The organism is Cupriavidus sp. LA-1 (assembly GCF_055385985.1).
Genome location: NZ_AP031387.1, coordinates 3,431,985 through 3,542,559, shown reverse-complemented (window position 1 = coordinate 3,542,559; position 110,575 = coordinate 3,431,985). Strand labels below are relative to the sequence as shown.

The window sequence follows — 110,575 nt, the reverse complement described above, 5'->3', positions numbered from 1 at the left end:
GTGACGCTGACCGTGACCGTGCCCAGCCGCGGCGCCAGCAGCGCCAGCACATGGTCGACCGCCGCGCGCAGCGCCACCGGCCGGCGCAGCGGGCGCGCCTTGCCGGCAAACAGCTTGAGCTGGCCGGTGATCTTGCCCATGCGCTCGGTCAGGTCGGCGATGGCCGTCAGGTTGCCTTCGGCCGCGGCCAGCTGGCCGCGCTCCAGCAGCACGCGGGTGTTGTCCGAGAACGTGCGCAGCGCCGCCAGCGGCTGGTTCAGCTCATGGGTGATGCCGGCCGCCATCTGCCCCAGCGCGGCCAGCTTGCTGGCCTGCACCAGTTCGTCCTGGGCCGCGCGCAGCTCGCTTTCGGCGCGGGTGCGCTCGGCCACTTCATCTTCCAGCTTTTCGTTGATCGCCATCAGGTCGGCGGTGCGGGCCTCGACGCGCCGCTCCAGTTCGTCGTAGGCGGCTTCCAGCAGGCGGCGGCTGTACTGCATGTCGCGCGCGCGCTGGCGGCGCTGGCGCCAGTTGACCAGCAGCAGGCAGATGCAGGCGTAGGCCAGCGCCGCCGCCACGGTGGCATTGCGCGCGTTGGCCAGCACGGGGTCGAGCGGTGCCATCACCTGCATGGTCCAGCCGGCCGGGCCGACCTTGCGGCCGAGTTCCAGATAGCGGTCGGCGCGCTCGCTGCCATCCGGCGCGGGCTCGTTGCTGCGCACGCGCACCAGCCGTGCGCCTTCATCGAGCGTGGTGGAGGCCAGCCAGCGCGTGACGGGCGAGGTCAGCGGCTCCAGCGGCAGCGGCGAGACGTCGCGGTCATGGTACTGCCGGGTCTCGCCGAGCTGGGTGTGCAGCTGCGGCGGCAGCGGACGCAGCGTGCGGTACTGCCATTCCGGCACGGAAGACAGGAAGATCACGCCGTGGTCGTCGCTGACCATCAGCGGTTCGGCGCTGCCGCCGCCGGCGCGCTGGAACCACTCCAGGTTGAGCTTCACCACCGTCACGCCGATTACCTTGCCGCCCGCCTCCACCGGCTGCGCGATGTAGTAGCCGGGCTCGTCGCTGGTGATGCCGATGGCGTAGAAGCGGCCCAGCTCGCCACGCGCGGCAATCTGGAAATAAGGGCGGAAGCGGTAGTCGGTGCCGACGAAGCTGCCGGGCTGCCCGTGATTGCTGGCGGCCAGGGCGATGCCGTTGGCGCCGATCACATAGGTGGCCGAGGCATGGGCCCGGCGGTTGACTTCGGCCAGGTAGTGGTTGGCGGCGGCCACGCGCGCCGGATCGGCGGGGGATTCGAGCAGCCCGCGCACGAAGGGGTGCAGCGACACCAGCGCGGGCAGGAATTCGTAGCGGTCGAGGGTGCTTTCGAGCGTGGCGGCGTAGCGGTCGGCACGCGTTGCGGTGGTTTGCTGCAGCGTGGAAATGCCGCGCTGGACCGAGACCAGCCAGGTCAGCGCGCACAGCACCAGCAGCCCCGCCGCCAGCACCACGGCAAAGCCCAGCCACCGGCCGTTCTCGGTGCCCGGCTCGTGGATCTCCGCCCGGGCTGCGGCGGGGTCATGTACGGCGAGAAAATCGTCGGAGTGGGGCATCGGCGCGCGCGAGGGATGTCGCGCCGATGATACCCCCTGGCGGGCGCCGGGGACGGCCGCCCGCGTGGCGTCAGACGTTCTGGCCGGCGTCGGCAAGGACTTCCGCATTTTCGCCACCGTGCAGCAGCACACTGTTGAGCTTCTTGCGGTCAAGCTCGCGCTCCCAGGCCGACACCACCACCGTGGCCACGCCGTTGCCGATGATGTTGGTCAGCGCGCGGCACTCGCTCATGAAGCGGTCGATGCCCAGGATCAGCACCATGCCCGCCACCGGGATGGTCGGTACCACCGCCAGCGTGGCGGCCAGCGTGATGAAGCCGGATCCGGTCACGCCGCTGGCGCCCTTGGACGTGAGCATGGCCACGGCCAGGATGGTCAGCTGCTGCATCAGCGTCAGCTCGATGCCGGTCGCCTGGGCGATAAAGATCACCGCCATCGTCATGTAGATGTTGGTGCCGTCCAGGTTGAACGAGTAGCCGGTGGGCACCACCAGGCCCACCACCGAGTTGGAGCAGCCGAGCTTTTCCAGCTTTTCCATCAGCTGCGGCAGTGCCGCTTCCGACGAGCTGGTGCCCAGCACGATCAGCAGCTCTTCCTTGATGTACGCCACGAAGCGCAGGATGTTGAAGCCGGTCAGGCGCGCCACCGTGCCCAGCACGAACACCACGAAGATGATGGCCGTGAAGTAGAAGGTGCCGATCAGCTTGAGCAGCGGCACCAGCGAGCCCAGGCCGTACTTGCCGATGGTGAACGCCATGGCGCCGAAGGCGCCGATCGGGGCGACCCTGGTGATGACGTGGACGATATGGAAGAAGACCTTGGAGACCTGTTCCACCAGCTGGAAGACGATGCGCGCACGCTCGCCTATTATCGACAGCGCTGCGCCGAAGAACAGCGACACCAGCAGGATCTGCAGGATGTCACCGTTGGCGAAGGCGCTGAAGATCGTGTCCGGGATGATATGCATCAGGAACTCGACCGTGCTCTGGCCGTGCGCCTTGGACACGTACTGGGCGATGGCCTTGGTATCCAGCGTGGCCGGGTCGATATTGAAGCCCACGCCAGGCTTGAGCAGGTGCGCGGCGCCCAGGCCGATCAGCAAGGCAAAGGTGGAGACCACCTCGAAGTACAGCAGCGCCTTGCCGCCGACACGGCCGACCTTCTTCATGTCGCTCATGCCGGCAATGCCGGTCACCACGGTACAGAAGATGATGGGGCCGATGATCATCTTGATCAGCTTGATGAAGCCATCGCCCAGCGGCTTCATGGCGATGGCCGTATCCGGCCAGAAATGGCCCAGCACGATGCCGACGAAGATGGCGAACAGGACCTGCACGTACAGGATCTTGTAGAAGGGTTTTCTCATGATGTCGTCCTCGGTATTGACCGTACCCGGCAAGGTGTCGCGCGGGCGCGCGCCGTCACGGTTGCGGCGCGTTCAGGAGGGGTATTCGCAACCTGCGTGCCAGTCAAACGCGCATCGATAACTGGTTGATTCCAAAGGAAAGGCTGGCATTGCGCCGGCACCGGGGCTCCGGGATTCCGGAATCCCGGACGGCACGCCTCCGGGGAATCGGAATGCCGGATCCGGCGCAGGTGCGCAAGGCGCCACCCCGGTGGCGGCTGTAGCGAACAGTTACTGGCGCAAACGTGGGCGTTATCACGGCCAGGCCGCCGCGACGCCGTATAATTCCGAGCTTCCGTTCAATGCCGTCCGGGCCGCGCCGCCGTCCGGGGCCGCCATCACACCGTACGCATGAGCAGCTACTACCAGCACCACGTCTTCTTCTGCCTGAACCAGCGCGAGGCCGGCGAGAACTGCTGCGCCGACCACAACGCCCGCGCAATGCAGGAATACGCCAAGAAGCGTTGCAAGGAACTGGGCATCGCCGGCGGCGAAGGCCGGGTGCGCATCAACAAGGCGGGCTGCCTGAACCGTTGTGAACTCGGCCCGGTGCTGGTGGTCTACCCCGAGGCCGTCTGGTACACCTTTGTCGATGAGCACGATATCGACGAGATCATCGACAGCCACCTGATGAAGGGCAAGCCGGTCGAGCGGCTGATGGTGGACCGCTGAACGAACGGAAGCCGGCGCATGCCGGCTTGTTGCTTTACCTGTTTCAACGTTTTGTCTGTCATGCCCGCCGCCCGCCAGCCGGACGGTTTTTTCATTTTTGCCCGGGCATTGCGCCGGGCGCCCGCTTCACTGCCATCCTGACCGCCATCATGAACGCGCATACCCAGGTACTTTCCATCACCGGTCCCGCCGGTGCGATCGATCTCTCGGTAGACCTGCCGCAAGGCGAGCCGCGCGGCCTGGCGCTGGTGGCGCATCCGCATCCGCTGTTCGGCGGCACCAAGGACAACAAGGTCGCGCAGACCCTGGCGCGCAGCTTCGTGCAGCTGGGCTATGCCACGGTGCGCCCGAACTTCCGCGGCGTGGGCGGCAGCGCCGGCGAGCATGACAACGGCATCGCCGAGCAGGACGACCTGCTGGCCGTGGTGGCCTGGATGCGCCAGCAGACCGCGTGGTCGGCACAGGCCGCGACGCTGCCGCTGGCCATGGGCGGGTTCTCGTTCGGCAGCTTCGTCACCACCCACGTGGCGCGCCGCCTGGCCGAGGCCGGCACGCCCGCGCAGCGCCTGGTGCTGGTGGGCACCGCCGCCAGCCGCTGGCAGGTGGCCGAGGTGCCGGCCGACACCATCGTGATCCATGGCGAGCAGGACGACACCGTGCCGCTGGCCAGCGTGTTCGACTGGGCCCGCCCGCAGGAGCTGCCGGTGATCGTGATCCCCGGCGCCGATCATTTCTTTCACCGCAAGCTGCACCTGATCAAGCAGCTCGTCGTCAATGCGTGGGACCGGTAAGGCCGGCACGCCGCCACGCCGGAACACCCCCGCGCCACCTTCTTACTGTCGGAACACAGAAACATGCTGAATAGAGCCACGACACGCCTTTCGTCCGCTTTTGCTCCCGCTGCCATCGCCGCCGCCGTCGTGCTGGCCGCCGCGCCCGCCGCCGTCGTGGCGCAGGGCGTGCCGGTGCCGCAGGTCGCGGCCAAGTCGTGGATGCTGTATGACGTGACCAGCGGCCAGGCCCTGGCGTCGCAGAACGCAGACCTGCGCATCGAGCCGGCTTCGCTGACCAAGCTGATGACGGCCTACCTGGCGTTCGAGGCACTCAAGGAAAAGCGGCTGACGCTGGACCAGGCCGTGGTGCCGACCAACCTGGTGCTCAAGGTCAAAAGCGACGAGTCGCGCATGTTCATCGAGCCCAACAAGCCGGTCACCGTGCGTGACCTGCTGCTGGGCCTGATCGTGCAGTCGGGCAACGACGCCGCGCTGGCGCTGGCCGAGGCCGTGGGCGGCTCGGAAGAGGGCTTTGTCGCGATGATGAACCGCGAGGCCCAGCGCATGGGCATGAAGAACACGCACTTCACCAACACCGACGGCATCCCCGACCCGAACCATTACACCACCGCGGTGGACCTGGCGACGCTGACCACGCGCCTGATCAAGGACTTCCCCGAGTACTACAGCATGTACTCGCAGAAGGAGTTCACCTATAACAAGATCAGGCAGCCCAACCGCAACCGCCTGCTGTACATCGACCCGACCGTGGACGGCGTCAAGACCGGCCACACCAAGTCCGCCGGCTACTGCCTGATCTCGTCGGCCAAGCGGCCGCTGGCCAACGTGCCGGACGGCTCGCGCCGCCTGATCTCGGTCGTGATCGGCACCACCACCGAACAGGTGCGCACCCAGGAAAGCCTGAAGATCCTCAACTACGGCTTCCAGTTCTTCGACACGCTGCGCCTGTACGACAAGGGCCAGGTGCTGGCCACGCCGGACATCTACAAGGGCAAGAGCGGCACGGTCAAGATCGGCGTGCAGAACGAGACCTTCGTCACCGTGCCCAAGGGCACCGGCGGGCGCCTGAAGCCGGTGCTGGAGCGCCAGGAACTGCTGATCGCGCCGATCTCGGCGGGCCAGCAGGTGGGCATGGTCAAGCTGATGGACGGCGCCAACAAGGTGGCGGAGTTCCCGGTGGTGGCGCTGGAGGAAGTGCCCGAGGCCGGCTTCTTCGGCCGCCTGTGGGACACCATCCGCCTGTGGTTCAAGCGCAAGTGACCTGAATGCGCGCAAGCCGGTGCGCCCCGCGGCGCGCCGGTTTCGTGCCGGAGCATCCGACATGACAACCGATAACCAAGGCAGTGGCGGCAAGCCGGGCGATATCCCGCCGGAACAGTCGCTGATCGAATACCCGTGCCACTTCCCCATCAAGGTGATGGGCACGATGCAGGACGGCTTTGCCGAAGCCATCGTCACGCTGGTGCAGGAATTCGACCCGGACTTCCATGCCGGCAAGATGGAGATGCGCCCGTCGAGCGGCGGCAAATACCTGGGGCTGACCGTGACGGCCTGGATCACCAGCCGCGAGCAGCTCGACGATTTGTACCGGGCGCTGACTTCGCATCCGATGGTGAAGGTCGTCCTCTAACACGACATTCCCGCATTGTTTTCTCCCCTCTCCCGCGCGCGGGAGAGGGGCCGGGGGAGAGGGCAGGCCTGTGCATGCCGACACGCGCCACTTCGTCGACGCTCCCGCCCTCTCCCCCAACCCCTCTTCCGCCATGCGGGAGAGGGGCGCCCGACCGCTGCGCGAGAAGCGTTTCCGCAGCGGCATGCCTCCTCCCTGATCGACATGAACACCATCACCCTGAAACCCGGCAAGGAAAAATCCCTGCTGCGCCGCCACCCGTGGATCTACGCCACCGGCATTGCCACGACCGAGGGGCGCTGCGAGCCGGGCGCGACCGTGATCGTGCGCGCCGCCGACGGCCGCTTCCTGGCCAAGGCCGCCTACAGCCCCGAGTCGCAGATCCGCGCGCGCGCGTGGACCTTCGACGAGAACGAGCCGGTCGACCACGCCCTGTTCAAGCGCCGCGTGGCCGCGGCCATTGCCTACCGGCGCCAATGGGTGAAGGACAGCAACGCGGTGCGGCTGATCTTTGGCGAATCCGACCGGCTGCCCGGCCTGATTGTCGACTACTACGGCAATGGTGAAACGGGCCAGCTGGTGTGCCAGTTCAATTCCGCCGGCGTAGAGCACTGGAAGACCGCGATCGTGCAGGCGCTGGTCAAGGAGACCGGCTGCCCCAACGTCTACGAGCGTTCCGACGCGGCCGTGCGCCAGCGCGAGGGCCTGGAGCTGGTGACCGGCGTGCTGGCCGGCGCCGAGCCGGACCCGGCACTGTCGGTCACCGAGCACGGCGTGCGCTATTACGTCGACGTGCGCAACGGCCACAAGACCGGCTTCTATGTCGACCAGCGCGACAACCGCAAGCTGGTGGGCGACCTCGCCGCGGGCCGCGAGGTGCTGAACTGCTTCTGCTATACCGGCGGCTTCTCGCTGGCGGCGCTGCGCGGCGGCGCCACCTCGGTGACCTCGATCGATTCGTCGGGCGAGGCGCTGAAGATCGCCGCGGGCAATGTCACGCTCAATGGCTTCGAGCCGGAACGCGCCACCTGGCTCGATGCCGACGTGTTCAAGACCCTGCGTGAATTCCGTGCCGAGGGCCGCCAGTTCGACCTGATCGTGCTGGACCCGCCCAAGTTCGCCCCGTCGGCGCAGCATATCGACCGCGCCGCGCGCGCCTACAAGGAAATCAACCTGGTCGGCACGCAGCTGCTGCGCCCGGGCGGGCTGCTGTTCACCTATTCGTGCTCGGGCGCGATCAGCATGGAGCTGTTCCAGAAGATCGTGGCGGGCGCGGTCACCGACGCGCGCGCCGATGCGCGCATCCTGCGGCGCTTGTCCGCCGGCACGGATCACCCGATGCTGGCGGCGTTCCCGGAAGGCGAATACCTGAAGGGCTTGCTGCTGGAGAAGGTGGCGTAAGACGGATGGGTGGCGCTGGTCAGCGCCACATATTCCGCATCCGGCTGGCCAGGTCCACCGGCGCCAGCGCGGGCCTGGCCGGCCCCTCGCCCGGCATCGGCGGGGGCGGCCAGGAGCGGCTGTAGAAGTTGGGCATCACGCGGTTGGGCAAAAAGCGCGTGCGCGACGCATACACATGGCGGTCGCCGAAGCCCACCTGCTGGTGCACGTAGAAGCGCTGCGGCACCACGATGTCCAGGTGGTCTTTCGCCCGCGTCATGGCCACGTAGAGCAGGCGCCGTTCTTCCTCGATCTCTTCGGTGGTGCCGGTTGCCAGGTCGCTCGGCATGCAACCGTCGACGGCATTGAGCACGTACACCGCCTTCCACTCCTGGCCCTTGGCCGAGTGGATGGTCGACAGGATCAGGTAGTCCTCGTCGCGCGAGGGCACGCCGGATTCGTCGCTGGAGGCGCTGGGCGGGTCCAGCGTCAGCTCGGTCAGAAAGCGCTCGCGCGCGCCGTAGGTGGCGGCGATGCGCTCCAGCTGCTGCAGGTCGGCCTGGCGCGCGGCGGCATCGTCGTGCAGGCGTTCCAGATGCGGCGCGTACCAGGCCAGCACCTGCTCGAACTCCGACGGCCACGGCGAGGTCGGCGCCATCAGCGCGCGAGCCAGTCCTAGCAGGTCGGCCCAGGCGGGCACGGCGGCCGGTGGCGGCTCAAATTCCTCCAAAGAGAACTGCGGCTCCGTGGCCAGCGCCAGCGCATCCAGCACGCGCGCCGCGGTCTTGGGGCCGATGCCGGGCAGCAGTTGCAGCGTGCGGAAGCCAGCCATGCGGTCGCGCGGGTTTTCCAGCCAGCGCACCACCGCCAGCACGTCCTTGACGTGGGTCGATTCCAGGAATTTCAGCCCGCCGAACTTCACGAACGGGATATTGCGCCGGGCCAGCTCGATCTCGACCTGCGCGCTGTGGTCGGCGGCGCGGAACAGCACCGCCTGCGCCATCAGCGTCAGGCCCGCCTCGCGCCGCGCCAGCACCTGCTCGACCACGTAGCGGGCCTGGTCGGCCTCATCGTTGACCACGATCACGCCGGGCTTCTCGGCCGACGCGCGCTCGGACCACAGGTCCTTGGTATAGCGTTCGGCGGCCAGCCCGATCACCGCGTTGGCGGCCTGCAGGATCGGCTGCGTCGAGCGATAGTTCTGCGACAGCGTGACCTGTTGCGCGGTGGGCGTGAACTGCGCCGGGAAGTCCAGGATATTGCGCACGGTGGCGCCGCGGAAGGCGTAGATCGACTGCGCGTCGTCGCCCACCACGGTCAGGCCGCGCCCATCCGGCCGCATGGCCAGCAGGATCGACGCCTGCAGCGCATTGGTGTCCTGGTATTCGTCGACCAGGATATGGTCGAAGCGCGCGCCCATGTCCTGCGCGATGGCGGGTTCGGCCATGGCCTGCGCCCAGTACAGCAGCAGGTCGTCATAGTCCAGCACATGCTGCTTCTGCTTGGCCTCGACATAGCCGGCGAACAGCGTGCGCAGCGCATCGGCCCACATCGCGTAGCGCGGGAACTGCTGCCTGAGCACGTCTTCCAGCGGCGCCTGGGTGTTGACCACGCGCGAGTAGATCGCCAGGCAGGTTTCCTTCTTGGGGAAGCGGCTGGCGGTCTCGGACAGCCCCAGGTCGTGGCGCACCACGTGCATCAGGTCGGCGGCATCGCCGCGGTCGCTGATGGTGAAGGCGGGCGACAGGCCCAGGGTCTCGGCGTATTCGCGCAGCAGGCGCGCGCCGATGGCGTGGAAGGTGCCGGACCACTGCAGCGCCGCGCGCCCCGCGCCGGTCTGGGCGCCCAGCGCCTGGTCGACGATGCGCTCGACGCGGCGCCCCATCTCTGCCGCGGCGCGGCGCGAGAACGTCAGCAGCAGGATGCGGCGCGGGTCGGCCCCGCCCAGCACCAGGTGCGCGACGCGGTGCGCCAGCGTATTGGTCTTGCCCGAGCCGGCGCCGGCGATGATCAGCAGCGGCGCGTCGCTCACATGCTCGACCGCGGCGCGCTGCTCCGGGTTGAGCCGCGACAGGTAGGCGGGGACCGCGTCGGCGTCTGGGGCCGCAAGGTCGGCAGCGGGGGCAAGGTCCAGGGTCACAGGGAAAACGCTCGGAAAAAGGCTGGCGCCAACTGTATATCCATACAGGGTTGGCGCGCAACCTGCCGCGCTGACGATCGGACGTAAAAACAAAAAAAGGTGCTCGATGAGCACCTTTTCGCTGCACTTGCTGTCAGGACCGTTACGCCGACTTTGCCAGTGCGCCGTCCAGCAGCTTGTGCAGGGCATCCCACTCGGGCTCGCCCACATAGCGCTTCAGGATGCGGCCGTCCTTGTCGACCACGAAGGTGGTCGGCGTCAGCTGCACATTGCCGAAGGCCTTGGCCGCGGCGCCGTCGGAATCCATGGCCACCTTGAACGGCAGCCCGCGCGTCTTGGCATAGTTCATCACATACATGGGCGGGTCGTAGTTCATCGCCACGGCGACGAACTCCAGGCCCTTGCCCTTGAACTGCTCGTAGGTGCGGACCATGTCCGGCATCTCCTTGACGCAGGTGGCGCAGCTGGTGGCCCAGAAGTTGATCAGGTAGACCTTGCCCTTGAGGTCGGCGGTGCTGACCTTCTCGCCCGACAGCAGCGTGAACGTGGCGGGGGGCACGGCGTTGGCCGGCGACAGCGCGCGGTAGCCGAACCAGCCCAGCAGTGCGAGCACGACCACGGCCGCGACGATGGGCCAGGGCTTGCGGGAGGTTTTGGTGGCGGGGGCAGCAGTGGTCATGGGATCCGGGTCGGGCAGGTTCGGTCAGCAATGGGACATTCTAATGCCGCGGGCGTTCGCGCGCTGCGCGAGGCCGGGCTGCGGCAATCCGTCGCAAGCGCTTCAGTCACTTCCGTCACTTCAGCGCCGGGAGGCGACAGCGGCGCGTGCCTGGTGCAGCGCCTGTTCCAGGTAGGCGCCGTAAAAATCCGGCTGCATGCCGCGCAGCGGGCTGGCGGCGGCGCGGCCCTGGCGGTCCAGGAACAGTACCGTCGGCGCCACCTGCACCTGGTGCGCCCGGGCCCAGGCGCGCGCCGTGGTCAGGCTGCCGTCGGCATCGCGCAGCGGGGTGTCGGCGGTCATGTCGAGCTCGCGCACGGCAATCTCGCCGGCGGCGGCCTGCGGGCCCAGGTAGTTGCGGCGCACCGCGTCGCAATAGCTGCAGCCCGGCATCGACACCAGCACCACCAGCGGCTCGCCGCGGCGCGCGGCCTCGGTGCCGTGGGCGGCGAGGTCGGTGGCCGGCGGCAGGTGGGCCGGGCTGGCCGGGGCGGGCATGGCAGTCGCCGCCAGCAGCACGCCCGCGGCCAGCCAGCGCAGGCTGGTCAAGGCGGCAACGGCGGGAATGGCGAGGCGGGCTGCAGGCATGGCAGGGACGGTGGGGCAGTGGGGCAGTGGGGGCGGCGCGGCAAGCACTGGCGCGCCGCTTCCGGGATAATACCGGTTTCCGCCCGCAGGCGATGGCGCCCGCCCGCGCCGTTCCCCACATCGCCTTCCGCCCGATTTCCCGATGCGTCCCGTGCTGCCCCCGCTGAGCTGTCCCGCCGCTGTCCGCCGTCCGCTGCTGTGCTGCGCCGCCGTGCTGGCACTTGCCCTGTGCGCCTGCTCGCCGCGCTATGACTGGCGCACCATCCAGTCGGGCGAGGGCGGTTACGCCGCGCTCTATCCCGGCAAGCCCACCAGCGCCGCGCGCGACGTGGCCATTGCCGGGCGCAGGCTGCCGATGACGATGGAGGCCGCGCGCGTCGACGACACGCTGTTCGCCGTGGGCGTGGTGACGCTGCCCGCCGACGATGAAGCCCTGCGGCGCGAGGCCCTGGCGGCGATGCAGGCCGGCCTGCTGGCCAACCTTGGCAAGCTGTCGGGCGAGCCGCGCACGCGGCCCGTCACCGTCATGACCTCGGACCGGCCGGGCCGTCCGCTTGCCGGGGTGGAAGTGCAGGCCAGCGGCGTGTCGCCGCAGGACCAGTCGCCGCGCCGGCTGAGCGCGCGGCTGGTGGCCGTGGGCGTGCATGCCTACCAGGCCGTGGTGCTGGAATCCGGCGATGCGGCGCGCGATGCGCGCCAGGCCGAGCAGGTGGAGCAGTTCCTGGGCGGCTTCCACCCGCTCTGACGCGCGGTGCCGCGCGACTGGAAAGATTCACAGGTGCCGGGGCGGCGATCGCGAGCCCCGGCATGGTTGTCGTCAAAGGAGAGTTGGAATGCGTTGGGAAGTCTGGTTGGCCTATTTCGCCGCGTGCTGGGTGATCGCGGTATCGCCGGGGTCGGGCGCGGTGCTGTCGATGAGCCACGGGCTCTCGTACGGGCTGCGCAGGACCACCACCACCATCTTCGGCCTGCAGGCCGGGCTGGTGATTGTGCTGGTGGTGGCCGGCGGCGGGCTGGGCGCGCTGCTGCTGGCCTCGGAGCAGGCCTTCATGGTGGTCAAGACGGTTGGCGCGCTGTACCTGATCTATCTGGGTATCCAGCAATGGCGCGCGAAGGTGGAAAGCGGCGCGGACCGTGGCAGCGCACACGGTGAAAACGCCGCGCCCGCGCGCGTGGCCGTGTTGAGCCGGCGCCGGCGCTTTGCCACCGGGTTGCTGACCAATGTGACCAACCCCAAGGGCATCATCTTCATGGTCGCGGTGCTGCCGCAGTTCATCGATCCCAACCGGCCGCTGGCGCAGCAGCTGGCGGTACTGGCCGCCACCATGTGCTGCGTGGACCTGATCGTGATGCATGGCTACGCGCTGCTGGCTTCGCGCATGCAGGGGTTGTTCCGCAATGCGCGCGCGGTGCGCTGGCAGAACCGCTTTTTCGGCAGCGTGCTGATGGCGGTGGGCGCGGCACTGTTCTTCGTGCGGCGGCAACACGCCTGACCGGCGTTGCATCTACAACTGGCGTGTGCTGGCCGGGTTTGCTTCAATGAGGAGGAAACCCGGCCACGGAGACCCCGCATGCCCGCCTCGCTGAATCCCCACGCCGGTGCGCGCCTGCAGCCGCGCCATACCGTGCCCCCGGTAGAAGAACCCGGGCCCCCGGGCATCCCGCCAGACCTGCCGTTGCCGCCAGAGGAAGACCCGACCCCGCCGCCGGTGGAGCCGCCCGTGGCCGTCCCCGCCGGGCGCTACTGCTTGAGCTCGTAGAAGTCGTTCAGGCAGTAGGCGTCGGTCAGTTCGACCGGCTTGTCGCCATGGGTGTAGCCGATGCGCCGGATCTGCAGCAGCGGCTCGCCCGGCTCGATGCCCAGGCGCGCGGCCAGTTCCCCGGTCGCCACGATCGCGCGCAGGGTCTCGGTCACGCGCAGCACCGGCTTGCCGATCCGTTCCAGGTAGGCGTACAGCGATTCGCCGATGGCGCTGGCATCCGGCAGCACGGCCAGCGCCAGCGTGGTCACGTCCATCCAGTAGATCTGCCCGTCGGCCTTGCGCAGGCGGGTCAGCCTGACGATCTCGTCGCCTTCCGGCAGTACCAGCGCCGCGGCTTCCTGCGCCGTGGCACGGCGGCGCTCGAACGCCACCAGCTCGCTGGCCGGCGTCATGCCGCGCCGGCGCGCCAGCTCGCTGAAGTTGTCCAGCCGCGCCGGCTTCTGCTCGCCGCGCGGCGCGATAAAGGTGCCCGCGCCGCGGCTGCGTGTGATCGCGCCTTCCTCTGCCAGGACCTGTAGCGCGCGCCGCGCCGTGACGCGCGAAATCCCCAGCGAATCGACCAGCGTGCGCTCGGACGGCAGCGCATCGCCCACGCGCCATTGGCCGGCCTGGATGGCCGCGGCCAGCTTGCGCGCCACCTGCAGGTAGATCGGCGTTGCGTCCGCCTCGTCCGGCCTGAGGGTCTGCAGCCGTTGATCCATGGGAATCCTCGTAGGTACCAAAGTTTGCTGTGGATGATACCACTTTAGGACATCTATCGATGACGCGGGCAAAATTGTGTGGGTCGCCTTTCGAATTCGCCATGCGCCTGCTTTCCGTCAATTGGTATCTAAAAGGTTTGTCGTCGCATGAGACGGGAAAATGACTTGATCGGCCAGAAAAATCCTAGATTTATCCGATAGTTGTGTGATGAATCAGGCGGTTTCACAGGGGCTGTAAGTGCCACTTTGTTTTGGCTCAATAAAGATGCCACTTAGATACAAATATGGCGTAGTGGTTTTCACTGGTATTTTTATTGTCAGTGGCCGTCTATCTTTCCCGTGACGCTGGCGCCGTCGCATTCCCGCACCGGCTGCCCCGATTCCTGGAAGCGAGATGGCTGAGACGAGCGAAACCCTGTTGCTGCGGGCTCCGGTGAGCGGAGTGCTGCTTCCCCTTGCGGCGGTGCCGGACCCGGTCTTTGCCGACGGCATGTTCGGCGACGGCCTGGCCATCGACCCGCTGGGCGATACGCTGGTGGCGCCTTGCGACGGCACTGTCGTGCACCTGGCCGCGACCGGCCACGCGCTGACGCTGCAGGCGCCATGCGGGGCGCAGGTGCTGCTGCATGTCGGCATCGATACCGTGTCGCTGCGCGGCGAAGGCTTTGCGCCTTGCGTGGCCCAGGGCGCCGCCGTGCGCCAGGGCGACGCGCTGATCCGCTTCGATGTCGACCGCGTGGCGCAGCGGGCACCCAGCCTGGTGACGGTGATGGCAATCGCCAACGGCGATGCCTACACCGTCACTGGCCGCACCGACGCGGCCCAGGCCGAGGCTGGCTGCACGGTGGTACTGCAAGTCCGTGCCGCGGGTGCTGCAGCGCGCGCGCCGCAAGCCGATAGCGCGGCTCCGGCCGAACAACGGCGCACGGTCACGTTGGCCTGCCCTGGCGGCCTCCATGCCCGGCCCGCCGCACGGGCGCGCGAAGCCGTGCGCGGCCTGGACGCCACCGTGGCGCTGCACTACGGCGGGCGCCAGGCCAGCCTGGCCAGCCTGGTGGCGCTGATGGCCCTTGCCGCCGGCGAGGGCGCCGCCGTCGAGCTGGTCGCCAGCGGGCGCGATGCCGGCGCCGCGCTCGACGCAGTCGCGCATGAACTGCAGCGCGCCGGCGCGGGCGAAGAGGAAGCCGTAGCCACGATCGACGCAGCGCCGGCCCAGCCAGGGCCTGGCACTGATTTGCCGCCGGGATGCCTGGCCGGCGTGGCCGCCGCCCCCGGCATCGCCATCGGCCCGCTGCACTGGTGGCGCGAGGCGGTCCAGGAACCGGACGAGGCCGGCCAGGGCGCGGGCGCCGAGCGCGCGGCCCTGCGCGCCGCGCTGGCGGCGGTGGACGCCCGGCTGGCGCACGAGAGCGAAGCCGCCAGCGCGCGCCGCGCCGGCGCCGAGGCCGGCATCCTCGCCATGCATCGCGCGCTGCTGGACGACCCGGCGCTGCTCGCCGCCGCCGATACCATGATCGAAGCCGGCAAGAGCGCGGGCTTTGCGTGGCGCGAGGCCACCCGTGCCGAAGCCGCGACGCTGTCGGCAATGGCCGACCGCCGCATGGCCGAGCGCGCCGGCGACCTGCTCGACTTGCAGAAGCGCGTGCTGCGCGCGCTGGCCCCGGCGGGCAGTGCTCCCGCCCATCCCGCCAATCTTCCCGCGGCCGCCGACGGCCAACCCGTCGTGCTGGCGGCCGAAGAATTCACGCCCTCCGACCTGACCGGACTGGACCGCGGCCGCGTGGCCGCGCTGGTGATGGTGCGCGGGGGCCCGACCTCGCACGCCGCCATCATCACGCGCCAGCTCGGCATGCCGTGCCTGGTGGCGCTGGGCAACGCGCTGGAGCGCTTGCCGGACGGTACGCCGGTGATTGCCGACGGCGACAACGCGTGCCTGCAAGCCAGCCCGGATCCGCACCTGCTGGCCGCCGCCGCCGGTGCGGTCAAACTGCGCACGCAGCAGCGCGAGGCCGACCTGCGCGCCGCGCACGCCGCGGCCAGCACGCGCGACGGCGTGCGCATTGAAGTGGCCGCCAATATCGCCAGCGTCGACGACGCCCGCGATGCGGTCGCGCATGGCGCCGATGCCGTCGGCCTGCTGCGCACCGAGCTGCTGTTTCTGCACGGCGACGCCGCGCCCGCTGCGGCCGACCACACCGCCAGCTGCCAGGCCATCGCCGATGCCCTGGACGGCCGCAGCGCAATTGTGCGCACGCTCGATATCGGCGGCGACAAGGACGCCGCCTGGCTGCACCTGCCCCCTGAAGACAACCCCGCGCTGGGCCTGCGCGGTGTGCGCCTGGCGCAGGTGCGCCCGCAGCTGCTGGATGAGCAACTGCGCGGCCTGCTGGCCGTGCGCGCGAAGGCGCCGCTGCGCATCCTGCTGCCGATGGTCAGCGAGGTCGGCGAACTGCTGGCCTGGCGCGAACGCATCCGCGCGCTGGCGGCCGAAGCGGGCGCCGATCCCGCCATCGAGGTCGGCGTGATGATCGAAGTCCCGTCCGCCGCGCTGCTGGCCGACCAGCTGGCCGAGCACGCCGACTTCTTCTCGATCGGCACCAATGACCTGACCCAGTACACGCTGGCCATGGACCGCTGCCAGCCGGAACTGGCGGCACGCATGGATGGCCTGCATCCCGCCGTGCTGCGCATGATCGCCGCCACCACCGAGGGCGCCGCGCGCCACGGGCGCTGGGTGGGCGTGTGCGGCGCGCTGGCCGGCGACCCGCTGGCCGTGCCGGTGCTGGTCGGGCTGGGCGTGACCGAGCTTTCCGTTGACGCCGGGCTGGTGCCGGGCGTCAAGGCGCGGGTGCGCACGCTTTCACACGAGGACTGCCGCCAGCGCGCTGGCGAACTGCTGCGGCTGCCATCGGCTGCCGCGGTACGCGATGCTTGCCGCGGCTACTGGCCGGCCTGAGCGCCGGTCCACCCAAGCCAACACGCGCCACAAGCGCACAGATTCGGAGAACGCCAATGAAGATGGACCTGTTACCCAGGGTGCAGCGCCTGGGCGCCACGCTGATGCTGCCGATTGCGGTGCTGCCCGTGGCCGGCCTGCTGCTGCGCCTGGGCCAGCCCGATGTGTTCGACATCAGGCTGATGGCCGAGGCCGGCAACGCGGTCTTTGCCAACCTGGCGCTGCTGTTCGCCATCGGCGTGGCGGTGGGGTTTGCACGCGATAACAACGGCGCCGCGGCGCTGGCCGGCACCATCGGCTACCTGGTGCTGACCACGGTGATGAAGACCATCGACAAGTCGCTCGACATGGGCGTGCTGGCCGGCATCGTCGCCGGCGCGGTGGCGGGCGGGCTCTATAACCGCTACCGCAATGTCAACCTGCCTTCCTACCTGGGCTTCTTTGCCGGCAAGCGCTTCGTGCCCATCGTCACCGCGCTGTGCTGCCTGCTGCTGGGCATCGTGCTGGCTTACGCGTGGGCGCCTGTGCAGACCGGCATCAACGCGGCCGGCACGTGGCTGACCACGGCGGGCTCGGCCGGCGCCTTTGTGTTCGGGCTGCTGAACCGGCTGCTGCTGGTAACCGGGCTGCACCACCTGATCAATACCCTGGCGTGGTTCGTGTTCGGCAGCTATGCCGACCCGGCCACCGGCGCGGCGGTATCGGGCGACCTGTACCGCTACTTTGCCGGCGACCCGGGCGCGGGCCTGTTCATGACCGGCTTCTTCCCGGTGATGATGTTCGGCCTGCCCGCCGCCTGCCTGGCGATGTACCACGAGACGCCGCCGGCGCGGCGCGCGCTGGTGGGCGGCATGCTGTTCTCGATGGCGCTGACCTCGTTCCTGACCGGCATCACCGAGCCGATCGAGTTCAGCTTCATGTTCCTGGCGCCGGCGCTGTACGGCCTGCATGCGCTGATGACCGGCCTGTCGATGGCGCTGTGCCATGCGCTCGATATCCGGCTGGGCTTCACCTTCTCGGCCGGCGCGATCGACTATGTGCTGGGCTACGGGCTGTCCAGCCGCGGCTGGCTGGCGATTCCGCTGGGGCTGGCCTATGCGCTGGTCTACTACGGGCTGTTCCGCTGCTTCATCCGCCGTTTCAACCTGCTGACGCCGGGCCGCGACGAAGCCGTGCCCGTGGCGCCCGCTGGCGACGCCGCGCACCCGACCGCCGGCAGCGAGGCGCAACGCTATGTCGAGGCGCTGGGCGGTGCGGCCAACCTGGTCGTGGTCGATGCCTGCACCACGCGGCTGCGGCTGAACGTGGCCGATATCGGCGCGGTTTCGGAGCCGCAGCTCAAGGCGCTGGGCGTGCGCGGCGTGCTCAGGCGCCCGCCCAATGTGGTGCAGGTGGTGATCGGGCCGCAGGCCGAGCAGATTGCCGGCGACATCCGCGCAGTACTGCAGCAGGCGCCCCAAGGTACGGCTGTCGCCGCTGCGCCCGCAGCCGCAGCCGCAGCGCAGGCGCCGGCTGCCGGCGCTTTCGATCCCGCCTGGTGGATCGACGCGCTCGGTGGTGCCGCCAATATCGCCTCGGTCGGCGTGGTGGCACTGACGCGGCTGCGCGTGGTGGTGCGCGAACGCGGGCAGGTGCGTGCCGACCACCTTGCCGGCAGCCAGCTGATGTGGATCGGCGAGGACATCGCGCATATCGCCTTCGGCCATGCGGCGGACGGACACGCGGCCGCCTTCGCGCGCGCGCTGCAAGCCATGCCCACCTGACCCCCGCCGCCGCAGCCGTGCGCGGCTGCGGTCGAACCTAGCCATCGGCCAGAACACCACGGCGGCCGCGACGACAGCCGCGCCGGTGGATACCGTTTGCCTATCCAGGAGCCATTGATCGTGAAACGCATTGCAATGACGGCGCTGCTCGCAGCGTCCGCCGGGGGCGCCTGCGCCCAGTCCGCCGGCACCGGCATCACCCTGTACGGCCGCGCCGTGGCCGGCCTCGACTATGTCAACGGCATCGCCCGTCCGGGCGGCGACGTCGATACCTTCCGCTTCGGCAGCAACCAGTACGGTGTCAGTTTCTGGGGCATGCGCGGCGCCGAAGACCTTGGCGGCGGCCTGCGCGGGGTGTTCAACCTGGAGGGCATGATCACCTCCGGCACCGGGCGCTCCGATCCGCTGTTCAACCGCCGCGCGCAAGTGGGCCTGGCCAGCAACGACTGGGGCACGCTGCTGCTGGGTCGGGCCATGAGCCTGACCGACGACGAGAGCGGCGCGATCGACCCGATGGGCCTGCAGGCCAGCTCGGTCGCCACCCTGGTCTATGGCCGCAACTGGGGCTCGCGGCCCAATGCCGTGACCTACAACTCGCCGGTGTGGGGCGGCCTGAGCGTGCGCGCGCAGGCCGGCAGCGACGGCGTCCCCGGCAGCTTCAACAGCAGCAAGCAGCTCAGCGCCGCCGTCAAGTACGCGCAGGGAAACCTGAGCCTGACCGGCATCTATGAAGAGCTGCGCGACGCGCAGGGCCGCATGGACAACCTGTACGCCAGCTCGCGCCAGTACACGCTGGGCGGCAGCTACGCGCTGAACAACCTGCGCCTGTTCGCCGGCTACAACCTGACGGTGTCCTCGGGCGATACCGTGGCCACGCCGGAGAACCCGTACGCCGCCACCCGCAGCCAGATGGCGTGGGTCGGCGCCAATTACCGCGTGCTGCCGGCGCTGACGCTGCTGTCCGGCGTCTACTACGCCACCCTGAACAAGAGCGGGGGGCATGGCACGCTTGTCACACTGGGCGCAAAGTATGACTTGTCGAAGCGCACCTCGCTGTATGGCACGGTGGCGTCGGTGTTCAACTCGCGCAATGCCACCTTCTCGGTGGAGGCGTCGCCGGACACCATGCCGCGCGCCGGGGCCAACCAGCAGGGCGCCTATGCCGGCATCATCCACCTGTTCTGACGGTGGCTGGCCGGTGATGCAGATGAATTGGAGAGCATCGCCATGAAAGGAAACATCCTGACGCCGGCCGGCTGGATCTTCGGCGAGATCCATGCCGGTCCGGACGGACGCATCGCGCGCATCGAGGGCGTGCCGGTCACGCCCGCGGGCAACGATGCCCCGTACCTGCTGCCGGGGTTTGTCGACCTGCTCAACCACGGTGGCGGCGGCAAGGACTTCATGGATGGCGAGGCCGCGGTGCCGGTGATCCTGCGCGCGCATGTGCGCTTCGGCACCACCAGCCTGCTGGGCAGCACCATGACCGCGCCGCACGACGTGCTGCTGCCCGCACTGCAGGCGCTTGACCGCGCCTGCGCGCAGCGCCCGGCCGGCGCGGCGCGCATGCTGGGCGTGCACCTGGAGGGGCCGTATATCAACCCCGGCAAGCTGGGCGCGCAGCCGGATACCTCGGTGATCGCCACGCCGGAAGAACTGGAGCAGTACCTGGGCGCCGCGCCGCTGAAGGTGGTGACGCTGGCGCCCGAACTGCCGGGGCATCTCGACATCATCCGCGTGCTGGCCACGCGCGGCGTGCGCGTGCAGCTGGGGCACACGCTGGGCACCTACGAGGACGCAGTGGCCGCGCTGGACGCCGGCGCCAGCGGCTTCACCCACCTGTTCAACGCGATGACGCCGCTGCAGCACCGCGCGCCCGGCGTGGTGGCGGCGGCGCTGGCGCATGCCGAGTTCGCCGAGCTGATCCCCGACCTGCTGCACGTGCACCCCGGCGCCATCCGTGCCGCGCTGCGCGCGATCCCGCGGCTGTACGCGGTGACCGACGCCACCGCCGCCGCCGGCATGCCGGACGGCGTGTACCACCTCGGCAGCCAGACCGTCTACAAGGCCGGCGGCAGCGTGCGCCTGGCCGACGGCACGCTGGCGGGCAGCGTGCTGACCATGGACCAGGCCCTGCGCAACTTTGTCTCGATCGGGCTGGACCTGGCCGACGCGTCGCGCCGCGTGTCGCTGTATCCGGCCCAATACCTGGGCATGGCCGACCGCGGCATGCTCGCGGAGGGCTGCTGGGCCGACGTGGTCGTGCTGGACCGCGCGCTGTCGGTGCGTACCGTTTATGTCGAAGGAGAATGCTGTGTCGAGAATGCTTGAAGAAGCGCTGAGCGCGCCGGCCGTGGTGGCCGCGCAGTTGGCATACGCGCCCCGCGTGGCGGCGCTGGCCGCGCAACTCGCTGCGCAGGCCTGGCCCGCCGCGCTGACCGTGGCGCGTGGCAGTTCTGACCACGCCGCCAGCTACTTCGCCACGCTGGTCACGCGCCGGCTGGGCGTGCCGGTGGCCTCATTGCCGATGTCGACGGTGACGCTGCATGACAGCGCGCTGCGCGTGGCCGGGCAGCTGGCGGTGGCGTTCTCGCAGTCGGGCCGCAGCCCGGACCTGGTCGAGACCATGCAGGCGCTGCGCGATGGCGGCGCCACTACCGTGGCGCTGGTCAACGCCCCGGATTCGCCGCTGGCGCAGGCGTGCGCGCATGAATTGCCCTTGCTCGCCGGCCCCGAGCAGAGCGTGGCCGCGACCAAGAGCTATATCGCCATGCTGTCGATGTCGGCGCTGCTGGTGGGGCATCTCGAAGCCGCGCGCAGCGGCGAGCGCGAGCTGCTCGACGCCTGCAACGGCTTGCCGGCGGCCCTGACGGAAGCGGCCGCGCAGGACTGGTCGGCGCTGGTGCCCGCGCTGCGCGGCGCCGAGCGCATGATCGTGCTGGGCCGGGGCGCGGGACTGGCGATCGCGCAGGAAGCAGCGCTCAAGCTCAAGGAGACCTCCGGCATCCAGGCCGAGGCCTTCTCCGGTGCCGAAGTGCGGCACGGTCCGATGGAAATCATCGGCGACGGCTACCCGCTGCTGGTGTTCGCGCCGCGCGGACCGGAGCAGGCCGGGCTGCTGGCGCTGGCCGCCGAGATGCGCGCACGGGGTGCGCGCGTGCTGCTGGCGGCGCCCCCTGGCACGGTTGATGCGGGGCAGCCACTGGAGTTGCCGCTTACGCCGGCCGGCCATCCGTTGCTCGATCCGGTCTGCGCCATCCAGAGCTTCTATATCGCCGCGCAGGCGCTGGCCCTGGCGCGCGGACGCAATCCCGACCAGCCACAGTACCTGCGCAAGGTGACAGAGACGCGCTGAACCGGCCCATCCTGCCCCGATACCACCCCACGCCGTCCCCGGCAAGCAAGGAGTCCGTCATGCAAACCACCCGTACCGCCACTGCCGACGCGCGGCCGCTGGACCTCGTCATCTTCGGCGGCGCCGGCGACCTGTCGGCGCGCAAGCTGCTGCCATCGCTCTATATGTGCCACCGCGACGGCAACCTGCCCGACGGCACCCGCATCATCGGCGTGGGCCGGCACCGCTGGGACCGCGAGGCCTTTGTCAGTTTTGCCGACCAGAGCGCGCAACCGTTTGTCGATGCGCGTTATCTGGAGCCTGCCAAATGGCAGACCTTCCTGCAGCGGCTGGAATTCGTGCACCTGGACGCCGCGCAGTCCGGCGACTATCCGGCGCTGGCCGAGCAGTTGCGCCCGGACGCGCTGCGAATCTACTACATGGCGATGCCGCCCGGATTGTTCGCGGCCACCTGCGACAACCTCGCCGGCCATGGCCTGATCGCCAACGACACGCGGCTGGTGCTGGAAAAACCGCTGGGCGTGGACCTGGCCTCGGCCATCGGCATCGGCGAAGTGGTCAGCCGCTATTTCAGCGAGGACCGCACCTATCGGATCGACCACTACCTCGGCAAGGAAACGGTGCAGAACCTGATGGCGCTGCGCTTCGGCAATTCGATCTTCGAGCCGCTGTGGCGCGCCCCGTTCGTGTGCAGCGTGCAGATCACCGTGGCCGAGACCGTGGGCGTGGGCACGCGCGGCGGCTTCTACGACGAGGCCGGCGCCATGCGCGACATGGTGCAGAACCACCTGCTGCAACTGGTCAGCATCCTGGCGATGGAGCCGCCGGCATCGCTCACCTCCGACGCGGTGCGCGATGAGAAGCTCAAGGTGCTGCGCTCGCTGCGGCCGATGTCGCCCGAGGACGTACGCCGTAACACTGTGCGCGGCCAGTACACCGCGGGCGCCATCGCCGGCGAACTGGTGCGCGGCTACCTGCAGGAGGAGGGCATTCCAACGGACAGCCGCACCGAGACCTTCGTCGCGATGCGCGCCGAACTGGGCACGTGGCGCTGGAACAAGGTGCCGTTCTACCTGCGCACCGGCAAGCGCATGCAGGAGCGCGTGACCGAGGTGGTGATCAACTTTGCCGGGGTGCCGCATTCGATCTTCGATGCCGGCAGCAGGCTGCAGCCCAACCGCATGGTGATCCGGCTGCAGCCGGAAGAGTCGGTGCGGCTGACGCTGATGGTGAAGCAGCCGGGCGAGGGCATGAAGCTGAAGCCGCTGAGCCTGGCGCTGAACCTGGACTCGGCCTTCACCACCCGGCGCGCCGAAGCCTATGAGCGCCTGCTGCTCGACGTGATCCGCGGGCGGCTGGCGCTGTTCGTGCGGCGCGACGAACTGCAGGCCGCCTGGACCTGGGTCGACCCGATCCTGGAAGCGTGGCGCCAGCAGGATGAAGGCCCGCGCCCCTATACCGCTGGTACCTGGGGGCCGGCGGCATCGTCGGCGTTCATGGCGCGCGAGGGCGTGCAGTGGTCGGAGGAGGCATGATGCGGTTGACCGAACGCCCCGCATGGCGGGCTCTCGCCGCGCTGGCGGCGCAGCCGCTGGCGCATCTGCGTGAACTGGTGCACGAGCCGGGCCGCGGCGACTACGCGTGCTTGTCCGCAGCCGGCATCGAACTGGACTTCACGCGGCAACGGATCAACCGCGCCGTTTATCAGGCGCTGCTGGCGCTGGCGCAAGACGCGGGCATCGAAGCGCAGCGCGACGCGATGTTCGCCGGCGAGCCCGTCAACGCCACCGAAGGCCGTGCGGTGCTGCACGTCGCGCTGCGCGGTGGCGCCGACGCGCATCCCCCCTGGGGCGGCCAGCTCGCGGCGGCAATCGACGCCGAACTGGCGCGCGCCTGTGATTTTGCCGATGCCGTGCGCGAAGGCCGCGTGCGCGGCTTCGGCGGCGCGCCGATCCGGCATGTAGTCAGCCTCGGCATCGGCGGCTCCGACCTGGGGCCGCGCATGGCCTGCGAGGCGCTGGCCGCGCACGCGAGCCATGCCGTGCAACTGCACTTCGTCTCCAACCCGGACCCGGCGCAGCTATACGCCGTGCTGCGCCAGGCCGAGCCCGCCGCCACGCTGTTCCTGGTCTCGTCCAAGACCTTCACCACGCACGACACGCTGATCAATGCCGCCTCGGCGCGGCAATGGCTGCTGGACCACGGCTGCCCGGCGCAGCAAGTGCCGGCGCAGTTCGCCGCGATCACCGCCAACGCCGCGCGTGCCGCCGCCGAGGGCTACCTGCCGCAGCAGGTGTTCCGCTTCTGGGACTGGGTCGGCGGGCGCTATTCGCTGTGGTCGGCAATCGGACTGCCGGTGATGATCGCCGCCGGCCCGCGCCAGTTCCGCGCACTGCTGGACGGCGCGCACGCCATGGACACGCACTTCCGCAGCGCGCCGCTGGCGCGGAACCTGCCGGTGGCGATGGCACTGTGCGGCATCTGGAACCGCAATTTCCTGGGTGCCCCCACGCAACTGGTCGCCCCCTATGCGGCCCCGCTCGCCAGGCTGCCCGCCTACCTGCAGCAGCAGGACATGGAGTCGTGCGGCAAGCGCGTGGACGCAAGCGGCAGGGTAGTGGACCATGCCACCGGCCCCATCGTCTGGGGCGGCCTGGGCCTGGACGGCCAGCATGCCTACTTCCAGCTGCTGCACCAGGGCACCCACCTCGTGCCCGCCGACCTGATCGGCACCCGCCACTGCGACGTGCCGCTGCCACAGGCCCGGACCCATCACCAGCTGGTGCTGGCCAACCTGCTGGCGCAAGCCAGCGCCCTGTCCAGCGGGCGCACGCAAGACGAAACCCTGGCCGCGCTGTCGGCCTCCGGCCTGCCGCCGCATGAGGCCGCGCGGCTGGCGCCGCATCGCACCTTCCCCGGCAACGTGCCGGTCAGCCTGCTCTGGCTCGTCACGCTCGACGCCGCATCGCTGGGCGCGCTGATCGCGCTCTACGAGCACAAGGTCTTCGTGCAGGCCGCGATCTGGGGCATCCACGCGTATGACCAGTGGGGCGTGGAGCTGGGCAAGACCATTGCCTCGGACATGCAGGCATGCCTGGCGCGGCGCGAGGTGCCGAAGGAGATGGATCCGGTGGCAGCGGCGACGCTGGCGTCGCTGGTGGGTTAGGGCGAGGCCTTCACCCGCCCGCCATCCGCAACGCCCGCCGGTACTGGATCGCCTCGCCCACATGCGCGGCGGTCAAGACCTCGGCGCCTTCCAGGTCCGCGATGGTGCGGGCCACCTTCAGCACGCGGTAATAGGAGCGCGCCGACCACGCCAGCCGTGTCATCGCGCCGCGCAGCAATGCCTGCGCCTGCGGTTCCATCGCGCAATGCTGTTCGATCTCCCGTCCGCTCAGTTCATTGTTGGGCTTGCCCTGCCGGGCTAACTGGCGAGAGCGCGCGGCCAGCACGCGCTCGCGCACCGTGGCGCTGGGTTCGCCGGGCGGGCCGTCGAGCATCTCGCCCTGGTCCTGCGCGGGGACTTCCACCTGCAGGTCGATGCGGTCGAGCATGGGGCCGGAGATGCGGGACTGGTAGCGCCGCACCTGGTCGGGCGTGCAGCGGCAGGGGCGGTCGGGATGGCCGAGGTAGCCGCACGGGCAGGGGTTCATCGCCGCCACGAACTGGAAGCAGGCGGGGAAGTCGGCGTGGCCCGCGGCGCGGGCGATGGTGATGCGGCCGGATTCCAGCGGCTCGCGCAGGACTTCCAGCACCCTGCGGTCAAACTCGGGCAGCTCGTCCAGGAACAGGACGCCGTGATGCGCCAGCGAGATCTCGCCCGGGCGCGGGTTGCCGCCGCCGCCGACCATGGCCGGGCCCGAGGCGGTGTGGTGCGGCGAGCGGCAGGGGCGTTGGCCCCATAGCGCGGTGCGGAAGCCGCCCGGTGTCAGGCTCATGATGGCGGCGGTTTCCAGGGCTTCCTGCAGCGACATCGGCGGCAGCAGCCCGGGCAGGCGCTGCGCCAGCATCGACTTGCCGGTGCCGGGCGGGCCCACCAGCAATGCCGAATGCTGGCCGGCCGCGGCGACTTCCATGGCCCGGCGCGCCTGGGCCTGGCCGCGCACGTCGCGCATGTCGGGGCCGCGCTCCGTGGTGGCGGGCAGCAAGGGCGGCATGGCACGGGGCAGGCGCGCGTCGGGCAAGGGGCAGAGGTGGTCGCAGGCCTGGCGCAGCGTGGCGGCGGCGTGCACGGCCAGGTCTTCGATCAGCGCGGCTTCGGCGCCGTTGCCCTCGGCCACCAGGAAGGCGCGTGGCGCCTCGCCGGCGGCCGCGCGGGCGGCGTTGTCGCGCGCCAGCCCCATCGCCATGGCCAGCGCGCCGCGCACGGGGCGCAGCTCGCCGGACAGGGACAGCTCGGCGGCGAACTCATGCGCATCCAGCGCCTCGGACGGGATCTGGCCGCTGGCGGCCAGGATGCCCAGCGCGATGGCCAGGTCGAAGCGGCCCGATTCTTTGGGCAGGTCGGCCGGAGCCAGGTTGACGGTAATGCGGCGATTGGGGAACTCGTAGCCGCTGTTGAGGATGGCGGCGCGCACGCGCTCGCGGCTTTCGCGCACGCCGGTGTCGGCCAGGCCGACGATGGTGAAGGCCGGCAGGCCGTTGGCAAGGTGGGTCTCGACCCGCACCGGCGGGGCGGCGATGCCGGTCAGTGCCCGGCTGCGAAGGACGGCAAGGCTCATGTCATCGAACTGTTAACGAAAAAGGCCGCCATGACTGGCGGCCTTCAGACAGGCTGGGGGAATCGTGCCGGACCGGCGTGCTCACGCGCCCCCGGTCGAGTCTACCGAACCAGCGCCGGGCGGGATGCCGGCGCGGCGCTCAAGCTCCGCCACGCGGCCTTCCAGTTCCTCCAGGCGGGCTCGGGTGCGGGCCAGCACTTGCGACTGGACGTCGAATTCCTCGCGCGTCACCAGGTCGAGCCTGGCAAAGCCCTGGGTCATCATGCTGCGCACGTTTTTTTCGATGTCCCTTGCCGGCGAGTTGCGCAGCGCCTCGCTGACCTTGTTCTGCAGGTCGTTGAAGAGATCGGTCGGTTTCATGGTTTCTCCTTTGTGCACCTAACTGGTGCCAATCCGGGTGGGCATCTGGCGTATAGCACGCTTTCGCACAGGAATTGGGCGCCCTGAATGCGGGCGAACCCTGTATGCGTTGGCGCTACGCAGCCACCGTCAGGACTCGATTATCGCCCCAGAGCCACGTGGGCGAAAGCTCCGGCGCCCCCGCGTTCACACCTTTTAACCTGATTTGGCTGCACTGCAGCACAGATTCAAGTCTGGCTCTGGTCACGGGCGGGCCACGGCCCCCGCATGGATCGCCGTTTTCCGAGGGGTTGGCACGGCAGTTGCAGTAGTGATGCCGAACTGCCTCAACGACTCACCGAAATCCAACAAACGAAATCCGAGCCAAGAATAGGAGAATAAATCCATGAAGAAGTTGGCCCTAGCAGTCAGCGCGGTTGTCCTGGCCAGTGCCGCCGCCGGCGCCCTGGCGCAGAGCACGGACGCGGCGGCGCCCTCTGCCGCGCCTGCCGCTGCCCCAGCGGCCGAGCCGGCGTCGCCGCATACGTTCACGGCCAACGTGTCGGTGGTCTCGGACTACCGCTATCGCGGTCTGAGCCAGGGGAATCGCCGTCCTGCCATTCAGGGCGGCTTCGACTACGCGCACGAAAGCGGCTTCTACATCGGCAACTGGAACTCCAGCATCAGCTGGATCTCGGATGCCGACAAGTCGGTGTCGGCGCCGATCGAAATGGATTTCTACGGCGGCTACAAGAACACCTTCAAGGTGAACGAGCTCGAGTTCAACTACGACGTCGGCGCGCTGCAGTACTTCTATCCGGGTGGCTACACCAGCACGCGTCCTTACACCACCGAACTGTATGCCGGCATTGGCTACGGCCCGGTGTTCCTGAAGTACTCGCAAGCGTTGACCAACCTGTTCGGCATCCCGCAGAGCAAGTACAGCAACTACGTCGACCTGAGCGTCAACTGGCCGCTGAACATCTGGGACCTGACCCTGAACGCGCATGTCGGCTACCAGACCGTGCAACACGTCAGCGGCGCTTCGTACCTGGACTGGAAGCTCGGCCTGACCAAGGACCTGGGCAAGGGCTTCTCGCTGGCACTGGCCTATATTGGCACCAACGCCAAGGACTCGTTCTATACGAACAGCTACAACCACAACGTCGGCAATAACACGGCGTGGGCTTCCCTCACCAAGACTTTCTAACTGAGCGTCAGCGCGGGCGGGCCGCAGTAGGCCTGCCCACAGGAGAATCCGATGAAACTGATCATCGCAGTCATCAAACCGTTCAAGCTCGACGAGGTGCGTGAAGCGCTTTCCGACGTTGGTGTCTCGGGCATCACCGTGACCGAAGTCAAGGGCTTCGGTCGCCAGAAGGGCCACACCGAGCTGTACCGTGGCGCAGAATACATCGTCGACTTTCTGCCCAAGGTGAAGATCGAGGTGGCGGTGCCCGACGACGTGGTCGAGCGCGCCATCGAGGCGGTCGAGAAATCGGCCCGTACCGGCAAGATCGGCGACGGCAAGATCTTCGTGGCACCGATCGAGCAGGTCATCCGCATCCGCACCGGCGAGACCGGCGGCGATGCCCTGTGACCCAAGACAACATAGAGACAGAGGTTAATCACATGAAAACCTGGATCAAGCGATTCCTGACGGCCGGCGCGATGGCGCTGGCCATCGGCACGGCCGGTGTGGGCGTGTCCTCGCCGGCCGCCGCGCAGGACAAGCCGGCGGCAGAGGCTTCGGCCCCGGCGGCTGCCGCCGCCCCTGCAGCAGCCCCGGCTGCGGCCGCCGCCGCAGCTCCCGCCGCCGCGCCGGCAGCCGCCGCGCCCGCACAGGCAGCCGCTGCTCCGGCGGCGCCGGTTCCCAACAAGGGCGACACCGCCTGGCTGCTGGTCTCGACGGCCTTGGTCATCCTCATGACGCTGCCGGGCCTGGCGCTGTTCTACGGTGGCCTGGTGCGTTCGAAGAACATGCTGTCGGTGCTGATGCAGTGCCTGGTGATCTTCTCGCTGGTGATGCTGCTATGGGCCATCTACGGCTACAGCTTTGCCTTCACCGAGGGCAATGCCTTTTTCGGCGGCATGGACCGGCTCTTCATGAAGGGGCTGAACGCCGACGCGGTGGCAGCCACCTTCAGCAAGGGCGTGGTGGTGCCTGAGTTGGCGTACTTCGCCTTCCAGGGCGCCTTCGCGGCGATCACCTGCGGCCTGATCATCGGTGCCTTTGCCGAGCGCGCCAAGTTCTCGGCGGTGCTGGTCTTCGTCGTGCTGTGGTTCACCTTTGCCTACCTCCCGATTGCCCACATGGTCTGGTTCTGGCCCGGTCCGGATTCCTACACCGACGCTGCCGCCGGCGCTGCCGCGACGGCCAAGGGCGGCTGGCTGTTCCAGAAGGGCGCGCTCGATTTCGCCGGCGGCACCGTGGTGCACATCAACGCCGCCGTGGCTGGCCTGGTGGGTGCCTTCATGTTCGGCAAGCGCATCGGCTTCGGCCGAGAGGCGATCCGTCCGCACAGCCTGACCTTCACCATGGTTGGCGCCTCGCTGCTGTGGTTCGGCTGGTTCGGCTTCAACGCCGGTTCGGCGCTGGAAGCCAACGGTTCGGCTTCGCTGGCCTTCGTCAACACGCTGCTGGCCACGAGCGCCGCGGTGCTGGCCTGGACCTTCGGCGAGTGGATCGGCAAGGGCAAGCCGTCGATGCTGGGCGGTGCCTCGGGTGCGGTGGCCGGCCTGGTGGCGATCACCCCGGCGGCAGGCTTCGTCGGCCCGATGGGCTCGATCGTGATCGGCCTGGTCGCCGGCCTGCTGTGCCTGTGGGGCGTGACGGGCCTGAAGCGCCTGCTGGGCATGGACGACTCGCTGGACGTGTTCGGTGTGCACGGCGTGGGCGGTATCCTGGGCGCGCTGCTGACCGGCGTCTTTGCGTCGCCGAGCCTGGGCGGCACCGGCATCTATGACTATGTGACCAACAAGGTGGCGGACGACTATTCGATCGCCGGCCAGCTCTGGATCCAGTTCCAAGGCGTGCTGACCACCATCGTGTGGTCGTCCGTGGTGGCCTTCGTGGCCTACAAGCTGGTGGACATGCTGATCGGCCTGCGGGTGCCGGAAGACGAAGAGCGCGAGGGCCTGGATATCACCTCGCACGGCGAGACCGCCTATGAAGTCTGACCGCCAAGGGGTTGTGCTGGAGAGCTGATTGGGAATCTTCTCTCAGGAGTTTTGCCCGGCAACGTGCCGGGCTTTTTTCTTTCCGGCGTTGCGTGCGATGGCAGACATTTGGTGGCTGGGCCGGGGCTGGCAACGCATGCGCCGAACGCTTCGGCAGGAGTTCAGTGGCGCCTGGCAAAACCCGCCAGCGCAGCCCCGGCAAGGGCTGGCTGGCGATCCCCCCGCACCGCGCGCGGTTTCTTCGCTAAGTGCTTAACTCCGATCTTAAAAAGCTTCAATTGTCTTTAATGTGCGGGGCACATACATTGCCCTTGAGGCAGTTTCCTCCACCTGCAGAACGCTCCCCGTATCTGTCAGGCCATTTCAAAGCGCGGCATCGTCGCGCTTTCTTTTTTGCCTGCTGCCCGGCTCTTTATTTCGCGCCACCCGTCCCCATATCGTTATCCCTTATGCCAGGCACTGCATATCCTTATAAAGGGTGTGCCAGCGCCTGTTTGGCCGTTCCTCTACAATCTGGGCGAACGATTAAGACGATCTATAGGATGGATATGGTCCCGCATCTCATCACCGCGCTGAACGGTCCGCTGCTCGAACTGGAAAAGAAGATCCTGGACGCCACCCCGTCCATCGAGCGCTGGTTCAGGCTGGAATGGCAGGAGCATACGCCTCCGTTCTATTGCTCGGTGGACCTGCGCAACGCCGGCTTCAAGCTGGCGCCGGTCGATACCAACCTGTTCCCGGGCGGCTTCAACAACCTGGCCCCGGAAATGCTGCCGCTGGCGGTGCAGGCGGCGATGGCGGCGATCGAGAAGATCTGCCCCGACGCCAAGAACCTGCTGCTGATCCCCGAGCGTCACACGCGCAATATGTTCTACCTGCAGAATGTTGCGCGGCTGTCGCTGATCATGCGCCAGGCTGGCCTGAACGTGCGCCTGGGCTCGCTCTCGGAGGAAATCACCGAACCGACCCCGATCGAGCTGCCCGACGGCCAGACCCTGGTGGTCGAGCCGCTGGCGCGCCTGGGCACCAAGGGCCGCCGCCTGGGCCTGAAGGACTTCGATCCCTGTTCGATCCTGCTCAACAACGACCTCTCGGCCGGCATCCCGCCGATCCTGGAAAACATCAACGAGCAGTACCTGCTGCCGCCGCTGCACGCCGGCTGGTCCACGCGCCGCAAGAGCAGCCACTTTGCCGCCTACGACGAGGTGGCCAAGAAGTTCGCCAAGCTGATCGACATCGACCCGTGGATGGTCAACCCGTACTTCGCCCGGTGCACCGGCGTGGACTTCCACGAGCGCGTGGGCGAGGAAGAGCTGGCCGATGCGGTCGAGGGCGTGCTCAAGAAGGTGGCCAAGAAGTACCGCGAGTACGGCATCAAGGAAACCCCGTACGTGGTGGTCAAGGCCGATGCCGGCACCTACGGCATGGGCATCATGACTGTGCGCGATCCGTCCGAGGTCAAGGGCCTGAACCGGAAGGAGCGCAACAAGATGAGCGTCGTCAAGGAAGGCCTGGAGGTCAGCGACGTCATCATCCAGGAAGGCGTGCACACCTTCGAAAAGGTCAACGAAGCGGTGGCCGAGCCGGTGGTGTACATGATCGACCGCTACGTGGTCGGCGGCTTCTACCGCGTGCACACCGGCCGCGGCAACGACGAGAACCTGAACGCCCCGGGCATGCATTTCGTGCCGCTGGCGTTCGCGCCCAACGGCATTCCGGACAGCCACGCCAAGCCCGGCGCGGCGGTGCCGAACCGCTTCTACATGTATGGCGTGGTGGCCAGGCTGGCCTTGCTGGCGGCGTCGCTGGAACTCGAGAAGACCGACCCGAACCCGATTATCTGAGCCCCCATGCGCATCCTCTTCATCACCGATCCGCTGGAGACCTTCAAGACCTACAAGGACTCCACCTACGCCATGATGACCGAGGCCGCCGCGCGCGGCCACGAGCTGTACTGGTGCCTGCAGCCGCAACTGGCCCTGTCCGGGCGCACGGTTGAAACCGTGGCCACGCGCCTGCACCTCACCGGCGAGACGGGCGATGGCGGCCACGGCGCCTGGTACCGCGAGGGCAACAGCGCGCTGGAGCCGCTGTCGGCCTTCGACGCCGTGCTGATGCGCAAGGACCCGCCCTTCGACATGGAGTACGTCACCAGCACCTGGCTGCTGGAGCTGGCCGAGTCGCAGGGCGCGCGCGTGTTCAACAAGCCGCGCGCGATCCGTGACCATTCCGAGAAGCTGGCGATTGCGCAGCATCCGGAATACATCACGCCGACGCTGGTCACGCGCGACCTGGCGCGCATCCGCGACTTCCACGCCGAGCATCGCGACATCATCGTCAAGCCGCTGGACGGCATGGGCGGCATGGGCGTGTTCCGCGTCGGCCAGGATGGCATGAACCTGGCTGCGATCGTCGAGACGCTGGGCCAGGACGGCGCCCGAACGCTGATGGTGCAGCGCTATATCCCGGCGATCAAGGACGGCGACAAGCGCATCCTGCTGATCGGCGGCGTGCCGGTGCCGTATTCGCTGGCGCGCGTGCCAATGGCCGGCGAAGTGCGCGGCAACCTGGCTGCCGGCGGCACCGGCCGTGCGCAGGAGCTGAGCGCGCGCGACCGCGAGATTGCCGAGGCGCTGGCGCCGGGCTTGTGGGAGCAGGGCCTGCTGCTGGTGGGCCTGGACGTCATCGGCGACTACCTGACCGAGGTCAATGTGACGAGTCCGACCTGTTTCCAGGAGATCACCCAGCAGACCGGCTTCCATGTCGCGGCGATGTTCATCGACGCGCTGGAGCACGCCGTGGACGCGGCCGGGCGCTGAGCCTGACTGCCCCGCCGGCGGCTGGAGTGCGGGGGCCGCCTGCTACAATCGGGGCAATCCAACGGATTCACCATCATGGCAGGCATTCTGATCATCGCGCACACCCCGCTGGCTTCGGCCTTGCGCGATTGCGCCGCCCACGTCTACTGCGGCCCGCCGCAGCGGCTGGAAGCCATCGACGTCCTTCCCGACGCGGACCCCGCCGTCGTGCTGGCCGAGGCCAGGCGGCGCCTGGCGGCCATCTGCGAAGACAACGGCGCGCTGGTCCTCACCGACATTTTCGGCGCCACTCCCGCCAATATCGCCGCGCGCCTGGCCGAGCCGGGCCGCGTGCGCGTGCTGGCCGGCGTCAACCTTCCCATGCTTGTACGCGCCATCTGCTACCGGGCCGAAAAGCTGGACCAGCTTGCCACCAAGGCACTGGCCGGCGGCTCGCAGGGCGTGCTGCAGGTCGGCACCACCACAGTCCAGAACCAAACCGCCAATCATCCCGACAAATATGCTGCAGAGGGACACCACCATCATCAATAAACTCGGACTGCATGCACGTGCGTCCGCCAAGTTGACCCAGCTCGCCGGCAGCTTCGTCAGCCAGGTCAAGATGTCCCGCAACGGACGCCAGGTCGATGCCAAGAGCATCATGGGCGTGATGATGCTGGCCGCCGGGATCGGCTCGACGGTAACCCTGGAGACCGAAGGGCCAGACGAGCAGGAAGCGATGGACGCGCTGCTGGCGCTGATCGCCAATCGCTTTGGTGAGGGAGAGTGAGGCCGGGGGCCTCGACCCGAATTTATAAACGTTCCTGACGGAGCGGTACATGCCTTTCGCCCTGCACGGCATCCCGGTCTCGCGCGGCGTCGCCATCGGGCGCGCGCACCTGCTTGCGCCCGCGGCGCTGGACGTGTCGCACTACCTGGTCGATGAAGACCAGCTCGACGCCGAGGTCGAACGGCTGCGCGCCGCGCGCGCCGCGGTGCGCGCGGAACTGGCCGCGCTCAAGCGCGACCTGCCGCGCGAGGCGCCCGAAGAGATGGGCGCCTTCCTGGACGTGCACGCGATGATCCTCGACGACGAGGCGCTCGCGCGCGAGCCCGAGGCCCTGATCCGGGGCCGGCGCTACAACGCCGAGTGGGCACTGACCACGCGCCTCGAAGAGCTGATGCGCCAGTTCGACGAAATCGAGGACGAGTACCTGCGCGAGCGCAAGGCAGATATCCGGCAGGTGGTGGAGCGCATCCTGAAGGCGCTGGCGGGCGCCCCGGTGCTGGTGCCCGCGCCGGTGCCGGCGCTGGCCGCCGACGGCGAGGCCGCGCCCGGGGTGATCGTGGTAGCCCACGACATCGCCCCCGCCGACATGCTGCAGTTCCGCCACACGGTCTTCCATGGCTTCGTCACCGACATGGGCGGGCGCACCTCGCATACCGCCATCGTCGCGCGCAGCCTGGACATCCCGGCCGCGGTCGGGGTCCAGAGCGCGAGCGAGCTGATCCGCCAGGACGACTGGATCATCATCGACGGCGACGCCGGCCTGGTGATCGTCGACCCGACCGCCATCATCCTCGAGGAATACCGCCACCGGCAGAGCGAGCGCGTGCTCGAGAAGAAGCGCCTGCAGCGCTTGCGGCATACCCCGGCGGTGACGCTGGACGGGATCGAGATCGAACTGCTGGCCAATATTGAGATGTCCGAGGACGCCGGCGCGGCGCTGGCCGCCGGCGCGGTCGGCGTGGGCCTGTTCCGCTCGGAGTTCCTGTTCATGAACCGGCGCGACGAGCTGCCGGGCGAGGACGAGCAGTTCCTGGCCTACCGCGGCGCGGTCGACGCCATGCACGGGCTGCCGGTGACCATCCGCACCATCGATATCGGCGCCGACAAGCCGCTCGACGCGCGCGGCGACGGCCGCGGCGATGATTTCGAGACCGCGCTGAACCCGGCGCTGGGCCTGCGCGCGATCCGCTGGTCGCTGTCCGAGCCGGGCATGTTCCTGACCCAGCTGCGCGCGCTGCTGCGCGCCTCGGCCTTCGGCCCGGTGCGGCTGCTGGTGCCGATGCTGGCGCATGCCAGCGAGATCGACCAGACCCTGGCGCTGATCGCCAAGGCCAAGCGCCAGCTCGACGAACGCGGCGAGCCGTACGACCCCGGCATGAAGGTCGGCGCCATGATCGAGATCCCGGCGGCGGTGCTGCTGCTGCCGCTGTTCCTGCGCAAGATGGACTTCCTGTCCATCGGCACCAATGACCTGATCCAGTACACGCTGGCCATCGACCGCGCCGACAACGCGGTGGCGCACCTGTTCGACCCGCTGCACCCGGCGGTGCTGCAGCTGGTGGCGCGCACCATCCGCGAGGCCAACCGCGCCGGCGTGCCGGTGGCGGTGTGCGGCGAGATGGCGGGCGACCCGTCGATGACCCGGCTGCTGCTGGGCATGGGCCTGCGCGAGTTCTCGATGCACCCGGCGCAGCTGCTGCGGGTCAAGCAGGAGATCCTGCACGCCCACTGCGAGCGGCTCGAGCCACTGGTCGACCAGGTCCTGCAAGCCTACGATCCCGAGGAGCAGGCCGCGGCCCTGCGGCAGATCGCACGACCCTGACGACATCAGGGTTTTCTGAGCCTGACAGGCGGCTGACGCAGCACTTATTTAGGTGGGAAAGTGCTGCGCCAGCCGCCTTCTTTTTGTGCCCTGTGACGTTCACCCGACCTTGTCCCATGTGCCTTAATGGGAATTGTTATCATTATTGATCTCTGATATTCTGACGTTCATTCGCGAGGACATGCCGGTGTCCCGCGCCCCAACGGAGGGACTTGTGTACGTCTGCATCTGCAACCAGATCACCGATCGTGAGATTCACGGTGCCGCGCACCTGGGCGTCGAGACCCTCGACGAACTGGCTGAAACGCTTGGCGTCGGCACGTGCTGTGGCCGCTGCCGCGAGTGCGCGCAGCAGGTGTTGCAGGAGGGCGTGGCAGCAGTGCGCAACGTCACCGTGGCGACCCTCGCCAACATCCAGGTTGTGGAGATTTCTTCCTGTTCCGCATCGGGCCCATGTACCATAATGGACACTCGGGACCCGGCAGTCGCGAACGACCAGCGCAAGGCGCTGGTGGCCTGAACGCGCCCATGAACTGAAAATCCGGTTCACGGCGCGCTTTTGCGCTTTTCACTTTTTCACTGACTGCACGGCGCCTTTGGCGCCGTTTCGTATTTTTGCGCGGGCCCGATGCAACAGGAGCCGCCAATGAAAGGTGACAAGAAGGTCATCCAGCATCTGAACGCCCAGCTCAAGAACGAGCTGACCGCGATCAACCAGTATTTCCTGCACGCCCGCATGTATCGCCACTGGGGCCTGAAGAAGCTCGGCGAGGTGGAGTACAAGGAATCGATCGGCGAGATGAAGCACGCCGACCGCCTGATCGAACGCATCCTGATGCTGGACGGCCTGCCCAACCTGCAGGACCTGCACAAGCTGCTGCTTGGCGAAGACACGCCCGAGATGCTCAAGTGCGACCTGAAGCTGGAACAGACCGCGCATACGACCGTCAAGGAAGGCATTGCCTACTGCGAATCGGTCGGCGATTACGTCAGCCGCGAAATCCTGGTCGATATCCTCACCGATACCGAGGAACATATCGAATACCTGGAAACGCAGCTGGACCTGATCGACAAGGTCGGCTTGCAGAACTACCTGCAGTCGCAGATGGAGCCGGGCGAGCAATAAGCCGCCGTCTCCGGCGTGGCCGCCCGTGACGGGCGGCCCGCCCCAGCGCGCGGCGCTATCCTGCGCTGCCACAACGTTTGACGATTTGCAGTAACCCTTCTCATTCCAATTCCTGTCTTCATCCAGGCGTCGCTGGCGGGGCAATGGCTCCTGACCCGCCAGGGCGCCGCGCGGAGCCCATGACATGACCACCCCCATCCGCCTGACGCAGTACAGCCATGACGCAGGCTGCGGCTGCAAGATTTCCCCGAACGTGCGCCACATGATCCTGGCCGGCAGCGGCGCGCTGCAGGTGGCGCGCGCGGCGCTGGCGGCAGAGATCCGGTGATGCGCCCTGACACCACGGACTACCGCAGCCTGTTCCTCAGCGGCGTGGCCATGCTGGACGTGCGTGCGCCGCTGGAGTTCGCGCGCGGGGCGTTCCCCGGTGCGGTCAACCTGCCGCTGATGGATGATGCCGAGCGCCACGAGGTGGGCCTGTGTTACGCGCAGAAGGGCCAGCAGGCGGCGATCGAGCTGGGCCACCAGCTGGTGTCGGGGTTGCGCAAGGCAGCGCGCACCGCCGCCTGGGCCGAGTTTGCGCGCGCGCATCCGGACGGCTACCTGTATTGCTTCCGCGGCGGGCTGCGCTCGCAGCTGGTGCAGCAGTGGCTGCATGCGGCCGGTATCGACTATCCGCGCGTGACCGGCGGCTACAAGGCCATGCGCGGCTTCCTGATCGAGACCATCGATACGGCGGCGGCACGGCCGCAGTGGTTCGTGCTCGGCGGCCTGACCGGCACCGGCAAGACCGATGTGCTGGCCGACGTGCCCGCCGCGATCGACCTGGAAGGCCATGCGCGGCACCGCGGCTCGGCCTTCGGCCGCCGTGCGCTGGCGCAGCCGCCGCAGATCGGCTTCGAGAACGCGCTGGCCATCGATATGCTGCGGCATATTGACGCAGGCTGGCGCGTGCTGGTGGTGGAGGACGAGGGCCGCTTCATTGGCAGCCGCGACGTGCCGCAGGCGCTGTCGCAGCGCATGCAGGCCAGCCCGCTGGTATGGCTGGAAGCATCGTTCGAGCAACGCGTGGAGCGCGTGCTGCGCGACTACGTGCAGGGGCTGGCGGCCGAGTTCATCGCCGAGACGGGCAGCGCCGAAGGTTTCGAAGCCTATGCCACGCGCCTGCGCGATGCCATGGCCGCGATTGCGCCGCGCCTGGGCGGGGACCGCTACGGCAAGCTGTCAGCGCTGCTGGACCAGGCGCTGGCGCGGCAGGCGGAACACGGCGAGGTGGCGCTGCATCGCGGCTGGATCGAGGTGCTGCTGCGCGAGTACTACGATCCGATGTATGCCTTCCAGCGCGAGCGGCGCGAGGCGCGCATCGTTTTCCGCGGCGACCGCGCCGCCGTCACCGACTGGCTGCGGGCGCATACGGCGCAAGGCTAGCCTGCTGGTTCAGTGGCTGCCGCAGACCGGGCAATCCGGTGTGCGCGCCAGCCGCATCGTGGTCCATTCCATCGACAGCGCATTGACCATCAGCAGCCGGCCCGCCAGGCTGTCGCCGACGCCGGCGAGCAGCTTGAGCGCCTCGGCCGCCTGCACCGTGCCGACCATGCCGACCAGCGGCGCGAACACCCCCATGGTGGCGCAGGCCACTTCCGGCGCGGGTTCGGCTGGCGGGAACAGGCAGGCGTAGCAGGGCGCGTCCGGCCGGCGCCGGTCGAACACGCTGATCTGCCCGTCGAAGCGCAGCGCCGCACCCGACACCAGCGGCACCTGGTGGCGCACGCAGGCGCGGTTGACCGCCTGGCGCGTGGCGAAGTTGTCGCAGCAATCGAGCACCACGTCAGCCGTGGCGACGAGCTGGTCGAGCTCGGCATCGCCCACGCGCGCGGGCACCGTGACGATCTCCAGCCCCGGGTTGATGCGCAGCATGCCTTCGCGCGCCGAATCCACCTTGCGCCGGCCCACGTTGGCGGTGGTGTGGATGATCTGGCGCTGCAGGTTGGTCAGGTCGACCTCATCGTTGTCGACAATGGTGATGCGGCCCACGCCGGCGGAGGCCAGGAAGGGCAGCGCGGCCGCGCCCAGGCCGCCGGCGCCGATCACCAGCGCATGCCCGGCCAGCAGGCGCCGCTGGCCCTCGATGCCGAGCTCGTCGAGCAGGATGTGGCGCGAGTAGCGCAGCAGTTGTTCGTCGTTCAGGCCGTCGTTCTGGTCGTCGTTCATGATGGCTGGCGCAGGGCTGGTGCGGCGCTTCGTGTTGCGGTGAGGGCGGCAGGGCCGGGCAGGTCACGCCTGGCATTGTGCTCCAACTTGCATTCCCATGCCGCGCGGGCGGGAATGAAAAAAGCGGCCCTGCAGGGCCGCTTCTGGTGGGGCGCAGGCTCCGGCTTCAGGGTGCCTTGCCCGTCGGCGTGCCCAGCGGCTCGCCGATCGGCGCGCTGGCCGGCGGCTGCTTGGCCGGGGCCGCCGGTTTGGCCGCCGGTGCGCTGGCGCCCTTGGCACCGCTCTTGGCGGACGGCTTCGCCGCCTTGCCGTTGTCGGCCGGCGGGTTGGTCTCCAGCTTCGACTTGGAGCGCTTGACCGGTTGCCCGTTGAGCTGGGCGATGGCCTGCTGCAGCATGAAGTCGTCGGCCGAGCCGAACTCCACCGGCTTCTTGCGGCGGTCCTTCTCGCGCTCTTCCGGCGTCTTCTTCGCGTTCTCTTCTTCCAGGCGGCGCAGCTCTTCCACGCGGCGCTGCTCGCGCTCGGTCATTTCCGGCTCTTCCGATTCCTGCTTGTTGTGCAGGTGGCGCTCGGTGTCGATCTCGCGCGTGATCAGCGCGTCGTCCGGATCGCCTTCGGGGTTCTGATCGACCGGGATATCCGGGCGGATGCCCTTGGCCTGGATCGACTTGCCGCTAGGTGTGTAGTAGTACGCGATGGTCAGCTTGATGCCGGTGTCGTTGGTCAGCGGGCGCACGGTCTGCACCGAGCCCTTGCCGAAGGTGGTCTTGCCCATGAGCAGCGCGCGGTGGTGGTCCTGCAGCGCGCCGGCCACGATCTCGGAGGCCGAGGCCGAGTAGGCGTTGGTCAGCACCACCATCGGGATCTTCTTGTAGAGCGCGGGCAGGTCCTTGAGCGGATCCTCCTCCACCGACGACAGGCGGTAGTTGTTGAACGATGCCTTGTAGACCCGCTTGGCGTCAGGCACCTGGCCGTTGGTGGACACCACGGTGGCATCGTCCGGCAGGAACGCCGCGGCCACGCCGACCGCGCCCTGCAGCACGCCGCCGCCGTTGTTGCGCAGGTCCAGCACCAGGCCCTTCATATTGGGGCTCTTCTGCGCCAGCTCGGCCAGCTTGCGGGCCAGGTCGGAGACGGTGCGTTCCTGGAAGCTGGTCAGGCGCACCCAGCCGATATTGTTGTCCAGCATCTTGGCCTTGACCGACTGCACGCGGATCTCGGCGCGCGTGATCGAGACCGGGAAGGTGCGTTCCTCGCTCTTGCGGTAGATGGTCAGCGTGACCTTGGTGCCGGGCTCGCCGCGCATGCGCTTGACCGCCTGCTCCAGCGGCAGGCCGCGCACGGGCTTGTCGTCGATGCGGGTGATCAGGTCGCCCGGCTGGATGCCGGCGCGGAAGGCGGGGGTGTCCTCGATCGGGTTGATCACCTTGACCAGGCCTTCTTCCTGCGAGATCTCGATGCCGAGGCCGGCAAAGCGCCCGCGCGTGCCTTCCTGCAGTTCCTTGAAGTCTTTCTCGTCGAGGTAGGCCGAATGCGGGTCGAGGCTGGCGACCATGCCCTTGATGGCTTCGGTCAGCAGCTTCTTGTCATCGACGGGCTCCACGTACTCGCGCTTGATCTGCCCGAAGATATCGGCCATCAGCCGCAGCTGGTCCAGCGGCAGGGGCCCCGATGAATTCTGGGCGGTCGCTGAAATCTGCAGCGTGGCGAGCACGCCGGCGACGAGGCCGACAGAAACTAGGCTGATGTTCTTGAGCGTCTTGCGCATGAGGGCTGCCTGAACGTGTACTGGAAGTACTGGTGTACGGTATGGGGATTATGCCGGCTGCGGCCGCCCGGCGCCGGGCGGTTTGTCCGACAGTATAAGTGCGAGAGGAGAAACGGGCCTGTCCCGTCCCGGCTCAGGGTGGGCGGCCGCACATCTGCGGGCGGCCACCCCGGCCGCCCCGGCGGCTTTCAGCGTGCCTTGCCCTGGCTGGCCACGGCCGCCAGCGAGGCGGCGATGGCGTCCTGGTCACCCAGGTAGTAGTGGCGCTGGGGGCGCAGTTCGGCGTCCAGCTCGTAGACGAGCGGGGTGCCGTTGGGGATATTGAGTCCGACGATATCGTCATCCGAAATCTGGTCCAGGTATTTCACCAGCGCGCGGATACTGTTGCCATGGGCGGCAATGACCACGCGCTTGCCGGATTGGATGTCGGGGGCGATGGATTCGTTCCACAGCGGCATCACGCGGGCCACCGTATCCTTCAGGCATTCGGTCAGCGGGATCTCGTTGCGCGGCACATTGGCGTAGCGCGGATCGTCGTACGAGGCACGCGGATCGGCCGGCTCCAGTGCCGGCGGCGGCGTGTCATAGCTGCGGCGCCACACCAGCACCTGCTCGTCGCCGAACCTGGCGGCCGTTTCTGCCTTGTTCAGGCCGGCGAGGGCGCCGTAGTGGCGCTCGTTCAGGCGCCATTCGTTGCGCACCGGGATCCACATCAGGTCCATTTCATCCTGCACGTGCCACAGCGTGCGGATGGCGCGCTTGAGCACCGAGGTGTAGGCCACGTCGAAGCCCAGGCCGGCCTCCTTGAGCAGCTTGCCGGCCTGCCGCGCCTGGTCGGCGCCGGTTTCGGTCAGGTCAACGTCGACCCAGCCGGTAAAGCGGTTTTCAAGGTTCCACGTGGATTCGCCGTGGCGGATGAGGACAAGCTTGTACATGCTGCTGCTTCCAGAGAGTAGGTAACCTGCATGCGTCCGCGCCGTCACCTGGACGGGGCCGAGGGGCCCCTTGTGGACATCTCATGTCTCAGACAGGCGACAATGGTGGTTGGCCATGCGACGGCAGGGCCTGGACGCCAAACCGCGTATTTTATAATGCCGCCGACCCAACCTACCGGAATGCCAACGTGAATTTCTTCGCCGACTACAACAACCTCGCTCTGATCGCCCTTGCCGTGGTCTCGGGCGGCCTGCTGGCCTGGCCCACGATCTCGCGCAGCACCCGCGGCAAGTCCGTCAATACGGCCACCGCGACCCAGCTGATCAACAAGCGCGGCGCGGTCGTGGTCGATATCCGCGAGCCCGCCGAGTATGCCAAGGGTCACCTGCCGCAAGCCAAGAGCGCGCCGCTTGCCGACCTGCCCGCGCGCGCGGCCGGCCTTGCAAAGGACAAGGCCGCCCCAATCATCGTGGTGTGCCAGAACGGCCAGCGCTCGGGCAAGGCCCAGGCAGCGTTGAAAGAAGCCGGTTACAGTGAGATCTACGCGCTCGAGGGCGGCATCGCCGCCTGGCAGCAGGCAGGCCTGCCGCTGGTGAAGTAAGCACCGGCAACGCTGCCGTATCCGTCACAGCGCGCGGCCCGCACTTGCGGGGCGCGCGCATTGCATTCAAGGAGAACCCGCATGGCCCGTGTCGTCATGTACAGCACCGTGGTGTGCCCGTATTGCCAGATGGCTGAACGCCTGCTCAAGTCGAAGGGCGTGGAAACGATCGAGAAGGTCCTGATCGACCGCGAACCCGGCAAGCGCGAGGAGATGATGAGCCGTACCGGGCGCCGCACCGTGCCGCAGATCTACATCGACGAGACCCATGTGGGCGGCTTCGACGACCTGTCGGCGCTGGACCGCCAGGGCGGCCTGGTGCCGCTGCTGGCCGCCTGAGCTGCTTGCGGATCTTGCGCTTGCGCCGGCCTTTGCTGGGAATTTTCTGATTCCGGGCCGGGCCGGCCCCGGCACACCCCCGGCGCGGGTGAATTCGCCATCCGCGTCATGTACCATATGCGTTTTCGTGCGACACGCACTCTCGTGTCCGGGTAGCTCCAACGTAAGGAGCATCGACCTTGTTGGGACAAGGTGAAGGCTTCGGCCAGAACCGTCCAATCCCAACCATTTCTTGCTTAGACGAACCCGGCCGAACAGCTAGGGGGAGTCCGATGTGTTGTGAGGAAGCCAGAATATCGGCCCCTTACAGCTTGCTTCTGCTGGATGGATTTCCAGCCATTGCCCAAGGGCGGGGACGCTCGCCTTTGGGCGAGTTCTCTGTAAACACTCCTCCGAGGAGGGGCGGGCGGTCGTGCAGCGGCATCTTTGTTGCGCAACCGTTACATAGCATTTAAACCGATCCAGGCGGATCGGCGCTACTACGCCTTGGGACGGCGGCCGGGACTCGCAAGAGTCGGCCATCGTCAAGCGCTCGCTAGGACAGGAGCACATGAGTAAGGAAGTGAGGCCCGGAGCGTAAGCTCTGCGCGTTATGGTTCGGTCAGGCACGCCCGTGAGGGCGCTTTGACAGAGAACCTGCTATGCGACTAGCAGTAGCCTAGGGAGACATGCGTCACTGGTAACGGTGGGGTGTGAAGCTCTCCTGACAACGTAGCCCCCGCAAGGGTGCCCAGGGACCGTGAGGTCCGTGGGTAGTAGGCCGAAGTAGCATCGGTCGAGGAGCTAGGCTGGCTGGTATGGGCAACATATGTGAACTGCTGATAAACGTCGTGAATATGACGGTGCTTAAGCTACTAAGTGGCACTAACCAAAATGGTACGTGGTCGGTTATCCCGCTGGAAACTCGGGATACGTCGTCAATAGACCACCGGCGAAGAGGCAGGCCCTAACCCAGTCGTGTAATGCGCAGGGAACGTGGTAAGCCCGTATGGCTGCCGGGGCGCAGTTAGGCTTCGGCAAGCGGACCGTAAGGCACGCTGTTGGCTGTGCGGGTATGGGAGGTTGGAGAAAGCGAATGCCGGACTGTAATGGCCCGGATAGGGATTGAAACATCATCCCACGCGAAAGCGGGCAGACTTCCAACTGGTCTTCTCGTCGCAAGACGGCTGACTGAACTCGCTTGTTTAAATTTTCTTCCCTTGAGGGGCAACCTGTCCCTCAAGGGGCATGTTGTCTCTCGATGTTGGGGAAGATCCTCAAGATAGGAGGGCAGCATGGAAGCATTGATCCGCAAGGATGAATCTGCGCCTTCCGGCGTACCGCAAAGGTGGGGCGACATTGATTGGCGCCGCGTCGACCGGAACGTTCGGGTAATGCAGATTCGAATTGCGAAGGCAACACAGGAAGGGGATTGGCGCAGGGTGAAAGCCTTGCAGAGGTCTCTGACCCGCTCGTGGTCCGCCAAGGCATCGGCGGTGCGGCGAGTGGCGATGAACCAAGGTGCGCGGACGGCGGGAGTTGATCGCGTAAAGTGGGAAACGTCTGAAGCCCGGTGGGAAGCCATCGGGCGGTTGAGGCGCCGGGGGTACAGACCACTGCCTTTACGGAGGGTCTACATCCCCAAGTCGAATGGGAAGAAGCGCCCTCTGGGCATTCCGACCCTGCACGACCGAGCCATGCAAGCGCTGTATCTGCTGGCGCTGGAACCGGTGTCCGAAGGGACGAGCGATCCGAACTCTTATGGGTTCCGGCTCAATCGCTCGACCCATGATGCCATGTCTCAGCTATTCGTATCCTTGTCCCGACGTATTTCCGCGTCGTGGGTCTTGGAGGCGGATATCAAAGGGTGCTTTGACCATATCAGTCACGACTGGCTGGAGCGCAATGTCCCGATGGACAAAGCAATTCTTCGGAAGTGGCTGAAGGCTGGCGTGGTATTTCAGGGCCAGTTTCAGGCGACCGACGCTGGAACACCACAGGGGGGCATTATTTCCCCGACTCTGGCAAATGTGGTGCTGAACGGGTTAGAGGCGCAGCTGACGAAGTTTCTCGAAACGACGTTGGGTGTTAATCGAACCCGGAAGCTGAAGGTAAATGTAGTGCGCTATGCGGACGACTTCGTCATCACCGGCAACACACCGGAGGTACTAGAGAACGAAGTTAAACCGTGGGTGGAACAGTTCCTCGCAATACGAGGACTGACGCTATCGACGGAGAAAACGCGGATCGTGCATATCGCCGAAGGCTTCGACTTCCTCGGATGGAATTTCCGGAAGTACTCGGGAAAACTGCTCATCAAGCCGAGCAAGAAGAACGTGAAAGCGTTCTACAGCAAGGTAAAAGAGGTCATCAGTGTCAACAAGGGGGCCAAGCAGGAGAAGCTGATTCGACTGCTAAACCCGATGCTCAGAGGCTGGACGCAGTATCACTGTCCAGTGGCAGCAAAGGCGGCGTTCACCCGAATGGGGAACCTGATTTTTAGGGCTCTGTGGAGGTGGGCAAAACGGCGACATCGAGGGAAGAATTCCGAATGGGTGCGAAAGAAGTATTACGCCTCAGTTGGGGATCGGAACTGGGTGTTCGGAACCACTGCTGTGAACAAGGCAGGTGAACGCTACTGGATGGAGCTGTATTCGATTCCGAGTACGCTCATCCGGCGGCACAAGAAGGTGCGGGCGGACTACCATCCGTTCGACCCGGCGCAGGAGATGTATGGCGAGAAATTGCGGCAGGAACGCATGGCAGATCGCATGTCGTACCGTAAGCAATGGGCAAGGCTGTACGTTTCTCAGCGAGGCTTGTGCGCGGTGTGTCAAGGCGCGTTGAACGACGAGACTGGATGGGATGACCATCACATCGAACCCCGGATTCTTGGCGGCTCCGATGCTCTAGGAAATCGCGTATTGCTGCACCCCGATTGTCATGTCCAGGTTCATCACTACGGTAAAGTTGCTGTGAAACCGGTGTTTGAATAAGTTCAATCACTTTGCAGGGGCTTGAGCCGTATGCGGGGAAACTCGCACGTACGGTTCTTAGGGGGGAGTATCACCAGCAATGGTATACTCCTACCCTCCCAACCGGGCACCGGCCAGCCTTGCAGGCTGCAGCCGAAGCGCCCAACGCCCATCCTCCCGGAAGCCTTTCATGAGCGACCAGCAAAACACCCAGCAGGACGATCAACCTTTCTTCAATATCCAGCGCGTCTACCTGAAAGACATGTCGCTGGAGCAGCCCAATTCGCCCGGCATCTTCCTTGAATCGGAAGCCCCGTCGGTGGAAGTGCAGGTCAACGTCGGCGCTTCGCAGCTGCAGGAAGGGATCTTCGAAGTGGTGGTGACGGGCACCGTGACGACCAAGGTGCAGGACAAGGTTGCCTTCCTGGTGGAAGCGCACCAGGCCGGCATCTTCGATATCCGCAACGTGCCGGTGGAGCAGCTGGACCCGCTGCTGGGCATTGCCTGCCCGACCATCCTGTACCCGTACCTGCGCGGCAATATCGCCGACGTGATCACGCGCGCCGGCTTCCAGGCCATCCACCTGTCGGAAATCAACTTCCAGGCGCTGTACGAGCAACGCCTGCAGGCCGCCATGGAAGAAGCCCAGGGTGCCCAAGGCGGCAACAGCGGCATCGTGATGCCCGACGGCAGCCAGGCCCGCCACTGATTCCGGCGTACTGAACCATCATCGAAACGGGGCTGCGGCCCCGTTTTGACTTTGGACTACCATGGGTGGCGTCAACCTCTGCGCCATCTTCTGTTCGAGCTGCCATGAAACTGACCTTCCTCGGTGCCGGTGCCTGGGGTACCGCCCTCGCCAGCCACGCCGCGGCCACCAACGACGTGGTGCTATGGGGGCGCGACCCCGCGCAGCTCGCCGCGATCGCGGCCACGCGCGAGAACGCCGCCTACCTGCCCGGCGTGACGCTATCCGAGCGGCTGGCGGTGCAGGCGGATTTCGAACAGGCCGTGGCGCACGCCGCGGACGACCCGGACGGCATCGTGGTGGTGGCCACGCCGGTGGCGGGGCTGCGCGAGATGACGCGCCGGCTGGCCACGCGCGGCGCCAGGCCGGTGTCGATGCTGTGGCTGTGCAAGGGCTTCGAGTCCGGCACCCACCTGCTGCCGCACCAGATGGTGCGGGCCGAGCTCGATGCCGCCGGGCGCACCGAGGGCTTTGCCTACGGCGTGCTGACCGGCCCCAGCTTCGCGCGCGAGGTGGCGCTGGGGCTGCCGTGCGCGCTGACCGTGGCGGGCAATGAGCCGTCGCTGGCCGATCGCGCGCAGGCGGCATTCCACCACCATGCGATGCGTATCTACGGCAGCGACGACCTGACCGGCGTGGAGGTCGGCGGCGCGGTCAAGAACGTGCTGGCCATCGCCACCGGCGCCAGCGACGGGCTGGGCCTGGGCCTGAACGCGCGCGCCGCGCTGGTGACGCGCGGGCTGGCCGAGATGACGCGCCTGGGGCTGGCGCTGGGCGGCCGGGTCGAGACCTTCATGGGCCTGGCCGGCGTGGGCGACCTGATCCTGACCGCCACCGGCGACCTGTCGCGCAACCGCAAGGTCGGCCAGCAGCTGGCGGCGGGGCAGAGCCTGGAACAGGTTCTGGCCGGGCTGGGGCATGTTGCCGAGGGCGTGCGCTGCGCCCAGGCGGTGGCCGAGCTGGCCGCCACCCACGGCGTCGAGATGCCGATCGCCCGCGCGGTCTGCGCCGTGCTGTTCGACGGGCTGAGCGCCGCCGATGCGGTGGCGCAGCTGCTGCAGCGCGACGCACGCGACGAATGACCGCCTGCGACCAACCTTCCTGACCCTCCACACCGCATGCCCACACGACGACAAGCGCTGATCGCGCTGGCTGCCGCCTGCGCCGCCGGGACTTCCGGCAGCGCCTTCGCCCAACCCTGGCCCGCGCGGCCGATCCGCATGGTGGTGCCGTTTCCGCCGGGCTCTTCGCCCGACCTGATCGCCCGCATCGTGACCGAGAAGCTGGCCACCGCGCTGGGCCAGCCGGTGCTGGTGGAGAATCGCCCGGGCGCCGGCGGCAATATCGGCACCGGCATGGTGGCGCGCGCCGCGCCCGACGGCTATACGCTGCTGTTCACCATCAACGGCCCGCTGGTGACCGCGCCGACGCTGTCGCGCAACCTGAACTACGACCCGTTCCGCCAGCTGGCGCCGGTTACGCTGGTGGCGACTTCGCCCAATGTGCTGGTGGTGGATGCGCGGCTGCCGGTGCACAACCTGCGCGAATTCGTCGCGCTGGCACGCTCCAGGCCGGGTGAACTGAACTATGGCTCGCCCGGCAACGGCAGCGCCTCGCACCTGGCGATGGAGCAGCTGAAGGCGGTGGCGGGCATCGACCTGCAGCACGTGCCGTATCCCGGCTTCCCGCAGATCACCACGGCGATGGTGGGCGGGCAGGTGCAGGCGGGTTTCATGGTGCCTGCAATCGCGATGCCGCAGGTCAACGCGGGCAAGCTGCGCATGCTGGCCGTGACCACCACGGGCCGCACCGCCGTGCTGCCGTCGGTGCCGACCGTGGCGGAGTCCGGCTATCCGGGCTTCGAGGCGATTTCCTGGCAGGCGGTGCTGGCGCCGGCGGGTACGCCGCAGGCCGTGATCGACCGGCTCTACCGCGAACTGGTGGCGATCATCGGCAGCGCCGACGTTCGCGACAAGATGCGCGCGCAATATTTCGTGCCGGCCGGCACCGCGCCGGCCTCGCTGCGCCAGACCATGGTGAGCGAGAAGGCACGCTGGGACAAGGTGATCCGCGCGGCCGGGGTGCAGCCCGAGTAGAAGTCAGTTGCCGCCCTCGAAGCCGTTCTGGCGCCACGCCTCGAACACCACCACGGCGACCGTGTTCGACAGGTTCAGGCTGCGGTTGTCGGGGCGCATCGGCAGGCGGATGCGTTGCGCGGACGGGAACCACTCGCGGCGCTCGGGCGACAGCCCGCGCGTCTCGGAGCCGAACACGAACCAGTCGCCGGGCCGGAACGCCACCTGGCCGAACGGTGTCGACCCGCGTGTGGTCAGCGCGAACATGCGCGTCGGGTCGGGCTGTTCGCTGGCCATCAGCGCGCCCCAGCTTTCATGCACGCGCATGGTGGCGTATTCGTGGTAATCCAGTCCCGCGCGGCGCATGCGGGCGTCTTCCAGCGGAAAACCCAGGGGTTTGACCAGGTGCAGCTGCGCGCCGGTGTTGGCGCACAGGCGGATCACATTGCCCGTGTTGGGCGGGATTTCCGGTTCGACCAGGACGACGTTGAACATGATGCGGGGAGGATGGCGGGCGCACTGCGCCCTTCGTCAGAACGGTGCGCAGCTTACCGCGCGCACCATCCCCTGTCATCCGGGCACTACGGCGTGCGCAGCGCGACGATCACGCTGACCCGTGCCACGCCATGCGCCTTGAGCACGCCGGCGGCCTCGTGCAGGGTCGCGCCGGAGGTCATCACATCGTCGACCAGCGCCACGTGCAGTCCGTCCAGCCGCGCGGCGCGCGTCAGCCTGAAGGCGCCGCGCAGGTTCACCTGCCGGGCGGCCAGGTCCAGCGCGCGCTGGCTGCCGGTGTCGCGCTGGCGCTGCAGCAGCACCGGGTCGGCACGCAGGCCCAGGCGGCGCGCCAGCGGCCGCGCGATTTCCCAGGCCTGGTTGAAGCCGCGCGCGGCCAGCCGCTGCGGCGACAGCGGGATCGGCGCGAGCAGGTCCGGCGCACCTTCCCGGGCCCAGGCCCCTGGCAGTCCGGCGGCCAGCCTGGCCGCGAGCCAGCCCGCCAGCGGCAGGGCGTGGCCGAACTTGAGCGCCAGCACCAGCTGGTCCTGCGGCGAAGCGTAGTCGCCCAGCGTGTGGGCGCGATCGAAGGCTGGCGGCGACGCGGCGCAGGCCGGGCAGTGGAAGTGGCGCCCCAGCGCCAGCGCGCAGGCGGGGCAGCGCCGCACCGGGCGCAGCAGGTCGGCGGCGCAGGCTGTGCAGACCACCTGCCGCTGCACCGCCCCGCACAGCGCGCAGGCACTTGGCAGCAGCAGTTCGCTGGCGCCGGCCAGCGCGCGGCCGGCGGCGCCGGCAGCCAGCGCGGCGCGCGCGTATACTTGCCGTCCGGCCGCGGCCCATCGGGCGCGGCGGCCGCGTTCGTCCGGCGCCGGGGCCTGATCGTGTATCTGTCCCCGCGCCGCTTCCTGGTCTTCTTGCTGCCCTGTCTGCCTGTGTCCCTGCATGCCGCCCATTCCTCCACTGGCCCCGATGCCTTCCTGCCGCCCGCGCGCCTGACCCGGCTCGCCTTCGACCGGCGCAGCCGCGGCTTCGGCCAGCTGGACTTCCTGCTGGGCGAGATCGGCCGCCGCATGCAGGAGCGCATGGAGGTGATCCGCCTGGCGCCGCAGCGCGCGCTGGATATCGGCTGCGGCCACGGCCAGGGCCTGGCCGGGCTGCGCGCGCGCTTTCCGGATGCGCAGATCGCCGGCCTGGATATTTCCGGCGCGATGCTGGCCGAGGCCGGCCAGCGCGACCCGCAGCGCCGGCCCGGCTGGATCGGCCGCATGCTGGGCAAGCGGCCGCTGTTCGACCTGGTCCAGGGCGATCTTGCCACACTGCCTTTTGCGCCCGCGAGCTTCGACCTGCTGTGGTCCAACCTGGCGCTGCACTGGCATCCGGAGCCGCACCGCGTGTTCCCGGAGTGGCACCGCGTGGCGCGCGACGAAGGGCTGGTGCTGTTCTCGCTGTTCGGCCCGGACACCCTGAAGGAGCTGCGCGCGGCCTTTGCCGAGGTCGACGATGCGCCCCATACGTTGCGCTTTGTCGACATGCACGACATCGGCGACATGCTGGTGCACAGCGGCTGGTCCACTCCAGTGATGGACATGGAGACCCTGACCGTGACCTACGAGTCGCCCGCCAGGCTGCTGCGCGAGGTGCAGGCCTTCGGCGGCCTGCGCGGGCCGGCCGGGGCGCTGCCGCAGGGCCTGCGCGGCCGCGGCTGGTACCAGGCGCTGAGCCAGGCGCTGGAGCGGCGGCGCAACCCCGACGGCGTGATCCCGCTGACCTTCGAGATCGTCTATGGCCATGCCTGGAAGCTGGCGCCGCGTGGCGGCCAGGCAGTCGACGACCAGGGCCGCGCGGTGGTGCCGCTGGACCAGATCGGCCGTGCCAGACCGCGCCGCGCAAGTTAAAACAGTGTTAACTTGCGCCACTGCGGGATTGCCGCAAACATAGCGCCGGCGCGGCGGGCAGGGCGGTCGTGAGGATTGCGCCTATGCACAGAATCAGGCGGCGCGCAAGCCTTGTGGTCAAGGCGCGCCCTTGTCCGTGTATGGGAAGCGCCCTATAATGCGCCAGTTTGTCGCAGTGGTCCCCTGGCACAAGAACGTCCTGGTTTGCACGCACTGTGCGGTCCGGACGCCATCGTCCCGGGTGTGCATCCGATGCAGAGTGGTTGGCGATGCAAGACTTGGGTATCGCATTCCAGACGGCAGGTGGTGACTCCGGCGGAAATCTCGACGGACCTCCCTCCTTGCCCCACGACTGGCTGATGAAGCGGAATTGCTCGCTGAGTCCACGCCAGGTCGGCTGGTTTTACCTCTCGATCCTTACGGTTTCGCTTGCCATCGCGTTGTTTTTTGCGTGGCAAGGGTCGTGGCTCGTGCTGCCGTTTGCCAGCATCGAGCTGATCGGACTGGGGATCGCCCTGCTTGTGTATGCGCGCCATGCGACAGACTATGAGCGCGTCAGCATCACCGACGGCACGCTGGTCGTGGAGACAGCCAGCGCCGGACGGGTGACGCGCCAGGAATTCAATCCGTGCTGGGTGCGGATCGAACTGGGTGAATCGTTCCGCGCGCTGGTGACGCTGCGCTCGGGCGTGCGTGTGGTACAGGTGGGGTGTTACGTGGACCCGTACCGGCGACGCAAGTTCGCGCAGGAGCTCGCAGCGGCCTTGCGCTGCCTCTGAGAGGCGGCGGGAGCGGCGGCGGGGACAGATTTGAATCTGTAAATTGGGTAGATAACAAATGAAAATGTGGAAGAAGGCATCCGCAGTTTGTCTGGCCGGGGCGTCCCTGCTTGCCAGCCAGGCGGCGTCCGCGGTCAGCGACATGCCGGGCGGCCCCGCCGTGCGCCAGCTCAACCTGACCGAGCCGGTCACCAAGATCGCCGAACAGATTCACTGGCTGAACTGGATGATGCTGATCATGTGCACCGTGATCTTCGTCGCGGTGTTCGGCGTGATGTTCTATTCCATCTTCAAGCACCGCAAGGCCAAGGGGGCCAAGCCTGCTGCCTTCCACGAAAGCATCACGGTCGAAGTGATCTGGACCATCGTCCCGTTCATCATCGTGATCGCCATGGCCCTGCCGGCCACCAAGACCGTGGTGGCCATGAAGGACACCACCAATTCCGACATCACCATCAAGGCCACCGGCTACCAGTGGAAGTGGGGGTATGACTACCTGAAGGGCGAAGGCGAAGGCATTTCCTTCGTGTCGACCCTGACCACGCCGCGCGAGCAGATCAACAACGAGCAGCCCAAGTCGAACACCTACCTGATGGAGGTGGACAACGAACTGGTGGTGCCCGTCAACAAGAAGATCCGCATCGTCACCACCGCCAACGACGTGATCCACGCCTGGATGATCCCGGCCTTCGGCGTCAAGCAGGATGCGATCCCCGGCTTTGTGCGCGACACCTGGTTCAAGGCCGAGAAGATCGGCGTGTACCGCGGCCAGTGCGCCGAGCTGTGCGGCAAGGAACACGCCTTCATGCCGATCGTGGTGCGCGTGGTTTCCGACGGCGACTACGCCAAGTGGGTCGACGGCAAGAAGAAGGAGCTGGCGGCCAAGGCCGACGATCCCAACAAGACCTGGACCCTGGACGAAATGAAGGTCCGTGGCGAGAAGGTCTATGCCGCCAACTGCGCGGTCTGCCACCAGCCGAACGGCAAGGGCGGCGGCGCATTCCCGGCGCTGGACGGCTCCAAGATCGTGAACGGCCCGAAGGCCGGACAGATGCACATCCTGCTGGAAGGCAAGAACGCGATGCCGATCTGGAAGCACCTGTCCGACACTGAACTCGCATCGGTCATGACCTACACCCGCAACAGCTGGGGTAACAAGACCGGCGAAGTGATCCAGCCGAGCGATTTCGTCAATGCCCGCGCGGGCAAGTTCCCGGAAGGCGGCGGCGCTGGCGGCGATGCTGCCCCGAAGGCAGACGCCAAGCCCGCAGACAAGGCAACGGACAAGCAGGCCAGCCTCGCGGGCAACCGCGCAGCAGGCTGACTCGCTGAAGAAAGAACAGGATTAGAGGAGCATTTGCGATGAGTACTGCTACCCCGGACGCGATCGCCCATCCGCACGACCACGCGCATGATGATCACGCCCACGATCATCCGCATGGCTGGCGCCGCTGGCTGTTTGCCACCAACCACAAGGACATCGGTACGCTGTACCTGCTGTTCTCGTTCACCATGCTGCTGTCGGGCGGCGTACTGGCGCTGCTGATCCGCCTGGAGCTGTTCGAGCCGGGCCTGCAGTTCTTCCGCCCCGAGCTGTTCAACCAGTTCACCACCATGCACGGCCTGGTGATGGTGTTCGGCGCGATCATGCCGGCCTTCGTCGGCTTCGCCAACTGGATGATCCCGCTGCAGATCGGCGCGTCCGACATGGCGTTCGCGCGCATGAACAACTTCAGCTTCTGGCTGATGCCGCCGGCCGCGCTGCTGCTGGCCGGTTCGTTCTTCGCCCCGGGCGGCGCCACCGCCGCCGGCTGGACCCTGTACGCGCCGCTGTCGGTGCAGATGGGCCCGGGCATGGACATGGCCATCTTCGCGATGCACATCATGGGCGCGTCGTCGATCATGGGCTCGATCAACATCATCGTGACCATCCTCAACATGCGCGCCCCGGGCATGACGCTGATGAAGATGCCGATGTTCTGCTGGACCTGGCTGATCACCGCCTATCTGCTGATCGCCGTGATGCCCGTGCTGGCCGGCGCCATCACCATGGTGCTGACCGACCGCCACTTCGGCACGAGCTTCTTCTCGGCTGCCGGCGGCGGCGACCCGGTCATGTACCAGCATATCTTCTGGTTCTTCGGCCACCCCGAGGTCTACATCATGATCTTGCCGGCGTTCGGGATCATCTCGCACGTGGTGCCGGCGTTCGCCCGCAAGCGCCTGTTCGGCTACAGCTCGATGGTGTACGCCACCGCCTCGATCGCCATCCTGTCGTTCATCGTGTGGGCCCACCACATGTTCACGACCGGCATGCCGGTGACCGGCCAGCTGTTCTTCATGTACGCGACCATGCTGATCGCGGTGCCGACCGCCGTGAAGATCTTCAACTGGATCGCCACCATGTGGCGCGGCTCGATGACCTTCGAGACCCCGATGCTGTTCGCGATCGGCTTTATCTTCGTGTTCACCATCGGCGGCTTCACCGGCCTGATGCCGGCCGTGGCCCCGATCGACATCCAGCTGCAGGACACCTACTTCATCGTGGCGCACTTCCACTATGTGCTGGTGGCCGGCTCGCTGTTCGCGCTGTTCGCGGGCTTCTACTACTGGGGTCCGAAGTGGAGCGGTTTCATGTACAACGAAACCCGCGGCCAGATCCACTTCTGGGGTTCGCTGATCTTCTTCAACGTGACCTTCTTCCCGATGCACTTCCTGGGCCTGGCCGGCATGCCGCGCCGCTATGCCGACTACCCGACCCAGTTCGCGGACTTCAACGCGATCGCGTCGATCGGCGCGCTGGGCTTCGGCCTGATGCAGGTGTATTTCTTCTTCTTCGTGGTGCTGCCGTCGTACCGCGGTGGCGAGAAGGCCGCGGACAAGCCCTGGGATGGCGCCGAGGGCCTGGAGTGGACCGTGCCGTCGCCGGCACCGTTCCATACCTTTGAAGTGCCGCCGCAAGTCCGTTAAACGGCGCGCCACGCAACAAGGCTTCGGAGGCGGACCGCCGGTCCGCCTCCCGAGCCGGCAGATGAAGGCAGTAGCAGCAATGACGCAGGCTCCAGACAAAAACCCATCCCGACCGGACCAGAAAGCCGCCAACCGGCGCCTTGGCCTGATCCTGTTTTCCATCGTGGTGGTTTTCTTTTTGGGGTTCTTCGCCAAGATGGTGTTCCTTGGCTGAAGCTGCAGGGTAGTGAGATGAGCGTCGACCAGCAGGACCAGGCAAGCCGGGAAGCCGAGCAGCGATTCAACCGCGGCATGATGCTGCGGCTGATCGTGATCGTGACGCTGATGTTCGGCTTCGGCTACGCGCTGGTGCCGCTGTACAAGAAGATCTGCGACATCACCGGCCTGAACGTGGTGACGACGCGGGACCTGTACGGCGGCTCGCTGAAGAACACGCAGGTCGACAAGAGCCGCACCGTTACGGTGGAGTTCGACTCGAACGCGCGGGGGCCTTTCGCCTTCCGGCCGGTGAAGAACAGCATGGAAGTGCACCCGGGCGAGATGACGACGATCGTCTACGAGGTGGCCAACGGGCAGTCGCGCGATATCTCCGCGCAGGCAATCCCGAGCTACGCGCCCAAGCAGGCGACCGAGTACTTCAAGAAGCTGGAGTGCTTCTGCTTCAAGCAGCAGACGCTCAAGGCGAAAGAGGCGCGCGAGATGCCGGTGGTGTTCGTGATCGATCCCGCGCTGCCCAAGGATGTGAAGAGCATTACGCTGTCGTACACCTTCTTCGAGGTGGGCGCGCCGGTGGCGCAGGCGCCCGAAGGCCAGCTGGCACCGCAGCCGGCACCGGCGGGCAAGGGCATCTGAAGCGGGCCGCCGGCCAGGCCGGCAATGCGGAGGACGGGCGATGGACGAGATGAAGGACGCGGTCAGGCGCAAGATGTCGTTTGCGCAGACCATGCGCGCGGTGCTGTGGTCGTTCATCGGCCTGCGCAAGGGCGCGGAGCACGAGCGCGACATGGCGCGGCTGAACCCGGTGCACGTGGTGATCGCCGGCCTGATCGCGGCGGCGGTCTTCATCGCGATCCTGGTGGTGATCGTGCGCGTGGTGGTGAGCCAGGCGGCAGCGTAGCAGGGCAGGAAGGGTAGACAACAAAAGCAGTCGCAGAACAAAGCAACCGCGGCGGCGGGGCCGGCCCACAGGAGGCGGGTGGCCTGCAGTGCCAAGGCGGGGACAACGATTACTGAATCAAAGACTCTGAGCTGGAGATAAAAGAATGAGTGCGAACCGCGCAAACGCTCCGTACTACTTCGTACCGGGCCCGTCGCGTCACCCGATCACGGCAGCCTTCGGCCTGCTGATGACCGGCGCCGGCGCAGCCGGCTGGGTGAACGGGCAAGGCTGGGCGCCGTACCTGTGCGGCTTCGGCCTGCTGTGGTTCCTGTTTGTGCTCAAGAGCTGGTTCGGCGACGCCATTGGCGAATCGGAAGGGGGCCAGTACGGCAAGAACATCGACCTGTCGTTCCGCTGGTCGATGGGCTGGTTCATCTTTTCCGAGGTGATGTTCTTCGCGGCCTTCTTTGGCGCGCTGTTCTATGCCCGCACCATCGCCATGCCGTGGCTGGGCGACCTGAACAACAAGATCCTGTGGCCCGACTTTGCCGCCGTGTGGCCCAACAACGGCCCGGCCGGCGTGGTGGAAACCTTCCAGACCATGGGCCCGTGGCCGATCCCGACCATCAACACCGCGCTGCTGCTGATGTCCGGCCTGACACTGACCTGGGCGCACCACGCGCTGCTGGCCGGCAAGCGCAGCCAGCTGATCCAGGGCCTGGTGCTGACCATCCTGCTGGGCGCGATCTTCATGTGCTTCCAGGCGTACGAGTACATGCACGCCTATTCGGAGCTGAACCTGAAGCTGACCTCGGGCATTTATGGTTCGACCTTCTTCCTGCTGACCGGCTTCCACGGCTTCCACGTGACCATGGGCGCGATCATGCTGACGGTGGTGCTGATCCGCGTGCTGAAGGGCCACTTCACGCCCGATCATCACTTTGCGTTCGAAGGCGCCGCCTGGTACTGGCACTTCGTTGACGTGGTGTGGCTGTTCCTCTACGTCGTGGTGTACTGGCTGTAAATCAGGCTGCCGTACCCGCCGGCGGGCCCAGGGGACAGACCCGGGCCGCCGGCGCCAACGCAAAAGAGAAACGCCGCAGAGGTTGTCCAGCCTGCGGCGTTTGTCTTTTGCGAGCCCGGCGCGGCCGGGGACTCAGGGCGCCACGCGGATACCCGTGCTGTGGATCCAGCCCATCCAGTTCGAGAACAGGATGAACAGGAACAGCGCCACCGAGAAGCCCACGCGCAGCATCAGCGAGCGCATCATGTTGGGCGTCTTGCCGCGGTCGCGCATCATGAAGAACAGGGCCGAGGCCAGGCTGGCGATGATCAGGATGAAGGCAATGATGATGACAATGCGCATGGCGGGGCGGGTTGGCGGAAAGCGCGGCGGAAAAGGGCATTATCGCACCGGGCCGAAATTCGCAGTGCCGGTGGGACGATGACCTTGCGCCGCTTCTTCAGCCCGCTGCCGCTGGCCGCCGCGCTGGTGGTGATCACCGTGACCTGCGCGCTGGGCAACTGGCAGCTCAACCGTGCGCACGAGAAGGAAGCCCGGGCCGCGCGGCTCCAGGCGCTGTCGGCACTGCCGCCGGTGGTGCTGGGCACGGCGCCGCTGTCACAAGTTGTGACCGACCGCACGGTCCGCGTGACCGGGCGTTTCGACACGGCCCGCACGGTATTGCTGGATAATCGCCCCCACGGCAATGGCAGCCAGCCCGGGGATAGCCGCGCCGGCTTCCTGGTACTGACGCCGTTGCGGATTTCCGCTTCCCCGACCGCCCCGCCAGGTGCCGATGGCGCCATCCAGGCGGTGCTGGTGCTGCGCGGCTGGCTGCCGCGCGATGCCCAGGACCGCACCCGGATTGCGCCGTTCCCGACGCCCGACGGAGAAGTCACCATCGAAGGCACGGCACTGGCGGCCGTGCCGCGGGTCTATAGCCTGGGCCACGATGCCGCCGGCAGCAAGATCCGCCAGAACGTGGACCTCGCCGCCTATGCCGCCGAATCCGGCCTGGCGCTGCATCCGCTGGTGCTCGAGCAGCGCAGCGATACCGGCGATGGCCTGGCGCGCGACTGGGCCCCGGCTGACCTGGGCGCCGACCGGCACTATGGCTATGCCTTCCAGTGGTTCGGGCTGGCCGCGCTGACGGTGGTGCTGGTGATCGTGCTGGGCTGGCGCCGCGCGCGCCGGCTGGCGGCACCTTGATCGAATGACATGACCGCATGCGCCCCGAACAGGCGCATGCGCTCGCCGAAGACAAAGGACAGACGTACTCCATGGCACAGCAAGACTCCACTCCGGCCGCCGCGGCCTCGCCCCCGGATCCCCGCATCGATGCGGGCACGCACCGCGGCCGCCTGCAGATGCTGATGCTGCTGCTGGTATGCGCCTCGCCGGTGATTGCCTCCTACTTCACCTACTACGTGATCAAGCCGCGCGGCGGTGCCACCAACTACGGTGCGCTGGTCGAGCCGCAGCGGCCGATGCCGCCGGTGCGCGTCGCCGACGAGCGTGGCCAGGCGGTGCCGCTCGAGCAGTTCCGCGGCAAGTGGCTGCTGGTGAGCGCCGATCCGTCCGCCTGCGACGAGGCCTGCGCGAAGAAGCTTTTCACCATCCGCCAGATCCGCGCCGGGCAGGGGCAGGACCGCGAGCGCATCGTGCCGGTGTGGCTGGTCACGGACGACGGCAAGATCGACGAGCGCCTCGTCGCCGCCTACAACGAGCCCTATGCCGGCGTGCGCTTCCTGCGCATCGACCGCCAGGCCGCCCGGCAGTGGCTGCCGGCAGAGCCCGGCAAGCGCGCCGAGGACACGCTGTACCTGGTCGACCCGCTGGGCAACCTGATGATGCGTTTCCCGCAGGACCCGGACCCCAAGAAGCTGAGCGGCGACCTGAAGAAGCTGCTCAAGGTCTCGCGCATCGGGTGAAGGGGACGGCATGCTGCTGCAACTGGCCATCATCGGCATCCTGATCGCGCTGTTCCCGCTGTCCTACGTGCTGGTGAAAGGGGACCGCGACAAGTACCGCAAGCTCGCCTGGATCACGGCGTTCCTGACGCTGGACCTGATCATGTTCGGCAGCTTCACGCGGCTGACCGACTCCGGCCTGGGCTGTCCTGACTGGCCCGGCTGCTACGGGCATTCCAACCCGCACGCCGCGATGGAGCCGATCCACGCGGCCGAGACCGCGCTGCCCAGCGGCCCGGTAACGCTGGCCAAGGCGTGGATCGAGATGATCCACCGATACTTCGCCATGGCGGTGGGCGTGCTGATCATTACGCTGATGGTGCTGGCGTGGGTCAGGCGGCGCGAGCTGAAGCAGTCGCCGTGGTTCGCTACCGGGGTGCTGCTGCTGGTGTGCGTGCAGGGCGCGTTCGGCGCCTTCACCGTGACCCTGAAGCTGCAGCCCGTCATCGTGGTCACGCACCTGATGCTGGGCATGGCCCTGCTGGCCGTGCTGATCCAGCTGGGCTCGCGCAACGATCCGCCGCACGCGGTCGCGGCGCAGGCCGCGCGGCTGCGCTGGCCGGTACGCATCGGCCTGCTGCTGCTGGTGATCCAGATCTTCCTGGGCGGCTGGGTCAGCACCAACTACGCCGTGCTGGCCTGCACCGACTTCCCGCTGTGCAACGGCCAACTGGTGCCCGAGATGGACTTCCGCCACGGCTTCACGCTGTGGCGCCAGCTGGGCATGACAGCCGACGGCGACTACATTCCGCACGCTGCGCTGGTGGCGATCCACTGGGTGCACCGCGGCTTTGCCTTTGTCGTGCTGGGCTACCTGGCGTGGTTCGGCCTGCGCGCGCGCCGGCTGGAAGGGCTGGTGCGTGCCGCCGGCTGGCTGCTGGCCGTGCTGGCGCTGCAGCTGGCGACCGGGATGTCCAATATCGTGTTCGACTGGCCGCTGGTGGCCGCGGTCGCGCACAACGGCGGCGCGGCGGTGCTGCTGCTGCTGCTGGTCCGCCTCCACTACAATATAGGGCTCGCTGGGCTTACGGTGCGGGCCGCCGGCGCCACAGCCGCCGCGCCGAACGCCGCCCGCGCCACATGAAAGACAAGACCCCTTCCGTGGTTACCGCTACACACCCCCATCCCCTGGGCAAGTTGAGCCGAATGCGGCACCTTGCCCGGCAGTATGCCGCCCTGACCAAGCCGCGCGTGACGCAGCTGGCCGTCTTCTGCGCCATCATCGGCATGTTCCTGGCCACGCCGGGGATGGTGCCATGGCGCGTGCTGATCGGCGGCGCCGCCGGTATCTGGCTGCTGGCCGGCGCCGCCTTCGCCATCAATTGCCTGGTCGAGCAGAAGATCGACGCGCTGATGCGCCGCACCGCGTGGCGCCCGTCGGCCACCGGCGAGATCACCACGCCGCAGACGCTGGTGTTTTCCGCCATCCTGGGCGGCGCCGGCATGTGGCTGCTGCACGTCTACGCCAACGACCTGACCATGTGGCTGACCTTTGCCACCTTCCTGGGCTACGCGGTGGTCTACACCATCCTGCTCAAGCCGGCCACGCCGCAGAACATCGTCATCGGCGGGCTGTCGGGGGCGATGCCGCCGGCGCTGGGATGGGCCGCGGTGGCGGGCGAAGTGCCGGCCGAGGCCTGGTTCCTGGTGCTGATCATCTTCACCTGGACCCCGCCGCACTTCTGGGCGCTGGCGCTGTACCGCCGCGCCGACTATGCCAAGTCCGGCCTGCCGATGCTGCCGGTCACGCACGGCGAGCGCTACACGCTGCTGCATATCCTGCTGTACACGCTGATCATGATCGCGGCGACGCTGCTGCCCTTTGTCTACGGCATGAGCGGCTACATCTACCTCGCCGCCGCGCTGGCGCTGGGCGCCGGCTTCCTGGCCTACGCCTGGAAGATGTACCGAAACTATTCCGACGAACTGGCGCAGCGCACTTTCCGTTTCTCGATCCTGTACCTGTCGCTGCTGTTCGCCGCGCTGCTGGTCGACCACTACTTCAAGTTCGTGCCGCAGGTCTGACCTGTGCCACCGGGCCTAGCCGGCTGCGGCATCTTGTCGCGGCCGGCGCGGCGCCGCGGCACGATCGGCGATACTGCGTGCTGTATCCCTCCCACCGCTGACCGGTTTCCTCCCCATGCCCCGCCCAAGCCCCGCCTCTGGCCTGTTCGCCGCCTTCCGCCGCTTCTCCCTGCTGGCCGTGCTTGCGCTGGCCGTGGCCGCCTGCGGGCAGCAGAAGGCTTCGTTCCGCAATGTCGACATCACCGGCGCCGCTGACTTCGGCAAGGACTTCTCGCTGACCGACCACACCGGCAAGGTGCGCACCCTGGCCGACTACAAGGGCAAGGCCGTGGTGATGTTCTTCGGCTACACCCACTGCCCGGATGTCTGCCCCACCACCATGGCCGAACTGAAGGCCGTGATGGAAAAACTGGGGCCGGACGCCGACCGTGTGCAGGTGCTGTTCGTCACGGTCGACCCGGAGCGCGACACGCAGGCGCTGCTGGCCCAGTACGTGCCCGCCTTCGACGCGCGCTTCGTGGGGCTGCGCCCGGCCGACGAGGCCGCGCTGCAGAAGGTGACCAAGGACTTCAAGGTGTTCTACGCCAAGGTGCCGGGCAGCTCGCCCGGCAACTACACCGTGGATCACTCCGCCGGCAGCTATGTATTCGATCCGCAGGGCAAGCTGCGGCTGTTTATCCGCCATGGCCAGGGTCCGGAACCCATTGCCCACGACCTGAAACAGCTGCTGTCGTGACGTAAGGGGGCGCGAAGGGGTGCGGCATAACGTCGCACCCACCGCGTCGCGGGCAACAAAAAGGCCGGTCCAGTGGACCGGCCTTTTGCATGGCTGGGAGCAGGTCAGGCAAAGGCCTGCAGCGCACCCTTCATCTTCTTCATTGCCGCGGCTTCGATCTGGCGGATGCGCTCGGCCGACACGCCGAACTCGTCGGCCAGTTCATGCAGCGTGGCGCCGCCCGAGCCGTCGTCCTCGACATTGAGCCAGCGTGCCTCGATGATGCGGCGGCTGCGCTCGTCCAGCTTGCCCAGGGCCTCTTCCAGCCCCTCGACCTGTATGCGGTCCTGACGCTTGGCCTCGAGCACGCGGGTGGGCTCATTGTGGTTATCCGCCAGGTAGGCGATGGGGGCGAATTCTTCCTCGCCGTCGTCGACCTGGCCTTCCAGCGCCAGGTCGCCGCCCGACAGGCGGGTTTCCATCTCCATCACTTCTTCGGGCTTGACGTTCAGCTCGCGCGCCACGGCCTCGACCTGCTCCGGCGTGAACGTGTGCGCGCCTTGCTTGTGGCTGCGCAGGTTGAAGAACAGCTTGCGCTGGGCCTTGGTGGTGGCCACCTTGACCATGCGCCAGTTCTTCAGCACGTACTCGTGGATCTCGGCCTTGATCCAGTGCATCGCGTACGACACCAGGCGCACGCCTTGCTCGGGATCGAAGCGCTTCACGGCCTTCATCAGGCCGATATTGCCTTCCTGGATCAGATCGGCGTGGGGCAGGCCGTAGCCCAGGTACTGGCGGGCGATCGACACCACCAGGCGCAGGTGGGACATCACCAGCCGGCGGGCCGCATCAACGGAATCGTGGTCGCGCAGATCGCGCGCCAGGCGTTGCTCTTCCTCCGCGGTCAACAGCGGAATCCGGTGGACAGCCTGGATATAGCTGTCGAGGTTGCCTACAGTCGCCGGGAAGGTCAGCGCAAAGCTGCCCGGGTTCCGGGGCGCCGTCGGCAGACGGTTGTTCGACAGGGTTTGATCAGCAGACAAGACTGCGTTCACTCAATGGCTCCTTTCGCATCCGGCGGTTCGGTTGCCGGTGCGCCGCGCCTCCTCCTGGGAGTCGGCGGCACTGCAACGCATCTTAGCACTCAGGCCGGGTGAGTGCTAATTGGAGTCTCGATTGTCTTCATAGTTCCCATCAATCAATTTTTACTATTGATAGCTATTAGTCACTTCGAGGGACGGAAACGATACCCCGGCACCGCATACCTGTACTTAGAGCGGCGCCAGGCAAGGGGGTTCTGCCCACTGCTGGAATGATTTGTTGCAGCAGCGGCTACACTCGACCAAGCTGCAGCACCTTGCGAGCCTCGCTTATTCCACCGGAGGAGTTATGTCTGCTATCGAACACTTGCTCAAGCCGCATGTGCGCGACCTGGGCGATTTCACCGTGCGCCGGCTGTTGCCGGCCGCGGCGACCCAGACCGTCGGGCCGTTTATCTTCTTCGACCATATGGGCCCGGTGCAACTGCCACCTGGCCAGGGTGCGGATGTGCGTCCGCATCCGCATATCGGGCTGGCTACCGTCACCTACCTGTTCGAAGGCGAGATCATCCACCGCGACAGCCTGGGCAGCGACCAGGCGATTCGTCCGGGCGATGTCAACTGGATGACCGCCGGCCACGGCATCGTGCATTCCGAGCGCTCGCCCGAGCATGTACGCGCCGCCGGCGCCCGCCTGCACGGCATCCAGACCTGGGTGGCGCTGCCGCAGGAGCAGGAGGGCGCCGAGCCCTCGTTCTTCCACCATCCCGCCGCCACACTGCCGCGCATCGAGCGGCCCGGCGTGCGCATGGTGGTGATCGCTGGCGATGCCTTCGGCCAGACCTCTCCGGTCAAGGTCTTCAGCCGCACGCTGTACGTGGCGATCGAGCTGGACGCGGGCGCCAGCGTGGAGATCCCGGCCGAGCATGCCGAGCGCGGCATTTATCCGGTCGACGGCGCGGTGGCGCTCGACGGCGAGCCGCTGCCGGCCGAGCATATGGTGGTGCTCACCCCGGGCCAGCCCGCGACGCTGACGGCCACGGCGCCGTCGCGCGTGATGCTGCTGGGCGGCGACCCGACCGACGGGCACCGCTTTATCTACTGGAATTTCGTGGCCAGCAGCAAGGCGGCGATCGAAGCCGCCGCCCATCGCTGGGAGGAAGACCAGTTCCCGCACGTGCCGGGCGAGACCGAGCGCATCCCGTTGCCCCCGCGCAAGCCCTGACGGCGGTCCCGGGGCTGGCTCAGACCGGGCTGGCCCAGGTCACGCGGGTGCCTTGGCGCAGGCATTCGCGGATGGCATCGACCTGGATCGCGATCGGCGCCGGCACCGGCACCGCGCCGTCCAGCACGCGGCGGATCCAGGCCACGGTCAGGCCGGCATCACTGCCGGGCGGCAGTTCCGGGACTTCGGCCAGCGAACCCACCGCCGGATCGACCAGGGTCTGCTGGTGGCCTTCATGCATCCAGTCGATGCGGCTGGTGCGGCGTGCGTCGGCCACCACTTCGCCTTCGGTGCCACGCGCCAGCAGCACGTTGGCGGGTTCGTGCGAGAAATAATCGGTCAGCGTCTCGCGGTATTCGGGGTGGGTGTAGCTGTACAGCCGCAACCCTTCCGCCGGCGAATGCTCGCCGACCGGCTGCAGCATCTTGGCCACCGTATGCGCTGAATTGCGCAGGCCGATCACCGTGCGCCGCTCCAGCAATTGCGACAGGCCGGGCGACAGCACGTCCACCGGCAGCACCGCCAGCGGCCCGGGGCCGGCGCCGTTCCCGTCATGCAGCCGCGCCGAGGCCTCGGCGGTGGTCGCGCACAGGGGCATGCCCAAGGCTTCGAACAGCGCCATGGTGGTCACGCGGCCACTGAAGACGCGCGTGCCGTGCACCAGCACGGGGATGTCCTCGCGCGCCAGCAGCAGCGCCAGCAGCGGCACCAGGTTGGGCTGCTTGCGCGCGCCGTTGTAGCTGGGGATCACCACCACCTGCCGCTCAGGCGGTGCTTCCAGCGGCTGGCAGTGCGCATGGGCGGCTTCCAGCATGCCGGCCAGTTCGTGCGGCGCCTCGCCCTTGATGCGGTAGGCCATCAGGATGGCGCCAAGCTCCAGGTCAGAGACGCGCCCGGCCAGCATGGCGTCGAACAAGGCCTGCGCGTCCTCGCGCGGCAGCGCCCGGGCGCCGTTGACGCCGCGGCCGATCTCCTTGATATAGCGGGCGGCGGGAAAGGGGGCGGCTGATGTGGTCATGGCGGCGTGGGGTAGTCTGTTCTGGGTTCATGATAGCGGAGCAAGGCCGCCGCGCCCATTGCCGCCAACGGCGGGCGCGGCGGGCAAGCGCTAGGCGGCTTCCTGCAGCGCCGGGTTGCGCTGCTTGCGGTAGAGGAAGTCCAGCACCGCGGTGCGGCAGGCGTGGTAGGCCTTGTCGTCGGCCAGCGCCACGCGGTCGCGCGGGCGTGGAAGGTTCACCTTCAGGATTTCGCCGATGGTGGCGGCCGGGCCGTTGGTCATCATCACGATGCGGTCGGCCAGCAGCACGGCCTCATCGACATCGTGGGTCACCATCACCACGGTGCTGCGCGTGCGCGCCACGATCTTGATCAGCTCGTCCTGCAGATGCGCGCGCGTGAGCGCGTCGAGCGCGCCGAAGGGCTCGTCCATCAGCAGCACCTTGGGCGCCATTGCCAGCGCGCGGGCAATGCCTACGCGCTGCTTCATGCCGCCGGAGATTTCGTGCGGGTACTTGTTCTCGGCGTGCGTCAGGCCCACCAGCGCCAGCGTGTCGTGCGTGCGCGCCTTGAGCTGCGCCTTGCTTTCACTGGCCGTGAACACGCGCTCCACGCCCAGGTAGACGTTCTCGAAGCAGGTCAGCCACGGCAGCAGCGAATGGTTCTGGAACACCACGGCACGCTCCGGCCCCGGGCCGGCAATCTCGCGGCCGGCGCAGATCAGGGCGCCGGCGGTGGGCGTGGCCAGCCCCGCGACCAGGTTCAGCAGCGTGGACTTGCCGCAGCCGGAATGGCCGATCAGCGTGATGAACTCGCCCTCGGCGATCTGCAGGTGGATATCGCGCAGGGCGACGAACGGGCCCTTGCGGGTCTTGAAGGTCTGGCCGACGCTTTCGATGCTGACGAACTTGTCCATGGCGTTGCTCCCCGCGTATCAGTTGGTGCCGTAGCTGAAGCGCCGGGCCAGCGCCAGCAGCGCATGCTCCAGCAGCAGGCCGATGATGCCGATCACGAAGATCGCGATCACGATGTGCTCTACCTTCAGGTTGTTCCATTCATCCCACAGCCAGAAGCCGATGCCGGTGCCGCCGGTCAGCATCTCGGCGGCGACGATCACCAGCCACGCGGTGCCGATCGACAGCCGCACGCCGGTCAGCATGTAGGGCAGCACCGCGGGAAACAGCACCCGCGTGAACACCTTCCATTCCGACAGGTCGAGCACGCGCGCCACGTTCAGGTAGTCCTGCGGCACGCGCGTGACGCCCACCGCGGTGTTGATCACCATCGGCCAGATCGAGCAGATAAAGATCGCCCAGATCGCGGCCGGGTTGGCCGCCTTGAACAGCAGCAGCCCGATCGGCAGCCACGCCAGCGGCGAGACCGGGCGCAGCAGGCTGATCACCGGCGCGGTCATCGCATTTAGGAAGGCAAAGCGTCCGATCAGGAAGCCGGCCGGGATGCCGATCACCGCGGCCAGGCCGAAGCCCGCCGCCACGCGCGCCAGCGACGCCAGCACGTTCCAGCCGATACCCTGGTCATTGGGCCCGTTGCGGTAGAACGGGTCGGCAAACAGCGGCACCGCGGCGTTCCAGGTTGCCCCCGGTGTGGGGATGGCCGGGATCATCGTGGCGATGCCGTGCCAGGCCAGCACGAACAGGGCAAAGCCCAGCACCGGCGGCACGGCCTTGAGCACCAGCGCGGCGACCGCCTCGCGCCGTTGCGCGCGTCGGGCCTGCGCGGCGATTTCCCGCTCGCGCCGGCGCGCCCGCTCCTTGGTGTCGGGGTCGGCGCTGGCGGCTACGGTTGCACCATCGGGCGTAGGGTGGGCAATGGCATTCACATCTGGCTCCTTTTTGTCAGGGGCACTGCGAATCAGCGGGGGAGGGCCTGCATCAGGCCTTGATCTTGAAACCATCGGCGTAGGCCTTGGGGTCCTTGCCGTCCCACACCACGCCGTCGATCAGCTTCGCGCTGCGCATGTCGGACTTGGGCAGCGCCACTTGCGCCGCGGCGGCAGCCTGCTTGTAGACGTCGATGCGGTTGACCTGCTTTGCCACGGCGAGATAGTCCGGATGTTCCTTCAGCAGGCCCCAGCGCTTGTGCTGGGTCAGGAACCACATGCCGTCGGACAGGTACGGGTAGTTGGCGCTGCCGTCCTGGTAGAACTTCATCGCGTCGGGGTCGTCCCAGGTCTTGCCCAGGCCGTTGGTGTAGCGGCCCAGCATGCGGTCCAGGATGATGTCCATGTCGGTGTTGACGTAGGACTTGGCGGCGATGGTCTCGGCAGTCTTGCGGCGGTTCGAGGCTGACGCATCGATGAACTTGGATGCCTCCAGCACCGCGGCCACCATCGCGCGCGCGGTGTTGGGATGCTTCTGCACGAACTCGGCGGTGGTGCCCAGCGTCTTCTCGGGGTGGTTCTTCCAGATCGACTGCGTGGTCTCGGCGGTAAAGCCGATCTTGTCGGCAATGGCGCGCGCGCCCCAGGGCTCGCCCACGCAGAAGCCATCCATATTGCCCACGCGCATATTGGCCACCATCTGCGGCGGCGGCACCGTGATGGCCTTGGCGTCCTGCATCGGGTTGATGCCGTTGGCGGCCAGCCAGTAGTACAGCCACATCGCGTGCGTGCCGGTGGGGAAGGTCTGGGCGAAGGTGTAATCGCGCTTTTCCTTCATCATCAGCGCCTTCAGGCTGGCGCCGTCCCTGACGCCCTTCTCGGCCAGCTTGGACGACAGCGTGATGGCCTGGCCGTTGTGGTTCAGGCTCATCAGCACGGCCATGTCCTTCTTCGGGCCGCCGATGCCCAGTTGCACACCGTAGATCAGGCCATACAGCACGTGGGCCGCGTCCAGCTCGCCATTGACCAGCTTGTCGCGCACGCCGGCCCACGAGGCTTCCTTGGTCGGCGTGATCTTGATGCCGTACTTCTTGTCGAGCCCGAGCGTGGCCGCCATCACCACCGAGGCGCAGTCGGTCAGCGGGATAAAGCCGATGCGCACGTCGGTCTTCTCCGGCGCGTCAGAGCCCGCCGCCCACGCGCCGGCGCGCACCAGCGGGTCGACCAGGGTCATCACGCTGGCGCCGGCAATGGTGGCCAGCGCGCGGCGGCGGCCGGTGCTGGCCGGCACGGCGTCGGCAGCCGAGTCGGAATCCTGGACGGCTGCGTGCAGCGGCTTGGCAAACCTGAGGCGAGAGGGCATTGCATGGCTCCAAGAAAAAGGCGTCCCCTTGCGCAGCCGGCTTCGCCAGAAGACCGTTGCGGTGCAGGGACGCCGTTGTCCGAGGCGTGGCGCGGCCTGCGTTGGCCGTGTCCGCCTGAATGGTCGGTCGGCCGCCGTTGGCCGATACCTGCATGACGCAAGGCGTGTGCCAGCCTGTGCGGTGCAACAAATATGGGCGGCTATGTCCCGGATCGGGGCGAATTGGGCGGACGCGGTGCGCGCGGAGAGGAGGCCGCCGCATACGGGTGGCAGGGGCGCCGGGGCGGCTCTGGCGGTAAGCGCCAGGAGTGTGCGGTGCACCAAGCGCGTGCGGCGGCGCACCGCGAGCGCCAGGCGAGAGCGGCTCAGCCCATCACGTCGATCACGCGCTGGGCGGCGTCCACCAGCTTCAGGCCGCGCTCCATCGCCATGCTGCGCAGGCGCTTGTAGGCCTCTTCCTCGCTGAGGCCGCGCGCCTGCATCAGCAGGCCCTTGGCGCGCTCGACCACCTTGCGCTCGGCCAGCTTCAGCCGCGTGGCGTCGAGTTCGGCGCGCAGCTCCTGGTCCAGCTCGAAGCGCGCGTAGGCCACGTCGAGCACGGTCTTGACGCGCTCGGCGCGCAGGCCGTCGACGATATAGGCGGTGATGCCGGCGGTCAGCGCCGCCTTGATGCGCTGGCTGTCGTCGTTGTCGGTGAACAGCACGATCGGGCGCGGCGCGTGCTGGGTCGAGACGCAGACATGCTCGATGGTGTCGCGCGCGGCGGACTCGGACGCGATGATCAGCATGTCGGGCTGGGTGGCCGTGATCACATCCGGCAGGCGCAGGTCGGCATCGACGATCTGGATCTCGGTAAAGCCCGCGCTCACCAGCCCGCCGCGGATGGTCTCGACGTTCAGCGGGTCGGCGTCAAGCGGGTCGCGCACGAGCAGGATGCGCAACACCCGGCCTCCGGCGGCGGGCGTGGCGGGCGTCGTGGGCGAAGGGGGCGGATGGCGTCGTGTCATGGCTGGGCTCTGTTGCAGTGCGCCATGCAAGATTCGCGCCGGGCAAGTATCGGGTCACCTGCGCCAGTCCGGTGCGGCGGCGCTGCGAGGATGCCTGTTTCATTGTATGCGGTCGTACGCAGAGCCAACCTGCGCGGTGTATCCTGTTGCCCTGCTGCGCCGGGCGCGTCTGCTGGCGACGCCGCAGGGGGCTGCCTCCGGCAACCCTGCATCCCCGCGCCGCAGCACCGATGAGAACAAATCTGGAGAGATGCATGACCGAATTCGTGTTCGCCCCGCCCGCGCCCGTTGGCGTGCCGGTGCGCGGCGGCAACGCTAGCTTCCCGGTCCGGCGCGTGTACTGCGTCGGCCGCAACTATGCTGCCCACGCCCGTGAAATGGGCTCGGACCCCGACCGCGAGCCGCCGTTCTTCTTCTGCAAGCCGTCGGATGCGGTCAGCTACGTCGCCGACGGCACCGAAGGCGCCTTCCCGTACCCGCCGGGCACCAGCAACTGCCACTATGAAGTGGAGCTGGTGGTGGCGATCGGCAAGGGCGGCCGCGACATCCCGGTCGACCAGGCTGCCGGCCACGTGTTCGGCTATGCCGTGGGCCTGGACATGACCCGCCGCGACCTGCAGAACGAATCGAAGAAGACCGGCCGCCCCTGGGAGACCGGCAAGGCCTTCGACCAGTCCGCGCCGATCGGCCCGATCGTGCCGGTATCGGCCATCGGCCACCCGGAGAAGGGCGAGGTGACGCTGACGGTCAACGGCGTGGAAAAGCAGCGCGGCGACCTGTCCGACCTGATCTGGTCGGTGCCGGAGATGGTGTCCTACCTGTCGAAGCTGTTCGAACTGCAGCCGGGCGACCTGATCTTCAGCGGCACGCCCGAGGGCGTGGGCCCGGTGGTCAGGGGCGATGTCATGCAGTGCCACGTCGGCGGCGTGGGCGACCTCACCATCAAGGTAGTCTGATCCGATGCTCAAGCTTTACAGCTATTTCCGCAGCTCGGCCTCGTTCCGCGTGCGCATCGCGCTGGAGCTCAAGGGGCTGACCTACGACTATGTGCCGGTGCACCTGCTCAAGGAAGGCGGCCAGCAGCTCAAGCCCGAGTTCCGCGCGGTCAATCCGGACGGCCTGGTACCGGCGCTGGCCGACGGCGAACACGTGCTGCAGCAATCGCTGGCCATCGTCGAGTACCTGGACGAGGTCCACCCCGAGCCGAAGCTGCTGCCCGGCACGGCGCTGGACCGCGCCTATGTGCGCGGCCTGGCCCAGGAGATCGCGTGCGAGATCCACCCGCTGAACAACCTGCGCGTGCTGAAGTACCTGAAGCACACCGTGGGCGTGACCGACGAGGTCAAGGACGCGTGGTACCGCCACTGGATCGAACTGGGCTTCGCGTCGCTGCAGACCAACCTGGAGCGCGGCGGCAAGGCCGGCCGCTTCTGCTTTGGCGACACGCCCACGCTGGCCGATCTCTGCCTGGTGCCGCAGGTGTTCAACGCCAAGCGCTTCAATATCGACCTGAGCAGCTTCCCGGCGATCGCGAAGATCTACGACGCCTGCATGGAACTGCCGGCGTTCCAGAAGGCGCAGCCGAAGTCGCAGCCGGACGCGGAATAGCCGCAGGCAGGACCGCAACGCAAAACGCCCCGGCACTGCCGGGGCGTTTTGCGTTGTCGCGGTGCGGGGGCTTAGCCCAGCAGCGCCTCGGCGAACTCCTCCGCCTTGAACGGCTGCAGGTCTTCCACCTTCTCGCCCACGCCGATGAAGTAGACCGGCACCGGGCGCTGGCGCGCGATCGCCGCCAGGATGCCGCCCTTGGCGGTACCGTCGAGCTTGGTCACGATCAGCCCGGTCAGGCCCAGCGCATCGTCGAAGGCGCGGGTTTGCTGCAGGGCGTTCTGGCCGGTATTGGCGTCGATCACCAGCAGCACCTCGTGCGGGGCGCTGGGCATGGCCTTGCTGATCACGCGCTTGACCTTCTTGAGCTCTTCCATCAGGTGCAGCTGGGTCGGCAGGCGGCCGGCGGTGTCGGCCATGACGATGTCGATGCCGCGCGCCTTGGCCGCGTTGACGGCGTCGAAGATCACCGCCGCCGGGTCGCCGCTTTCCTGCGCCACCACGGTGACGTTGTTGCGCTCGCCCCAGATCGTCAGCTGTTCGCGCGCGGCGGCGCGGAAGGTGTCGCCGGCGGCCAGCAGCACCTTCTGCTCATAACTCTGGAAGTGCTTGCACAGCTTGCCGATGCTGGTGGTCTTGCCGGCGCCGTTGACGCCCGCGATCATCATCACGAGCGGCTGCTCGCGGCCCAGCGCCATGGTCTTTTCGAGCGGGCGCAGCAACTGCGTCAGCAGCTCGCGCAGCGCCGCCTTGACGCCTTCGGCGGTCTCGATGCGCTCGGCCTTGACGCGCTTGCGCAGTTCGCCGAGCAGGTACTCTGTGGCTTCGACGCCGGCATCGGCCATCAGCAGCGCGGTTTCCAGTTCCTCGAACAGGTCCTCGTCGACCTTGACGCCGACGAACAGCGTGCCGATGTTGCGGCTGGTCTTGGACAGGCCGGTACGCAGGCGCTGCATCCAGCCCAGCTTCGATTCCGCGGTGGGGGCCGGGGGCGGCACCAGTTCGAGCGCCTCAGGGGTGGGCCCCGGCGCAGGCATCGAAGCCGCCACCGGCGCCGGGACTGGCGCAGGCGTGGGGGCCGGTGCAGCAGCGGGTGCGGGAACCTCGACCTGAGCGGGGGCCGGGGCTGGCGCCTCGACGGGCGCGGGCTCGGCCTTGCGCTTCTTCCAGAAACTAAACATTGGGGAATGGGGTCAATACCGGGGCCGATACCCTGGCGGCAGCCAATGCCAGCAGGCAACCGGTTATAAATCAATGGGTTACGCAGACATCGCGAAGGCTGGGGAGAAACCGTTGTGGTCCCGGCCGGCGATTGCGTATAGTTCGCTACATGGGAGATTCATGCGCGCAGCCTTGCGCACGTGAGTCAATCGGCAAAATTCTAGCAGACGGGGTCGCATGAACCATTGCGCTGTCCTGACCGCAGCGGGCGCACCAGACACCAAGGCCTGGGCCCAAACGCGCATCCAACGCCACGCACCATCTTCCCAACCATCTCTTTCCACGCACGCTGCCCGCGCCGCGCGACTGGCGCGGCGAGTCATTCCCACGCTGCTGCTGGCCATGCTGCCCTGGTCGATGCCGGCAGGGGCGCAGGAAGCCGTGGCCTCGCCGAAGCCCGGCACGCAGACCGCACTGGCCGGCGCGACCGAGCAGGGCACGACTGAATACCGCCTGTCCAACGGGCTGCGGCTGATCGTCAAGGAAGACCACCGGGCCCCTACGGTGGCGCACCAGATCTGGTACCGCGTGGGCGGCATCGACGAGGTCAGCGGCACCACCGGCGTGGCCCACATGCTCGAGCACATGATGTTCAAGGGCACGCCCAGGGTCGGCGTGGGCGAGTTCTCCAAGCAGGTGGCGGCGCTGGGCGGGCGTGAGAACGCCATGACCAACCGCGACTTCACCCTGTACTACCAGCAGATCGGCAAGCAGTACCTGCCCAGGATGATGGAGCTGGAGGCCGACCGCATGGCCAACCTCATCATCACCAAGGATGAGTTCGAGCGCGAGATGAAGGTGGTGATGGAGGAGCGCCGCCTGCGCACCGACGACTCCGCGCGCGGCACCGTCTACGAGCAGTTGCTGGCCACGGTCTACACCGCCGCCGCTTACCGCCACCCGGTGATCGGCTGGATGGACGACCTGGTCAATATGCGCGTGGACGACGTCAAGGACTGGTACCGCCAATGGTATGTGCCCAACAACGCCATGGTGATCGTCACCGGCGACGTCAAGGCCGAGGAAGTGCGTGCGCTGGCAGAGCGCTACTACGGCAAGCTCAAGCCGCGCACGCTGCCGCTGCGCAAGGACCAGGAAGAGCCGGAGCAGAAGGGCATCAAGCGCATCTGGGTCAAGGCACCGGCCGAGAACCAGTACATGGTGATGGCCTACAAGGTGCCGCGCCTGCATGATGTCGAGAAAGACGTCGATCCCTACGCGCTGGAGGTGCTGTCGGCCGTGCTCAACGGCTACGACAATGCGCGCCTGACGCGCGAACTGGTGCGCGAGCAACGCCTGGCCGACGACGTCAATGTCGGCTACGACAGCATCAACCGCGGCGAGTCGCTGTTCGTGCTCGACGGCACGCCGGCCGCGGGCCACAACACCGACGAGATCGAGCGCGCGCTGCGCGCCGAGGTCCAGCGCATCGCCAAGGAAGGCGTGTCGCCGGAGGAGCTCAAGCGCGTCAAGGCGCAGGTGGTGGCCGGCCAGATCTACAAGCGCGATTCGGTATTCGGGCAGGGCATGGAGATCGGCGTGTCGGAGATCTCGGAGATCTCCTGGCGCCGGATCGACCGCATGCTCGACAAGATCAAGGCCGTCACGCCGGAGCAGGTGCAGGCCGTCGCCGCGAAGTATTTCAACGACGACAACCTGACCGTGGCCACGCTGGTGCCGCAGCCGATCGATCCGAACAAGCCCAAGTCCCAGGCCCCGGCGGGCCTGCGCCATTGAGGAAAGGCGATGACTGAATACGTCAACACCCCGCAGCGTGCGCTGCGCAAGTTCGCCGGCGCGGCGCTGGGCGCCGCCATGCTGCTGGCCGCGCAACTGGCACAGGCCGCGATTCCGATCGAGCACTGGACCGCTTCCACCGGCGCCCAGGTGTTCTTCGTGCACAGCCCGTCGATCCCGATGCTCGATATCAATATCGACTTCGACGCGGGCAGCCGCTATGACCCGCCGGGCAAGGCCGGGCTGGCTACGCTGACGGCCGCGCTGCTGGACAAGGGTGCCGCGGCGCAGGACGGCCAGCCGGCGCGCGACGAAGCGAAGATCGCCGACGCCTTTGCCGATACCGGTGCCGCCTTTGGCGGCGCGGCCGGCGGCGACCGCGGCGGCATCGGGCTGCGCACGCTGACCGCGCAGCCGGAGCTGGACCAGTCGGTCGCGCTGGCCGCGCAGCTGATCAAGGCGCCGACCTACCCGGACGCCGTGGTCGGGCGCGAGAAGCAGCGGCTGATCACCGCCATCCGCGAAGCCGACGCCAAGCCCGGCGTGATCGCCGACAAGGCGCTGGCCAGGGCCATGTATCCCGACCATCCCTATGGCGTGGCCGCGACCCCGGACAGCGTGACGTCGATCCGGCGCGATGACGTGGTCAAGTTCTGGCGCGACAACTACGGCGCGCAGCGCGCGGTGGTGACGCTGATCGGCGCGGTCGACCGCAAGCAGGCCGAAGCCATTGCCGAGCAGCTGACGCGCGGCCTGCCGCCGGGCAGCGCGGCGCCGGCGATGCCGCAGGTGCGCCTGAAGATCGCGCCCAGCGAACAGCGCATGCCGCACCCGGCGCAGCAGGCCAGCGTGGCGATCGGCCAGCCGGCCATCGCGCGGGGCGACCCCGACTATTTCGCGCTGCTGGTGGGCAACTACGTGCTGGGCGGCGGCGGCTTCAGCTCGCGCCTGACCGACGAGGTGCGCGAAAAGCGCGGCCTGACCTACGGCGTGGACAGCTACTTCGCGCCGTCCAAGCAGCCGGGGCCGTTCGGCATCAGCCTGCAGACCAAGAAGGCGCAGACCGACGAAGCGCTGGCGCTGGTGCGCCAGGTGCTGGCGCGCTTTGTCGCCGAGGGCCCCACCGACAAGGAGCTGCGCGCGGCCAAGGACAACCTGATCAACGGATTCCCGCTGCGCATCGACAACAACCGCAAGCTGCTGACCAACGTGGCCAATATCGGCTGGTACGGGCTGCCGCTGGATTACCTGGACAGCTGGACCGCGCAGATCGGCAAGGTCACGCGCGAACAGGTCAAGGCGGCTTTCCAGCGCCATGTGCACCCGGACAGCATGGCGACGGTGATCGTCGGCGGCCCGGTTGCCGCGTCCGCAGCCGCGGCCGGACAGTGATGCCGGCGCCCCCTGCGGCGGACCGGCCCACAGGCTCTACAATCACGGCATGAATTCGCGTTCCCGATTGCCTTCGCCCGCCAATGGCGGGCGACCTCCCGTCTCCGCAGTGCCGCGCCAGGCACCTTCCCAGGTCCGCATCATCGGCGGCCGCTGGAAGCGCACCCTGCTGCCGGTTCCCGACGCCCAGGGCCTGCGGCCCACGCCCGACCGCGTGCGCGAGACGCTCTTCAACTGGCTTGGCCAGGACCTGTCCGGGCTGGAATGCCTGGACCTGTTCGCGGGCTCCGGCGCACTTGGCTTCGAGGCCGCCTCGCGCGGCGCGGCCGCGGTGACGCTGGTCGAGTCCAATGCGCGCGTGGCCAGGCAGTTGCGCGACAACCAGTACCGGCTCGATGCGTCGCAGGTGCGCGTGATGCAGGGCGATGCCTTCGCCATTGCCGCGCAGCTGCCCGATGCCAGCTTCGACGTGGTCTTCCTGGACCCGCCGTTTGCCGAGGACTGGATCGGACCCGCGCTGGAACACGCAGCACGGCTGTCGCGCCCCGGCGGCGCGGTCTATGTCGAGACTGACCACGCACTGACCGGTGCCGACGCGCCCGTGCCGGCATCGCTTGAGATCATGCGGCACGCGCGTGCCGGCGCGGTGCATTTCCACCTGCTGCAGCACCGTGTGGCGGGCAACGGCGCCGCCTGATACACCCGTCCGGGGTGCCGCCCCGGCCACCCTCGTTTCCAGAATGGGGAAGGTCGCCTTCCTCATTTAGCAACGGCTTCTTAGCTGCACTGCCGCAAAACGGTGCGCCGGACGACTTCCAAGCGGCGCATTTAGGGTTACACTACGCCGCTGTCACAACGCTCGCGACGCAGCACCCACACCGGCCCGGCCGGCGCAAGAGGCGGTCCTTCCAGGGCCGGCAGCGGGCAGATCAAGGAGGAAGTATGGTCATCGCGGTCTATCCCGGCACCTTCGATCCAATGACCCGGGGACACGAGGATCTTGTCCGCCGTGCGTCGAACATTTTCGACGAACTGGTGGTCGGCGTGGCGCATAGCCCCAACAAGCGCCCGTTCTTTTCGCTCGAAGAGCGCATCGGCATCGCCCGTGAAGTCCTCGGGCACTATCCCAATGTGCGCGTCGAAGGCTTTTCCGGCCTGCTCAAGGACTTTGTGCGCAATAACAATGCGCGCGTGATCGTGCGCGGCCTGCGTGCGGTGTCCGACTTCGAGTACGAATTCCAGATGGCGGGCATGAACCGCTACCTGCTGCCCGACGTGGAAACCATGTTCCTGACGCCGTCGGACCAGTACCAGTTCATCTCCGGCACCTTCGTGCGCGAGATCGCGGTGCTGGGCGGCGACGTCAGCAAGTTCGTGTTCCCGTCGGTGGAACGCTGGCTGCAAGAGAAAATCGGCAAACCGGAATAAAATACTGGCTTCAGATACGTCGATTCGCGGCCAGTCGGGCGCGGGCGTGTCCGCAGGAAGGAAACACCATGGCGCTGATGATCACTGACGACTGCATCAACTGCGACGTTTGTGAACCCGAGTGCCCGAACGAAGCCATTTCGATGGGGCCCGAGATCTATGAAATCGACCCCAACAAGTGCACCGAGTGCGTCGGGCACTTCGACGAGCCGCAATGCCAGCAGGTCTGCCCGGTCGCCTGCATCCCCAAGGATCCGAACCGCGTCGAGACCCACGAGGTGCTGATGCAGCGCTACCGTCTGCTGACGGCGGCAAAGCACGCGGCCTGAATCCGGCAGCTTCCGCCAGGCAAAAAACCCCCGGCGCCGCAAGGTGGCGGGGGTTTCATTTTTTCCCGGTCGCTACGGGTACGGCCTGCAACACTGCGCGGCTACGCCTCCGTCGGCTTGCCCGGGGTGTCGATCAGCGCGCGGTATGCAGCTGCGCCATGGCGCGTTCGGCGTCGCCGCGTGCCAGCAGGCCGAGCGGGTCGATGCAGCGGTCGATGGCGGCATCGATGGCTTCCTGCTCCTCGCGCCGCGGCGGCTTGAGCACGAAATTGACCACGTCCTCGCGGCCGGCACCGGCGCCGCCGGGCGCGTTGCGCGGATGGCCCACGCCCAGGCGCAGGCGCCAGTAGTCCTGCGTGGTCAGGTGGGCCGAGATGTCCTTCAGGCCGTTATGGCCACCCGCGCCGCCGCCGCGCTTGAGCTTGGCGGCGCCTGCCGGCAGGTCCATCTCGTCATGGGCGACCACGATCTCGTCGGGCAGGATCTTGTAGAAGCGCGCCAGCGACACCACGGCCAGCCCGGAGCGGTTCATGAAGGTCGACGGCTTGAGCAGCCAGATGTCCTGGTCCCAAAGCCGCGCGCGCGCGGCCAGGCCGTGGAAGCGGCCTTCCACGCGCATCGTGGTGCCGCCCATGCGGGCCAGCTGGTCCACCAGCCAGAAGCCGGCGTTGTGTCGGGTGGCCTCGTACTCCGCACCGGGATTGCCGAGGCCGACAATGAGCTTGATCATGCGTTTGACTGTGTCGTTGGCGCGCGGGACTGCGCCACTGGCGCCAAGGATACCGAAAAACCGGCAGACGGCTGCCGGGCGAAAAAAAACCGCCGCAAGAGCGGCGGTTTCTTCGTGGTGCGGCCCGTGGGCCGCAACCGCTGCTGCAGCTTAGGCAGCCGGCGTTTCGCCAGCGGCTTCGCCGCCTTCGGCAGCTTCCGACACGGCGCCAGCCGGTTGCGAGATGCTGGCGATGGCCGGGTTGTCGTCACCGTGGGTGATCACGGTCACGCCCTTCGGCAGCTTGAGGTCCGACAGGTGGACGGTCTGGTTCAGCTCGACGGCGGCCAGGTCCACTTCGATGAACTCGGGCAGGTCGGCCGGCAGGCACGACACTTCCAGGTCGTTCACGATGTGGTTGACGATGCCGTGGCCCAGCTTCACGCCAGGAGCGGCTTCCTGGTTCATGAAGTGCAGGGGCACCTTGACGTGGATCTTGTCGTTGGCCGACACGCGCTGGAAATCGACGTGCAGCACCAGCGGCTTGAACGGGTGCATCTGGAATGCACGCAGCAGGGCCTGTTCGCTCTTGCCGGCAACTTCCAGGTCCAGGATCGACGAGTGGAACGCTTCCTTCTTCAGGGCGTGCCACAGGGCGTTGTGATCCAGTTCGATCATCTTCGGCTCGGCGGCACCGCCGTAGATGATGCCGGGGGTCTTGCCCGAATTGCGCAGGCGGCGGCTCGCACCCGTTCCCTGTACGCTACGCTCGAAAGCGACAACTTTCATGATGACTCCAAAAGTAAGAAGGCTGTCCGCGACCAGACAGCCTCGTTGCGGCGCAAATGGAAAGGTATGCGCCGATCAAGTCACGTTGATCGCTAAAAGGCGGCGATCAACGCAGTAAAACATTAAATTCTATCAGGAACCCGCAAACAGCGACATGATCGAGTCGCCCTTGACGATGCGGGTGAAGGTCTCGGCCAGCAACGGAGCGGTCGAGAGCTGACGGATCTTGGCGCATTTGGCGGCTTCTTCGGACAGCGGGATGGTGTCGCACACCACCACTTCGTCCAGCGCCGAGTCCGCGATGCGGGCTGCCGCGCCGCCCGACAGCACGGGGTGCGTGCAGTAGGCGAAGACCTTCAGCGCGCCGCGCTCCTTCAGCACCTGGGCGGCCTTGCACAGCGTGCCGCCGGTGTCGATCATATCGTCCATGATGACGCAGTTGCGGCCGTCGACTTCACCGATGATGTTCATCACCTCGGCCACGTTGGCCTTGGGACGACGCTTGTCGATGATCGCCAGGTCGCAGTTCAGTTCCTTGGCCAGCGCGCGGGCACGGACCACGCCGCCGACGTCCGGCGACACTACCAGCAGGTCGCCGTAGTTCTTCTCGCGCAGGTCGCCCAGCAGAACCGGCGAAGCGTAGATGTTGTCGACGGGGATATCGAAGAAGCCCTGGATCTGGTCGGCGTGCAGGTCCATCGTCAGCACGCGCTCGACGCCGGCGACTTCCAGCATGTTGGCCACGACCTTGGCCGAGATCGCCACGCGCGCCGAACGCGGGCGACGGTCCTGGCGGGCATAGCCGAAGTAGGGCATGGCGGCGGTGATGCTGCGTGCCGAGGCGCGCTTGAGCGCGTCGACCATCACCATCAGTTCCATCAGGTTGTCGTTGGTCGGCGCGCAGGTGGACTGCAGCACGATGACGTGCTTGCCGCGAACGTTTTCCTGGATGTCAACCTGAACTTCGCCGTCGGAGAAACGGCCAACGAGTGCCTTACCCAGCGGAATGCCGAGGTGCTGTACGACAGCCTCCGCGAGTTTGGGGTTGGCGTTGCCGGTAAATACCATCAAGCCTTCGCTGCTCATTCGGGGCACCTGTCTTGCTGCTGGGGGAGCTTGGCGTCACCGGCAAAGCCGGTGACTGATACTGAGGGTCCGTAAGGACACTATAGGAATGTAATGGCAGGGGAAGAAGGATTCGAACCTTCGAATGCCGGAATCAAAATCCGGTGCCTTGACCAACTTGGCGACTCCCCTACACAACCGGGCCGTTCATCGTGGTACCGGACTGCCGTACCGCGCGGAACGAAAAACTTGCTACGCGAGCGCTGCGAGCGGATGACGTGCCAGACTGCGCACACACCTGCCATCCCACTCGGGAGGCAACCTTTCCAAAACCTTCTGTGCCGTTGTTGCGTCTGAAAAACGCGCAAACACGCAGGCTCCGGATCCGGTCATCCTGGCATGCTGATTGTGTTGCTTCAGCCATGCTAGGGCTCGGGCGACTTCGCCGAACTTCGCTGTTGCTATCGGTTCCAGATCGTTGCGACCGAAATCGAATTTGTTTGTGCGAGCAGCGAAGACCGCAATTATGGAGAGGGGCGTATCCCTTGTCAAGCACTCGTCCGAAAAAATTTCAGCAGTGGGGACATGCTGTTTCGGGTGGATAACCACGAACCAGCTGTCGGGCAACTCGACCGGCGTCAGGTCCTCGCCGATGCCTTGCGCGAAGGCGTTCTCGCCGAACACGAACACCGGCACGTCGGCGCCCAGCTTCAGTCCGATCTGCATCAGCTCGGCGCGCGTCAGGCCCAGGCCCCACAGATGGTTCAGCGCCAGCAGCGTAGTGGCGGCATCGGACGAGCCGCCGCCGATGCCGCCACCCATCGGCAGCACCTTGTCGATGGCGATATCGGCGCCGAACGCGGTGCCGGTGGCGGCCTGCAGGGCGCGCGCGGCGCGCACCACCAGGTCGGTCTCGGCCGGTACGCCGGGCACTTCGGTGACGCGCGCGACCACGCCGTCTTCGCGGCGCCGGAAATGCAGCGTGTCGCACCAGTCGACCAGCTGGAACACGGTCTGCAGCGTGTGGTAGCCGTCGGCGCGGCGTCCGGTCACGTGCAGGAACAGGTTGAGCTTGGCCGGCGCGGGGCAGTCGCGCAATTCGGGCGGGGGCAGGGGATGGCTGCTGCGCATGGCGTGGTTCATGGCGTCTGGGGATCGATCACGAGGCGCACCGAGAGCGGATTGCTGCCGGCGTCGCGCGCCAGGTCGATGCGGCGCGGCACCTGGGTTGCAGCAGCGCCGGCGGCGGGCGCATCTTGCCAGGCGACGTAGCGCACGGTCCAGCCGTTCTGTGCCAGCGTGGCCAGGCGGCCCTGCTCGTCGCGCGTGGTGCGCGCGGGCGCGCCCTGGGTGGCACGCCCGTGCAGCCAGTCGCGCATGCCGGCCACCGGCAACGCGAAGCCGAGCGCTTCCTCCATCAGGGTGTCGACTTCGGGTGCGTTGCGCGGCGGCTGGTTGGGCAGGTCCAGCGTGGCGCCGGACGGCGTGGCGGTGACCACGGCCAGGGTCTGCCCGAGCGGAGACACCAGGTCCAGCCGCACGTTGCGGCCCTGCTCTTCCCAGCGGAAGCTGCCCTGCACGCCCTCGTCGCGGCCATAGCGCACGTAGTTGGCGGAGAAGCGGCCGGTGTATTGCTGGCTGACGGCGCTCGGGTCGACATCAAAGCTGCGCGACGGCGCCACGCTGGCGCACGCCTGCAACAGCAGGGGCGCGCCCAGGCAAAGCAGCGCCAGGCGTCGGGATCGGTTCATGGGCATGGTCGTGAGGACGGCGGCGCGGCGGCCGCCGGCTGACGGGAATCCGGCGCCGCGGGCCCGGGCTTCGGGTGCGCGGCGCGCGGGGTTACTTGGACAGCTGCACGTTGACCTTGTAGCGGCGCAGCGTATCGACCAGGGTCTCGTTATCGGGGTCGATGCGCACGGCTTCGGTCCAGGTCTTGCGCGCCTCGTCGCGCTCGCCGAGTGCCCACAGCACCTCGCCCAGGTGCGCGCCGATCTCGGCCTCGGGCGCCTTCGAATAGGCGTTGCGCAGCAGGTCGGCCGCGGGGCGCAGGTCGCCCATGCGGAATTTGACCCAGGCCAGGCTGTCCATGATGTAAGGATCGTCCGGCCCCAGCTCGGAGGCGCGCTCCAGCAGCTTGAGCGCCTCGGGCAGGCGCTCGTTGCGGTCGGCCAGCGAGTAGCCCAGCGCGTTGTAGCCCTGCTTCTGCTGCGGCTGCAGCGCGATCACCTTGCGCAGGCCTTTTTCCATGCTGTCGTAGTGCTTCTGGCGTTCGTCGAGCATGGCCAGCTCATAGATCCAGTCGGCGTTGTCGGGCTCGGCGCTAACGCGTTCGTCGAGCACCTTGCGGGCGCGGTCATAGGCCTTGCTTTCCATCAGCGTGGCCACTTCGGCCTGGCGGATGGCGATCACGCGCTGCGTGCGCTGGCCCGGATCGGGGATGTCGTCGGCATCGCTGAGCAACTCGCCGAAGAGCGCCTGCGCCTCGTCGAGCTTGCCCATACGCGCCAGCAACTGCGCGCGCTTGGCGGTCGCCGCCGGCGCGAGGCGGACATCCTCGATGCGGTCCAGCCAGCGGATCGCACCCGCATAGTCCTTGCGCTCCTCGGCAATCTGCGCCAGGTACTGGTAGGCGATGTCGGGGTTGGCGGTGGGTTGCTTCTCGACCAGTCGCAGGTATTCCTGCAGGTACTGCTCGGCCTCGTCGTAGTTCTTGGCCTGCAGGCTGGTCAGGCCAAGCGCCAGCGGCACGCGCGGGTCGGCAGGGGCCACCTTGCGCAGTGTCTCGAATTCCGCGCGGGCCGACTGCATGTCGTTCTTCAGCAAGTACAGCCGCGCCAGCGTGATATGGCCGTTGACCGAATCGGGCGACTTATCGAGGAAGCGCCTGAGCACCGCGACGGCATCGTCGGGCTGCTTCTCCGCACGCATCTCGGCCGACATCAGCGCGGCCGCTTCATAGCCGGGGCGCAGCAGCAGCGCCTGGTCGAGGGCGGCCAGCGCGCCCGGCTCGTCGCCGGCGATTTCGCGCGCGCGCGCCAGGGCCAGCTGCGCTTCAGGCAGCCTGGCTTCATTCCTGGTCAGGTCCTGCAGCAGCGCGGCTGCGCCGGCCGGATCGCTGGTGCGCGACAGCTGCTGCTGCAACTGCAGGATGGCATCGCCGCGATGGTTGGCCGGCACCGCGGCCAGCTGTTGCTGCAGCAGCGGCCGGGCGTCGTCCCAGCGGCCGTTGAGCACCAGCAGCGTCGACAGCACCTGGGTTGCCGCGGGTGAGGTCGGGGTGATGTCCTTCCACAGGCGCGCGGCGTCAAGCGCCTGCTGCGGGATGCGCGCGTTGAAGGCGATCTCGGTGGCGCGCTGCGCGAAGCGCGGGTCGCGGGTCTGGCGCGCCAGTTCCAGGTAGGTGCGGTAGGCCGGGCCGACCAGCCCGCGCTGCATGGAAATCTCCGCGGCCAGCACCATATAGACGATATCGTCGGTCAGCTCCAGCGACGGCAGCGGGGTGCGCGCCGCCTTGCCGGCGGCAGGGCGTTCGCCCTCCGCCGCGGCCAGCTGCAACCTGGGCATTGGCCCCGCGTCGACCGCTGGCGCCGCATGGCTAGCGCCAGCGGCCATGGCCAGCACCGCAAAGGCGGCCAGCGCACGCGCGTGGCGCCGTGGCGCCTGGCACAAGCGGGCAAAAGCACCGGCTGTGCGCGACCCGGCGCCCGGCAATGTGGCCAGGCGGCCGCCCGCGGTGGCTTGCAACGTGGAGTCCGGCATCAGGTCCGGCTTGAGGTCCGACATGTATTGAGTGCTCCGGCGCGCGCTGGCGAAGGATAGGAGATTGCGCATTGATAAGGGCATTGTAGCCTGCCGCTACAATGCGCTGCTTGGCGCAGCAGGACGGTGCCCGCAGGCGCGGCAGAAGTTTTGAGCGGTAACCAACGGAGAGGTTCGATGCCAGAATTGCCCGAGGTCGAAGTGACCCGGCGCGGCTTGCTGCCGCATGTGGTGGGACGGCGCATCGCCGCGGTCACGGTGCGCCACCGCGGGCTGCGCTGGCCGGTCGATCCCGAGCTGGAAGCGCGCCTGGCGCGGCGGCTGGTGCGCCGCATCGAGCGCCGCGGCAAATACCTGCTGCTCGAGTGCGTCAGTGCCGATGCGGGGGAGCCCGCTGGCTGGCTGCTGGTGCACCTCGGCATGACCGGAACCCTGCGGGTGCTGCCCGATGCGCCGCCGCCCGGTGCGCACGACCACCTCGACCTGGTGCTGGCCCCGGAGCCGGGCACCACGCCTGACGCCACACCGCAGCCCGGGCAGGGCACGATCGTGCTGCGTTTCCGCGATCCCCGCCGCTTCGGCGCCATCCTGTGGACGACCCTGCCCGAGGCGGAACTGGCGTCGCATCCGCTGCTGCGCACGCTCGGCATCGAGCCCTTCGATCCCGCCTTCGACGGCGCCTGGCTGCATCGCCACACGCGCGGGCGCAGCGCCGCCATCAAGACCGTGCTGCTGGCCGGCGGTATCGTGGTGGGGGTGGGCAATATCTATGCGTCCGAAAGCCTGTTCCGCGCCGGCATCCGCCCGACCACCCCGGCCGGGCGCCTGAGCCGCGCGCGCTGCGACCGCCTGGCGCAGGCCGTGCGCGAGACCCTGGCGCAGGCCATCGAGCGCGGCGGCAGCACGCTGCGCGATTTTGTCGGCAGCGATGGCGCCAGCGGCTACTTCCAGCTCGATTGCTTTGTTTACGATCGCGCCGGCCAGCCGTGCCGGGTCTGCGCCACCCCCGTGCGCCAGATCGTGCAAGGCCAGCGCTCCACCTTCTACTGCCCCAACTGCCAGCACTGAGTCTTGCCGGCCCCCCGGCAAGCCCGGCAGCAGGCGCCGTGTGGCGCACAAAGCGCGCCACAGGCCATTGTCGATGGGTCGGCGCAACACTCCTGGCGCCGCCGCCGCGCACGGGGCGCGAATTCCACAAAACCGCCGTGGAAACCTGTATCGTGTGCGCAGACATAAAAAGTTACAAAATGGCCCAGCCGCTTGCCGGGTAGACGCAGTTGCGGACCGGCATTGCGTGAACACGGGCGCACCGCGAAGGCGGCGAACCCCGAGGTAAAACCGAGTCAGCCGAACAGCTCCATGACAACGCTCGCCCACCAATTCGAACAATACGGCGCCTGGAGAACCGGGGTCCTCCAGTCACTGGCCGAATTCCAGTCCTGGCTGCAGCAGCACGACCTGTACGATGCCCAGGCCGACGACCGCGTGCAGCGCATCCAGAGCGTGCTGCGCAGCGACCGCCTCAAGGTTGCATTCATTGCCGAGTTCTCGCGCGGCAAGAGCGAGCTGATCAACGCCATCTTCTTTGCCGATTACGGGCGCCGCATCCTGCCATCGTCGGCGGGGCGCACCACCATGTGCCCGACCGAGCTGCGCTACGACGAGGCCGAGCCGCCCAGCATCCGCCTGCTGCCGATCGAGACGCGCCTGCAAGAGGCCTCGACCGCTGACTTCCTTGAGGCCGGCACCTCGGCTTCGCACTGGCATTCGGTGCCGCTGGACCCGTCTTCGCCCGAGGGCATGCTGGAGGCGTTCCAGCACGTGGTGCAGACCATGCGCGTGCCGCCCGAGCAGGCCGAGGCGCTGGGGCTGTACCACGAGAACGATCCCGACGCCGCGTACGCGGTCGATGCCGAGGGCATGGTCGAGATCTCGCGCTGGCGCCACGCCGTCATCAATTTTCCGCACCCGCTGCTGCGCCAGGGCCTGGTGATCCTCGACACGCCGGGCTTGAACGCGATCGGTACCGAGCCCGAGCTGACGCTGCGGCTGATCCCGGATGCGCACGTGGTGGTGTTCGTGCTGGCCGCCGACGCCGGCGTCACCAAGAGCGACCTCGATCTGTGGCGCGGCCATGTCGGCGCCGGCCACCGGCGCGGCTGCCTGGCCGTGCTCAACAAGATCGACGGGCTGTGGGATCCGCTGCGCCAGCCGGGCGAGATCGCGCAGGAGATCGCGCGGCAGGTGTCGACCACCGCGCAGGTGCTGGGCATCGAGCAGTCGCGCGTGTATCCGGTATCGGCGCAGAAGGGCCTGGTGGCCAAGGTCACGCATGACGACGCGCTGCTGGCGCACAGCGGGCTGCCCGAATTCGAGCACGTGCTGTCCGAGCAGCTGATCCCGCGCCGGCGCGAGATCGTCTCGGACCAGGTGCACCGGCTGGTGCAGGACATGGCGCGCGCCGCGCAGCAGCTGCTGCAGATCCGCCGCCGCGATATCGTCGAGCAGCTGTTCGAGCTGCGCGGCCTGCGCGGCAAGAACCATGCGATGGTCAAGCACATGCTGATGCGGGTGCAGGGCGAGAAGGACGAGTTCGAGCAGAGCATCAGCAAGTTCCAGGCACTGCGCATGGTCTTCGGCCGCCATAGCGCCGACATCATCAAGAGCCTGCAGCTGCGCGACGTGCGCCGCACCATGCGCACCGCGCGCGAGCAGATGAAGGAACGCTTCTTCTCGCGCGGCCTGCGCGAGGACATGGACGCATTGTTCGCGCAACTGACGGTGCTGGTGACCGATGCCGACAACAAGATCGGCCAGCTGTACCAGCTGATCGAAAGCATGTACCGGCGCTTCAATGCCGAGCACGGCTTCACGCTGCCCGCGCCAATGCAGTTCACCGCCGAGCGCTACGTGGCCGAGCTGCAGGAGACGCTGCGGCTGGTGCACGCGCACTTCGGCACCGTCAATATGCTGACGCGTTCGCGCCCGCAGCTGGTGCAGAGCGCGTTCAACACCATGGCCAGCCGCGTGCTGGAGAATTTCCGCGACCTGAACCGCGATATCGAGGTCTGGCTCAAGTCGGTGATGACGCCGCTGGAAGCGCAGGTGCGCGAGCACCAGAAGCAGCTGCGCCGGCGCGTCGATTCGATCGAGCGCATCCACGAGGCGACCGACACGCTGGAAAGCCGCATCGCCGAGCTTGAGGAGGTGCTCAACGGGCTCGATGAGCGCAGCGGGCGCATCGAGGGCTATGCCGAGCGGCTGATGCGGCCGGCTGCCGGCGAGGACAATGCGAGCCTTGCGGTAGCCTAGCCCGGGTCCCCGGCCGGTATATCATGTGGCGCCGCGCTTTGCGGCGCCTTTTTCTTTGGTGCGCCGCCGCGCCCCAGCGCTTCAGATCGTTTTACCCACATGCCCCGCAAACCAGCCCCCCGCACCGTCCCCGCCATGCCCGACGACATCCTCGTGCCGCCCGACTTCGGCGCGCGCGTGGTCGACTGGCAGCGCCGGCATGGCCGGCATGACCTGCCGTGGCAGAACACGCGCGACCCGTACCGCATCTGGCTGTCGGAGATCATGCTGCAGCAGACCCAGGTGAGCGCGGTGATCGACTATTTCCAGCGCTTTGTATCGCAGCTGCCCACGGTGCAGGACCTGGCCGCGGCGCCTGCCGACCAGGTGATGGCGCTGTGGGCGGGCCTGGGCTATTACTCGCGCGCGCGTAACCTGCACCGCTGCGCCATGCAGGTGGTCAGCGAGCACGGCGGCTGTTTCCCGACGGATCCCGCGGTGCTGGCCACGCTGCCAGGCATCGGCCGCTCCACCGCGGCGGCGATCGCCGCGTTCAGTGCCGGCGTGCGTTCGCCGATCCTGGACGGCAACGTCAAGCGAGTGTTCGCGCGCTGCTTCGGCATCCATGGCCATCCGGGCGAGCGCGCGGTGGAAACGCGCATGTGGCAACTGGCCGAGGTGGCCTTGCCGGCGCCCGGCCCGCGCCAGGCCGAGGACATGATCGCCTATACGCAGGGGCTGATGGACCTGGGCGCAACGGTGTGTTCGCGCGGCAAGCCGGCCTGCCTGGCCGACGCCGGCGCGTGCCCGCTGTCGGCCGGTTGCGTGGCGCGCCGTGACGGGCTCACCGGCGTGCTGCCCACGCCCAAGCCGCGCGCCGCCATCCCCGAACGCAGCACGGTGATGCTGCTGGTGCGGCGCGGGCGCGAAGTACTGCTGCGCCTGCGCCCGGGCAGCGGCATCTGGGGCGGCCTGTGGAGCCTGCCGGAGATGCCGGTCGATACCGTGCCCTTCGATGCGGAAGCCGCCGAGGCGGCGGCGCTCGACTATGCGCGCGCCTTCGGCAAGCCCGCGCGCGCCACGCTGACCGGCGAGCTGACCCATGTGTTCACGCACTTCCGCCTGCTGATCCGTGCCATCCGGGTCGATGTGAGCGCGGACGGCGCAAGCCTGATGGTGCAGGACAGCGCCGGGGAAGCCGCGCAACGCTGGCTCTCGCTCGACGATCTCGATGCGGTGGGGACGCCCGCGCCGGTGCGCCGGCTGCTGGACGACCAGGCCCGCGGCGGGTTGTTCTGAACGTGACGGAAAACCGCGGCTAGAGCATGTGGTTCTGGCGCATATAGCGGTGCACGATCTCGACCCGCATGCCCGCGTCGGGCAGCGCCATCAGCATCTGCTTGGCCTTGAGCGGCACCGGCAGCAACTCGCACAGCCGGTTGGCAACCCAGCTCGGGTCGTCCCACAGGTAGGGCTCGTCGAACGGCAGGCGGTCGGGTTGCTCGGCGTGCAGCCGCGTGACAATGCGCCGCAGCGCATCCAGGCATTCGCCCAGCAGTTCCAGCTTGCAGTCGATGATGTCGGGGGGGAGGACTTCGGCGCGTGCCACCAGCAGGCCGTCGTCGCGGGTCTCATGGCTGGCGATATGGAAGCGCTCGCGGCCGCGCGCGCGGATCAGCAGCACGCCGAGCTGCTCCATGTTGCAGTCGACGATCTCGGCCAGGCAACCGACCGGCTCGGGCACGGTGGGCTGGTCCGGGCGGGCCACTTCCTCGCCGCTTTCGATCAGGCAGACGCCAAAGGGCGTGCTGTCGCGCAGGCAGTTGCGCACCATGTCGACATAGCGCGCCTCGAACACGCGCAGTGGCAGCCGTCCACCGGGAAACAGCACCGTGTGCAACGGGAACAGCGGCAGGTTGTCGAGCGTCCGTGGCGGAGCTTCTGAAGCCGTGGGACGGTAGAGGTCGGTCGAGGACATGCAGTGCCAGCTTGGGTATCGCGCAGCAAAGGGCCAACAGGCCGACGCTGCGTGCGGATGCCGGTGGGCAGTCGCGCCTGCGTCAGCCCGCCGGTGCGAGCTCTCGGTGTCTCACCAGCACATTACCATGCGCCCGGAAATAGTTGGCGAGCCTTTCCGCAATATAGACCGAGCGATGCTGGCCGCCGGTGCAGCCGATGGCCACCGTCAGGTAGCTGCGGTTGTCGGCAATGAAACTTGGCAGCCACTTTTCGACGTAGGCGCGGATATCCTCGGCCATCGCCAGCACCATCGGCTGGGCCTGCAGGAAGTCGATCACCGGCGTGTCACGGCCCGTCAGCGGGCGCAGTGCCAGGTCGTAATAGGGGTTGGGCAGCGAGCGCACGTCGAACACCAGGTCGGCATCGCTGGGCACGCCGTGCTTGAAGCCGAACGACTCGAACAGCAGCGTCAGGTGCTGGCTGTCGTCGCGGATCAGCTCCTTGATCCAGCTGCGCAGCGTATTGGTGCGCACATTGCTGGTGTCGATACGGTGCGCGGCCTCGGCCAGGGGGCTCAGCAGCGCGCGCTCCATCTCGATCGCTTCCATCAGCGCGGTGTCGTTGAAGGCGGGTTCGCCCCCCGGGCCGGTCACGCCGTCGGTGCGCACCGACAGCGGATGGCGGCGGCGCGTCTCGGAATAGCGTTGCACCAGGGCATCGGTGCTGGCGGTCAGGAAGACCACCTCGACCTGGTGCTCGGCGGCCAGCGCGCGCACGGTGTCCGGCAGCTGGTCCAGGGACTCGCGGCTGCGGATGTCAGTGGCCACGCCCAGGTGCGTATAGCCCTGGCTGTCGAGATAGCGGGTCAGTTCAGGGATGAACTGGGCCGGCAGGTTGTCCACGCAGTAGTAGCCTGCATCTTCCAGGACGTTCAGTGCGACGGACTTGCCGGAACCGGATATGCCGGTGATGAGGATGATGCGCATAGCACTTGAAGCATAGCATCAGGTGCCGGCTGCGTCATGACAGTGCGTTTACAAAGCAAAATGGCGAACCTCCCGGTTCGCCATTGCATCTGCAGCTGGTGCCGCCGTTCAGGCTGACTTGGACAGGCAATCCTTCATGTAGGCTTTGTATTCGTCGCCCTTCTTGCCCTTGCCCGACTTGCTGCAGGAGGCCATTTTCTCCTGCTGGGTCATGGGTGCGCCGCCCTTGGACAGGCATTCCTTCATGAACGCCTTGCGTTCGTCGCCCTTCTTGCCGGAGGCCTGGGTATTGCAGGCCTTCATCTTGTCCTGCTGGGCGTTGGCCGCGGGCTTGGCCGGGGTGGCCGGCGTAGCGGACGTGGCAGGCATCGCCGGGGCGGTCGCCGCCGGCTTGGCCGGGGTGGCGGGGGTGGCCGGCGTGGCGGCGGTCTGCGCAAAGGCGCTCGCGGCGATCATCGGGGTGACCAGCGCGCACATCGCGATCAGTTTCTTCATGCTTGCTCTCCTCGGTGTGGAAAACTTCATGGCCGCGCACCATTGCCGGCGTTGCAGCTTCCGTAACGGGCGTGATGCCCATTACAGCACAAAACGGAGCATGCCTGAGAAACGTTGACGTTTTGAGTCCGTCCCGTTGTAAGCAATTGAAAACGCCGGGCTTACAGCAGGCGGCCCTGGCCGCGCGACACGACGTCGGCCTGCATGGCGGCGCGTTGGCGGTCCATGAAGTCGCGCAGCGTGTCGATGCCGCGCAGGCGCAGGATGGTGTTGCGCACGGCGGCCTCGACCAGCACGGCGAGGTTGCGGCCGGCCGCCACCTGGATCTTGACCATGTGGATCGGCAGGCCCAGCACGTCCAGGTACTGCGAATCGAGCGGCAGCCGCTCGAACTCGCCGTCGTTGCGCCGCACCAGCTGCACCACCAGCTTGATCTTCATCTTCCGGCGCACCGCGGTCTCGCCGAAGATGGTCTTGATATCGAGCAGGCCCAGGCCGCGCACTTCCAGCAGGTTCTGCAGCAGCGGCGGGCAGCGGCCCTCAATGAAATCCGGCCCCAGCCGGACGAAGTCGACCGCATCGTCGGCCACCAGCCCGTGGCCGCGCGAGATCAGTTCCAGGCCCAGTTCGCTCTTGCCCAGTCCCGATTCACCCATGATCAGCACGCCCATGCCCAGGATGTCGAGGAACACCCCGTGCATGGTCACGCGCGGCGCGGAGATGCGCGACAGGTACAGGCGCAGGTGGTCGATCACCGCCGCCGACGATACCGGCGTGGTGAACAGCGGCGTTGACGAGCGCGTGCAGCGCAGTTCCAGGTCGGGCGGCGGCTCCATGCCGTCGGCGATCACCAGGAAGGGCGGCTCCAGCAGGATCAGCTCGCCCATCTGGCGCTTGCGGGTCTCGTCGTCCAGGCGCTGGTAGTAGGTGATCTCGGGTTTGCCGAGCACCTGGATGCGGTTCGGGTGGATCAGGTTCAGGTGGCCCACCAGGTCGGCGGCGGAGGTGGCTTCGCGGGCGAACTCCACGTCAAAGGCGCGGTCCGCGCCCTCCAGGCCGGCCACCCACGAGAGTTTGATGTCGGCTGCGTTGTCGTCGAAGATGGACTGGGAGGTGACGCCGGTGAGTTCCATGCGGTATGACTGGTAGGGCGGTGTGCGAAGCGCGTGGCGCCTGCCCGGTCTGTGCCGGCCCGCTTTGGGGGATCAGGGGATCAGGGGTGCCATGCGATCAGCAACTCGTGCACCGCATCGGGCGTGGGCAGTGTCGCCAGCCCTTCGCGCATGTCGCGGTCCGAAAGCAGTTGCGCGATCTCGGACAGGATTTCCAGATGCTGCTGCGTGGCCTGTTCGGGCACCAGCAGGAAGATCAGCAGCGATACCGGCTTGCCGTCGGGCGATTCGAACGGAATCGGCTCGGCCAGGCGCATGAAGGCGGCCAGGGGATGCTTCAGTCCCTTGATGCGGCCGTGCGGGATCGCCACGCCGGCGCCCAGGCCGGTAGAGCCCAGCGACTCGCGTGCGAACAGGTTGTCGGTCACGATGGCGCGCGCGACGCCATGGTTGTTCTCGAAGAGGAGCCCGGCCTGCTCAAACACACGCTTCTTGCTGGTGACGCTGACGTCGAGATTGATGTTGCCGGGTGGCAGCAATTTGGCCAAACGATTCATGGGCGATGCGCAGGATTTCAGTTAGCGGGCGGATCGTTCCGCCGGGCAGGGGGCCGGCTCCGGGCTGCCCCTGGCCTGGCCGGAGGCGTCCGGCCCATTATAGAGCAGCGGCCACCCTCGGATTGTGCGGTGCAGCGGAGCAAGCTGGTGCAGAACGATACATGGCGATGCAATCGTGCCTCCGGGCCAAGAGCCGTCGCACCGATGCAGGGCGCGGCCAGGATTCCCCTCTCTTTGTATGGCGCAGCATACACCTTGCCGCCGCGCTTGCGAACACTCTTGCTCATTCGGGTGAAAAGCGTTTGCTCCGATGCCACAGCACGCCGCGGCGCCAGTCCAGGCCCGGCCTGGCTCTGGCCGGCGCAACGCGAGGGCGCAAAAAAGCCGCGCTTCGTGGCGCGGCTTGCCTGTTCAATCCTGAGTCAGCAGCCCTCTGCGGGGCTGCCGGGCACGGTCATTGCTGCATTTGCGCTGCGGCCATCTGGTACTTGACCGCTTCGCGGTCGTGGCCTTGCACGCGATCCTTGTAGCGGATCACCTGACGGTCCAGCTTGTCGACGAGTGCGTCGATCGCCGCATATAGGTCTTCGTGATGCGCCTCGACAAAGATGTCCTTGCCCTTGAGATGTAGATTGATTTCTGCGTACTGACGCCGGTCCTTTTCCTTGTGATTGTCGACAGAGAGCAGCACGCTAACGCCAATGACCTGATCGAAATGCCTGACGATTCGCTCCAGCTTCGTTTCCACGTACTCACGCAGAGGGGGCGTGATGTCCAGGTGGTGTCCACTGATCTTGAAGTTCATAGCGCTTCTCCTTCTGAAAGAGCCTCACCAGGCAGGCGGTGGGCTCGGCTACAAAGACTTGCGGAGATTGACTGCGGGGATCTTCAGGGCCTCGCGATACTTGGCAACGGTGCGTCGTGCGACAACGAAGCCTTGCTCACCCAGCAGTTCGGCGATGCGACTGTCGGAAAGGGGATTCCTCGGGTCTTCGGCTCCTATCAGTTGCTTGATCAAGGCGCGGATGGCCGTTGATGAAGCCGCGCCACCGGTTTCGGTGGACACGTGGCTGCCGAAGAAGTACTTCAGTTCGAAAGTACCCATCGGCGTTGCCATGTATTTATTGGTCGTCACCCGGGAGATGGTTGACTCGTGTAATCCCAGTGTATCGGCAATCTCCCGCAAAACCAAGGGGCGCATGGCGATTTCACCGTGGGTGAAAAAGTTCTTTTGACGCTCGACAATGGCTTGCGAGACACGCAGGATCGTATCGAACCTTTGCTGGATGTTCTTGATCAGCCAGCGTGCCTCCTGCAGTTTCTGCTGCAGCCCCGCGGTGCCGGTTTCCCCTTTTGCGCCACGCAGGATTTGTGCATACATATCGTTGATGCGCAGCCTTGGCATCACATCCGGGTTGAGCTGCGCGATCCAGCCGCCGCCGCTCTTGCGCACGAACACATCCGGCACCACGAAATCGGCTTCCGGTCGGCTGTAGGCATGGCCCGGGTAGGGCGCCAGCGAGCGGATCAGGTCGTGGGCTGCCTTCAGCGCCGCTTCATCGACCTGCAGCGCCTTCTTCAGCCGCGTGTAGTCGCGTACCGCCAGCAACTCCAGGTGATTGGTGACGATGTTCAGCGCCAGGTCGCGCTGCGGGTGGGTCAGGCGGCGCAGCTGCAGCGCCAGGCATTCGGCGGCATTGCGCGCGCCCACGCCCGGCGGGTCGAAGCTCTGCAGCAGTGTCAGGATCGCGTGGACTTCGTCGAGCTCGAATTCGAGTTCTTCGGGCAACTCCATGCAGATCTCTTCAAGCGATGCGCTCAGGTAGCCATCGTCGTCGAGCGACTCGATCAGGAAGATGGCCAGGCCCTTGTCGCGCGCCGAGATCTTCAGCGGCGTCAGCTGCTCCATCAGGTATTCGCGCAGCGTGGGCTCGGCTTCGCGCAGCTGCATCGGCGTCTTTTCGTCCTCGTCGCCTTGCGGACGGCGGGCAAAGTCGTCCAGGCTCCAGTCGCTGCTGCCGTAGTCGTCGCCGCTGCTGTTGTCGCCAAAGCTGTCGTCGTCACCCGCGCCGTCGGCACGGGCGTCGCCATTGCCCTGGGGTTCGGCGGGGGCGGGCGCGGGTGCGCTCTGGACATTGACCGAGCCATCCGCGGCCACGCGCAGCGGGCTCTCGATCCAGTCGTTCTCACGCTCGAGCAGCGGGTTTTCCGTCAGGGCCTGTTCGACTTCCTGCTGCAGTTCCAGCGTGGAAAGCTGCAGCAGCCGGATCGACTGCTGCAACTGCGGGGTCAGTGCCAGATGCTGGGAGAGGCGGAGCTGTAGCGACGGTTTCATGCGACCTATTTTATGCGCATCTTTCCGATGTTGGAACGGAAATTGCTATCGCTGATGGACTCCGATCGACGCTGGCTGTGGGGCGGCTGCGCGCGCCCCGCCGGAATGCCTGCCGCGCAAGGGGCAGGCCGTCATGTCACATGCGGAAGTTCTCGCCCAGGTAGACGCGCCGCACGGCGTCATTGGCGATGATTTCCTCGGGCTGGCCCTCGGCCAGCACCGCGCCTTCGCTGATGATGTAGGCGTGATCGCAGATGCCGAGCGTCTCGCGCACATTGTGGTCGGTGATCAGCACGCCGATATTGCGCGCCTTGAGGAAGCTGACGATGCGCTGGATCTCGCCCACGGCGATCGGGTCCACGCCGGCGAAGGGCTCGTCCAGCAGGATAAAGCGCGGCGACGACGCCAGCGCGCGTGCAATTTCCACGCGGCGGCGCTCGCCGCCCGACAGCGACAGCGCGGGGTTGTTGCGCAGGTGCGCGATCTGCAGGTCGTCGAGCAGCGAATCCAGGCGGCGCTCGATCTCGGCCTTGGCCAGCGGCTTGCCCTTGTCCAGCTGCAGTTCCAGCACCGCGCGGATGTTCTCCTCGACGTTGAGCTTGCGGAACACCGAGGCTTCCTGCGGCAGGTACGACAGCCCCATGCGCGCGCGCTCGTGGATCGGCAGGCCGCTGATATGGTCGCCGTCGAGCACGATATCGCCCTCGTCCAGCGCCACCAGGCCCACGATCATGTAGAACGACGTGGTCTTGCCCGCGCCGTTGGGGCCGAGCAGCCCGACCACCTCGCCGCTCTTCACGTCGAGCGAGACGTCCTTGACCACCGTGCGCGAGCCATAGCGCTTCTTCAGGTGGCGCACGACCAGCGTGCTGCCGCCGGGAAGGACGGTGGAGGCTTCGACGGAAGGCTTGTCGGCGATGGTTGCGGTATCGGTCATAGGCACAGTCAGGCGTTCGGGCGTTTCAGGCGCGGGCGGGCAGGTCCGCGCCCGGCGTCATGGTTTGTTGGCGGGCGCGGGGGCCGGCTTCAGGTCCAGCGGCGAGCCGCCGCTGCCCGGGGTGCCGGCCTTCGGGTCCTGGCGCGGCGACAGTACCGCGCGCACGCGGCCGGACGAATTGGCGGCGGCGGCGTCGCCGCTGCCGCCGGCGGCCGTGTAGAACTCCTTGCGGCTGTCGTAGGTCAGCACCGCGCCGCGGATCTCGTCGACCAGCTTGGCACCCTGCAGGCGCGCCATGCGGGCATTGCCGATCAGCTTGGAGAATTCCTGCTTGCCGTCGTATTCGATGCGGTCGCCCCAGCCGTCGATGTATTCGTCGACGCCTTCGCGCTTTTGCCGGATGTAGGCCTGCTTGCCCGGCTTGGCGGTGGCCACCGCGAACTGGTAGCCCTCGGGGTCGGTGCGCAGCTCGGCGGCGTCCGACTTCAGGATCATGGTGCCCTTGGTCAGCACCACATTGCCGGTCAGCGTATAGATCTGCTTGACGTCGTCGTAGCTGGCGTTGTCCGCCTCCAGCACCATCGGCTTGTCGCGGTCCGCGCGCTCGGCAAGGGCAGGCTGGGCCAGCAGGCCGAAAGCCATGGCCAGCGCGAGCAGGGCCGGGGCGGTGCGTCGACGGGACGAAGTCGTCAGGGAAGCGGTCATGTTGGCAGGGTTGCTTGAAGGCGTCGGGATACTTGGTGGTGCGGTTTCACGCGGGTTTGCACGGGTCTGCATGCGTTCGTGCGTGCCGGCGCCGCGTGCGCGGCCCCGCTGGGCCAGGGTTCAGGAACCCGGCGCGCGGGCCGGCGACGGCCCGGTGACGATAGTGCCGCGCACATTGCCGAGCAATTGTACTTCGCGGGTGACGTTGTTGAAGATCAGGCCGTTGGCAGTCATCACCGAGGGGCCACGCGTGAGCTTGACCGGCTTGTCGGTCTTGACGATGTCGTCGTTGATCAGCAGCTGGAAGTAGCTCGAGGCCGCGGTAAGCTGCGGGTCCTTGGACGCGTCCGCGCCCTGCTGGCGCAGCACGAAGCCGTTGTCGTACAGGTCGATCACCGAGCCTTCGGCGTTCATGCGGCCGATGTCGGCGCGGGCGGTCACCGGCGGGCGCTCCGGCTGATACGCGCGCATGGCGGGACGCGTGACCTCGTAGGTCTGGTCGTCCTCGAAATGGACCATGCGATCGCCGGTGAAGCGAATCTTGGTGCTGCCGTCAGGCGCCAGCTCGGTGGCCGAGAAGTGGTCCATGAAGTAGTCAGGCTCGTGCTTCTTGGTGTTCTGCGCGGCCTGGTCTTCCTTGGGGGAGTTGATCTGGACCAGCCAGAACGTGCTGCCCGCCACGATGGCCATCAGCAGCAGCGGCAGCAGCCGCATGACGATGCCGCTGAGGGAGGCGAGGAGTGCCTGCATGGTGTCCTTGGCGTTGTGCCGGTTGTGGCGGGCCCGCGCCCGCTCAGATGACCTTGGCGCGCGTCAGGTCGTGGATATGCAGCGCGCCGGTCAGGCGGCCGGCGTCATCCACCACCAGCAGCTGGTTGATGCGGTTGGCTTCCATCACCTGCACCGCTTCCACGGCCAGCTGGTTCTCGTTGACCACGCGCGGGTTGCGGTGCATGACCTCGCCGATGGGCACGGTCTTCCAGTCGCGCGGGGTTTCCAGCAGGCGGCGCAGGTCGCCGTCGGTGAACACGCCGATGGCGTGCCCGTCCGGGTCGACCACCGCGGTCATGGCCATGCCCTTGCGGGTGATTTCCATCAGCGCCTGGGCCAGCGGCGTGTTCTCACGCACCTCGGGCACGGCGTTGCCGGTGCGCATCACGTCGCGCACATGGGTCAGCAGCTTGCGCCCGAGCGCGCCGCCGGGGTGCGAGCGGGCGAAGTCTTCCTCGCCGAAACCGCGCGCGTCCAGCACCGCCACCGCCAGCGCATCGCCCAGCGCCAGCGCCGCGGTGGTGCTGGCCGTCGGCGCCAGGTTCAGCGGGCAGGCTTCCTTCTCGACCGCCGCGTCCAGGTGGACGTCGGCCAGCCTGGCCAGGTTGGAGTCGGGGTTGCCGGTGACCGAGATCAGCCGCGCGCCGATGCGCTTGACGATCGGGATGATCGACAGCAGCTCGCCGGTCTCGCCCGAATTGGAAAAGGCGATCAGCACGTCGTCGCGCGTGACCATGCCCAGGTCGCCGTGGCTGGCTTCGGCCGGGTGCACGAAGAACGCCGGTGTGCCGGTCGAGGCCAGCGTGGCAGCGACCTTGCGCCCGATATGGCCGGACTTGCCGATGCCGGAGACGACGACGCGCCCGGTGCATTGCAGGATCAGCTGCACGGCACGGGCAAAGTCGCCGTTCAGGCGTCCGGAAAGTGCGGAAACCGCGTCGGCTTCAGTCTGGAGGGTGTCTCGGGCGAGCCTGAGTGCTCGATCCGCATCGAAATTGGCTATCATGGCGACGAAGTATACCAACGAATGCGATGGCGCCTGGCCCGACCCCATGGCGCACATCGTGCTTGCCGTGCTCGCCGTATTTTGCCGGCAGGGTGCCCGTGCCGGGTCGGACGCGCGCCTGGCCGGTCACCCAGACCTCCTGATGCATTCTCCGCTGGAACTGACCCTGGTGCTGCTGGCCGCCGCCGTCTTTGGCGTGGTCGCATTCCGCATGCTGCAGCTGCCGCCGATGCTGGGCTACCTGGCCGTGGGCATCCTGATCGGCCCGCACGCGCTGGGGCTGGCCAGCGACACCGCGCAGACCAAGTACCTGGCCGAATTCGGCGTGGTCTTCCTGATGTTCTCGATCGGGCTGGAATTCAACCTGACCAAGCTGCGCTCGATGAAGCGGCTGGTGTTTGGCATGGGCGGCTCGCAGGTGGTGCTGTCGCTGCTGGCGGTGGTGCCGGCCAGCTGGGCGTTCAACTGGCTCTTTCCGCTGTCCTGGCAGGCGTCCGTGGCGCTGGGCGGGGCGCTGGCCATGTCTTCCACTGCGATCGTCTCCAAGATGCTGTCCGAGCGCATGGAGCTGGAGAGCGAGCACGGCCGCAATATCATCAGCATCCTGCTGTTCCAGGACCTGGCGGTGGTGCCGCTGCTGATCGTGATTCCGGCGCTGTCGCGCGATCCGGGCGACCTGATGGCGGCGCTGGGCCTGGCCATGCTCAAGATCGTGGTGGCACTGGGCGCCATCTTTTTCCTCGGTCAGCGCCTGATGAGCCGCTGGTTCCATGTGGTGGCGGCGCGCCGCTCGCAGGAACTGTTCATGCTGAACCTGCTGCTGGTGACGCTGGGCATGGCGGCGCTGACCGAGCGGCTGGGCCTGTCGATGGCGCTGGGCGCCTTCATGGCGGGCATGCTGATCTCCGAGACGCCCTACCGCCACCAGGTGGAAGAGGACATCAAGCCGTTCCGCGACGTGCTGCTGGGGCTGTTCTTCGTCACCATCGGCATGCTGCTCAATATCCGCGTGGTGCTGGACCACGCGTGGCTGGTGCTGGCGCTGCTGGTGGTGCCGATACTGTTCAAACTGGTGCTGATCTCGGTGTTGGCGCGGGTCTTCGGCTCGCGCCAGGGCGTGGCCATCCGCACCGGGCTGGGGCTGGCGCAGGCGGGCGAATTCGGTTTCGTGCTGCTGAACCAGATCGACGGCCTGAACCTGGTCGACCCGGTGCTGATCCAGGTGATCCTGGCGTCGATGCTGCTGTCGATGCTGGCGGCGCCGTTCCTGATCCAGTACAGCGACGCCATCGTGCTGCGCTTTACCGCCAACGAATGGCTGCTGCAGTCGCTGAACATGACCCGCATCGCCGCGCAGAGCCTGCAGACCGAGAAGCACGCCATCATCTGCGGCTTCGGCCGCAGCGGGCAGAACCTGGCGCATATGCTGGAGCGCGAGGGCATCAACTATGTGGCGCTGGACCTGGACCCCGACCGGGTCCGTGAGGCCGCCGCCGCCGGCGATACCGTGGTCTACGGCGACGCGGGCCGGCGCGAGGCGCTGATCGCCGCCGGCATCCACCGCGCCGCCGCGCTGATCGTCACCTATGCCAACACGCCGTCGGCGCTCAAGGTGCTGCACCATGTCCAGGAAGTGGCGCCCGCGCTGCCGGTGATCGTGCGCACGGTGGACGATTCAGAACTCGACACGCTGCAGAAGGCCGGCGCCACCGAAGTGGTGCCTGAGATCATCGAGGGCAGCCTGATGCTGGCCTCGCACGCGCTGGTGCTGCTGGGCGTGCCGATGCGCCGGGTGGTGCGCGGCGTGCAGCAGGCGCGCGACGCGCGCTACAGCCTGCTGCGCGGCTATTTCCACGGCCGCGACGATGACGAGGACATGGTCGAGCGTGATTCGGTGCGGCTGCATTCGGTGTCGCTCGGGCCGCAATCCACCGCGGTGGGGCGTCGCCTGGGCGTGCTGGGGCTGGACCGGATCGGGGTAGAGGTCACCGCGGTACGCCGGCGCGGCATCCGCGCCTTCGATCCGCAGCCCGAGACCGTGCTGGAACCGGGCGATATCGTGGTGCTGCGCGGCCCGCCAGAGGCGCTGGAGGCCGCGGAAACGCGCATCCTGAACGGCTGAGCCAGGCCGGGTGCGGGCACGTCAGTGGGGACGCGCCTCGACCCAGGATTCCGGCAGGTTGTCCAGCACCGCGCGCGCGTCCAGCGAGCGGATCGGCACGCTGGTATCGGCCGGGATGCGGCCCTCGCCCTGCAGCATCAGGTAGCGCAGGCAGCACACGCGCAGGAAGGACGAGAAATTGCCCGCCACCGCCTCGCTGCCGCGATGTTCGGTCAGTTCATCGTGCAGGCGCGTGATCAGCTGGTTGACAGTCATGCCGTCGCGCTGCGCCAGTTCTTCCAGCACTTCCCAGAACAGGCTTTCCAGCCGGATGCTGGTGGCCACGCCGTGCAGGCGCAGCGAGCGCGACTGGCTTTGGTACGACGCCGGATTGGCGCGGATAAAAATTTCACACATGGATGCTCCCGTGCGGGCGGCGCTGCCGGCAGGCATGTGCATGGCTCGCCGCATGGGAGCGAGCCGTGCCTTCACGCGTGGGGGCGCCGCGTGCGGAAAGCTCTAATGTACGATCCGCGTGCCCAGCACGGCAAGAAACTGCGCCAGCCAGGCCGGATGCGCGGGCCAGGCCGGGGCGGTGACGAGGTTGCCGTCGGTATGGGCCTGGTCGACCTGGATATCGGCATAGGTGCCGCCGGCCAGCTTCACCTCGGGCGCGCAGGCGGGGTAGGCGGAGCAGGTCTTGCCTTCCAGCACGCCCGCCGCGGCCAGCAGCTGGGCGCCGTGGCAGACCGCGGCGATCGGCTTGTCGGCCTGGGCGAAGTGGCGCACGATCTCCAGCACGCGCGCATTCAGGCGCAGGTATTCGGGGGCGCGGCCGCCGGGGATGACCAGCGCGTCGTACGCGGCCGGGTCGATCTCGGCAAAGGTCGCATTCAGCGTGAAGTTGTGGCCGCGCTTCTCGCTGTAGGTCTGGTCGCCCTCAAAGTCATGGATGGCGGTGGCGCAGGCGTCGCCCGCCCGCTTGTCGGGGCAGACCGCGTGGACGGTATGGCCGACCATCTGCAGTGCCTGGAACGGCACCATGGTTTCATAGTCTTCGGCGTAGTCGCCCACCAGCATCAGAATCTTCTTTGCCATCGCGGTCTCCTGTATGGTTACGGGTGTCCGGCGGGTGCCGGATGCGGCAGGCCGGCCCAGGCAGCCTGTCCGGCCGGCAGGACCATTGTGCTGGCGGCCCCGGCGGCGCGGGTGGTAACTGGTTACCGCGCGCGCCTGACCCGGGATACGTCCCCCTTTTTTACCGGCGCGCCACGCCGCGCGCCTTCCGTTTGCAGACCCCTATGGCAGATTCCATCATCCAGTCCCCCGAACTCGGCGACGTCACCGGCTACCTGCGCGAGCGCATCCGGACCGTGCCGGACTGGCCCATGCCGGGCGTGATGTTCCGCGACATCACCCCGCTGCTGCAGAACCCCAAGACCCTGCGCGTGCTGATCGATGTCTTCGTGCACCGCTACATGGACGCGCAGCTCGACCTGGTCGCGGGCATCGATGCCCGCGGCTTCATCCTGGGCGCGATCGTCGCGTATGAACTGAACCTGGGCTTCGTGCCGATCCGCAAGAAGGGCAAGCTGCCGTTCCAGACCGTGGCCGAGGAGTATGAGCTGGAATACGGCAGCGCCACCGTCGAGATCCATGCCGATGCCTGCAAGGCCGGCGACCGCGTGCTGCTGGTCGACGACCTGATCGCCACCGGCGGCACCATGATGGCCGGGCGCAAGCTGCTGGAGCGCCTGGGCGCGACGGTGGTGGAGGGCGCCGCCATCGTCGACTTGCCTGAACTGGGTGGCTCCAGGCTGCTGCAGGACGGCGGCCTGCCGCTGTTCACCGTGTGCAAGTTCGAGGGGCACTGAGCCGCGTTGACAGACCCGCAAGATTTCCACGCAAGGAGACCCCATGCCTGACCTGCTGCTGTTCCTGCTGACTTCGATTGCCGTGACCGTGGCCCCGGGGCCCGACAACCTGCAAGTGCTGGCGCGCGGGATGGCGCAGGGACGGCGCGCCGGGCTGGTGGCGGCGCTGGGCTTCTCGGTCGGATGCCTGTTCCATACCATGATCGCCGCGGTGGGGCTGGCGGCGGTGCTGCGCTCGTCGCCGCTGGCGTTCCAGCTGATCAAGTACGCCGGCGCGGCCTACCTGATCTGGATCGGCATCCAGGCGCTGCGCGCGAAAGGCGGGCTGGCGCAGGGCGGTGAGGTCGATGCCGTGCCGCTCGCGCGCGTGTTCCGCCAGAGCGTGCTGGGCAACATGATGAACCCCAAGGTGACACTGTTCTTCCTGGTGTTCCTGCCGCAGTTCGTGCGCGCCGATGCCGCGCACCCGGGCCTGCAGTTCCTGCTGCTGGGCGTGGTCTTCATGCTGCAGACCGCGGTGGTGTTCTCGCTGTTCGGGCTCTGTGCCGGCTGGCTGGGCGCCTGGCTGCGCCGCCGCCCGGCCACCGGCCGCTGGCTGGACCGCGCCGCCGGGGCGATCTTTGTCGGGCTGGGGATCAAGGTCGCGCTGCCCTGAGCGCCGCCGCTGGCGCGTGCGTGGGCGCCTCTGCAGGCGCTGCGCCGCGGCATGCGCCGCCGGTGCAGCCTGTTGCCAGGATGCCGCACCCACGCCGTTGCCGCTGTCGGGTGGCGGGCGCATAATGCCCCATTGACAACTACACGATGACCGGGCCGAGCCCCCAGGGTTTTGTCGGCACTGGTCACACAAGGGCGCACAATGGGCGTACTCCTTCACCTGTTATCAGGCGTTGCCCTGCTCGTCTGGGGCACCAATATCGTCAAGGTCGGCATCCTGCGCGTCTACGGCGCGAACCTGCGCCATGTCCTGTCGACCAGCGTTTCCAACCGCTTCACTGCCTTCCTTGCCGGGCTCGGCGTTACCGGGCTGGTCCAGAGCAGCAACGCCACCGCGGTCATCGTCAGCTCCTTCGTTGGCCAGGGCCTGATCGCCGTGGCGCCGGCGCTGGCCATCATGCTCGGCGCCAACGTCGGCACCGCGCTGATGGTGCAGGTGTTCTCGCTGGACCTGTCCTGGCTGTCGCCGCTGCTGATCTTCATCGGCGTGATCTGCCACCTGACCTGGAAGGGCAGCAGGCCCGGCCACGTCGGCCGCGTGCTGATCGGCCTGGGCCTGATCACCCTGGCACTGGAACTGATTTCGATCGCGACCCGTCCCGTGGTGCAGGCCGCCGGCGTCAAGGTGCTGTTTGCCTCGCTGACCGGCGACTCGGGGCTGGACATGCTGGTCGGCGCCTTCCTGACCATCCTGTGCTATTCCAGCCTGGCCGTGGTGCTGTTCTGCGGCGCGCTGGCCTCGGCCGGCGTGGTGTCGATCCACGTGGCGCTGGCGCTGGTGCTGGGCGCCAACCTGGGCTCGGGCATTTCGGCGCTGCTGACCACCTCGGGCAACAACCAGCCGGGCAAGCGCGTGACGCTGGGCAACCTGCTGTCGCGCCTGCTGGGCTGCCTGGTCGCGCTGCCGCTGCTGACGCAGGCGGAGGAACTGCTGGCCCTGGTCGACAATGACCCGCAACGGCTGATCGTCAACTTCCACCTGCTGTTCAACGTCACGCTGGCCGTGCTGCTGCTGGGCGCCACCGCGCCGCTGGCGCGGCTGTGCGAGAAGGTGCTGCCCGGGCGCAATACCGGCGACAGCCAGGTCACGCCGCGCCATCTCGATACCGCCGCGCTGACCACGCCCACGCTGGCGCTGTCCAATGCCGCGCGCGAGGTGCTGCGCATCGGCGACCGCATCGAGCAGATGCTGGACAATATGCTGCGCGTGCTGCGCACCAACGACGCCAAGCTGGCCACCGCCACCTGCCGCATCGACAACGAGGTCGACGACCTCTACACCGCGATCAAGCTCTACCTGACCCGCATCAGCCTCGAAGCGCTGGACGAGCGCGACGGCCAGCGCTGGACTGAAATCATCTCGCTCACCATCAACCTGGAACACGCGGGCGATATCATCGAGCGCATCCTGCTCGATACCAAGGACAAGAAGATCGCCCACAACCTGATGTTCTCCGAGGCCGGCATGCAGGAGATCGCCGAGATGCACGCGCGCCTGGTCGCCAACCTGCGGCTGGGCCTGTCGGTGTTTCTCAACGGCGACCTCAAGAGCGCGCAGGCACTGATGGCGGAGAAAGCCAACTTCCGCGAGCTGGAGCGCAAGTACGCGCGTACCCACCTGCAGCGCGTGGCCGTGCAGACCGCCGAGAGCATCGAGACCAGCTCGCTGCACCTGGACGTGATCAGCGAACTGAAGCGCCTGAATTCGCTGTTCTGCGCCACCGCCTACCCGGTGCTGGAGCAGGCCGGCGTGCTCAACCGCAGCCGCATGAAGGAAGACGACCTGCCGCCGGTGCCGCGCGTACCGGCGGCGCAGCACTGACAGCCGGCGTCAGAGCTTGTAGCCGAACTTGCGCAACAGCGCCTTGCGCTCGGCCACATCCGCATCGGTTTCGATCCCCAGCGGCGAGGCGCCATCGATCACGCCCACCACGCCGCGCCCGGCGTCGGTCTGGGCGACCAGCACCTGGGTTGGGTTGGCGGTGGCGCAGAAGATGCGGCACACCTCCGGCACCGCCCGCACCGCGGGCAGCACGTTCACCGGGAAGAAGCCGTCGCCTAGGAAGATCAGGAAACTATGCCCGGCGCCGATGGCGCGCGCATTCTCGCAGGCGAGGTCGATCAGGCTCTCGTCGGTGCCCGACCAGCGCACCAGCCGCTTGCCCGAGGCCTCGCAGAACGCCAGCCCGAAGCGGATGCCCGGCACGGTGCTCACCAGCGCCTCATGCAGGTCTTCCACGGTCTTGATGAAATGGGACTGCCCCAAGATGAAGTTGGTGGCTTCCGGCTTGGTGACTGGTACGGACAGGAGTTCCATGGTGGGGCCTCCACGCGTTGGCTGAGACGGCCGTCATGGCCGTCGCCGTCCATGGTAGGCCCTGCGGCACCGAATGCAAGCCGGTGCCGCGCGTGCCTTGCGGCAGCAGTGCAGGGGCCACGTATTCGCAACCTGGATTGCCGCAAATGGTAGGGACTGAAGTCCGTCGGGCTAGACGCTTATGGTGGGAATGACCGCGGAGGAATGTGGGGCCAGCGAGCTCTCTTGCTCTGGCGCCATCCGCGGGCGCTCCGGAATGATGAAGGGAGCCTTCTCCATCTCAGTGTCGGGCGAGATGATGGTCTGGTTGGGATTCTTTGGAACATATGCGCCGGAGAATCCCGGCACCGAAGGGTCAAGTCGCCGACAGATGACCGCGTCTAACGTTTTTCCGCCGAGCGTCAGATCCCCTTCGTTTGTAACGTCCACCCCGCCGTGCATTTGACACCAGCGCGCGTGGCGCTCGTTGGCCTCAGGCAGTTGTTGCGACCTCAAAATGGTCCGTGAGCCATCTGCATTGGGTATCGCGTTGTCAGGCGCATTCTGTGCATTGGTGGTGCTCGCGCTTACAGCAGCCCCAAGGGTAGCCACCCTGACCACATCCCGAATTCGAAACTGCATCGGTGTCTCCTCGTCGTTGTGAAAAGGGAAGACGTGATTTGTCGCGTCCGTCCTTTCAGCCTAGGGCATGGAAAGGGCGGCCGATGCAGTTTGACGGCTACGAAGACAACAATGTCACCTCATATTGATACACCTCAACTAGTACCATTGCTTACGTAAGCGAGTCGCGACATTTCTTGCCGGGCCTGTAGCTGAAAATTCCTAAGGCCTTACCGCTCCAGCAACGGCTTCAGGTACTTGCCGGTAAAGCTCGCCTTGCTCCTGGCGACATCCTCCGGCGTGCCGCGCGCGATCACCTGGCCGCCGCCGGCGCCGCCCTCGGGGCCCATGTCGATGAGCCAGTCGGCGGTCTTGATGACGTCCAGGTTGTGCTCGATGATGACCACGGTATTGCCCTGGTCGCGCAGCTTGTGGATGACCTTGAGCAGCAGCTCGATGTCGTGGAAGTGCAGCCCGGTGGTGGGCTCGTCCAGGATATAGAGCGTGCGCCCGGTATCGCGCTTGGACAGCTCCAGCGACAGCTTGACGCGCTGCGCTTCGCCGCCCGACAGCGTGGTCGCCGACTGGCCCAGCCGGATGTACCCCAGGCCCACGTCCAGCAGCGTCTGCAGCTTGCGCCGCACCACCGGCACGGCGCTGAAGAACTCGTGCGCCTGCTCGACGGTCAGGTCCAGCACCTCGGAGATGTTCTTGCCCTTGTACAGGACTTCCAGCGTCTCGCGGTTGTAGCGCTTGCCGTGGCAGACGTCACATGGCACGTAGACGTCGGGCAGGAAGTGCATCTCGACCTTGAGCACGCCGTCGCCCTGGCAGGACTCGCAGCGCCCGCCCTTGACGTTGAACGAGAAGCGGCCCGGATCGTAGCCGCGCTCCTTGGCCGACGGCACGCCGGCGAACAGCTCGCGGATCGGCGTGAACAGGCCGGTGTAGGTGGCCGGATTGGATCGCGGCGTGCGGCCGATCGGGCTCTGGTCGACGTTGATGACCTTGTCGAAATGCTCAAGCCCCTCGATGCGGTCGTGCGCCGCCGGCTCCGCCGTGGAGCCGTACAGGTGGCGCGCCACCGCGTGGTAGAGCGTGTCGTTGATCAGCGTCGACTTGCCCGAGCCGGACACGCCGGTGATGCAGGTCAGCAGGCCCACCGGCACCTCGGCGGTGACATTGCGCAGGTTGTTGCCGCTGGCGTTGACGATGCGCAGCAGGCGCTCATGGTCCGGCGCGGCGCGTTCCTTCGGGACTTCGATGCGGCGCTGGCCGGACAGGTACTGGCCGGTCAGCGACGCCGGCGATTCCTCGATCTGCCGCGGCGTGCCCTCGGCCACGATCATGCCGCCGTGCACGCCGGCGCCCGGGCCGATGTCGACCACGTAGTCGCAGGCGCGGATCATGTCCTCGTCGTGCTCGACCACCAGCACCGAGTTGCCGATATCGCGCAGGTGCTTGAGGGTGCCGATCAGGCGGTCGTTGTCGCGCTGGTGCAGGCCGATCGAGGGCTCGTCCAGCACGTACATCACGCCGGTCAGGCCCGAGCCGATCTGCGAAGCCAGCCGGATGCGCTGGGCCTCGCCGCCCGACAGCGTATCGGCGCTGCGCTCCAGCGACAGGTAGTCCAGCCCGACGTTGTTGAGGAAGTTCAGCCGCGCGGTGATCTCCTTGACGATCTTGTCGGCGATCTCGCGCTTGGCGCCGTGCATGTCCAGCGTCAGGAAGTAAGTCAGCGCGTCGCGCAGCGGCCAGCCGTTGATCTCGAAGATCGCGCGCGCCTGTTCGCCCTCGCCCAGCTTGACGTGGCGCGCCTCGGTGCGCAGGCGGGTGCCGTGGCAGGCGGGGCAGGGCTGGTTGTTCTGGTACTTGGCCAGCTCCTCGCGCACCGCGACCGAATCGGTCTCGCGATAGCGGCGCTCCAGGTTGGGAATGATCCCTTCGAACACATGCTCGCGCACCGTGGTGCGGCCGCGCTCGTTCATATAGGTGAACGGGATTTCCTGTTCGCCGGAGCCGTGCAGCACCACCTGCTGCACGTTTTCGGGCAGGTCTTCGAACGCGGTCTCGGTGTCGAAATCGTAGAACGCCGCCAGGCTCTGCAGCATCTGGAAATAGAACTGGTTGCGGCGGTCCCAGCCCTTGATCGCGCCCGAAGCCAGCGACAGGTTGGGGAAGGCCACCACGCGCTTTGGGTCGAAGAAGGTGATCTGGCCAAGCCCGTCGCAGCTCGGGCAGGCGCCCATCGGGTTGTTGAACGAGAACAGCCGCGGCTCCAGCTCCTGCAGCGAATACGAGCAGATCGGGCAGGCAAACTTGGAGCTGAACATATGCTCCTTGCCGCTGTCGAGTTCCAGCGCAAGCGCGCGGCCATCGGCCAGGCGCAACGCGGTCTCGAACGACTCGGCCAGGCGCTGCTTGATGTCGGCGCGCACCTTGACGCGATCCACCACCACTTCGATGGTGTGCTTCTCGGTCTTCTTCAGTTTCGGCAGCGCGTCGACCTCATAGACCCTGGCCTCGGCCTCGTGCGCGGCGCCGCCGCCCGAGCGGATGCGAAAGCGCACGAAGCCCTGCGCCTGCATGCTGTCGAACAGGTCCATGTGCTCGCCCTTGCGGTCGGCCACCACCGGCGCCAGGATCATCAGCTTGGTGTCTTCCGGCAGCGCCAGCACGGCGTCGACCATCTGCGACACGCTCTGGGCTTCCAGCGCCAGGTTGTGGTCGGGGCAGTAGGGCGTGCCGGCGCGGGCGTACAGCAGGCGCAGGTAGTCGTGGATCTCGGTGACGGTGCCCACCGTCGAGCGCGGGTTGTGGCTGGTGGCCTTCTGCTCGATCGAGATCGCCGGCGACAGCCCCTCGATCAGGTCCACGTCCGGCTTTTCCATCAGCTGCAGGAACTGGCGGGCATAGGCGGACAGCGACTCCACGTAGCGGCGCTGGCCCTCGGCATAGAGCGTGTCGAAGGCGAGCGAGGACTTGCCCGAACCCGACAGGCCGGTGATCACGATCAGCCGGTTGCGCGGCAGGTCGAGATTGATGTTCTTCAGGTTGTGGGTACGCGCCCCACGGATCTTGATTTCTTCCATATGCCGAAAAGTCGTCGCCAGACAGGCCGCCCCGCCAGGCTGGCAGGGCTGTCTGAAGGAATCGCAGAACCCGAAACAAGTACCGAAATTGGCACTTCCGACCGCTGGCGACGGCCGGAATGCGCGCCCGGGCACACGCCCGGGGGCCCTCTGGCATGGCCAGGTGACCCGGGAAGCGCGGAGGAGCAAACCTGTTAATATACCCAACTTCGGTTTCCGGGGTAGCCCGCGCCATGCAGGTGCCCGGCGAAGCCGCCGCAGGCCCCGGGTTCCGGGCGGCAACTTCTCCCCGCGATCCCGATCAAAACTGCCGTTGCCGCGTGCCGCATTACCGGGCTCGGGCAGCCAGCCTGAAAGATTCCACGATCCCACGATCGCAATGCCGTCGATCCAGTCTTCTTCTCCGGGTGCGGGTGCCGCCGACGCATCCCAGGCCCCCGCCCGCGAGCGCATGAGCCGCGTCGAGTTGCGCGCCGCCGTGTCGCTGGCCAGCATCTTTGCCCTGCGCATGCTCGGCCTGTTCCTGATCCTGCCCGTCTTTGCCGAGTACGCGCGCGGCCTGCCCGACGGGCACGACGCCCAGCGCGTGGGCCTGGCCATGGGCATCTACGGCCTGATGCAGGCGTTCCTGCACATCCCGCTGGGCTGGCTGTCCGACCGGATCGGCCGCAAGCCGGTGATGGTGGCGGGCCTGCTGCTGTTCATCGCCGGCGGCCTGGTGGCGGCTTTTTCCGACACGCTCAGCGGCATCATCGCCGGCCGCGCGCTGCAGGGCATGGGTGCGATCTCCGCGGCCATCACCGCCTGCATCGCCGACCTGACGCGCGAGCGCCATCGCACCAAGGCGATGGCGATGGTGGGCGGCAGCATCGGCCTGACCTTTGCGCTGTCGCTGGTGATCGCCTCGCCGCTGCTGCACAGCATCGGCATGTCCGGCATTTTCGGGCTGATGTCGGTGCTGGGGGGGGTGGCGATCGGCGTGACGCTGTTCCTGGTGCCGACCCCGCCGCCGCCGCATCCGGTGCGCCTGCCGTTCCGCAAGGTGCTGCTCAACCCCGACCTGGTGCGCCTCAACGTGGGCGTGCTGGCGCTGCACGCTTCCCAGGTGGCCATGTTCATGGTGGTGCCGGCCATGCTGGCCGATGCCGGCATGCCGCTGGACCAGCACTGGAAGGTCTACCTGCCGGTGGTGCTGGTGTCCTTTGTGCTGATGCTGGGCCCGATGATGGCGGCCGAGCGCTACGGCCGCGTGCGCCCGGTGCTGCTGGGCGCGGTCGCGCTGATGACCGCGGTGCAGCTGCTGTTTGCCACCGTGCACGGGCTGTGGACCATCGTCGGCGTATTGCTGCTCTTCTTTGTGGCCTTCAATGTGCTGGAGGCGATGCAGCCTTCGCTGGTGTCGCGCTATGCCGCGGCCGCGCGCGGCGCGGCGCTGGGCGTGTACAACACGACGCAGGCCCTGGGCCTGTTCCTGGGCGGGGCCGTGGGCGGCTGGCTGCTCAAGCACGAGGGCCGCAGCGCGGTGTTCGTCGGTTGCGCGGCGGTGTTGCTGCTGTGGCTTATAATCGCCTGGAGCATGAAGGCGCCGCCGGCGCGCGGGCAGGAAGCTGCACCTGCTGCACCCGCTACGGCCGCCTGAATCCGCAACCGAGTCCGCATCACTTCGTAAAGAATCTGGCCTGGAAAGGGCCTAGCATGATCGCGCCACCCGACGTCTGGCCGGGGGCGCGATGTTCGTTTACGTCATCGCCGTATCGCGTCACACTACAGTCCGCTTTACCGTCATCGTATTGCCACGCTTTTCAACACAGCGCGTGGCTTTTGGAGAATATTCACATGGCATCGGTCAACAAAGTCATTCTCGTCGGCAACCTCGGCGCAGATCCGGAAACCCGCTACATGCCCAGCGGCGACGCCGTGACCAACCTTCGCCTGGCGACCACCGATCGCTACAAGGACAAGCAGAGCGGCGAGATGAAGGAAGCCACCGAATGGCACCGCGTCTCGATGTTCGGCAAGCTCGCCGAGATCGCCGCGCAGTACCTGAAGAAGGGCTCGTCGGTCTATATCGAAGGCCGCATCCGCACCCGCAAGTGGCAGGACCAGTCCGGCCAGGACAAGTACTCGACCGAAATCGTCGCCGACCAGATGCAGATGCTGGGCGGGCGCCAGAGTGGCGGCGGCGGCGGTGATGAAGGCGGCTACGGTGGCGGCGCGGGCGGTGGCGGCGGCTACGGCCGCGAATCGTCGGGCGGTGGCTACGGCGGTGGCCGCGGAGGCCAGGCGGGCGGCCAGGGTGGCGGCCAGGGTGGCGGCCAGGGCGGTGGCGCTGCGCGCCGTCCGCAGCAGCCGGCATCGAATGGTTTCGAGGATATGGACGACGATATTCCGTTCTGACCTCCGCCCTCCGGAAGCTTCAGGGAAGCGGGACCTGACAAGGCTGAGTTCTGTATTGCACAGGGCTCAGCCTTTTTAGTTTGCGCGGGGAGCGGTCGCGATTGCGCCAGGAACTGGCCTGATTAGCCTGGCCTTTGTCCAAGCGCAATCACGCCTGCTCCGCACAACGCCAACCCGACGCCGACGATGTCATTCCAGGTCGGGGATACCTTGTCGACTGTCCACAGCCAGCCGAGGGCGGTCGCGATATAGACCGCTCCGTAAGTCGCATAGACCCTGCCGCTCGCCGTCGGATGCAGCGTCAGCAGCCAGACGAACACGGCCAGGCTCAGCGCTGCCAGCAGGAGCAGCCAGCCGCTTCCCTTGCCCGTCAGCCAGAGCAGCGGCAGGTAGCATCCGACAAGCTCGGCGACCGCCGTAGCGAAGAACAATGCAAAAGTTCGCGCGAATCCCGTCCAGTCCATGGTCTTACCCGTCTGACTTCCTGAAATCGGCAGATTCTACGCGCCCGCGCCAGGCACCTTCAGGCAAGGGCCGGAAACCCGGCCTCGCGTTCCCACTCGACGCAATTCCTGCCGTTGTTCTTGGCCACGTACAGCACGCTGTCCGCGCGCATCAGCAGCGCTTCAAGGTCTTCGCCGGGCCGCAGCGTAGCCACGCCGAAGCTGGCGGTCACGGTGTGCATGCCCGGCAGGACGTCCATGCTGGTTTGCTCCAGTGTCTGGCGCAGCCGCTCCGCCAGTTGCAGTGCCGCGTCGTGCGGGGTGTCGGGCAACAGCACGACGAACTCCTCGCCGCCCAGCCGCGCGGCGATATCGCAGCGCCGGATTCCCGCAGCGATGACGCGGCCGACCTGCGCCAGCACCGCGTCGCCGGCACTGTGGCCGTAGTTGTCGTTGATGAACTTGAAGAAATCCAGGTCGCACAGCAGCACGCTCAGCTTCTCGCCGGCGCGCGGCGGAATCTGGTGCGCGGCCAGGGTCTCGAGGCTGCGGCGTGTGTGCAGCTGGGTCAGCG

Annotated in this window: 108 protein-coding genes and 1 tRNA gene (2 of these 109 only partly in view); 63 read left to right on the top strand and 46 right to left on the bottom strand. The window is 67.4% G+C overall.

All coding sequences use genetic code 11. From position 1 onward, the window contains the following. Together ACZ5MJ_RS16560 and ACZ5MJ_RS16555 are read right to left on the bottom strand one after the other, a co-directional pair. Positions 1 to 1,574, bottom strand: the 5' portion of a protein-coding gene (locus tag ACZ5MJ_RS16560; protein WP_464220787.1) for a sensor histidine kinase. 412 nt of this gene lie to the left of the window's left edge; 1,574 of the gene's 1,986 nt are visible here — the first part of the coding sequence; its start codon is at positions 1,572 to 1,574; its stop codon lies off the left edge, out of view. Between the two features lie 70 nt (positions 1,575 to 1,644). Next, positions 1,645 to 2,940, bottom strand: coding sequence for a dicarboxylate/amino acid:cation symporter (locus tag ACZ5MJ_RS16555; RefSeq protein WP_464220785.1), 1,296 nt, complete (start codon positions 2,938 to 2,940; stop codon positions 1,645 to 1,647). A 390-nt stretch (positions 2,941 to 3,330) separates the two neighbouring features. On the opposite strand from ACZ5MJ_RS16555, the gene ACZ5MJ_RS16550 reads away from it, so the two are divergent. The 5 genes from ACZ5MJ_RS16550 to ACZ5MJ_RS16530 all read left to right on the top strand — a co-directional run bounded on the left by ACZ5MJ_RS16550 (position 3,331) and on the right by ACZ5MJ_RS16530 (position 7,476). Then, the gene (locus ACZ5MJ_RS16550; protein WP_464220783.1) at positions 3,331 to 3,651 is read left to right on the top strand and encodes a (2Fe-2S) ferredoxin domain-containing protein; all 321 of its coding nucleotides are present in this window, start codon (positions 3,331 to 3,333) and stop codon (positions 3,649 to 3,651) included. 149 nt (positions 3,652 to 3,800) lie between these two features. Continuing rightward, complete coding sequence (locus tag ACZ5MJ_RS16545; protein WP_432259068.1) at positions 3,801 to 4,442, top strand: alpha/beta hydrolase; 642 nt, start codon at positions 3,801 to 3,803, stop codon at positions 4,440 to 4,442. Positions 4,443 to 4,505: 63 nt separating this feature from the next. Next, entirely contained in the window at positions 4,506 to 5,705 is a 1,200-nt protein-coding gene (locus tag ACZ5MJ_RS16540) for a D-alanyl-D-alanine carboxypeptidase family protein (RefSeq protein ID WP_464220781.1), read from the top strand. Between the two features lie 61 nt (positions 5,706 to 5,766). Next, on the top strand, positions 5,767 to 6,075 hold the full coding sequence (locus ACZ5MJ_RS16535; protein ID WP_078195082.1) for an HP0495 family protein: 309 nt from the start codon (positions 5,767 to 5,769) through the stop codon (positions 6,073 to 6,075). Positions 6,076 to 6,279: 204 nt separating this feature from the next. Then, the gene (locus ACZ5MJ_RS16530) at positions 6,280 to 7,476 is read left to right on the top strand and encodes a class I SAM-dependent rRNA methyltransferase (RefSeq protein ID WP_432259070.1); all 1,197 of its coding nucleotides are present in this window, start codon (positions 6,280 to 6,282) and stop codon (positions 7,474 to 7,476) included. Between the two features lie 19 nt (positions 7,477 to 7,495). On the opposite strand, the gene ACZ5MJ_RS16525 is transcribed toward ACZ5MJ_RS16530, so the two are convergent. The 3 genes from ACZ5MJ_RS16525 to ACZ5MJ_RS16515 all read right to left on the bottom strand — a co-directional run bounded on the left by ACZ5MJ_RS16525 (position 7,496) and on the right by ACZ5MJ_RS16515 (position 10,901). Continuing rightward, positions 7,496 to 9,595, bottom strand: a complete 2,100-nt coding sequence (locus ACZ5MJ_RS16525) for an ATP-dependent helicase (RefSeq protein WP_464220779.1) — start codon at positions 9,593 to 9,595, stop codon at positions 7,496 to 7,498. 142 nt (positions 9,596 to 9,737) lie between these two features. After that, a complete protein-coding gene (locus tag ACZ5MJ_RS16520; RefSeq protein WP_078195088.1) occupies positions 9,738 to 10,274 on the bottom strand; it encodes a TlpA disulfide reductase family protein in 537 nt (178 codons plus the stop codon). A 120-nt stretch (positions 10,275 to 10,394) separates the two neighbouring features. Continuing rightward, positions 10,395 to 10,901: a thioredoxin fold domain-containing protein gene (locus tag ACZ5MJ_RS16515; protein WP_464220776.1), complete on the bottom strand. Its 507-nt coding sequence runs from the start codon at positions 10,899 to 10,901 to the stop codon at positions 10,395 to 10,397. Positions 10,902 to 11,043: 142 nt separating this feature from the next. On the opposite strand from ACZ5MJ_RS16515, the gene ACZ5MJ_RS16510 reads away from it, so the two are divergent. The 3 genes from ACZ5MJ_RS16510 (at position 11,044) to ACZ5MJ_RS16500 (ending at position 12,661) form a co-directional block, all read left to right on the top strand. Continuing rightward, the gene (locus ACZ5MJ_RS16510) at positions 11,044 to 11,646 is read left to right on the top strand and encodes a hypothetical protein (protein ID WP_464220774.1); all 603 of its coding nucleotides are present in this window, start codon (positions 11,044 to 11,046) and stop codon (positions 11,644 to 11,646) included. Positions 11,647 to 11,734: 88 nt separating this feature from the next. Further along, positions 11,735 to 12,394 carry a LysE family transporter gene (locus ACZ5MJ_RS16505; protein ID WP_464220773.1) on the top strand — a complete coding sequence of 220 codons (660 nt, stop codon included), beginning with the start codon at positions 11,735 to 11,737 and terminating at the stop codon, positions 12,392 to 12,394. Between the two features lie 78 nt (positions 12,395 to 12,472). Beyond that, on the top strand, positions 12,473 to 12,661 hold the full coding sequence (locus ACZ5MJ_RS16500) for a hypothetical protein (protein ID WP_464220772.1): 189 nt from the start codon (positions 12,473 to 12,475) through the stop codon (positions 12,659 to 12,661). Here the strand turns inward: ACZ5MJ_RS16500 and ACZ5MJ_RS16495 are convergent. Beyond that, positions 12,643 to 13,365: a GntR family transcriptional regulator gene (locus ACZ5MJ_RS16495; protein ID WP_432259077.1), complete on the bottom strand. Its 723-nt coding sequence runs from the start codon at positions 13,363 to 13,365 to the stop codon at positions 12,643 to 12,645. The genes ACZ5MJ_RS16500 and ACZ5MJ_RS16495 overlap by 19 nt on opposite strands. 394 nt (positions 13,366 to 13,759) lie before the next feature. On the opposite strand from ACZ5MJ_RS16495, the gene ptsP (ACZ5MJ_RS16490) reads away from it, so the two are divergent. From ptsP (ACZ5MJ_RS16490) to pgi, 7 genes are all read left to right on the top strand, one after another. Further along, a complete protein-coding gene (gene ptsP, locus ACZ5MJ_RS16490; protein ID WP_464220771.1) occupies positions 13,760 to 16,321 on the top strand; it encodes a phosphoenolpyruvate--protein phosphotransferase in 2,562 nt (853 codons plus the stop codon). Between the two features lie 56 nt (positions 16,322 to 16,377). Then, a complete protein-coding gene (gene nagE / locus ACZ5MJ_RS16485) occupies positions 16,378 to 18,084 on the top strand; it encodes an N-acetylglucosamine-specific PTS transporter subunit IIBC (RefSeq protein WP_464220770.1) in 1,707 nt (568 codons plus the stop codon). A 120-nt stretch (positions 18,085 to 18,204) separates the two neighbouring features. Beyond that, a complete protein-coding gene (locus ACZ5MJ_RS16480) occupies positions 18,205 to 19,269 on the top strand; it encodes a porin (protein ID WP_464220769.1) in 1,065 nt (354 codons plus the stop codon). A 42-nt stretch (positions 19,270 to 19,311) separates the two neighbouring features. Further along, a complete protein-coding gene (gene nagA, locus ACZ5MJ_RS16475) occupies positions 19,312 to 20,415 on the top strand; it encodes an N-acetylglucosamine-6-phosphate deacetylase (protein WP_464220768.1) in 1,104 nt (367 codons plus the stop codon). Then, positions 20,408 to 21,439 carry an SIS domain-containing protein gene (locus ACZ5MJ_RS16470; protein WP_464223743.1) on the top strand — a complete coding sequence of 344 codons (1,032 nt, stop codon included), beginning with the start codon at positions 20,408 to 20,410 and terminating at the stop codon, positions 21,437 to 21,439. The genes nagA and ACZ5MJ_RS16470 overlap by 8 nt, the downstream gene beginning before the upstream one ends. Before the next feature lie 59 nt (positions 21,440 to 21,498). Beyond that, a complete protein-coding gene (gene zwf, locus ACZ5MJ_RS16465; RefSeq protein ID WP_464220767.1) occupies positions 21,499 to 22,974 on the top strand; it encodes a glucose-6-phosphate dehydrogenase in 1,476 nt (491 codons plus the stop codon). Beyond that, entirely contained in the window at positions 22,971 to 24,605 is a 1,635-nt protein-coding gene (gene pgi, locus ACZ5MJ_RS16460; RefSeq protein ID WP_464220766.1) for a glucose-6-phosphate isomerase, read from the top strand. The genes zwf and pgi overlap by 4 nt, the downstream gene beginning before the upstream one ends. 10 nt (positions 24,606 to 24,615) lie before the next feature. Here the strand turns inward: pgi and ACZ5MJ_RS16455 are convergent, their stop codons facing one another. Both ACZ5MJ_RS16455 and ACZ5MJ_RS16450 read right to left on the bottom strand, forming a co-directional pair. Then, entirely contained in the window at positions 24,616 to 26,160 is a 1,545-nt protein-coding gene (locus ACZ5MJ_RS16455; protein ID WP_464220764.1) for a YifB family Mg chelatase-like AAA ATPase, read from the bottom strand. A gap of 81 nt (positions 26,161 to 26,241) precedes the next feature. After that, the gene (locus ACZ5MJ_RS16450) at positions 26,242 to 26,520 is read right to left on the bottom strand and encodes an accessory factor UbiK family protein (protein ID WP_018313129.1); all 279 of its coding nucleotides are present in this window, start codon (positions 26,518 to 26,520) and stop codon (positions 26,242 to 26,244) included. Between the two features lie 385 nt (positions 26,521 to 26,905). Here ACZ5MJ_RS16450 and ACZ5MJ_RS16445 point away from each other — a divergent pair, with 385 nt between their 5' ends. The 12 genes from ACZ5MJ_RS16445 to mnmH all read left to right on the top strand — a co-directional run bounded on the left by ACZ5MJ_RS16445 (position 26,906) and on the right by mnmH (position 37,643). Continuing rightward, positions 26,906 to 27,709 carry a TorF family putative porin gene (locus ACZ5MJ_RS16445; RefSeq protein WP_464220762.1) on the top strand — a complete coding sequence of 268 codons (804 nt, stop codon included), beginning with the start codon at positions 26,906 to 26,908 and terminating at the stop codon, positions 27,707 to 27,709. A 51-nt stretch (positions 27,710 to 27,760) separates the two neighbouring features. Further along, a complete protein-coding gene (locus ACZ5MJ_RS16440; RefSeq protein ID WP_010814843.1) occupies positions 27,761 to 28,099 on the top strand; it encodes a P-II family nitrogen regulator in 339 nt (112 codons plus the stop codon). A gap of 32 nt (positions 28,100 to 28,131) precedes the next feature. After that, on the top strand, positions 28,132 to 29,679 hold the full coding sequence (locus tag ACZ5MJ_RS16435; protein WP_464220759.1) for an ammonium transporter: 1,548 nt from the start codon (positions 28,132 to 28,134) through the stop codon (positions 29,677 to 29,679). A 548-nt stretch (positions 29,680 to 30,227) separates the two neighbouring features. After that, positions 30,228 to 31,523: a glutamate--cysteine ligase gene (gene gshA / locus ACZ5MJ_RS16430; protein ID WP_039010669.1), complete on the top strand. Its 1,296-nt coding sequence runs from the start codon at positions 30,228 to 30,230 to the stop codon at positions 31,521 to 31,523. A 6-nt stretch (positions 31,524 to 31,529) separates the two neighbouring features. Next, positions 31,530 to 32,498, top strand: coding sequence for a glutathione synthase (gene gshB, locus ACZ5MJ_RS16425; protein ID WP_464220756.1), 969 nt, complete (start codon positions 31,530 to 31,532; stop codon positions 32,496 to 32,498). A 75-nt stretch (positions 32,499 to 32,573) separates the two neighbouring features. After that, entirely contained in the window at positions 32,574 to 33,029 is a 456-nt protein-coding gene (locus tag ACZ5MJ_RS16420) for a PTS sugar transporter subunit IIA (protein ID WP_432259089.1), read from the top strand. Then, positions 32,998 to 33,267 carry an HPr family phosphocarrier protein gene (locus tag ACZ5MJ_RS16415; RefSeq protein WP_078195140.1) on the top strand — a complete coding sequence of 90 codons (270 nt, stop codon included), beginning with the start codon at positions 32,998 to 33,000 and terminating at the stop codon, positions 33,265 to 33,267. The genes ACZ5MJ_RS16420 and ACZ5MJ_RS16415 overlap by 32 nt, the downstream gene beginning before the upstream one ends. Positions 33,268 to 33,316: 49 nt before the next feature. After that, positions 33,317 to 35,089, top strand: a complete 1,773-nt coding sequence (ptsP, locus tag ACZ5MJ_RS16410) for a phosphoenolpyruvate--protein phosphotransferase (protein WP_464220753.1) — start codon at positions 33,317 to 33,319, stop codon at positions 35,087 to 35,089. Positions 35,090 to 35,303: 214 nt separating this feature from the next. Continuing rightward, positions 35,304 to 35,609 (top strand): (2Fe-2S)-binding protein, encoded by a 306-nt coding sequence (locus tag ACZ5MJ_RS16405; RefSeq protein WP_206363354.1) that lies wholly within the window; start codon positions 35,304 to 35,306, stop codon positions 35,607 to 35,609. A gap of 126 nt (positions 35,610 to 35,735) precedes the next feature. Continuing rightward, entirely contained in the window at positions 35,736 to 36,215 is a 480-nt protein-coding gene (bfr, locus tag ACZ5MJ_RS16400; protein WP_115686677.1) for a bacterioferritin, read from the top strand. Positions 36,216 to 36,399: 184 nt separating this feature from the next. Next, on the top strand, positions 36,400 to 36,543 hold the full coding sequence (locus ACZ5MJ_RS16395; RefSeq protein ID WP_464223758.1) for a hypothetical protein: 144 nt from the start codon (positions 36,400 to 36,402) through the stop codon (positions 36,541 to 36,543). Next, entirely contained in the window at positions 36,543 to 37,643 is a 1,101-nt protein-coding gene (gene mnmH / locus ACZ5MJ_RS16390) for a tRNA 2-selenouridine(34) synthase MnmH (RefSeq protein WP_464220750.1), read from the top strand. The genes ACZ5MJ_RS16395 and mnmH overlap by 1 nt, the downstream gene beginning before the upstream one ends. 9 nt (positions 37,644 to 37,652) lie before the next feature. On the opposite strand, the gene ACZ5MJ_RS16385 is transcribed toward mnmH, so the two are convergent. The 3 genes from ACZ5MJ_RS16385 to gpmA all read right to left on the bottom strand — a co-directional run bounded on the left by ACZ5MJ_RS16385 (position 37,653) and on the right by gpmA (position 41,129). Further along, positions 37,653 to 38,426 carry a HesA/MoeB/ThiF family protein gene (locus ACZ5MJ_RS16385; protein ID WP_464220748.1) on the bottom strand — a complete coding sequence of 258 codons (774 nt, stop codon included), beginning with the start codon at positions 38,424 to 38,426 and terminating at the stop codon, positions 37,653 to 37,655. 166 nt (positions 38,427 to 38,592) lie between these two features. Then, positions 38,593 to 40,194, bottom strand: a complete 1,602-nt coding sequence (locus ACZ5MJ_RS16380; RefSeq protein ID WP_464220747.1) for a S41 family peptidase — start codon at positions 40,192 to 40,194, stop codon at positions 38,593 to 38,595. Between the two features lie 188 nt (positions 40,195 to 40,382). Continuing rightward, entirely contained in the window at positions 40,383 to 41,129 is a 747-nt protein-coding gene (gene gpmA, locus ACZ5MJ_RS16375) for a 2,3-diphosphoglycerate-dependent phosphoglycerate mutase (protein ID WP_464220745.1), read from the bottom strand. A gap of 188 nt (positions 41,130 to 41,317) precedes the next feature. On the opposite strand from gpmA, the gene ACZ5MJ_RS16370 reads away from it, so the two are divergent. From ACZ5MJ_RS16370 to ACZ5MJ_RS16345, 6 genes are all read left to right on the top strand, one after another. Continuing rightward, a complete protein-coding gene (locus ACZ5MJ_RS16370) occupies positions 41,318 to 41,731 on the top strand; it encodes a rhodanese-like domain-containing protein (protein WP_464220743.1) in 414 nt (137 codons plus the stop codon). 81 nt (positions 41,732 to 41,812) lie between these two features. Further along, a complete protein-coding gene (gene grxC, locus ACZ5MJ_RS16365; protein WP_432259096.1) occupies positions 41,813 to 42,070 on the top strand; it encodes a glutaredoxin 3 in 258 nt (85 codons plus the stop codon). A 1,274-nt stretch (positions 42,071 to 43,344) separates the two neighbouring features. Beyond that, a complete protein-coding gene (gene ltrA, locus ACZ5MJ_RS16360; RefSeq protein WP_464220741.1) occupies positions 43,345 to 45,045 on the top strand; it encodes a group II intron reverse transcriptase/maturase in 1,701 nt (566 codons plus the stop codon). 169 nt (positions 45,046 to 45,214) lie between these two features. Next, on the top strand, positions 45,215 to 45,733 hold the full coding sequence (gene secB / locus ACZ5MJ_RS16355) for a protein-export chaperone SecB (protein ID WP_464220739.1): 519 nt from the start codon (positions 45,215 to 45,217) through the stop codon (positions 45,731 to 45,733). A 104-nt stretch (positions 45,734 to 45,837) separates the two neighbouring features. Then, the gene (locus ACZ5MJ_RS16350; RefSeq protein WP_464220737.1) at positions 45,838 to 46,854 is read left to right on the top strand and encodes an NAD(P)H-dependent glycerol-3-phosphate dehydrogenase; all 1,017 of its coding nucleotides are present in this window, start codon (positions 45,838 to 45,840) and stop codon (positions 46,852 to 46,854) included. Between the two features lie 36 nt (positions 46,855 to 46,890). Beyond that, positions 46,891 to 47,868 carry a Bug family tripartite tricarboxylate transporter substrate binding protein gene (locus tag ACZ5MJ_RS16345; protein ID WP_464220736.1) on the top strand — a complete coding sequence of 326 codons (978 nt, stop codon included), beginning with the start codon at positions 46,891 to 46,893 and terminating at the stop codon, positions 47,866 to 47,868. A 3-nt stretch (positions 47,869 to 47,871) separates the two neighbouring features. Here the strand turns inward: ACZ5MJ_RS16345 and trmL are convergent, their stop codons facing one another. Next, on the bottom strand, positions 47,872 to 48,342 hold the full coding sequence (gene trmL / locus ACZ5MJ_RS16340; protein WP_464220734.1) for a tRNA (uridine(34)/cytosine(34)/5-carboxymethylaminomethyluridine(34)-2'-O)-methyltransferase TrmL: 471 nt from the start codon (positions 48,340 to 48,342) through the stop codon (positions 47,872 to 47,874). An 86-nt stretch (positions 48,343 to 48,428) separates the two neighbouring features. After that, positions 48,429 to 49,286: a ComF family protein gene (locus ACZ5MJ_RS16335; protein ID WP_464220733.1), complete on the bottom strand. Its 858-nt coding sequence runs from the start codon at positions 49,284 to 49,286 to the stop codon at positions 48,429 to 48,431. Here ACZ5MJ_RS16335 and ACZ5MJ_RS16330 point away from each other — a divergent pair. The 8 genes from ACZ5MJ_RS16330 to ACZ5MJ_RS16295 all read left to right on the top strand — a co-directional run bounded on the left by ACZ5MJ_RS16330 (position 49,275) and on the right by ACZ5MJ_RS16295 (position 56,109). Beyond that, a complete protein-coding gene (locus tag ACZ5MJ_RS16330; protein ID WP_464220732.1) occupies positions 49,275 to 50,237 on the top strand; it encodes a methyltransferase domain-containing protein in 963 nt (320 codons plus the stop codon). The two genes, ACZ5MJ_RS16335 and ACZ5MJ_RS16330, sit on opposite strands and share 12 nt — an antisense overlap. Before the next feature lie 269 nt (positions 50,238 to 50,506). Next, entirely contained in the window at positions 50,507 to 51,016 is a 510-nt protein-coding gene (locus ACZ5MJ_RS16325) for a DUF2244 domain-containing protein (protein WP_464223742.1), read from the top strand. 58 nt (positions 51,017 to 51,074) lie between these two features. Then, on the top strand, positions 51,075 to 52,340 hold the full coding sequence (gene coxB / locus ACZ5MJ_RS16320; protein WP_464220731.1) for a cytochrome c oxidase subunit II: 1,266 nt from the start codon (positions 51,075 to 51,077) through the stop codon (positions 52,338 to 52,340). Positions 52,341 to 52,378: 38 nt separating this feature from the next. Next, a complete protein-coding gene (gene ctaD, locus ACZ5MJ_RS16315; protein WP_432259103.1) occupies positions 52,379 to 53,986 on the top strand; it encodes a cytochrome c oxidase subunit I in 1,608 nt (535 codons plus the stop codon). A gap of 79 nt (positions 53,987 to 54,065) precedes the next feature. Next, positions 54,066 to 54,200, top strand: a complete 135-nt coding sequence (locus ACZ5MJ_RS16310; RefSeq protein ID WP_432260341.1) for a cytochrome oxidase small assembly protein — start codon at positions 54,066 to 54,068, stop codon at positions 54,198 to 54,200. A 17-nt stretch (positions 54,201 to 54,217) separates the two neighbouring features. Beyond that, complete coding sequence (locus ACZ5MJ_RS16305) at positions 54,218 to 54,838, top strand: cytochrome c oxidase assembly protein (protein ID WP_432259104.1); 621 nt, start codon at positions 54,218 to 54,220, stop codon at positions 54,836 to 54,838. Between the two features lie 40 nt (positions 54,839 to 54,878). Continuing rightward, positions 54,879 to 55,103 carry a DUF2970 domain-containing protein gene (locus ACZ5MJ_RS16300; protein ID WP_432259105.1) on the top strand — a complete coding sequence of 75 codons (225 nt, stop codon included), beginning with the start codon at positions 54,879 to 54,881 and terminating at the stop codon, positions 55,101 to 55,103. A 145-nt stretch (positions 55,104 to 55,248) separates the two neighbouring features. Continuing rightward, positions 55,249 to 56,109 (top strand): cytochrome c oxidase subunit 3, encoded by an 861-nt coding sequence (locus ACZ5MJ_RS16295; protein ID WP_432259106.1) that lies wholly within the window; start codon positions 55,249 to 55,251, stop codon positions 56,107 to 56,109. A 132-nt stretch (positions 56,110 to 56,241) separates the two neighbouring features. Here ACZ5MJ_RS16295 and ACZ5MJ_RS16290 read toward each other — a convergent pair whose 3' ends face one another. Next, positions 56,242 to 56,451 carry a twin transmembrane helix small protein gene (locus tag ACZ5MJ_RS16290; RefSeq protein WP_432259107.1) on the bottom strand — a complete coding sequence of 70 codons (210 nt, stop codon included), beginning with the start codon at positions 56,449 to 56,451 and terminating at the stop codon, positions 56,242 to 56,244. Positions 56,452 to 56,529: 78 nt separating this feature from the next. Here ACZ5MJ_RS16290 and ACZ5MJ_RS16285 point away from each other — a divergent pair, with 78 nt between their 5' ends. The 5 genes from ACZ5MJ_RS16285 to ACZ5MJ_RS16265 all read left to right on the top strand — a co-directional run bounded on the left by ACZ5MJ_RS16285 (position 56,530) and on the right by ACZ5MJ_RS16265 (position 60,819). Beyond that, positions 56,530 to 57,297 (top strand): SURF1 family protein, encoded by a 768-nt coding sequence (locus tag ACZ5MJ_RS16285; protein ID WP_464220729.1) that lies wholly within the window; start codon positions 56,530 to 56,532, stop codon positions 57,295 to 57,297. Between the two features lie 71 nt (positions 57,298 to 57,368). Continuing rightward, a complete protein-coding gene (locus tag ACZ5MJ_RS16280) occupies positions 57,369 to 58,019 on the top strand; it encodes an SCO family protein (RefSeq protein WP_464220728.1) in 651 nt (216 codons plus the stop codon). A gap of 10 nt (positions 58,020 to 58,029) precedes the next feature. Next, positions 58,030 to 59,142 (top strand): COX15/CtaA family protein, encoded by a 1,113-nt coding sequence (locus tag ACZ5MJ_RS16275; protein WP_464220726.1) that lies wholly within the window; start codon positions 58,030 to 58,032, stop codon positions 59,140 to 59,142. After that, positions 59,139 to 60,083 carry a heme o synthase gene (gene cyoE, locus ACZ5MJ_RS16270; protein WP_464220725.1) on the top strand — a complete coding sequence of 315 codons (945 nt, stop codon included), beginning with the start codon at positions 59,139 to 59,141 and terminating at the stop codon, positions 60,081 to 60,083. Before ACZ5MJ_RS16275 ends, cyoE begins: the two co-directional genes overlap by 4 nt. Positions 60,084 to 60,198: 115 nt before the next feature. Next, entirely contained in the window at positions 60,199 to 60,819 is a 621-nt protein-coding gene (locus ACZ5MJ_RS16265; protein ID WP_464220724.1) for an SCO family protein, read from the top strand. A 104-nt stretch (positions 60,820 to 60,923) separates the two neighbouring features. Here ACZ5MJ_RS16265 and rpoH read toward each other — a convergent pair whose 3' ends face one another. Next, positions 60,924 to 61,853, bottom strand: a complete 930-nt coding sequence (gene rpoH / locus ACZ5MJ_RS16260; protein WP_464220722.1) for an RNA polymerase sigma factor RpoH — start codon at positions 61,851 to 61,853, stop codon at positions 60,924 to 60,926. 334 nt (positions 61,854 to 62,187) lie between these two features. Between rpoH and ACZ5MJ_RS16255 the strand changes: the two genes are divergently transcribed. Then, a complete protein-coding gene (locus ACZ5MJ_RS16255; RefSeq protein WP_464220720.1) occupies positions 62,188 to 63,063 on the top strand; it encodes a pirin family protein in 876 nt (291 codons plus the stop codon). A 19-nt stretch (positions 63,064 to 63,082) separates the two neighbouring features. Here ACZ5MJ_RS16255 and ybiB read toward each other — a convergent pair whose 3' ends face one another. From ybiB to ACZ5MJ_RS16230, 5 genes are all read right to left on the bottom strand, one after another. After that, entirely contained in the window at positions 63,083 to 64,081 is a 999-nt protein-coding gene (ybiB, locus tag ACZ5MJ_RS16250; RefSeq protein WP_464220718.1) for a DNA-binding protein YbiB, read from the bottom strand. 90 nt (positions 64,082 to 64,171) lie between these two features. Further along, on the bottom strand, positions 64,172 to 64,975 hold the full coding sequence (locus ACZ5MJ_RS16245) for an ABC transporter ATP-binding protein (protein WP_464220717.1): 804 nt from the start codon (positions 64,973 to 64,975) through the stop codon (positions 64,172 to 64,174). An 18-nt stretch (positions 64,976 to 64,993) separates the two neighbouring features. Further along, a complete protein-coding gene (gene ntrB / locus ACZ5MJ_RS16240; protein WP_464220715.1) occupies positions 64,994 to 65,899 on the bottom strand; it encodes a nitrate ABC transporter permease in 906 nt (301 codons plus the stop codon). A gap of 52 nt (positions 65,900 to 65,951) precedes the next feature. Beyond that, positions 65,952 to 67,262, bottom strand: coding sequence for a CmpA/NrtA family ABC transporter substrate-binding protein (locus tag ACZ5MJ_RS16235; protein WP_464220713.1), 1,311 nt, complete (start codon positions 67,260 to 67,262; stop codon positions 65,952 to 65,954). A gap of 365 nt (positions 67,263 to 67,627) precedes the next feature. After that, positions 67,628 to 68,269: an ANTAR domain-containing response regulator gene (locus tag ACZ5MJ_RS16230; RefSeq protein ID WP_432259119.1), complete on the bottom strand. Its 642-nt coding sequence runs from the start codon at positions 68,267 to 68,269 to the stop codon at positions 67,628 to 67,630. A gap of 254 nt (positions 68,270 to 68,523) precedes the next feature. Here ACZ5MJ_RS16230 and ACZ5MJ_RS16225 point away from each other — a divergent pair, with 254 nt between their 5' ends. Together ACZ5MJ_RS16225 and maiA are read left to right on the top strand one after the other, a co-directional pair. Continuing rightward, a complete protein-coding gene (locus ACZ5MJ_RS16225; protein ID WP_464220711.1) occupies positions 68,524 to 69,225 on the top strand; it encodes a fumarylacetoacetate hydrolase family protein in 702 nt (233 codons plus the stop codon). A 4-nt stretch (positions 69,226 to 69,229) separates the two neighbouring features. Continuing rightward, positions 69,230 to 69,877, top strand: a complete 648-nt coding sequence (gene maiA / locus ACZ5MJ_RS16220) for a maleylacetoacetate isomerase (RefSeq protein WP_464220709.1) — start codon at positions 69,230 to 69,232, stop codon at positions 69,875 to 69,877. Positions 69,878 to 69,948: 71 nt separating this feature from the next. Here the strand turns inward: maiA and ftsY are convergent, their stop codons facing one another. Then, positions 69,949 to 71,058, bottom strand: a complete 1,110-nt coding sequence (ftsY, locus tag ACZ5MJ_RS16215) for a signal recognition particle-docking protein FtsY (RefSeq protein WP_464220707.1) — start codon at positions 71,056 to 71,058, stop codon at positions 69,949 to 69,951. 217 nt (positions 71,059 to 71,275) lie between these two features. Between ftsY and ACZ5MJ_RS16210 the strand changes: the two genes are divergently transcribed. The 5 genes from ACZ5MJ_RS16210 (at position 71,276) to ACZ5MJ_RS16190 (ending at position 75,984) form a co-directional block, all read left to right on the top strand. Continuing rightward, positions 71,276 to 72,835 carry a M16 family metallopeptidase gene (locus ACZ5MJ_RS16210; RefSeq protein ID WP_464220705.1) on the top strand — a complete coding sequence of 520 codons (1,560 nt, stop codon included), beginning with the start codon at positions 71,276 to 71,278 and terminating at the stop codon, positions 72,833 to 72,835. Positions 72,836 to 72,844: 9 nt separating this feature from the next. After that, positions 72,845 to 74,227 carry a M16 family metallopeptidase gene (locus ACZ5MJ_RS16205; RefSeq protein ID WP_464220704.1) on the top strand — a complete coding sequence of 461 codons (1,383 nt, stop codon included), beginning with the start codon at positions 72,845 to 72,847 and terminating at the stop codon, positions 74,225 to 74,227. Positions 74,228 to 74,276: 49 nt separating this feature from the next. Further along, positions 74,277 to 74,924, top strand: a complete 648-nt coding sequence (gene rsmD / locus ACZ5MJ_RS16200) for a 16S rRNA (guanine(966)-N(2))-methyltransferase RsmD (RefSeq protein ID WP_432259125.1) — start codon at positions 74,277 to 74,279, stop codon at positions 74,922 to 74,924. Positions 74,925 to 75,169: 245 nt separating this feature from the next. Next, entirely contained in the window at positions 75,170 to 75,655 is a 486-nt protein-coding gene (gene coaD, locus ACZ5MJ_RS16195; protein ID WP_010814369.1) for a pantetheine-phosphate adenylyltransferase, read from the top strand. Between the two features lie 68 nt (positions 75,656 to 75,723). Further along, on the top strand, positions 75,724 to 75,984 hold the full coding sequence (locus tag ACZ5MJ_RS16190) for a YfhL family 4Fe-4S dicluster ferredoxin (RefSeq protein ID WP_010814370.1): 261 nt from the start codon (positions 75,724 to 75,726) through the stop codon (positions 75,982 to 75,984). Positions 75,985 to 76,117: 133 nt separating this feature from the next. Here the strand turns inward: ACZ5MJ_RS16190 and pth are convergent, their stop codons facing one another. From pth to ACZ5MJ_RS16155, 7 genes are all read right to left on the bottom strand, one after another. Continuing rightward, entirely contained in the window at positions 76,118 to 76,714 is a 597-nt protein-coding gene (gene pth, locus ACZ5MJ_RS16185) for an aminoacyl-tRNA hydrolase (protein ID WP_464220700.1), read from the bottom strand. Positions 76,715 to 76,864: 150 nt separating this feature from the next. Continuing rightward, a complete protein-coding gene (locus ACZ5MJ_RS16180) occupies positions 76,865 to 77,482 on the bottom strand; it encodes a 50S ribosomal protein L25/general stress protein Ctc (RefSeq protein ID WP_464220698.1) in 618 nt (205 codons plus the stop codon). 132 nt (positions 77,483 to 77,614) lie between these two features. Further along, the gene (locus ACZ5MJ_RS16175) at positions 77,615 to 78,568 is read right to left on the bottom strand and encodes a ribose-phosphate pyrophosphokinase (protein WP_464220696.1); all 954 of its coding nucleotides are present in this window, start codon (positions 78,566 to 78,568) and stop codon (positions 77,615 to 77,617) included. Positions 78,569 to 78,662: 94 nt separating this feature from the next. Further along, positions 78,663 to 78,739: transfer RNA gene (locus tag ACZ5MJ_RS16170), tRNA-Gln, on the bottom strand. Positions 78,740 to 78,799: 60 nt separating this feature from the next. Continuing rightward, positions 78,800 to 79,678, bottom strand: a complete 879-nt coding sequence (ispE, locus tag ACZ5MJ_RS16165) for a 4-(cytidine 5'-diphospho)-2-C-methyl-D-erythritol kinase (protein ID WP_464223741.1) — start codon at positions 79,676 to 79,678, stop codon at positions 78,800 to 78,802. A gap of 8 nt (positions 79,679 to 79,686) precedes the next feature. Beyond that, positions 79,687 to 80,298 carry an outer membrane lipoprotein LolB gene (locus ACZ5MJ_RS16160; protein ID WP_464220694.1) on the bottom strand — a complete coding sequence of 204 codons (612 nt, stop codon included), beginning with the start codon at positions 80,296 to 80,298 and terminating at the stop codon, positions 79,687 to 79,689. Between the two features lie 91 nt (positions 80,299 to 80,389). Further along, positions 80,390 to 82,333: a tetratricopeptide repeat protein gene (locus ACZ5MJ_RS16155; protein ID WP_464220693.1), complete on the bottom strand. Its 1,944-nt coding sequence runs from the start codon at positions 82,331 to 82,333 to the stop codon at positions 80,390 to 80,392. Between the two features lie 153 nt (positions 82,334 to 82,486). Here ACZ5MJ_RS16155 and mutM point away from each other — a divergent pair, with 153 nt between their 5' ends. The 3 genes from mutM to mutY all read left to right on the top strand — a co-directional run bounded on the left by mutM (position 82,487) and on the right by mutY (position 86,899). Further along, the gene (mutM, locus tag ACZ5MJ_RS16150; RefSeq protein ID WP_464220691.1) at positions 82,487 to 83,377 is read left to right on the top strand and encodes a bifunctional DNA-formamidopyrimidine glycosylase/DNA-(apurinic or apyrimidinic site) lyase; all 891 of its coding nucleotides are present in this window, start codon (positions 82,487 to 82,489) and stop codon (positions 83,375 to 83,377) included. A gap of 291 nt (positions 83,378 to 83,668) precedes the next feature. After that, complete coding sequence (locus ACZ5MJ_RS16145; RefSeq protein WP_464220689.1) at positions 83,669 to 85,621, top strand: dynamin family protein; 1,953 nt, start codon at positions 83,669 to 83,671, stop codon at positions 85,619 to 85,621. A gap of 99 nt (positions 85,622 to 85,720) precedes the next feature. Beyond that, positions 85,721 to 86,899: an A/G-specific adenine glycosylase gene (mutY, locus tag ACZ5MJ_RS16140; protein WP_464220688.1), complete on the top strand. Its 1,179-nt coding sequence runs from the start codon at positions 85,721 to 85,723 to the stop codon at positions 86,897 to 86,899. Positions 86,900 to 86,918: 19 nt separating this feature from the next. Here the strand turns inward: mutY and ACZ5MJ_RS16135 are convergent, their stop codons facing one another. From ACZ5MJ_RS16135 to ACZ5MJ_RS16085, 11 genes are all read right to left on the bottom strand, one after another. After that, entirely contained in the window at positions 86,919 to 87,578 is a 660-nt protein-coding gene (locus ACZ5MJ_RS16135; RefSeq protein WP_464220687.1) for an LON peptidase substrate-binding domain-containing protein, read from the bottom strand. Positions 87,579 to 87,660: 82 nt separating this feature from the next. Then, positions 87,661 to 88,545 carry an RNase adapter RapZ gene (rapZ, locus tag ACZ5MJ_RS16130; RefSeq protein ID WP_464220686.1) on the bottom strand — a complete coding sequence of 295 codons (885 nt, stop codon included), beginning with the start codon at positions 88,543 to 88,545 and terminating at the stop codon, positions 87,661 to 87,663. A gap of 108 nt (positions 88,546 to 88,653) precedes the next feature. Beyond that, entirely contained in the window at positions 88,654 to 89,040 is a 387-nt protein-coding gene (locus ACZ5MJ_RS16125; RefSeq protein WP_464220684.1) for a PsiF family protein, read from the bottom strand. 161 nt (positions 89,041 to 89,201) lie between these two features. Next, the gene (gene hprK / locus ACZ5MJ_RS16120; RefSeq protein WP_078195188.1) at positions 89,202 to 90,173 is read right to left on the bottom strand and encodes an HPr(Ser) kinase/phosphatase; all 972 of its coding nucleotides are present in this window, start codon (positions 90,171 to 90,173) and stop codon (positions 89,202 to 89,204) included. An 80-nt stretch (positions 90,174 to 90,253) separates the two neighbouring features. Beyond that, positions 90,254 to 90,709 (bottom strand): PTS sugar transporter subunit IIA, encoded by a 456-nt coding sequence (locus ACZ5MJ_RS16115; RefSeq protein ID WP_078195189.1) that lies wholly within the window; start codon positions 90,707 to 90,709, stop codon positions 90,254 to 90,256. 454 nt (positions 90,710 to 91,163) lie between these two features. Then, positions 91,164 to 91,514: a ribosome hibernation-promoting factor, HPF/YfiA family gene (hpf, locus tag ACZ5MJ_RS16110; protein WP_010814386.1), complete on the bottom strand. Its 351-nt coding sequence runs from the start codon at positions 91,512 to 91,514 to the stop codon at positions 91,164 to 91,166. Between the two features lie 48 nt (positions 91,515 to 91,562). Continuing rightward, complete coding sequence (locus ACZ5MJ_RS16105; protein ID WP_464220682.1) at positions 91,563 to 93,044, bottom strand: RNA polymerase factor sigma-54; 1,482 nt, start codon at positions 93,042 to 93,044, stop codon at positions 91,563 to 91,565. 136 nt (positions 93,045 to 93,180) lie between these two features. Beyond that, positions 93,181 to 93,981, bottom strand: coding sequence for an LPS export ABC transporter ATP-binding protein (lptB, locus tag ACZ5MJ_RS16100; RefSeq protein WP_464220681.1), 801 nt, complete (start codon positions 93,979 to 93,981; stop codon positions 93,181 to 93,183). 57 nt (positions 93,982 to 94,038) lie between these two features. Beyond that, complete coding sequence (gene lptA / locus ACZ5MJ_RS16095; protein ID WP_464220680.1) at positions 94,039 to 94,686, bottom strand: lipopolysaccharide transport periplasmic protein LptA; 648 nt, start codon at positions 94,684 to 94,686, stop codon at positions 94,039 to 94,041. Between the two features lie 120 nt (positions 94,687 to 94,806). Continuing rightward, positions 94,807 to 95,436, bottom strand: coding sequence for an LPS export ABC transporter periplasmic protein LptC (lptC, locus tag ACZ5MJ_RS16090; RefSeq protein WP_464220679.1), 630 nt, complete (start codon positions 95,434 to 95,436; stop codon positions 94,807 to 94,809). Between the two features lie 43 nt (positions 95,437 to 95,479). Continuing rightward, complete coding sequence (locus tag ACZ5MJ_RS16085; RefSeq protein WP_464220676.1) at positions 95,480 to 96,463, bottom strand: KpsF/GutQ family sugar-phosphate isomerase; 984 nt, start codon at positions 96,461 to 96,463, stop codon at positions 95,480 to 95,482. 142 nt (positions 96,464 to 96,605) lie between these two features. On the opposite strand from ACZ5MJ_RS16085, the gene ACZ5MJ_RS16080 reads away from it, so the two are divergent. Continuing rightward, positions 96,606 to 98,585, top strand: a complete 1,980-nt coding sequence (locus ACZ5MJ_RS16080; RefSeq protein WP_464223740.1) for a monovalent cation:proton antiporter family protein — start codon at positions 96,606 to 96,608, stop codon at positions 98,583 to 98,585. A 21-nt stretch (positions 98,586 to 98,606) separates the two neighbouring features. Here the strand turns inward: ACZ5MJ_RS16080 and ACZ5MJ_RS16075 are convergent, their stop codons facing one another. Continuing rightward, on the bottom strand, positions 98,607 to 98,981 hold the full coding sequence (locus ACZ5MJ_RS16075) for a ribbon-helix-helix domain-containing protein (RefSeq protein ID WP_464220674.1): 375 nt from the start codon (positions 98,979 to 98,981) through the stop codon (positions 98,607 to 98,609). A gap of 102 nt (positions 98,982 to 99,083) precedes the next feature. Further along, the gene (locus ACZ5MJ_RS16070; protein WP_464220672.1) at positions 99,084 to 99,662 is read right to left on the bottom strand and encodes a DJ-1/PfpI family protein; all 579 of its coding nucleotides are present in this window, start codon (positions 99,660 to 99,662) and stop codon (positions 99,084 to 99,086) included. A gap of 203 nt (positions 99,663 to 99,865) precedes the next feature. On the opposite strand from ACZ5MJ_RS16070, the gene ACZ5MJ_RS16065 reads away from it, so the two are divergent. The 3 genes from ACZ5MJ_RS16065 (at position 99,866) to ACZ5MJ_RS16055 (ending at position 102,974) form a co-directional block, all read left to right on the top strand. Further along, a complete protein-coding gene (locus ACZ5MJ_RS16065; RefSeq protein WP_432259145.1) occupies positions 99,866 to 100,438 on the top strand; it encodes an adenine phosphoribosyltransferase in 573 nt (190 codons plus the stop codon). A 43-nt stretch (positions 100,439 to 100,481) separates the two neighbouring features. Then, positions 100,482 to 101,093: a LysE family translocator gene (locus ACZ5MJ_RS16060; protein ID WP_432259146.1), complete on the top strand. Its 612-nt coding sequence runs from the start codon at positions 100,482 to 100,484 to the stop codon at positions 101,091 to 101,093. A 201-nt stretch (positions 101,094 to 101,294) separates the two neighbouring features. After that, the gene (locus tag ACZ5MJ_RS16055; protein WP_464220671.1) at positions 101,295 to 102,974 is read left to right on the top strand and encodes a Na/Pi cotransporter family protein; all 1,680 of its coding nucleotides are present in this window, start codon (positions 101,295 to 101,297) and stop codon (positions 102,972 to 102,974) included. Between the two features lie 9 nt (positions 102,975 to 102,983). Here the strand turns inward: ACZ5MJ_RS16055 and ACZ5MJ_RS16050 are convergent, their stop codons facing one another. From ACZ5MJ_RS16050 to uvrA, 3 genes are all read right to left on the bottom strand, one after another. After that, on the bottom strand, positions 102,984 to 103,469 hold the full coding sequence (locus ACZ5MJ_RS16050; protein ID WP_464220669.1) for an adenosine-specific kinase: 486 nt from the start codon (positions 103,467 to 103,469) through the stop codon (positions 102,984 to 102,986). Positions 103,470 to 103,640: 171 nt separating this feature from the next. Continuing rightward, the gene (locus ACZ5MJ_RS16045) at positions 103,641 to 104,090 is read right to left on the bottom strand and encodes a hypothetical protein (RefSeq protein ID WP_464220667.1); all 450 of its coding nucleotides are present in this window, start codon (positions 104,088 to 104,090) and stop codon (positions 103,641 to 103,643) included. 209 nt (positions 104,091 to 104,299) lie between these two features. Continuing rightward, positions 104,300 to 107,161 (bottom strand): excinuclease ABC subunit UvrA, encoded by a 2,862-nt coding sequence (uvrA, locus tag ACZ5MJ_RS16040; RefSeq protein WP_464220666.1) that lies wholly within the window; start codon positions 107,159 to 107,161, stop codon positions 104,300 to 104,302. Positions 107,162 to 107,540: 379 nt separating this feature from the next. Here uvrA and ACZ5MJ_RS16035 point away from each other — a divergent pair, with 379 nt between their 5' ends. Together ACZ5MJ_RS16035 and ACZ5MJ_RS16030 are read left to right on the top strand one after the other, a co-directional pair. After that, positions 107,541 to 108,800, top strand: coding sequence for an MFS transporter (locus tag ACZ5MJ_RS16035; protein ID WP_464220664.1), 1,260 nt, complete (start codon positions 107,541 to 107,543; stop codon positions 108,798 to 108,800). 197 nt (positions 108,801 to 108,997) lie between these two features. After that, positions 108,998 to 109,558: a single-stranded DNA-binding protein gene (locus ACZ5MJ_RS16030; RefSeq protein ID WP_464220662.1), complete on the top strand. Its 561-nt coding sequence runs from the start codon at positions 108,998 to 109,000 to the stop codon at positions 109,556 to 109,558. A gap of 122 nt (positions 109,559 to 109,680) precedes the next feature. Here ACZ5MJ_RS16030 and ACZ5MJ_RS16025 read toward each other — a convergent pair whose 3' ends face one another. Beyond that, complete coding sequence (locus ACZ5MJ_RS16025) at positions 109,681 to 110,022, bottom strand: YnfA family protein (RefSeq protein ID WP_464220660.1); 342 nt, start codon at positions 110,020 to 110,022, stop codon at positions 109,681 to 109,683. A 59-nt stretch (positions 110,023 to 110,081) separates the two neighbouring features. Further along, positions 110,082 to 110,575, bottom strand: partial view of a GGDEF domain-containing protein gene (locus ACZ5MJ_RS16020; RefSeq protein WP_464220659.1) — the final stretch only. 679 nt of this gene lie beyond the right edge of the window; the window shows 494 of its 1,173 coding nt (coding positions 680-1,173); the start codon falls outside the window, past its right edge — the gene reads right to left on this strand; it ends in the stop codon at positions 110,082 to 110,084.

Coding starts and splice junctions, on each gene's coding strand:
- ACZ5MJ_RS16550 (WP_464220783.1), top strand. CDS start 3,331: ATGAGCAGCTACTACCAGCACCACGTCTTCTTCTGCCTGAACCAGCGC.
- ACZ5MJ_RS16125 (WP_464220684.1), bottom strand. CDS start 89,040: ATGAAGAAACTGATCGCGATGTGCGCGCTGGTCACCCCGATGATCGCC.
- grxC (WP_432259096.1), top strand. CDS start 41,813: ATGGCCCGTGTCGTCATGTACAGCACCGTGGTGTGCCCGTATTGCCAG.
- ACZ5MJ_RS16510 (WP_464220774.1), top strand. CDS start 11,044: ATGCGTCCCGTGCTGCCCCCGCTGAGCTGTCCCGCCGCTGTCCGCCGT.
- ACZ5MJ_RS16065 (WP_432259145.1), top strand. CDS start 99,866: ATGGCAGATTCCATCATCCAGTCCCCCGAACTCGGCGACGTCACCGGC.
- ACZ5MJ_RS16495 (WP_432259077.1), bottom strand. CDS start 13,365: ATGGATCAACGGCTGCAGACCCTCAGGCCGGACGAGGCGGACGCAACG.
- ACZ5MJ_RS16305 (WP_432259104.1), top strand. CDS start 54,218: ATGAGCGTCGACCAGCAGGACCAGGCAAGCCGGGAAGCCGAGCAGCGA.
- ACZ5MJ_RS16435 (WP_464220759.1), top strand. CDS start 28,132: ATGAAAACCTGGATCAAGCGATTCCTGACGGCCGGCGCGATGGCGCTG.
- ACZ5MJ_RS16300 (WP_432259105.1), top strand. CDS start 54,879: ATGGACGAGATGAAGGACGCGGTCAGGCGCAAGATGTCGTTTGCGCAG.
- ACZ5MJ_RS16235 (WP_464220713.1), bottom strand. CDS start 67,262: ATGCCCTCTCGCCTCAGGTTTGCCAAGCCGCTGCACGCAGCCGTCCAG.
- ACZ5MJ_RS16075 (WP_464220674.1), bottom strand. CDS start 98,981: ATGTGTGAAATTTTTATCCGCGCCAATCCGGCGTCGTACCAAAGCCAG.
- gshB (WP_464220756.1), top strand. CDS start 31,530: ATGCGCATCCTCTTCATCACCGATCCGCTGGAGACCTTCAAGACCTAC.
- ptsP (WP_464220771.1), top strand. CDS start 13,760: ATGGCTGAGACGAGCGAAACCCTGTTGCTGCGGGCTCCGGTGAGCGGA.
- ACZ5MJ_RS16080 (WP_464223740.1), top strand. CDS start 96,606: ATGCATTCTCCGCTGGAACTGACCCTGGTGCTGCTGGCCGCCGCCGTC.
- ACZ5MJ_RS16520 (WP_078195088.1), bottom strand. CDS start 10,274: ATGACCACTGCTGCCCCCGCCACCAAAACCTCCCGCAAGCCCTGGCCC.
- ACZ5MJ_RS16160 (WP_464220694.1), bottom strand. CDS start 80,298: ATGAACCGATCCCGACGCCTGGCGCTGCTTTGCCTGGGCGCGCCCCTG.
- ACZ5MJ_RS16535 (WP_078195082.1), top strand. CDS start 5,767: ATGACAACCGATAACCAAGGCAGTGGCGGCAAGCCGGGCGATATCCCG.
- ACZ5MJ_RS16085 (WP_464220676.1), bottom strand. CDS start 96,463: ATGATAGCCAATTTCGATGCGGATCGAGCACTCAGGCTCGCCCGAGAC.
- zwf (WP_464220767.1), top strand. CDS start 21,499: ATGCAAACCACCCGTACCGCCACTGCCGACGCGCGGCCGCTGGACCTC.
- ACZ5MJ_RS16325 (WP_464223742.1), top strand. CDS start 50,507: ATGCAAGACTTGGGTATCGCATTCCAGACGGCAGGTGGTGACTCCGGC.
- ACZ5MJ_RS16180 (WP_464220698.1), bottom strand. CDS start 77,482: ATGAAAGTTGTCGCTTTCGAGCGTAGCGTACAGGGAACGGGTGCGAGC.
- ACZ5MJ_RS16555 (WP_464220785.1), bottom strand. CDS start 2,940: ATGAGAAAACCCTTCTACAAGATCCTGTACGTGCAGGTCCTGTTCGCC.
- ctaD (WP_432259103.1), top strand. CDS start 52,379: ATGAGTACTGCTACCCCGGACGCGATCGCCCATCCGCACGACCACGCG.
- coaD (WP_010814369.1), top strand. CDS start 75,170: ATGGTCATCGCGGTCTATCCCGGCACCTTCGATCCAATGACCCGGGGA.
- ACZ5MJ_RS16420 (WP_432259089.1), top strand. CDS start 32,574: ATGGCAGGCATTCTGATCATCGCGCACACCCCGCTGGCTTCGGCCTTG.
- ftsY (WP_464220707.1), bottom strand. CDS start 71,058: ATGTTTAGTTTCTGGAAGAAGCGCAAGGCCGAGCCCGCGCCCGTCGAG.
- ACZ5MJ_RS16505 (WP_464220773.1), top strand. CDS start 11,735: ATGCGTTGGGAAGTCTGGTTGGCCTATTTCGCCGCGTGCTGGGTGATC.
- ACZ5MJ_RS16225 (WP_464220711.1), top strand. CDS start 68,524: ATGACCGAATTCGTGTTCGCCCCGCCCGCGCCCGTTGGCGTGCCGGTG.
- ACZ5MJ_RS16050 (WP_464220669.1), bottom strand. CDS start 103,469: ATGGAACTCCTGTCCGTACCAGTCACCAAGCCGGAAGCCACCAACTTC.
- ACZ5MJ_RS16210 (WP_464220705.1), top strand. CDS start 71,276: ATGAACCATTGCGCTGTCCTGACCGCAGCGGGCGCACCAGACACCAAG.
- ACZ5MJ_RS16395 (WP_464223758.1), top strand. CDS start 36,400: ATGACCACCCCCATCCGCCTGACGCAGTACAGCCATGACGCAGGCTGC.
- ACZ5MJ_RS16025 (WP_464220660.1), bottom strand. CDS start 110,022: ATGGACTGGACGGGATTCGCGCGAACTTTTGCATTGTTCTTCGCTACG.
- ACZ5MJ_RS16175 (WP_464220696.1), bottom strand. CDS start 78,568: ATGAGCAGCGAAGGCTTGATGGTATTTACCGGCAACGCCAACCCCAAA.
- ACZ5MJ_RS16530 (WP_432259070.1), top strand. CDS start 6,280: ATGAACACCATCACCCTGAAACCCGGCAAGGAAAAATCCCTGCTGCGC.
- rsmD (WP_432259125.1), top strand. CDS start 74,277: ATGAATTCGCGTTCCCGATTGCCTTCGCCCGCCAATGGCGGGCGACCT.
- mutY (WP_464220688.1), top strand. CDS start 85,721: ATGCCCCGCAAACCAGCCCCCCGCACCGTCCCCGCCATGCCCGACGAC.
- ACZ5MJ_RS16450 (WP_018313129.1), bottom strand. CDS start 26,520: ATGAAACCGACCGATCTCTTCAACGACCTGCAGAACAAGGTCAGCGAG.
- pth (WP_464220700.1), bottom strand. CDS start 76,714: ATGATCAAGCTCATTGTCGGCCTCGGCAATCCCGGTGCGGAGTACGAG.
- ACZ5MJ_RS16230 (WP_432259119.1), bottom strand. CDS start 68,269: ATGACACGACGCCATCCGCCCCCTTCGCCCACGACGCCCGCCACGCCC.
- bfr (WP_115686677.1), top strand. CDS start 35,736: ATGAAAGGTGACAAGAAGGTCATCCAGCATCTGAACGCCCAGCTCAAG.
- ACZ5MJ_RS16115 (WP_078195189.1), bottom strand. CDS start 90,709: ATGAATCGTTTGGCCAAATTGCTGCCACCCGGCAACATCAATCTCGAC.
- ACZ5MJ_RS16335 (WP_464220733.1), bottom strand. CDS start 49,286: ATGCAGGGACACAGGCAGACAGGGCAGCAAGAAGACCAGGAAGCGGCG.
- pgi (WP_464220766.1), top strand. CDS start 22,971: ATGATGCGGTTGACCGAACGCCCCGCATGGCGGGCTCTCGCCGCGCTG.
- ACZ5MJ_RS16045 (WP_464220667.1), bottom strand. CDS start 104,090: ATGCAGTTTCGAATTCGGGATGTGGTCAGGGTGGCTACCCTTGGGGCT.
- mutM (WP_464220691.1), top strand. CDS start 82,487: ATGCCAGAATTGCCCGAGGTCGAAGTGACCCGGCGCGGCTTGCTGCCG.
- mnmH (WP_464220750.1), top strand. CDS start 36,543: ATGCGCCCTGACACCACGGACTACCGCAGCCTGTTCCTCAGCGGCGTG.
- uvrA (WP_464220666.1), bottom strand. CDS start 107,161: ATGGAAGAAATCAAGATCCGTGGGGCGCGTACCCACAACCTGAAGAAC.
- hpf (WP_010814386.1), bottom strand. CDS start 91,514: ATGAACTTCAAGATCAGTGGACACCACCTGGACATCACGCCCCCTCTG.
- ACZ5MJ_RS16280 (WP_464220728.1), top strand. CDS start 57,369: ATGGCACAGCAAGACTCCACTCCGGCCGCCGCGGCCTCGCCCCCGGAT.
- ACZ5MJ_RS16145 (WP_464220689.1), top strand. CDS start 83,669: ATGACAACGCTCGCCCACCAATTCGAACAATACGGCGCCTGGAGAACC.
- ACZ5MJ_RS16515 (WP_464220776.1), bottom strand. CDS start 10,901: ATGCCTGCAGCCCGCCTCGCCATTCCCGCCGTTGCCGCCTTGACCAGC.
- ACZ5MJ_RS16030 (WP_464220662.1), top strand. CDS start 108,998: ATGGCATCGGTCAACAAAGTCATTCTCGTCGGCAACCTCGGCGCAGAT.
- ACZ5MJ_RS16500 (WP_464220772.1), top strand. CDS start 12,473: ATGCCCGCCTCGCTGAATCCCCACGCCGGTGCGCGCCTGCAGCCGCGC.
- ACZ5MJ_RS16415 (WP_078195140.1), top strand. CDS start 32,998: ATGCTGCAGAGGGACACCACCATCATCAATAAACTCGGACTGCATGCA.
- ACZ5MJ_RS16345 (WP_464220736.1), top strand. CDS start 46,891: ATGCCCACACGACGACAAGCGCTGATCGCGCTGGCTGCCGCCTGCGCC.
- ACZ5MJ_RS16155 (WP_464220693.1), bottom strand. CDS start 82,333: ATGTCGGACCTCAAGCCGGACCTGATGCCGGACTCCACGTTGCAAGCC.
- ACZ5MJ_RS16385 (WP_464220748.1), bottom strand. CDS start 38,426: ATGAACGACGACCAGAACGACGGCCTGAACGACGAACAACTGCTGCGC.
- ACZ5MJ_RS16265 (WP_464220724.1), top strand. CDS start 60,199: ATGCCCCGCCCAAGCCCCGCCTCTGGCCTGTTCGCCGCCTTCCGCCGC.
- nagE (WP_464220770.1), top strand. CDS start 16,378: ATGAAGATGGACCTGTTACCCAGGGTGCAGCGCCTGGGCGCCACGCTG.
- ltrA (WP_464220741.1), top strand. CDS start 43,345: ATGGAAGCATTGATCCGCAAGGATGAATCTGCGCCTTCCGGCGTACCG.
- gshA (WP_039010669.1), top strand. CDS start 30,228: ATGGTCCCGCATCTCATCACCGCGCTGAACGGTCCGCTGCTCGAACTG.
- ACZ5MJ_RS16540 (WP_464220781.1), top strand. CDS start 4,506: ATGCTGAATAGAGCCACGACACGCCTTTCGTCCGCTTTTGCTCCCGCT.
- gpmA (WP_464220745.1), bottom strand. CDS start 41,129: ATGTACAAGCTTGTCCTCATCCGCCACGGCGAATCCACGTGGAACCTT.
- ACZ5MJ_RS16070 (WP_464220672.1), bottom strand. CDS start 99,662: ATGGCAAAGAAGATTCTGATGCTGGTGGGCGACTACGCCGAAGACTAT.
- ACZ5MJ_RS16440 (WP_010814843.1), top strand. CDS start 27,761: ATGAAACTGATCATCGCAGTCATCAAACCGTTCAAGCTCGACGAGGTG.
- ybiB (WP_464220718.1), bottom strand. CDS start 64,081: ATGACCACATCAGCCGCCCCCTTTCCCGCCGCCCGCTATATCAAGGAG.
- lptC (WP_464220679.1), bottom strand. CDS start 95,436: ATGCAGGCACTCCTCGCCTCCCTCAGCGGCATCGTCATGCGGCTGCTG.
- ispE (WP_464223741.1), bottom strand. CDS start 79,678: ATGCGCAGCAGCCATCCCCTGCCCCCGCCCGAATTGCGCGACTGCCCC.
- ACZ5MJ_RS16245 (WP_464220717.1), bottom strand. CDS start 64,975: ATGGACAAGTTCGTCAGCATCGAAAGCGTCGGCCAGACCTTCAAGACC.
- ACZ5MJ_RS16380 (WP_464220747.1), bottom strand. CDS start 40,194: ATGCGCAAGACGCTCAAGAACATCAGCCTAGTTTCTGTCGGCCTCGTC.
- ACZ5MJ_RS16545 (WP_432259068.1), top strand. CDS start 3,801: ATGAACGCGCATACCCAGGTACTTTCCATCACCGGTCCCGCCGGTGCG.
- ACZ5MJ_RS16310 (WP_432260341.1), top strand. CDS start 54,066: ATGACGCAGGCTCCAGACAAAAACCCATCCCGACCGGACCAGAAAGCC.
- ACZ5MJ_RS16285 (WP_464220729.1), top strand. CDS start 56,530: ATGACCTTGCGCCGCTTCTTCAGCCCGCTGCCGCTGGCCGCCGCGCTG.
- ACZ5MJ_RS16445 (WP_464220762.1), top strand. CDS start 26,906: ATGAAGAAGTTGGCCCTAGCAGTCAGCGCGGTTGTCCTGGCCAGTGCC.
- trmL (WP_464220734.1), bottom strand. CDS start 48,342: ATGTTCAACGTCGTCCTGGTCGAACCGGAAATCCCGCCCAACACGGGC.
- lptB (WP_464220681.1), bottom strand. CDS start 93,981: ATGACCGATACCGCAACCATCGCCGACAAGCCTTCCGTCGAAGCCTCC.
- maiA (WP_464220709.1), top strand. CDS start 69,230: ATGCTCAAGCTTTACAGCTATTTCCGCAGCTCGGCCTCGTTCCGCGTG.
- ACZ5MJ_RS16455 (WP_464220764.1), bottom strand. CDS start 26,160: ATGAGCCTTGCCGTCCTTCGCAGCCGGGCACTGACCGGCATCGCCGCC.
- ACZ5MJ_RS16470 (WP_464223743.1), top strand. CDS start 20,408: ATGCTTGAAGAAGCGCTGAGCGCGCCGGCCGTGGTGGCCGCGCAGTTG.
- ACZ5MJ_RS16205 (WP_464220704.1), top strand. CDS start 72,845: ATGACTGAATACGTCAACACCCCGCAGCGTGCGCTGCGCAAGTTCGCC.
- ptsP (WP_464220753.1), top strand. CDS start 33,317: ATGCCTTTCGCCCTGCACGGCATCCCGGTCTCGCGCGGCGTCGCCATC.
- rapZ (WP_464220686.1), bottom strand. CDS start 88,545: ATGCGCATCATCCTCATCACCGGCATATCCGGTTCCGGCAAGTCCGTC.
- ACZ5MJ_RS16275 (WP_464220726.1), top strand. CDS start 58,030: ATGCTGCTGCAACTGGCCATCATCGGCATCCTGATCGCGCTGTTCCCG.
- ACZ5MJ_RS16105 (WP_464220682.1), bottom strand. CDS start 93,044: ATGAAACCGTCGCTACAGCTCCGCCTCTCCCAGCATCTGGCACTGACC.
- ACZ5MJ_RS16350 (WP_464220737.1), top strand. CDS start 45,838: ATGAAACTGACCTTCCTCGGTGCCGGTGCCTGGGGTACCGCCCTCGCC.
- ACZ5MJ_RS16060 (WP_432259146.1), top strand. CDS start 100,482: ATGCCTGACCTGCTGCTGTTCCTGCTGACTTCGATTGCCGTGACCGTG.
- ACZ5MJ_RS16135 (WP_464220687.1), bottom strand. CDS start 87,578: ATGTCCTCGACCGACCTCTACCGTCCCACGGCTTCAGAAGCTCCGCCA.
- nagA (WP_464220768.1), top strand. CDS start 19,312: ATGAAAGGAAACATCCTGACGCCGGCCGGCTGGATCTTCGGCGAGATC.
- ACZ5MJ_RS16190 (WP_010814370.1), top strand. CDS start 75,724: ATGGCGCTGATGATCACTGACGACTGCATCAACTGCGACGTTTGTGAA.
- cyoE (WP_464220725.1), top strand. CDS start 59,139: ATGAAAGACAAGACCCCTTCCGTGGTTACCGCTACACACCCCCATCCC.
- ACZ5MJ_RS16035 (WP_464220664.1), top strand. CDS start 107,541: ATGCCGTCGATCCAGTCTTCTTCTCCGGGTGCGGGTGCCGCCGACGCA.
- ACZ5MJ_RS16295 (WP_432259106.1), top strand. CDS start 55,249: ATGAGTGCGAACCGCGCAAACGCTCCGTACTACTTCGTACCGGGCCCG.
- ACZ5MJ_RS16255 (WP_464220720.1), top strand. CDS start 62,188: ATGTCTGCTATCGAACACTTGCTCAAGCCGCATGTGCGCGACCTGGGC.
- hprK (WP_078195188.1), bottom strand. CDS start 90,173: ATGGAACTCACCGGCGTCACCTCCCAGTCCATCTTCGACGACAACGCA.
- coxB (WP_464220731.1), top strand. CDS start 51,075: ATGAAAATGTGGAAGAAGGCATCCGCAGTTTGTCTGGCCGGGGCGTCC.
- ACZ5MJ_RS16055 (WP_464220671.1), top strand. CDS start 101,295: ATGGGCGTACTCCTTCACCTGTTATCAGGCGTTGCCCTGCTCGTCTGG.
- secB (WP_464220739.1), top strand. CDS start 45,215: ATGAGCGACCAGCAAAACACCCAGCAGGACGATCAACCTTTCTTCAAT.
- ACZ5MJ_RS16290 (WP_432259107.1), bottom strand. CDS start 56,451: ATGCGCATTGTCATCATCATTGCCTTCATCCTGATCATCGCCAGCCTG.
- lptA (WP_464220680.1), bottom strand. CDS start 94,686: ATGACCGCTTCCCTGACGACTTCGTCCCGTCGACGCACCGCCCCGGCC.